99 protein-coding genes, 5 tRNA genes, 2 pseudogenes and 1 riboswitch (2 of these 107 running past the window's edge) are annotated in these 112,962 nt (G+C 70.8%); of the genes and pseudogenes, 47 read left to right on the top strand and 59 right to left on the bottom strand.

The features are described from left to right. On the bottom strand, positions 1-843 hold the 5' portion of the coding sequence (locus tag OG485_RS17845) for a PTS transporter subunit EIIC (protein ID WP_328674526.1). 444 nt of this gene lie to the left of the window's left edge; only the first 843 of its 1,287 coding nucleotides appear in the window; its start codon is at positions 841-843; its stop codon lies beyond the left edge, outside the window. 173 nt (positions 844-1,016) lie between these two features. Between OG485_RS17845 and OG485_RS17840 the strand changes: the two genes are divergently transcribed. The 4 genes from OG485_RS17840 (at position 1,017) to rdgB (ending at position 3,421) form a co-directional block, all read left to right on the top strand. Then, on the top strand, positions 1,017-1,250 hold the full coding sequence (locus OG485_RS17840) for a glucose PTS transporter subunit EIIB (RefSeq protein WP_069920430.1): 234 nt from the start codon (positions 1,017-1,019) through the stop codon (positions 1,248-1,250). A 138-nt stretch (positions 1,251-1,388) separates the two neighbouring features. Continuing rightward, complete coding sequence (gene rph / locus OG485_RS17835; protein WP_328669345.1) at positions 1,389-2,135, top strand: ribonuclease PH; 747 nt, start codon at positions 1,389-1,391, stop codon at positions 2,133-2,135. A 146-nt stretch (positions 2,136-2,281) separates the two neighbouring features. Then, positions 2,282-2,680 (top strand): hypothetical protein, encoded by a 399-nt coding sequence (locus tag OG485_RS17830; RefSeq protein WP_328669344.1) that lies wholly within the window; start codon positions 2,282-2,284, stop codon positions 2,678-2,680. A gap of 138 nt (positions 2,681-2,818) precedes the next feature. Continuing rightward, positions 2,819-3,421 (top strand): RdgB/HAM1 family non-canonical purine NTP pyrophosphatase, encoded by a 603-nt coding sequence (rdgB, locus tag OG485_RS17825; RefSeq protein WP_328669343.1) that lies wholly within the window; start codon positions 2,819-2,821, stop codon positions 3,419-3,421. 42 nt (positions 3,422-3,463) lie between these two features. Here the strand turns inward: rdgB and OG485_RS17820 are convergent. The 6 genes from OG485_RS17820 to OG485_RS17795 all read right to left on the bottom strand — a co-directional run bounded on the left by OG485_RS17820 (position 3,464) and on the right by OG485_RS17795 (position 6,219). Continuing rightward, positions 3,464-3,548 (bottom strand) — tRNA-Leu (locus tag OG485_RS17820). Positions 3,549-3,583: 35 nt separating this feature from the next. After that, the gene (locus OG485_RS17815; RefSeq protein ID WP_328669342.1) at positions 3,584-4,246 is read right to left on the bottom strand and encodes an HNH endonuclease; all 663 of its coding nucleotides are present in this window, start codon (positions 4,244-4,246) and stop codon (positions 3,584-3,586) included. Beyond that, complete coding sequence (locus tag OG485_RS17810; protein WP_328669341.1) at positions 4,243-4,896, bottom strand: HNH endonuclease signature motif containing protein; 654 nt, start codon at positions 4,894-4,896, stop codon at positions 4,243-4,245. Before OG485_RS17810 ends, OG485_RS17815 begins: the two co-directional genes overlap by 4 nt. Positions 4,897-5,000: 104 nt before the next feature. Further along, on the bottom strand, positions 5,001-5,321 hold the full coding sequence (locus OG485_RS17805) for a DMT family transporter (protein ID WP_328669340.1): 321 nt from the start codon (positions 5,319-5,321) through the stop codon (positions 5,001-5,003). A 33-nt stretch (positions 5,322-5,354) separates the two neighbouring features. Then, positions 5,355-5,424: riboswitch (guanidine-III (ykkC-III) riboswitch) on the bottom strand. A 49-nt stretch (positions 5,425-5,473) separates the two neighbouring features. After that, positions 5,474-5,776 (bottom strand): GroES family chaperonin, encoded by a 303-nt coding sequence (locus tag OG485_RS17800; RefSeq protein WP_326790934.1) that lies wholly within the window; start codon positions 5,774-5,776, stop codon positions 5,474-5,476. Between the two features lie 104 nt (positions 5,777-5,880). Continuing rightward, positions 5,881-6,219 carry a DUF3618 domain-containing protein gene (locus tag OG485_RS17795; protein ID WP_328452023.1) on the bottom strand — a complete coding sequence of 113 codons (339 nt, stop codon included), beginning with the start codon at positions 6,217-6,219 and terminating at the stop codon, positions 5,881-5,883. A gap of 129 nt (positions 6,220-6,348) precedes the next feature. On the opposite strand from OG485_RS17795, the gene bcp reads away from it, so the two are divergent. Beyond that, positions 6,349-6,816: a thioredoxin-dependent thiol peroxidase gene (gene bcp, locus OG485_RS17790; protein WP_328669339.1), complete on the top strand. Its 468-nt coding sequence runs from the start codon at positions 6,349-6,351 to the stop codon at positions 6,814-6,816. Positions 6,817-6,849: 33 nt separating this feature from the next. Here the strand turns inward: bcp and OG485_RS17785 are convergent, their stop codons facing one another. Continuing rightward, positions 6,850-9,372 carry a transglycosylase domain-containing protein gene (locus OG485_RS17785; protein ID WP_328669338.1) on the bottom strand — a complete coding sequence of 841 codons (2,523 nt, stop codon included), beginning with the start codon at positions 9,370-9,372 and terminating at the stop codon, positions 6,850-6,852. Between the two features lie 189 nt (positions 9,373-9,561). On the opposite strand from OG485_RS17785, the gene OG485_RS17780 reads away from it, so the two are divergent. From OG485_RS17780 to OG485_RS17765, 4 genes are all read left to right on the top strand, one after another. After that, entirely contained in the window at positions 9,562-10,362 is an 801-nt protein-coding gene (locus tag OG485_RS17780; RefSeq protein WP_328669337.1) for an ABC transporter permease, read from the top strand. Positions 10,363-10,450: 88 nt separating this feature from the next. Then, positions 10,451-11,296 carry an ABC transporter permease gene (locus OG485_RS17775; RefSeq protein ID WP_328674523.1) on the top strand — a complete coding sequence of 282 codons (846 nt, stop codon included), beginning with the start codon at positions 10,451-10,453 and terminating at the stop codon, positions 11,294-11,296. A 4-nt stretch (positions 11,297-11,300) separates the two neighbouring features. Next, positions 11,301-12,323: an ABC transporter ATP-binding protein gene (locus OG485_RS17770; protein ID WP_443048718.1), complete on the top strand. Its 1,023-nt coding sequence runs from the start codon at positions 11,301-11,303 to the stop codon at positions 12,321-12,323. A gap of 64 nt (positions 12,324-12,387) precedes the next feature. After that, positions 12,388-13,257, top strand: a complete 870-nt coding sequence (locus OG485_RS17765) for a DUF1707 SHOCT-like domain-containing protein (protein WP_328669336.1) — start codon at positions 12,388-12,390, stop codon at positions 13,255-13,257. Between the two features lie 104 nt (positions 13,258-13,361). On the opposite strand, the gene OG485_RS17760 is transcribed toward OG485_RS17765, so the two are convergent. Beyond that, on the bottom strand, positions 13,362-14,690 hold the full coding sequence (locus OG485_RS17760) for an SGNH/GDSL hydrolase family protein (RefSeq protein ID WP_328669335.1): 1,329 nt from the start codon (positions 14,688-14,690) through the stop codon (positions 13,362-13,364). A gap of 227 nt (positions 14,691-14,917) precedes the next feature. Here OG485_RS17760 and OG485_RS17755 point away from each other — a divergent pair, with 227 nt between their 5' ends. Both OG485_RS17755 and OG485_RS17750 read left to right on the top strand, forming a co-directional pair. Next, positions 14,918-16,447, top strand: coding sequence for a DUF445 domain-containing protein (locus OG485_RS17755; protein ID WP_328669334.1), 1,530 nt, complete (start codon positions 14,918-14,920; stop codon positions 16,445-16,447). Positions 16,448-16,694: 247 nt separating this feature from the next. Continuing rightward, positions 16,695-17,162 (top strand): hypothetical protein, encoded by a 468-nt coding sequence (locus OG485_RS17750; protein ID WP_328669333.1) that lies wholly within the window; start codon positions 16,695-16,697, stop codon positions 17,160-17,162. A gap of 39 nt (positions 17,163-17,201) precedes the next feature. Here OG485_RS17750 and OG485_RS17745 read toward each other — a convergent pair whose 3' ends face one another. Together OG485_RS17745 and OG485_RS17740 are read right to left on the bottom strand one after the other, a co-directional pair. Then, positions 17,202-17,711 carry a levansucrase gene (locus OG485_RS17745; RefSeq protein ID WP_328669332.1) on the bottom strand — a complete coding sequence of 170 codons (510 nt, stop codon included), beginning with the start codon at positions 17,709-17,711 and terminating at the stop codon, positions 17,202-17,204. An 82-nt stretch (positions 17,712-17,793) separates the two neighbouring features. Next, on the bottom strand, positions 17,794-18,339 hold the full coding sequence (locus tag OG485_RS17740; protein WP_328669331.1) for a hypothetical protein: 546 nt from the start codon (positions 18,337-18,339) through the stop codon (positions 17,794-17,796). A gap of 253 nt (positions 18,340-18,592) precedes the next feature. Here OG485_RS17740 and OG485_RS17735 point away from each other — a divergent pair, with 253 nt between their 5' ends. Then, entirely contained in the window at positions 18,593-19,732 is a 1,140-nt protein-coding gene (locus OG485_RS17735) for a GlxA family transcriptional regulator (RefSeq protein WP_328669330.1), read from the top strand. Here the strand turns inward: OG485_RS17735 and OG485_RS17730 are convergent. From OG485_RS17730 to OG485_RS17715, 4 genes and pseudogenes are all read right to left on the bottom strand, one after another. Then, a pseudogene (locus OG485_RS17730) lies at positions 19,655-20,401 on the bottom strand (sensor histidine kinase); the annotation flags it as partial. The gene OG485_RS17735 and the pseudogene OG485_RS17730 overlap by 78 nt on opposite strands. Before the next feature lie 533 nt (positions 20,402-20,934). Continuing rightward, entirely contained in the window at positions 20,935-21,609 is a 675-nt protein-coding gene (locus tag OG485_RS17725; RefSeq protein ID WP_328669329.1) for a response regulator transcription factor, read from the bottom strand. Positions 21,610-21,840: 231 nt separating this feature from the next. Beyond that, positions 21,841-22,416, bottom strand: a complete 576-nt coding sequence (locus OG485_RS17720) for a hypothetical protein (protein WP_328669328.1) — start codon at positions 22,414-22,416, stop codon at positions 21,841-21,843. 247 nt (positions 22,417-22,663) lie between these two features. Then, positions 22,664-22,966, bottom strand: a complete 303-nt coding sequence (locus OG485_RS17715; RefSeq protein WP_326787525.1) for a hypothetical protein — start codon at positions 22,964-22,966, stop codon at positions 22,664-22,666. A 142-nt stretch (positions 22,967-23,108) separates the two neighbouring features. Here OG485_RS17715 and OG485_RS17710 point away from each other — a divergent pair, with 142 nt between their 5' ends. After that, entirely contained in the window at positions 23,109-23,801 is a 693-nt protein-coding gene (locus OG485_RS17710; protein ID WP_328669327.1) for a hypothetical protein, read from the top strand. A 56-nt stretch (positions 23,802-23,857) separates the two neighbouring features. On the opposite strand, the gene OG485_RS17705 is transcribed toward OG485_RS17710, so the two are convergent. Together OG485_RS17705 and OG485_RS17700 are read right to left on the bottom strand one after the other, a co-directional pair. Beyond that, a complete protein-coding gene (locus OG485_RS17705) occupies positions 23,858-24,073 on the bottom strand; it encodes a DUF397 domain-containing protein (protein ID WP_328669326.1) in 216 nt (71 codons plus the stop codon). Then, positions 24,070-24,918, bottom strand: a complete 849-nt coding sequence (locus OG485_RS17700; RefSeq protein ID WP_328669325.1) for a helix-turn-helix domain-containing protein — start codon at positions 24,916-24,918, stop codon at positions 24,070-24,072. The genes OG485_RS17705 and OG485_RS17700 overlap by 4 nt, the downstream gene beginning before the upstream one ends. A 217-nt stretch (positions 24,919-25,135) precedes the next feature. On the opposite strand from OG485_RS17700, the gene OG485_RS17695 reads away from it, so the two are divergent. Continuing rightward, positions 25,136-25,792: an ATP-binding protein gene (locus OG485_RS17695; protein WP_328669324.1), complete on the top strand. Its 657-nt coding sequence runs from the start codon at positions 25,136-25,138 to the stop codon at positions 25,790-25,792. A 134-nt stretch (positions 25,793-25,926) separates the two neighbouring features. On the opposite strand, the gene OG485_RS17690 is transcribed toward OG485_RS17695, so the two are convergent. From OG485_RS17690 to OG485_RS17675, 4 genes are read right to left on the bottom strand one after another with little or no spacing between them, the layout of a single operon-like run. Then, a complete protein-coding gene (locus OG485_RS17690) occupies positions 25,927-27,792 on the bottom strand; it encodes a DUF1998 domain-containing protein (RefSeq protein ID WP_328669323.1) in 1,866 nt (621 codons plus the stop codon). Continuing rightward, positions 27,789-31,037, bottom strand: coding sequence for a helicase-related protein (locus OG485_RS17685; RefSeq protein ID WP_328669322.1), 3,249 nt, complete (start codon positions 31,035-31,037; stop codon positions 27,789-27,791). Before OG485_RS17685 ends, OG485_RS17690 begins: the two co-directional genes overlap by 4 nt. Next, positions 31,034-32,938 (bottom strand): UvrD-helicase domain-containing protein, encoded by a 1,905-nt coding sequence (locus OG485_RS17680; RefSeq protein ID WP_328669321.1) that lies wholly within the window; start codon positions 32,936-32,938, stop codon positions 31,034-31,036. The genes OG485_RS17685 and OG485_RS17680 overlap by 4 nt, the downstream gene beginning before the upstream one ends. Next, positions 32,935-37,680, bottom strand: coding sequence for a DEAD/DEAH box helicase (locus OG485_RS17675; protein WP_328669320.1), 4,746 nt, complete (start codon positions 37,678-37,680; stop codon positions 32,935-32,937). The genes OG485_RS17680 and OG485_RS17675 overlap by 4 nt, the downstream gene beginning before the upstream one ends. Positions 37,681-38,454: 774 nt before the next feature. Between OG485_RS17675 and OG485_RS17670 the strand changes: the two genes are divergently transcribed. Genes OG485_RS17670 through OG485_RS17660 form a run of 3 tightly spaced genes read left to right on the top strand, consistent with a single transcriptional unit; the run spans position 38,455 to position 42,472 of the window. Then, positions 38,455-40,605 carry a helix-turn-helix domain-containing protein gene (locus tag OG485_RS17670; protein WP_328669319.1) on the top strand — a complete coding sequence of 717 codons (2,151 nt, stop codon included), beginning with the start codon at positions 38,455-38,457 and terminating at the stop codon, positions 40,603-40,605. Next, positions 40,602-41,597 carry a hypothetical protein gene (locus OG485_RS17665; RefSeq protein WP_328669318.1) on the top strand — a complete coding sequence of 332 codons (996 nt, stop codon included), beginning with the start codon at positions 40,602-40,604 and terminating at the stop codon, positions 41,595-41,597. Before OG485_RS17670 ends, OG485_RS17665 begins: the two co-directional genes overlap by 4 nt. Beyond that, the gene (locus OG485_RS17660; protein ID WP_328669317.1) at positions 41,594-42,472 is read left to right on the top strand and encodes a DUF6339 family protein; all 879 of its coding nucleotides are present in this window, start codon (positions 41,594-41,596) and stop codon (positions 42,470-42,472) included. Before OG485_RS17665 ends, OG485_RS17660 begins: the two co-directional genes overlap by 4 nt. Here the strand turns inward: OG485_RS17660 and OG485_RS17655 are convergent. The 7 genes from OG485_RS17655 to OG485_RS17625 all read right to left on the bottom strand — a co-directional run bounded on the left by OG485_RS17655 (position 42,447) and on the right by OG485_RS17625 (position 52,953). Further along, positions 42,447-44,039 carry a DNA cytosine methyltransferase gene (locus OG485_RS17655; protein ID WP_328669316.1) on the bottom strand — a complete coding sequence of 531 codons (1,593 nt, stop codon included), beginning with the start codon at positions 44,037-44,039 and terminating at the stop codon, positions 42,447-42,449. The two genes, OG485_RS17660 and OG485_RS17655, sit on opposite strands and share 26 nt — an antisense overlap. After that, positions 44,036-45,043 carry a DNA cytosine methyltransferase gene (locus OG485_RS17650; protein ID WP_328669315.1) on the bottom strand — a complete coding sequence of 336 codons (1,008 nt, stop codon included), beginning with the start codon at positions 45,041-45,043 and terminating at the stop codon, positions 44,036-44,038. Before OG485_RS17650 ends, OG485_RS17655 begins: the two co-directional genes overlap by 4 nt. After that, positions 45,031-45,441 carry a very short patch repair endonuclease gene (locus OG485_RS17645; protein ID WP_328674519.1) on the bottom strand — a complete coding sequence of 137 codons (411 nt, stop codon included), beginning with the start codon at positions 45,439-45,441 and terminating at the stop codon, positions 45,031-45,033. Before OG485_RS17645 ends, OG485_RS17650 begins: the two co-directional genes overlap by 13 nt. Positions 45,442-45,495: 54 nt before the next feature. Further along, on the bottom strand, positions 45,496-48,387 hold the full coding sequence (locus tag OG485_RS17640; RefSeq protein ID WP_328674517.1) for a Z1 domain-containing protein: 2,892 nt from the start codon (positions 48,385-48,387) through the stop codon (positions 45,496-45,498). 118 nt (positions 48,388-48,505) lie between these two features. Continuing rightward, the gene (locus OG485_RS17635; RefSeq protein ID WP_328669314.1) at positions 48,506-50,086 is read right to left on the bottom strand and encodes an ATP-binding protein; all 1,581 of its coding nucleotides are present in this window, start codon (positions 50,084-50,086) and stop codon (positions 48,506-48,508) included. Between the two features lie 178 nt (positions 50,087-50,264). Next, on the bottom strand, positions 50,265-51,284 hold the full coding sequence (locus OG485_RS17630) for an SEC-C domain-containing protein (protein WP_328669313.1): 1,020 nt from the start codon (positions 51,282-51,284) through the stop codon (positions 50,265-50,267). Between the two features lie 193 nt (positions 51,285-51,477). Then, entirely contained in the window at positions 51,478-52,953 is a 1,476-nt protein-coding gene (locus OG485_RS17625; RefSeq protein WP_328669312.1) for a glycoside hydrolase, read from the bottom strand. 318 nt (positions 52,954-53,271) lie between these two features. On the opposite strand from OG485_RS17625, the gene OG485_RS17620 reads away from it, so the two are divergent. Beyond that, positions 53,272-54,078, top strand: a complete 807-nt coding sequence (locus OG485_RS17620; RefSeq protein WP_328669311.1) for a class E sortase — start codon at positions 53,272-53,274, stop codon at positions 54,076-54,078. 36 nt (positions 54,079-54,114) lie between these two features. On the opposite strand, the gene OG485_RS17615 is transcribed toward OG485_RS17620, so the two are convergent. Continuing rightward, positions 54,115-55,530 carry an MFS transporter gene (locus OG485_RS17615; protein ID WP_328669310.1) on the bottom strand — a complete coding sequence of 472 codons (1,416 nt, stop codon included), beginning with the start codon at positions 55,528-55,530 and terminating at the stop codon, positions 54,115-54,117. 256 nt (positions 55,531-55,786) lie between these two features. Between OG485_RS17615 and OG485_RS17610 the strand changes: the two genes are divergently transcribed. The 4 genes from OG485_RS17610 (at position 55,787) to OG485_RS17595 (ending at position 58,680) form a co-directional block, all read left to right on the top strand. Next, positions 55,787-56,374, top strand: coding sequence for a winged helix-turn-helix transcriptional regulator (locus OG485_RS17610; protein WP_328669309.1), 588 nt, complete (start codon positions 55,787-55,789; stop codon positions 56,372-56,374). A 65-nt stretch (positions 56,375-56,439) separates the two neighbouring features. After that, on the top strand, positions 56,440-56,748 hold the full coding sequence (locus tag OG485_RS17605) for a DUF6412 domain-containing protein (protein ID WP_261703635.1): 309 nt from the start codon (positions 56,440-56,442) through the stop codon (positions 56,746-56,748). Positions 56,749-56,937: 189 nt separating this feature from the next. Beyond that, entirely contained in the window at positions 56,938-57,690 is a 753-nt protein-coding gene (locus tag OG485_RS17600; RefSeq protein ID WP_328674516.1) for a YidC/Oxa1 family membrane protein insertase, read from the top strand. A gap of 132 nt (positions 57,691-57,822) precedes the next feature. Then, the gene (locus OG485_RS17595) at positions 57,823-58,680 is read left to right on the top strand and encodes a fumarylacetoacetate hydrolase family protein (protein ID WP_328669308.1); all 858 of its coding nucleotides are present in this window, start codon (positions 57,823-57,825) and stop codon (positions 58,678-58,680) included. Positions 58,681-58,894: 214 nt separating this feature from the next. On the opposite strand, the gene OG485_RS17590 is transcribed toward OG485_RS17595, so the two are convergent. After that, complete coding sequence (locus tag OG485_RS17590; RefSeq protein ID WP_328669307.1) at positions 58,895-59,368, bottom strand: heme-degrading domain-containing protein; 474 nt, start codon at positions 59,366-59,368, stop codon at positions 58,895-58,897. Beyond that, complete coding sequence (locus tag OG485_RS17585) at positions 59,365-60,456, bottom strand: Gfo/Idh/MocA family oxidoreductase (protein WP_328669306.1); 1,092 nt, start codon at positions 60,454-60,456, stop codon at positions 59,365-59,367. The genes OG485_RS17590 and OG485_RS17585 overlap by 4 nt, the downstream gene beginning before the upstream one ends. Positions 60,457-60,774: 318 nt before the next feature. Between OG485_RS17585 and OG485_RS17580 the strand changes: the two genes are divergently transcribed. The 5 genes from OG485_RS17580 to OG485_RS17560 all read left to right on the top strand — a co-directional run bounded on the left by OG485_RS17580 (position 60,775) and on the right by OG485_RS17560 (position 65,790). Next, a complete protein-coding gene (locus OG485_RS17580; RefSeq protein WP_443048920.1) occupies positions 60,775-61,926 on the top strand; it encodes an ROK family transcriptional regulator in 1,152 nt (383 codons plus the stop codon). Between the two features lie 563 nt (positions 61,927-62,489). Continuing rightward, on the top strand, positions 62,490-63,377 hold the full coding sequence (locus OG485_RS17575) for a hypothetical protein (protein ID WP_328669305.1): 888 nt from the start codon (positions 62,490-62,492) through the stop codon (positions 63,375-63,377). 259 nt (positions 63,378-63,636) lie between these two features. Then, positions 63,637-64,416 carry an HAD-IIA family hydrolase gene (locus OG485_RS17570; RefSeq protein WP_328669304.1) on the top strand — a complete coding sequence of 260 codons (780 nt, stop codon included), beginning with the start codon at positions 63,637-63,639 and terminating at the stop codon, positions 64,414-64,416. 143 nt (positions 64,417-64,559) lie between these two features. Further along, the gene (locus OG485_RS17565) at positions 64,560-65,123 is read left to right on the top strand and encodes a hypothetical protein (protein WP_328669303.1); all 564 of its coding nucleotides are present in this window, start codon (positions 64,560-64,562) and stop codon (positions 65,121-65,123) included. A 1-nt stretch (position 65,124) separates the two neighbouring features. Then, positions 65,125-65,790, top strand: coding sequence for a class F sortase (locus tag OG485_RS17560; protein ID WP_328669302.1), 666 nt, complete (start codon positions 65,125-65,127; stop codon positions 65,788-65,790). A gap of 145 nt (positions 65,791-65,935) precedes the next feature. Here OG485_RS17560 and OG485_RS17555 read toward each other — a convergent pair. Beyond that, a tRNA-Lys gene (locus OG485_RS17555) sits at positions 65,936-66,009 on the bottom strand. Between the two features lie 184 nt (positions 66,010-66,193). Here OG485_RS17555 and OG485_RS17550 point away from each other — a divergent pair. From OG485_RS17550 to OG485_RS17525, 6 genes are all read left to right on the top strand, one after another. After that, positions 66,194-67,534, top strand: coding sequence for a peptidoglycan-binding protein (locus OG485_RS17550; protein WP_328669301.1), 1,341 nt, complete (start codon positions 66,194-66,196; stop codon positions 67,532-67,534). A 59-nt stretch (positions 67,535-67,593) separates the two neighbouring features. Continuing rightward, positions 67,594-68,931, top strand: a complete 1,338-nt coding sequence (locus OG485_RS17545) for an SPFH domain-containing protein (protein ID WP_328669300.1) — start codon at positions 67,594-67,596, stop codon at positions 68,929-68,931. Positions 68,932-69,098: 167 nt separating this feature from the next. Beyond that, positions 69,099-69,752 carry a lytic polysaccharide monooxygenase auxiliary activity family 9 protein gene (locus tag OG485_RS17540; RefSeq protein ID WP_328669299.1) on the top strand — a complete coding sequence of 218 codons (654 nt, stop codon included), beginning with the start codon at positions 69,099-69,101 and terminating at the stop codon, positions 69,750-69,752. A gap of 117 nt (positions 69,753-69,869) precedes the next feature. Beyond that, the gene (locus OG485_RS17535; protein WP_328669298.1) at positions 69,870-70,334 is read left to right on the top strand and encodes a DUF3592 domain-containing protein; all 465 of its coding nucleotides are present in this window, start codon (positions 69,870-69,872) and stop codon (positions 70,332-70,334) included. A gap of 64 nt (positions 70,335-70,398) precedes the next feature. Next, on the top strand, positions 70,399-72,198 hold the full coding sequence (locus OG485_RS17530; RefSeq protein WP_328669297.1) for an AMP-binding protein: 1,800 nt from the start codon (positions 70,399-70,401) through the stop codon (positions 72,196-72,198). Positions 72,199-72,692: 494 nt separating this feature from the next. Continuing rightward, positions 72,693-74,018 carry a M18 family aminopeptidase gene (locus OG485_RS17525; RefSeq protein WP_328669296.1) on the top strand — a complete coding sequence of 442 codons (1,326 nt, stop codon included), beginning with the start codon at positions 72,693-72,695 and terminating at the stop codon, positions 74,016-74,018. 55 nt (positions 74,019-74,073) lie between these two features. On the opposite strand, the gene OG485_RS17520 is transcribed toward OG485_RS17525, so the two are convergent. From OG485_RS17520 to OG485_RS17490, 7 genes are all read right to left on the bottom strand, one after another. Beyond that, positions 74,074-74,147: transfer RNA gene (locus OG485_RS17520), tRNA-Lys, on the bottom strand. Between the two features lie 135 nt (positions 74,148-74,282). Then, entirely contained in the window at positions 74,283-75,041 is a 759-nt protein-coding gene (locus tag OG485_RS17515; RefSeq protein WP_328669295.1) for an IclR family transcriptional regulator, read from the bottom strand. A gap of 253 nt (positions 75,042-75,294) precedes the next feature. Continuing rightward, on the bottom strand, positions 75,295-76,077 hold the full coding sequence (ehuA, locus tag OG485_RS17510; protein WP_328674513.1) for an ectoine/hydroxyectoine ABC transporter ATP-binding protein EhuA: 783 nt from the start codon (positions 76,075-76,077) through the stop codon (positions 75,295-75,297). Between the two features lie 55 nt (positions 76,078-76,132). Beyond that, positions 76,133-76,783: an ectoine/hydroxyectoine ABC transporter permease subunit EhuD gene (gene ehuD, locus OG485_RS17505; RefSeq protein ID WP_328669294.1), complete on the bottom strand. Its 651-nt coding sequence runs from the start codon at positions 76,781-76,783 to the stop codon at positions 76,133-76,135. Positions 76,784-76,868: 85 nt separating this feature from the next. Beyond that, positions 76,869-77,609, bottom strand: coding sequence for an ectoine/hydroxyectoine ABC transporter permease subunit EhuC (gene ehuC, locus OG485_RS17500; RefSeq protein ID WP_328669293.1), 741 nt, complete (start codon positions 77,607-77,609; stop codon positions 76,869-76,871). Then, complete coding sequence (gene ehuB / locus OG485_RS17495) at positions 77,606-78,535, bottom strand: ectoine/hydroxyectoine ABC transporter substrate-binding protein EhuB (protein WP_328669292.1); 930 nt, start codon at positions 78,533-78,535, stop codon at positions 77,606-77,608. The genes ehuC and ehuB overlap by 4 nt, the downstream gene beginning before the upstream one ends. Positions 78,536-78,774: 239 nt before the next feature. Continuing rightward, positions 78,775-79,758 (bottom strand): D-2-hydroxyacid dehydrogenase, encoded by a 984-nt coding sequence (locus tag OG485_RS17490; RefSeq protein ID WP_328669291.1) that lies wholly within the window; start codon positions 79,756-79,758, stop codon positions 78,775-78,777. A gap of 202 nt (positions 79,759-79,960) precedes the next feature. Between OG485_RS17490 and OG485_RS17485 the strand changes: the two are divergent. The 3 genes and pseudogenes from OG485_RS17485 (at position 79,961) to OG485_RS17475 (ending at position 82,364) form a co-directional block, all read left to right on the top strand. Continuing rightward, a pseudogene (locus OG485_RS17485) lies at positions 79,961-80,393 on the top strand (hypothetical protein). Next, positions 80,390-81,121: a maleate cis-trans isomerase family protein gene (locus OG485_RS17480; protein WP_328669290.1), complete on the top strand. Its 732-nt coding sequence runs from the start codon at positions 80,390-80,392 to the stop codon at positions 81,119-81,121. The pseudogene OG485_RS17485 and the gene OG485_RS17480 overlap by 4 nt, the downstream one beginning before the upstream one ends. Before the next feature lie 127 nt (positions 81,122-81,248). Then, on the top strand, positions 81,249-82,364 hold the full coding sequence (locus tag OG485_RS17475) for an LLM class flavin-dependent oxidoreductase (protein ID WP_328669289.1): 1,116 nt from the start codon (positions 81,249-81,251) through the stop codon (positions 82,362-82,364). On the opposite strand, the gene OG485_RS17470 is transcribed toward OG485_RS17475, so the two are convergent. After that, on the bottom strand, positions 82,355-84,283 hold the full coding sequence (locus OG485_RS17470; RefSeq protein ID WP_328669288.1) for a putative bifunctional diguanylate cyclase/phosphodiesterase: 1,929 nt from the start codon (positions 84,281-84,283) through the stop codon (positions 82,355-82,357). The two genes, OG485_RS17475 and OG485_RS17470, sit on opposite strands and share 10 nt — an antisense overlap. A gap of 353 nt (positions 84,284-84,636) precedes the next feature. Here OG485_RS17470 and OG485_RS17465 point away from each other — a divergent pair, with 353 nt between their 5' ends. Then, positions 84,637-86,178 (top strand): M6 family metalloprotease domain-containing protein, encoded by a 1,542-nt coding sequence (locus tag OG485_RS17465; protein WP_328669287.1) that lies wholly within the window; start codon positions 84,637-84,639, stop codon positions 86,176-86,178. 74 nt (positions 86,179-86,252) lie between these two features. Here OG485_RS17465 and OG485_RS17460 read toward each other — a convergent pair. The 7 genes from OG485_RS17460 to OG485_RS17430 all read right to left on the bottom strand — a co-directional run bounded on the left by OG485_RS17460 (position 86,253) and on the right by OG485_RS17430 (position 92,956). Continuing rightward, positions 86,253-86,326: transfer RNA gene (locus OG485_RS17460), tRNA-Lys, on the bottom strand. After that, entirely contained in the window at positions 86,317-86,982 is a 666-nt protein-coding gene (locus OG485_RS17455) for a bifunctional DNA primase/polymerase (RefSeq protein WP_328669286.1), read from the bottom strand. The genes OG485_RS17460 and OG485_RS17455 overlap by 10 nt, the downstream gene beginning before the upstream one ends. Positions 86,983-87,195: 213 nt before the next feature. Next, the gene (locus OG485_RS17450; protein ID WP_328452125.1) at positions 87,196-87,573 is read right to left on the bottom strand and encodes a hypothetical protein; all 378 of its coding nucleotides are present in this window, start codon (positions 87,571-87,573) and stop codon (positions 87,196-87,198) included. 155 nt (positions 87,574-87,728) lie between these two features. Then, complete coding sequence (locus OG485_RS17445; protein WP_328669285.1) at positions 87,729-89,063, bottom strand: AAA family ATPase; 1,335 nt, start codon at positions 89,061-89,063, stop codon at positions 87,729-87,731. Beyond that, positions 89,060-90,655, bottom strand: coding sequence for a hypothetical protein (locus OG485_RS17440; protein WP_328669284.1), 1,596 nt, complete (start codon positions 90,653-90,655; stop codon positions 89,060-89,062). Before OG485_RS17440 ends, OG485_RS17445 begins: the two co-directional genes overlap by 4 nt. Continuing rightward, positions 90,646-92,004 (bottom strand): hypothetical protein, encoded by a 1,359-nt coding sequence (locus OG485_RS17435; RefSeq protein ID WP_328674511.1) that lies wholly within the window; start codon positions 92,002-92,004, stop codon positions 90,646-90,648. The genes OG485_RS17440 and OG485_RS17435 overlap by 10 nt, the downstream gene beginning before the upstream one ends. Next, complete coding sequence (locus OG485_RS17430; RefSeq protein ID WP_328669283.1) at positions 91,955-92,956, bottom strand: phosphatase PAP2 family protein; 1,002 nt, start codon at positions 92,954-92,956, stop codon at positions 91,955-91,957. The genes OG485_RS17435 and OG485_RS17430 overlap by 50 nt, the downstream gene beginning before the upstream one ends. 255 nt (positions 92,957-93,211) lie before the next feature. Here OG485_RS17430 and OG485_RS17425 point away from each other — a divergent pair, with 255 nt between their 5' ends. Beyond that, the gene (locus OG485_RS17425) at positions 93,212-93,808 is read left to right on the top strand and encodes a histidine phosphatase family protein (RefSeq protein WP_328669282.1); all 597 of its coding nucleotides are present in this window, start codon (positions 93,212-93,214) and stop codon (positions 93,806-93,808) included. 19 nt (positions 93,809-93,827) lie between these two features. Here the strand turns inward: OG485_RS17425 and OG485_RS17420 are convergent, their stop codons facing one another. Then, a complete protein-coding gene (locus OG485_RS17420) occupies positions 93,828-95,405 on the bottom strand; it encodes a hypothetical protein (RefSeq protein WP_328669281.1) in 1,578 nt (525 codons plus the stop codon). A 297-nt stretch (positions 95,406-95,702) separates the two neighbouring features. Here OG485_RS17420 and OG485_RS17415 point away from each other — a divergent pair, with 297 nt between their 5' ends. Then, positions 95,703-96,140 carry a hypothetical protein gene (locus OG485_RS17415; RefSeq protein WP_328669280.1) on the top strand — a complete coding sequence of 146 codons (438 nt, stop codon included), beginning with the start codon at positions 95,703-95,705 and terminating at the stop codon, positions 96,138-96,140. Positions 96,141-96,204: 64 nt separating this feature from the next. Then, positions 96,205-97,104 (top strand): spermidine synthase, encoded by a 900-nt coding sequence (locus OG485_RS17410; RefSeq protein ID WP_328669279.1) that lies wholly within the window; start codon positions 96,205-96,207, stop codon positions 97,102-97,104. Between the two features lie 58 nt (positions 97,105-97,162). Here OG485_RS17410 and OG485_RS17405 read toward each other — a convergent pair whose 3' ends face one another. Beyond that, positions 97,163-97,705, bottom strand: coding sequence for a hypothetical protein (locus OG485_RS17405; protein WP_328669278.1), 543 nt, complete (start codon positions 97,703-97,705; stop codon positions 97,163-97,165). 155 nt (positions 97,706-97,860) lie between these two features. Between OG485_RS17405 and OG485_RS17400 the strand changes: the two genes are divergently transcribed. From OG485_RS17400 to OG485_RS17390, 3 genes are all read left to right on the top strand, one after another. Continuing rightward, positions 97,861-98,565 carry a response regulator transcription factor gene (locus OG485_RS17400; protein ID WP_326787583.1) on the top strand — a complete coding sequence of 235 codons (705 nt, stop codon included), beginning with the start codon at positions 97,861-97,863 and terminating at the stop codon, positions 98,563-98,565. Next, entirely contained in the window at positions 98,562-99,938 is a 1,377-nt protein-coding gene (locus tag OG485_RS17395) for a HAMP domain-containing sensor histidine kinase (protein ID WP_328669277.1), read from the top strand. The genes OG485_RS17400 and OG485_RS17395 overlap by 4 nt, the downstream gene beginning before the upstream one ends. A gap of 693 nt (positions 99,939-100,631) precedes the next feature. Beyond that, the gene (locus OG485_RS17390) at positions 100,632-102,116 is read left to right on the top strand and encodes a glycoside hydrolase family 18 protein (protein ID WP_328669276.1); all 1,485 of its coding nucleotides are present in this window, start codon (positions 100,632-100,634) and stop codon (positions 102,114-102,116) included. An 85-nt stretch (positions 102,117-102,201) separates the two neighbouring features. On the opposite strand, the gene OG485_RS17385 is transcribed toward OG485_RS17390, so the two are convergent. Then, positions 102,202-102,405 (bottom strand): DUF397 domain-containing protein, encoded by a 204-nt coding sequence (locus tag OG485_RS17385; protein ID WP_328669275.1) that lies wholly within the window; start codon positions 102,403-102,405, stop codon positions 102,202-102,204. A gap of 11 nt (positions 102,406-102,416) precedes the next feature. Beyond that, complete coding sequence (locus tag OG485_RS17380) at positions 102,417-102,692, bottom strand: Scr1 family TA system antitoxin-like transcriptional regulator (RefSeq protein WP_328669274.1); 276 nt, start codon at positions 102,690-102,692, stop codon at positions 102,417-102,419. Between the two features lie 6 nt (positions 102,693-102,698). Here OG485_RS17380 and OG485_RS17375 point away from each other — a divergent pair, with 6 nt between their 5' ends. The 3 genes from OG485_RS17375 to OG485_RS17365 all read left to right on the top strand — a co-directional run bounded on the left by OG485_RS17375 (position 102,699) and on the right by OG485_RS17365 (position 104,822). Further along, positions 102,699-102,998, top strand: coding sequence for an ATP-binding protein (locus OG485_RS17375; protein ID WP_328669273.1), 300 nt, complete (start codon positions 102,699-102,701; stop codon positions 102,996-102,998). Positions 102,999-103,129: 131 nt separating this feature from the next. Then, a complete protein-coding gene (locus tag OG485_RS17370; protein WP_328669272.1) occupies positions 103,130-104,068 on the top strand; it encodes an alpha/beta hydrolase in 939 nt (312 codons plus the stop codon). 10 nt (positions 104,069-104,078) lie between these two features. Continuing rightward, a complete protein-coding gene (locus OG485_RS17365) occupies positions 104,079-104,822 on the top strand; it encodes a helix-turn-helix transcriptional regulator (protein WP_328669271.1) in 744 nt (247 codons plus the stop codon). Positions 104,823-104,918: 96 nt separating this feature from the next. On the opposite strand, the gene OG485_RS17360 is transcribed toward OG485_RS17365, so the two are convergent. The 4 genes from OG485_RS17360 to OG485_RS17345 all read right to left on the bottom strand — a co-directional run bounded on the left by OG485_RS17360 (position 104,919) and on the right by OG485_RS17345 (position 109,707). Further along, the gene (locus OG485_RS17360; RefSeq protein ID WP_328669270.1) at positions 104,919-106,349 is read right to left on the bottom strand and encodes a GH1 family beta-glucosidase; all 1,431 of its coding nucleotides are present in this window, start codon (positions 106,347-106,349) and stop codon (positions 104,919-104,921) included. 105 nt (positions 106,350-106,454) lie between these two features. Next, positions 106,455-107,363 (bottom strand): carbohydrate ABC transporter permease, encoded by a 909-nt coding sequence (locus OG485_RS17355; protein ID WP_328669269.1) that lies wholly within the window; start codon positions 107,361-107,363, stop codon positions 106,455-106,457. Continuing rightward, on the bottom strand, positions 107,360-108,388 hold the full coding sequence (locus OG485_RS17350; protein WP_328669268.1) for a carbohydrate ABC transporter permease: 1,029 nt from the start codon (positions 108,386-108,388) through the stop codon (positions 107,360-107,362). Before OG485_RS17350 ends, OG485_RS17355 begins: the two co-directional genes overlap by 4 nt. Next, positions 108,385-109,707: an ABC transporter substrate-binding protein gene (locus tag OG485_RS17345; protein WP_328669267.1), complete on the bottom strand. Its 1,323-nt coding sequence runs from the start codon at positions 109,705-109,707 to the stop codon at positions 108,385-108,387. The genes OG485_RS17350 and OG485_RS17345 overlap by 4 nt, the downstream gene beginning before the upstream one ends. A 389-nt stretch (positions 109,708-110,096) precedes the next feature. Here OG485_RS17345 and OG485_RS17340 point away from each other — a divergent pair, with 389 nt between their 5' ends. Beyond that, positions 110,097-111,152, top strand: coding sequence for a LacI family DNA-binding transcriptional regulator (locus OG485_RS17340; protein WP_326787592.1), 1,056 nt, complete (start codon positions 110,097-110,099; stop codon positions 111,150-111,152). A gap of 167 nt (positions 111,153-111,319) precedes the next feature. Here the strand turns inward: OG485_RS17340 and OG485_RS17335 are convergent, their stop codons facing one another. The 4 genes from OG485_RS17335 to OG485_RS17320 all read right to left on the bottom strand — a co-directional run. Then, a complete protein-coding gene (locus OG485_RS17335; protein WP_328669266.1) occupies positions 111,320-111,826 on the bottom strand; it encodes a GNAT family N-acetyltransferase in 507 nt (168 codons plus the stop codon). Between the two features lie 80 nt (positions 111,827-111,906). After that, positions 111,907-111,979: transfer RNA gene (locus OG485_RS17330), tRNA-His, on the bottom strand. A 108-nt stretch (positions 111,980-112,087) separates the two neighbouring features. Continuing rightward, positions 112,088-112,690 (bottom strand): oligoribonuclease, encoded by a 603-nt coding sequence (orn, locus tag OG485_RS17325; protein ID WP_328669265.1) that lies wholly within the window; start codon positions 112,688-112,690, stop codon positions 112,088-112,090. A 162-nt stretch (positions 112,691-112,852) separates the two neighbouring features. Further along, on the bottom strand, positions 112,853-112,962 hold the 3' end of the coding sequence (locus tag OG485_RS17320) for a helix-turn-helix domain-containing protein (RefSeq protein WP_328669264.1). It continues 1,129 nt past the right edge of the window; only the last 110 of its 1,239 coding nucleotides appear in the window; its start codon lies beyond the right edge, outside the window; the stop codon is at positions 112,853-112,855.

The raw sequence follows: 112,962 nt of genomic DNA, 5'->3' as shown, positions 1-112,962 counted from the left end.
CGTGAGGAACTGCCCCGCGTCCGGGTCGCCCGCCAGGAACATGTTGATGTCACCGTGCACGACCTGGCCGTCGGGCTTGGTGAAACTGCCGAACTGGAACCAGATGGGCACGTTCAGGAACTGGTGCAGACCGATCACCAGCAGAGCCCGGTTCGCCAGACCGAACACACCCGAACCCCACGCCCCCAGCCCGACCAGCCAGTCGCTGAAGTTCTCCAGCCCGTCACCGATCGGCGGCCACACCCACAGGCACAGCGAGGCGAACCCCATGGCCACGAACGCCATGATGATCGGCACCAGACGGCGCCCGTTGAAGAAGCCGAGCCAGTCCACCAGCTTCGTCCGGTGGTAGCGCGCCCAGAAGTACGCCGACATCAGCCCGATGGCGATACCGCCGAACACCCCGGGGTTCTGGTACGTGAACTCGACGACCGAGCTGTCCTCCAGCTGGCAGCCCAGCTTGATCTGGATGCTCCCGCCCGGGCAGGTCTCCGGGAACGCGCGCAGCACGTTGTAGTACACGAGGAAACCCACGACCGCCGCCAAGGCCGTCGAGCCGTCCGCCTTCTTCGCCATGCCGATGGCCACGCCGACACAGAACAGCATCGGCAGCCCGAGGTTGCCGTCCAGCAGCGCGCCACCCGCCGCACCGATCACCTTCGACAGGTTGTCCCAGCCGAGCCCGTCCGCACCGAACACATCCGGCTGCCCGAGCCGGTTCAAAATGCCCGCGGCCGGCAGCACGGCGATCGGCAACTGCAGGCTGCGGCCCATCTTCTGCAGCCCCTGGAACGCCTTGTGCCACCGGGCACGCGCTGGAGACACATCGCTTACGGCACTCATGGGCGTCCTCCGGGCGGGCCGGTTTGGCGACTGCCCGCCGACTGGTGTAGACCAGTCGGCGACGAGCCGCCCTGTCGTGATCGCCATCCTTCGGCACCCACGGCATGACCGCTCGCGAAGATGGGCCAACTGTGGGTTACTGCGACAAAGCGGTTCTGATCAGGGAGTAGGACATGGCCACCAAGGCTGAGAAGATCGTCGCCGGGCTCGGCGGCATCGACAACATCGAAGAGGTCGAAGGCTGCATCACCCGCCTGCGCACCGAGGTCCATGACGCCTCACTCGTCGACGAGGCCGCCCTGAAGGCCGCAGGCGCCCACGGCGTCGTCAAGATGGGCACCGCCATCCAGGTCGTCATCGGAACCGACGCGGACCCCATCGCCGGCGAGATCGAAGACATGATGTGACCGACAGGACCCACTGAAGCCACCCCGGCCCCCGAGCGGGCCCCACACCGCTTCAGGAGCCGCACCGGCTCACCCGTGAGGGGCTGATTCCGCCACCGGCGGGCAGCCCCTCACGCCTGTGCGGATAGGCTCGACGCCATGTCTCGAATCGACGGCCGCACCCCCGAACAGCTGCGCCCCATCACCATCCAGCGTGGCTGGAGCAAGCATGCCGAGGGCTCCGTCCTCGTATCCTTCGGCGACACCAAGGTCTTCTGCACGGCCTCCGTCACCGAAGGCGTCCCCCGCTGGCGCAAGGGCAGCGGCGAGGGCTGGGTCACCGCCGAATACTCCATGCTCCCCCGCGCCACCAACACCCGCGGCGACCGCGAATCCGTCCGCGGCAAGATCGGCGGCCGCACCCACGAGATCAGCCGCCTCATCGGCCGCTCGCTGCGCGCCGTCATCGACTACAAGGCGCTCGGCGAGAACACCATCGTCCTCGACTGCGACGTCCTCCAGGCCGACGGCGGCACCCGCACCGCGGCCATCACCGGCGCGTACGTCGCCCTCGCCGACGCCGTCACCTGGGCCCAGGGCAAGAAGCTCATCAAGCCCGGCCGCAAGCCGCTCACCGGCACCGTCTCCGCCGTCTCCGTCGGCATCGTCGGCGGCGTCCCCCTCCTCGACCTCCGCTACGAGGAGGACGTCAAGGCCGACACCGACATGAACGTCGTGTGCACCGGCGACGGCCGCTTCGTCGAGATCCAGGGCACCGCCGAGGCCGAGCCGTTCGACCGCAAGGAACTCAACGCCCTGCTGGACCTCGCCGTCGCGGGCTGCGACGAACTCGCCGCCATCCAGCGCGCGGCACTCGAATCGGCCTCAGAGGCAACCGCCGGTTAACCCTTGGCGTTCTTATGGGTACGGGCGTACGGTCCAGCCGTGCGCCCGCCGGCCCCTTCGGGCGGATCGGGCCGACCGCACAGCGGACCGGTGCGATGCGGTCGGTGCGGCCGCACCACACCAAGTCCACGGGGAGGGACCGTTCCATGGCCGCGCGCCACCGCAATCGCCGCCGTACCACCGCATTCGCCGTCGTCGCCGCACTCGTCGTCCTGCCGGCGGTGGTCGGCTGCGACGCCGTCAGCAAGGCGCTCGACTGCGTGCAGACCGCCGACTCGATAGCCGACAGCGTCACCGACCTCCAGCAGGCCGTCGAGAACGCGGCGAACGACCCGACGCAGACCGACGCGTCCCTCAACGCCATCGAGAACAACCTCGACAAGATCGGCGACAAGACCGACAACGCCGACATCAACAAGGCGGTCGACGAGCTGAACAAGGCCGTCGCCAACGTCCGCACGGCCGTCAAGAACGGCGACACCACCCCCGACATCACGCCCGTCACGGCCGCGGCGGGCGAACTGACGAAGGTGTGCACGCCGTAGCGGACGCGGGCCGGGGTGCGGGCAGGGTACGAAACCGGCCCGGAGGCGGGCTGCGGGGCCGTCAGGAACTGGCCCGGACGCTGGGCTGCCGGGCCGTCAGGAACCCGCCCGGGACCGGACTCGGAGATACTGGCGACCATGACCCGCCTGATCCTCGCCACCCGCAACGCCGGAAAGCTCACCGAGTTGAAGGCGATCCTCGCCGACGCAGGGCTCACCCATGACCTCGTCGGCGCGGACGCCTACCCCGACATCCCCGACGTCAAGGAAACCGGCGTCACCTTCGCCGAGAACGCCCTGCTGAAGGCCCACGCCCTCGCCCAGGCCACCGGCCTGCCCGCCGTCGCCGACGACTCGGGCCTGTGCGTCGACGTCCTCAACGGCGCCCCCGGCATCTTCTCCGCCCGCTGGGCCGGCCGCCACGGCGACGACCGGGCCAACCTGGACCTGCTCCTCGCCCAGCTCTCCGACATCGACGCCCCGCACCGGGGCGCCCACTTCGCCTGCGCGGCGGCCCTGGCCCTTCCGGACGGCACGGAACGCGTCGTCGAGGGCCAACTGCTCGGCACCCTCCGCCACACCCCCGCCGGCACGAACGGCTTCGGCTACGACCCGATCCTCCAGCCCGAGGGCGAGTCCCGTACGTGCGCCGAACTGTCGGCCGAGGAAAAGAACGCGATCAGCCACAGGGGGAAGGCGTTCCGCGCACTGGTACCGGTGGTGCGGGAGCTGCTGGGCTGAGATGCGGAGAGGGGCCGCCTTGCAGGGCGGCCCCTCTGCGTGTGCGGCCGGTGGGACTCGAACCCACACGGGCTTTCGCCCACGGGCTCCTAAGGCCCGCGCGTGCTGCCAATTTCGCCACGGCCGCGTACGTCGCCATGCTACCGGTCCCGTGGTGGTCGCCTATCTGGTTTGTCGGCGACCTCCTCGGCACCAGGTGCTGGTGATCGCGTGGCAGTTGGGGCACAGCAACCGCAGGTTCTCGCGCCGGTCGTCGCTCCAGTCGCCGTTGATGTGGTCGATCTCCAGTGTCATCGGCTCGCCAAGCCACTCAGGGCCGGTCCCGCACTCGGCGCATTCTTCTGATACGCCGATTTCGCGGAGCGCTCGGCGCAGCAATGCCGTCCGCGTGCGACGTTTGCCGCTCTGCTTGACGAGCACATCCGCCGGTCGCTTCAGAGGCGTCGGGCCGGGTTTCCCGCGTTGATGCGCCTGTCCCAGGAAGTGCGAGGTGTCGATGCCATAAGCGGCGGTCAACTGGGGGATCAGCGTGCGCAGCCGTGAGTTGTCCGGTCGCCCCAGTAGACGGAGAACTCCCGCAATGGAAAGGGACTGCGCGACTGCTTCCCGCAACTCGCTCTCGCCAGGCAGACTCTGGGGCCCGTGGCGCCTCGGGCGGGGGAAGTGCGAGATGTCGATTTCGAAATGCTCGAAGCGCCTATAGAGGTGCCGACGGAGATTTTCGTATGGCTGGGTGCCGAAGAAGGCGATGACCTCATCGATGTCGGAGCACTGTTCGGCGGCTTGCGTCAACCGCTCGCGGGTGTACTGCACACTGCTGCTCATGAGGTGCCGTCCACGGCGCGCCCCTTGGCGCGACCTCGGTAACTGTCCGTTGTCGAGTGGCAGTTGGGGCAGAGGAACCGGAGGTTCTTGATGCGGTTGTCGCGCCAGTTGCCATCGATGTGGTCGACCTCCAGGGGGAGTGGGTGACCTTGCCAGGTCGCCTCCACGCCACAGCGTGCGCAACGCTCGGGCATGCCCAGACTTGTCATCGCCCGTTTGAGCAGGTTGCTCGGGACGCGTCGGGCACGCCCAGCAGGTTGCTCCACGAGCAAGTCCTCCGGGGTCCGAGGCCGTTTGGTCCTCCCGCGCTGGTTCGGCACCTGGAAATGCGAGGTGTCGATGCTGTACGCGTCGACTCGGCGGCTGATGTGCGTGTGGTGCCCACCGACGACCTCAAGCCCCAGATGGCGTAGCACTTCACACATGTTCGTCGAGGCCGCAACAGCTGCTGCGAGAACATCCCTCGTCCATCGCACCCCTTCGCGTTCGAAGTGAGCGACGTCCACACCCAGCTTCTTCATGCGCCCGCGCAGGTACCGCCGTGTGGGACTCTTCGGATCCACACCGAGTTTCGTCAATGCCTCCGACAGCGTTCGCGACGTCCGAGCCGCCTCCGCCAGGCGCTCCTTGGTGTACGGACTGACCGGCATTGCCCCTCCGTTCCCGATCGCACGTTCGCGACCTCGTACGGGCTAACGAACCGTTTATCGGACGGTTACGCCCGGTGAGGGGGTGGGTCTGGTTCCGGGTGGGGTCAGTGGCCCGACGTGGCCTTCAGGCCCACCACCGACACCAGGAGCAGGCAGACGAAGAAGATGCGGGCGGCTGTCGCCGGTTCGCCGAGGACGGCCATGCCGAGGACTGCCGCGCCGGCCGCGCCGATGCCGACCCAGACGCCGTACGCGGTGCCGATCGGGAGCGACTTGGCCGCCTGTGACAGCAGGAGCATGCTGGCGACGATGCCCGCGGCCGTCAGGACGCTGGGGACCGGGCGGGTGAAGCCGTCGGTGTACTTCATTCCGATCGACCAGCCGACTTCGAGCAGTCCGGCGACGATCAGCAGGACCCAGGCCATGGGAGGTACCTCCGGGAGACGACGGCGTTGCGGGCTGCGTCGTCTTTGCTGAGCCCGGTACGGCGCATCTCGTCGGGGTCCCTCCACCGTAGCAAGGAACGGCGAAAGGGGCCGGTGACCATGGTCACCGGCCCCTTCGGGGTGCGTATGCCCTACAAGTAAAGGCCGGTCGAGTCCTCGGACCCCTCGAAGCGGTCCGCGGCCACGGCGTGCAGATCCCGCTCGCGCATCAGCACGTACGCGGTCCCGCGCACCTCGACCTCGGCCCGGTCCTCGGGGTCGTACAGGACCCGGTCGCCGGGCTCCACCGTACGGACGTTCTGCCCGACCGCGACGACGTCGGCCCAGGCGAGACGGCGGCCGACGGCCGCCGTCGCGGGGATCAGGATGCCGCCGCCGGAGCGCCGCTCGCCCTCGGCGGCGTCCTGCCGTACCAGCACGCGGTCGTGCAGCATCCGGATGGGCAGCTTGTCGTCATGGGTGCTGTGCGTTTCACGGTTGGCGCTCACGCCCTGAACCTACCTGTCCCGGCCGGTTTCGTACGCGGGTGGGTCGCCGGTCAGCGCTTGCGGCGTCGCGAGCCCACGACGAGCAGCCCGACGAGTCCCACGGCGACCAGAGCCACCGGCACGATGCGCTCCAGCCGGGGCGCGCCGTCCTCCGTCACGAACTGGCCCTTCACATCGCCGACGACGCGGTTGACGCCGACATAGGCGCGCCCCAGGGTGTGGTCGATGTTCGAGGCGACCTTCGCCTTGGCGTCTCCGACGATCGTCTTCGGGTGCACCCGTACGCCGATCTCGTCGAGCGTGTCGGCGAGCGTTGTGCGGCGGTGCTTGATGTCCGCCTCGATCTGCGCCGGAGTCCTGGTATCCGGCGTTCTCGACGTATCCGACACCGCGCTGCCTCCGTGGTCGTGTTGTGACTCCCTGATTCGGACAGTCTGTCAGTTCGTACCGGACCGCACCCCTCGGCACCCCCCATTACGCTCGTTCCGTATCCATTCCACCGGCCACGTGAGGTTCCGATGAGCGAGCGACTCCAGCCCGGCGACACCGCCCCCGCCTTCACCCTGCCCGACGCCGACGGCAACGAGGTCTCCCTCGCCGATCACAAGGGCCGCAAGGTCATCGTCTACTTCTACCCGGCCGCGCTCACTCCAGGCTGCACGAAGCAGGCCTGCGACTTCACGGACAACCTGGACCTGCTGGCGGGCGCCGGTTACGACGTGATCGGTGTCTCCCCGGACAAGCCCGAGAAGCTCGCCAAGTTCCGTGAGAAGGAGTCCCTGAAGGTCACGCTGGTCGGGGACCCCGACAAGACGGTCCTGGAGGCGTACGGGGCCTTCGGCGAGAAGAAGCTGTACGGCAAGACGGTCGTCGGTGTCATCCGCTCCACGGTGGTCGTGGACGAGGAGGGCAAGGTCGAGCGGGCGCTGTACAACGTGAAGGCGACCGGGCACGTGGCGAAGATGATCAAGGACCTGGGGATCTGAGTTCCGGATCGGCCCGCCGGGCGACCGGCGGGCTCAGTGGTTCTCCCTGCGGGGGGTGAGCCCGCTCAGCGGTCCCTGGCCCGCTGTCGTGCCCGTGGTGCCGGTGTCCGTGGAGCCTCCGCCGGTCGTGGTGCCGGCTGTGGTGCCGCTCGTCGTGGTGGTTCCGGTGGCGCCCCCGTCCGTGGGGGTGCCACCGGTGGTGCCCCCGTCCGTGGTCCCGCCGGAGGTGCCGCCGTCGGTGTGGCCCGGGGTGTGGCCGTCGGTCCGGCCCGGGGTGTGGCTCTGGCCCGGGGTCCGGCCGCTCGGCGATGCCGGTGCGCTGCCGCCCGCCCCGCCCACCTCCTCGTCCCCGCCGGTGGTGCCGTCGACGTCCGGTTCGCCGGTGGCGTCCGGGTCGTCGGTCTCGTCGCCGGGGTCGTACATCTCCTCGGCACCCGGCTGGAGCTGGAGGTCGAAGTCCGACACCTCCGTTCCCTCCAGGGCGTCCCCGGTGAACTGGGCCCAGATCTGCGCGGGGTAGCCGCCGCCGTTGATGCGGGACTGCCCGAGGGCGCCGTACAGGGACTTGTGGGCGCCGGTGTCGGGGTCCTGGCCCATCACGGCGACGACGGTGGCGAGGTCGGGGGTGTAGCCCGCGAACCACGCGGCGGTGTCCTCCTCCGCCGTGCCGGTCTTGCCCGCGGCGGGCCGGCCGGCGTTCTGCGCGGCCTGCCCGGTGCCGCCGTCGACGACGCTCTGGAGCATGGCGGTCGTCGTGTCGGCGGCCTCGCGGCTCACGGCCTGCCGGTCGTCGCCCGGGGCCGGCAGCGGCACGTCCTCCGAGCCGTCCTTGGTGATCTTCCGCACGAGCGTGTACGTGCCGTGCCGGCCGTGGTTGGCGAGCGTGGCGTACGCCTCCGCCATGTCGAGGACGCTGGCGGTGGCCGGGCCGAGCGCGATGGAGGGGGAGGCGGTCAGGTCGGGGGTGTCGGCGGGCAGGCCGAGGGCCACGGCGGTCTTCTCGACGCGGGCGGGGCCGACGTCGACGGCCATCTGCGCGTACACCGAGTTGACCGACCTGTCGGTGGCGGTGCGCACGGAGATGTCCCCGTACGATTCGCCGTCCTCGTTCTCGGGCGCGTAGGTGCTGCCGTTCCAGCCCCGCACCGGGCGCTGGTCGGTGCCGTCGTAGACGGTGTTCGGGGTGATGGTGCGGCCGTCCTGGGTCTGTGAGCCGTTCTGGACGGCCGAGGCGAAGACGAACGGCTTGAAGGTGGAGCCGACCTGGTAGTCGCGGCGGGTGGCGTTGTTGACGTACTGCTTGGTGTAGTCGATGCCTCCGTACATCGCGAGGACCTTGCCGTCGGTGGGGTCGATGGCGACGCCGCCGGCGCGGACGTAGGTGTCCGCCTTGCGGTTCTTCTTGTCGAGCCGGTCCATCACCTGGTCGTTCACGGCCTTCACGAAGGCGTCCTGCCGGGACTTCTGGAGGGTGGTGGTGATGCGGTAGCCGCCGCGGCCGAGGGTGTCCTCGTCGAGGATCCTGTTCGAGGTCAGATAGGCGGTCACGGCCTGGACGAGGTAGCCGCGCTGGCCCGACAGGCCCGCCGACCCCCTGGCCTGCCTGGGGGTCGGGAAGGTGACCCGGCCGCGCGCGGCGCGGGTCAGCCACTTCTGCTCGACCATGCCGTCGAGGACGTAGTTCCAGCGGGCGAGGACCCCGGCCCTGTTCTCGGGGTGCGCGATCACGTCGTACTCGCTGGGCGCGTTGAGCAGGGCGGCGAGGTAGGCGCCCTGGCCGACGGTGAGGTCTCTGGCGTTGACGCCGTAGTAGGCCTGGGCGGCGGCCTGGATGCCGTAGGCGTTGCGGCCGTAGTAGCTGGTGTTGAGGTAGCCCTCCAGGATGTCGTCCTTGCTCTTCTCCCGGTCGAGCTTGATGGAGATGAAGAACTCCTTAACCTTGCGGGTGACGGTCTGTTCCTGGCCCAGGTAGTAGTTCTTGACGTACTGCTGGGTGATGGTCGAGCCGGACTGTCTGCCCTTGCCGGTGGCGGTGTTCCAGCCGGCGCGGAGCATCGCCTTGGGGTCGACGGCGGACTCGCTGTAGAAGTCGCGGTCCTCGGCGGCGAGGGTGGCGTGCTGGGCGTCCTTGGAGATGTGCTCCAGGGCGACGTTCTCGCGGTTGACGTCGCCGTCGCGGGCGAGCTGGCTGCCGTCGGCGTACAGGAAGACGTTGCTCTGTTTGACCGCGGCGGCGTTCGCGGAGGGGATCCTGACGAGGAAGTAGCCGAGCGCGAAGAGTCCGGCCAGGAGCAGTGCCGTGCCGAGGACGGTGCCGAGCAGCATGCGCCAGGTGGGGACGAGTCTGCGCAGGCCCGTCCGCTTCGGCCGCTGCTTCCGCTTCTGCTGCGGGCTCTGCTTCGGGTTCTGTTTCGCGCCGGGCCCGCCCGGTCCTGTTCCCGGCCCCGACCGCGGGCCCGTCTGCGGTCCCGCCGCGGGGGCCGGGTTCGGGCGGGGGCCCGCTTCCGGTTCCCTGGGTGCCCAGCCCTGGCTGCGCTGCTGCGGCTCGTCGCTCATCTGTTCGCCGGACTCCTGTTTCGCGTCGTACGCCCTCGTACGCCTGGTGCGCCCCGTATGAAGACTCTCGCACCATGTGTTCCATTCCCCGATCCCGGCACGCGTCGCGCCGGAAAATGCCTGGCGGGCCGTGCCGGGCCCGGACTAGGCTCCTGCGTTTTGGCTCAACGCTGGGGAAAGGGACGGGTTGTGGGCACGGCGCGGTTGTACGCGGCTGTCGTGGGCAGCGGGTTCCGGCGGTACGCCACCTATCGGATCGCCACCGCCGCCGGTGTCTTCACCAACACCGTCTTCGGGCTGATCCTGGCGTACCTGTTCATCGCCCTGTGGGACAGCAAGCCGCACCTCGGCGGCTACGACGAGGCGCAGGCGCTGACCTATGTGTGGGTCAGCCAGGGGCTGCTGATGGTGGTCGCGATGATGGGCGGCGGCTTCGAGGACGAACTGATCGAACGAATCCGTACGGGTGACATCGCGATCGACCTGTACCGGCCGGCCGACCTCCAGATGTGGTGGCTCGCCCAGGACATGGGCCGGGCGCTGTTCCATCTGCTGGGCCGCGGAGTGGTGCCGCTCCTGTTCGGCGCGCTGGTCTTCGACCTGGCGCTGCCCTCGGATCCGCTGACCTGGCTCGCCTTCCTGGTCGCGGTCGCGCTCGGGGTGGTCGTCGGGTTCGCGATCCGCTTCCTGGTGGCCCTGTCCGCGTTCTGGCTGCTCGACGGAGCCGGGGTCGCGCAGCTGACCTCCATCGCGGGGATCTTCTGCTCGGGGATGCTGCTGCCGCTGAACGTCTTTCCGGGCACGCTCGGCGAGGTCGTACGGGCGCTGCCCTGGTCGTCGCTGATCCAGGCGCCCGTGGACGTCCTGCTCGGCACGGCGGATCCGCTGGGAACGTACGCGGTGCAGGCCGCCTGGGCGGCCGGGCTGCTGGCGGCCGGGCGGCTGGTCCAGTCGGTGGCGACACGGAGGGTGGTGGTGCAGGGTGGCTGACCCGGTGGAGCGGGGGACGGGGGTGGTGGCGGGTCCGGCGCGGGAGCGGGTCGTGACCGGGCCGGACCGGGGGACGGCGGTCCGGGCGGTGGACTTCGAGCCGTTCGAGCGGCAGGGGGCGTACGAGCGGCTGCGGGACGGGCTGCGCGCCTACCGGCTGATCACCGCGATGTGGGTGCGCTCGACGATGGCCTACCGGGCGTCCTTCGCGATGACCGCCTTCGGGAACTTCGCAGCGACCGCCCTCGACTTCGTGGCGATCCTCCTGATGTTCTCCCGGGTGGACCGGCTGGGCGGCTACAGCCTGCCCGAGGTCGCCCTGCTCTACGGGGTGTCCGGTGTCGCGTTCGGGTTCGCGGACCTCGCGCTCGGCTCGATGGACAGGCTGGGGCGCCGGGTGCGCGACGGCACGCTGGACACCCTGCTGGTGCGTCCCGTGCCGGTGCTCGCGCAGGTCGCCGCGGACCGTTTCGCGTTGCGCCGGCTCGGCCGGATCACCCAGGGGCTGTTCGTCCTCGGGTACGCCCTCGCCGTCCTCGACATCCACTGGACGCCGCTCAAGGTGCTGATGATGCCGGTGATGCTGGTCAGCGGCGCGGCGATCTTCTCGGCGGTGTTCGTGGCGGGCGGGGCGTTCCAGTTCGTCGCGCAGGACGCCTCCGAGGTGCAGAACTCCTTCACGTACGGCGGCAATACGCTGCTGCAGTACCCGCCGACCGTCTTCGCCAAGGACATGCTGCGCGGGGTGACGTTCGTTCTCCCGCTCGCCTTCGTCAACTGGCTGCCCGCGCTGTACGTGCTGGGGCGGCCCTATCCGCTCGACCTGCCGACGTGGGTCGCGTTCGCGTCACCGGTCGTGGCGGCGCTGTGCTGCGCGCTGGCCGGGCTCGCCTGGCGCGCGGGGCTGCGCGCCTACCGGAGTACGGGAAGTTAGGGGAATGGGTGTGGCCATCACCGCAGACAGGGAATCGGCCGGTCCGGGCGGGGAACCGGGCCCGGGGGCCGGCTTCATCGAGCTGGACGGGGTCGAGAAGGTCTTCGAGGTGCGCAGGAGGACGGGGTTCCTGCGCGGTGAGCGGCGCCAGGTGCGGGCCGTCGACTCGATCTCGTTCACGGTCGGGCGCGGGGAGATGGTCGGCTACATCGGCCCGAACGGCGCCGGCAAGTCGACCACGATCAAGATGCTCACCGGCATCCTCACCCCGAGCGCCGGCCGGCTGCGGGTCGCCGGTCTGGACCCGTCCCGCGAGCGCACCCGTGTCGCGCGCCGGATCGGGGTCGTGTTCGGGCAGCGTACGACGCTGTGGTGGGATCTCCCGCTGATCGACTCGTACCGGCTCATGCACCGGATGTACCGGGTGCCGGACGCGCGGTTCCGGGAGAACCTCGACCGCTGTGTCGAACTCCTGGAACTCGGGGCGCTGTTGGACGTGCCCGTGCGGCAGTTGTCGCTGGGGCAGCGGATGCGCGGCGACATCGCGGCGGCCCTGCTGCACGACCCCGAGGTGCTCTATCTCGACGAGCCGACGATCGGGCTCGACGTGATCAGCAAGGTGCGGGTCCGGGAGTTCCTGCGGGATCTGAACGCCGAACGCGGTACGACCGTCCTGCTCACCACGCACGACCTCACCGACATCGAGCAGTTGTGCCGGCGGGTGATGGTCATCGACCACGGGCGGCTGATGTACGACGGCGCTCTGAGCGGGCTGCACGCGGTGGGGGAGAGCGAGCGGACCCTGGTCGTGGACCTGGAGCGGGAACTGCCCCCGATCGAGCTGGAGTCGGCGCGGGTGGTGAAGGTGGAAGGTCCGCGTCAGTGGCTGGCGTTCCCCGCCGGTCTGTCGGCGGCTCCGCTGGTGGCGCGGATCGCGGCGGAATATCCGCTGGTGGACCTTTCGGTACGGGAGCCGGACATCGAGGCGGTCATCAGCCGTATGTACGTGGGGAGGACGGTGCCGTAGGGGAGACAGGCCGCGAAGGCGGGCCGGATAGCCCACGGGCGGGGGACCTCGTAGGCTGCTGCCCATGACCGACGAACTCCCGGAGCTGCGTGCCTCCGACGCCGATCGTGAACGAGTCGCCGAACAGCTGAGGGACGCCCTCGCGGAGGGCCGTCTCGACATGGAGGAGTTCGAGGAGCGGCTGGAGGCGACGTACGCGGCCCGTACCTACGGGGAGTTGGCGCCGATCACCCGCGATCTGCCGGGCGCGGTGGGGACGGCTCGTGTCTCCATGGTCAAGCAGCCTCTGGACGACGGCAGTTGGGGCTCTCGTATCGTCGGCGGCGAGGGCTCGTCCTCGTGGGGTGTGGCGGTTCTGTCGGGCTTCGAGCGCAAGGGCCGCTGGACGGTGCCCAAGCGTTTCAACTGCTTCGCCTTCATGGGCGGCGGCGAGATCGACCTGCGCGAGGCGAACTTCGCGGACCGTGAGGTCGTCATCAACTGTGTCGCGGTGATGGGCGGGTTGAACGTCATCGTGCCGCCGGGTGTCGAGGTCGTGGTCCGTGGCATCGGCGTCATGGGCGGCTTCGACCACCGCGAGGAGGGCCGGCCGGGCGACCCCGGCGCACCCCGGGTCGTCGTCACGGGCTTCGCCTTCTGGGGCGGTGTCGGCGTGGAGCGCAAGCTCACCCGTGCCGAGCGGCAGCGTCTCAAGGAGGAGCGCCGGCAGGAGAAGCTGGAGCGCCGGGAGGCCCGCAAGGAGCTCGACGGGTCGCGGGACGACGGTCTCGGTGACATGTTCGACGCGCTCGATGAGGCCCGCGACCTGATACGCGAGCGCCACGACGAGCGCCGGGAGCGTCATGAGGAGCGCCGCCTGCGCCACGAGGAGCGCCGGGATCGGCACCGCGAGCGCCGGGAGGACCGCCACCGGCGGCGCGACGGCGACTACTGAACTCCCGGGCGCCGCCGGAGCGGTGGGCCTTCGGAGCGGTGGGCCTTTCGGCTGTGCCGCCCGGGCCGTCGGCGGATGACGTTTCCTCCTGAACCGGTGGTGGATCACAGTTCCGCCGGAACCGATCCCTTCAGCTCCTTCAGGTCGAACACCTCGGCCATCCGCCGGAACCCCGTGTCGCTGGGGTGCAGATGATCGCCCGAGTCGTAGTCGGGCCGCAGCCGGCGCGGGTTGTACGGGTCCCGCAGCGCCGCGTCGAAGTCGACGACGGCGTCGTACACCTTCCCGGCCCGGATCTCCGCGTTCACGGCCTGGCGTACGGCGTCCCGCGCGTCGGTGTAGCCACGGTGCCCCTGGAAGGGCATCAGCGTGGCGCCGATGACCCGCAGTCCGCGGGCGTGCGCCTGCCGCACCAGGGTCCGCAGGCCGTCGGTCACGGTGTTCGGATCGACCTGGGCGGGGTTGCGCAGGATGTCGTTGACGCCGAGGTCGATGACGACGGCCTTGACGTTCGTACGGTCGAGCACGTCACGGCCGAACCGGTTCAGCCCGCTGGGGCTGTCGGCCGGCCGGCCGAGTCCGGAGGCGAGGACCTGGTTCCCGCTGATGCCCTGGTTGACGACGCTGTAGCGGGGTGTGTCACCGGATCCGGCCGAGGCGCTCAGCCGCTCCGAAAGGACGTCCGTCCAGCGCCGGTTGGCCCCCACGGTGGAGGTGATGCCGTCGGTGAGCGAGTCGCCGAGGACGACGACGGTGCCCGTGGCGTCGTCGCTGAGCACGTCGAGCGCGGTCAGGTAGCGCCAGTACGGGCTCTGTTCGGTGTACGGGGCGGCGCTCACGTCCTCCGTGCGGTCGCCGTCGGCCACGTACGAGATCTGCTGGGCGTGCGGGTGGTAGGTGACCGGGCCGGACGGGGTCGGCGAGTACGTCGTGACGAGGACGTCCACGCCGTGCGGGATGCGCACGCGTACGGCGTCGCTCATCACCTGCCGGCCGGCCGGGATCACGACGGTCGTGGCGCCGCCGAACGTGAGGCGGCGCATGGTGTCGGCCGTGGCGGCGGCGTTGTTCGCGGTCGCGGCGACGGCGATCGTGGCGTGCGCGATGACCAGCGGCTGCTGCCCGTAGAGATTGGACAGCGTGATGCGGGCACCCGTACCCCCGGCGGCCGTGTGCACGACGTTGCGCACGGAGCGGCCCGCCAGTCCGTCGGGCTCCGTGCCGGGCTCGGCTCCGACCGGGGAGGCGGACCAGGCGCCGACCCAGGTGCCGGTGGAGGCGGGGGCGGCGTCGTGCGACGTGCGGCCACTGGCGACGGCGGCCTTGGCCTCGCTGCCGCCGTCCGCCGCGACACCGATGTAGATGGCGGCGGAAAGGACCACGACCAGGGCAAGGATCGCGGCGAGCAGGGCATAACCGTGACGCTTGGTCATGCGGTGCGTGTCTCCTCGGACGAGGGAGCCCGAGGCTCCGATGTGATCACTCCATGATGCGTCATGGAGCGCGAGGACTCCGACGCGCCCCCCAGGGGACCCCCTGTCGATGCCCCATCCGAACAGACGCCGGGAACTCCTGTGCCGTTCCAGGAGTCGGTGAGGAAGAGAGGGAGAAAGGGACAATGGGTACGGTGCGTGACGTGGCCTGCGAACGGGTGGAGTGAATGGGACGCACGAATTCGGGTGAAGGGGACGGCACGGAGCAGCATGCCCGTCCCGGCGACACCGCGAACGCCGCCGAGACCGTGAACGCCGGAGAGGCCCCCGCGAAGGCCGCCGGCGCCACGGAGGCGGCGGACGCCGGTGACGCAGCCGGTGCCGCGAAGGCCGCACAGGCGACCGGTGCCGCGAACGCCCCAGAGGCGACCGGTGCCGTGAAGGCCGCCGGAGCCGGGAACGACCGGAGGTCCGCCGCGCCGCCGGGCCGGGCGATGAACACCTTCAGCCCCGCCGACGAGGAGAAGCGCCGCGGGGTGCGCCGGATGAAGGCGACCGCCACCGGCCTGCTGCTCTTCGTCGCCCTCGTCTACGTCCTGGCGAAATGGGCCTCCGGCGAAGGCGCGGGCGCCTGGGCCGGCTATGTCGCGGCGGCCGCCGAGGCGGGCATGGTCGGCGCGCTGGCCGACTGGTTCGCGGTCACGGCCCTCTTCCGGCACCCGCTCGGCCTGCCCATCCCGCACACCGCGATCATCCCCAAGAAGAAGGACCAGCTGGGCGTCTCGCTGGGCGAGTTCGTCGGCGAGAACTTCCTCTCCGAGGAGGTCGTCCGCCAGCGGCTGCGCGCGGTGGGCATCGGCAGCAGACTGGGCGCCTGGCTCGCCGATCCGGACCACGCGGACCGGGTCACGGCGGAGTTGGCGGCGGCGCTCCGGGGCGCGCTGACCGTCCTCCGGGACTCCGACGTCCAGGCCGTGGTCGGCGAGGCGATCACCCGGCGCGCCGACGCCCAGGAGATCGCGCCCGGCATAGGGAAGATGCTGGAGAAGATCGTCGTGGACGGCGGCCACAAGCGGTTCGTCGACCTGGTGGTCTCCCGTGCGCACGGCTGGCTGGTGTTCCACGACTCCCAGGTCATGGACGCCGTCCAGGGCGGCGCGCCCGGCTGGACCCCCCGGTTCGTCGACAAGAAGGTAGGCGAGCGGGTCTACAAGGAACTGCTCCGCTTCGTCACCGAGATGCGCGACTCCCCGACCCATCCGGCCCGTGGCGCCCTCGATCGTTTCCTCACCGACTTCGCCTCCGATCTGCAGTCCGACACCGACACCCGCGCGCGCGTGGAGCGCCTCAAGGGCGAGGTGCTGGGCCGCGGCGAGGTCCAGGACCTGATCGCCTCCGCCTGGACGGCCGTACGGTCGATGATCGTGTCCGCGGCCGAGGACGAGCGCAGTGAGCTGCGGCTGCGGGTGCGGGCCTCCCTGCTGTCGCTCGGCGCCCGGATGGCCACCGAGCCCAAACTGCAGGCCAAGGTGGACAGCTGGGTGGAGGGCGCCGCCGTGTATGTCGTGACGACGTACCGCAAGGAGATCACCTCGCTCATCACGGACACGGTCGCGGGCTGGGACGCCGAGCACACGACCAGGAAGATCGAGGCGAACATCGGCCGTGACCTGCAGTTCATCCGGATCAACGGCACGGTGGTCGGCTCGCTGGCCGGACTGCTGATCTACGTGGTGTCACGGGCGCTGGGGGCGTAAGCGGGCGGAGGCCGGGAACCCGGGCGGGGCCTGGCTCGCCGGAGAGGAGACCCGGGCGAGGTTCGCTCGACGGAGAGGGGCCTCACGTCCGCGCTCGCGTTCCGGATCGGCGCCTCCCTGATACGCGCCACGGTGCGCCACGGTGGACCGACCGGTACGAGAGGCCCGTACGAGCTCCTTCCCGGGGCGCCGCTTCTGAGTACGCGTACTCTGTCGTCGCACCGCCGGGCGCGGAACCCTCGTACGCATGACCGAGAAACTGCTCCGCCCCTTGCGAACGCGCCCCTGGCCGGAACGCTGGCTGACGCGTGTCCTCGGCGCCGCCCTCTCCTGCGCGGCATACCTTCTCTGCCTCCCCTGGGACCTGCGCAACCGCCCCGGGACGCCGGGCTCCGCCGCGGAGACCACCCCGGTGACGGGTACCGGCGTCCTCGCCCTCGCCGCCGTCCTGCTGCTCCTGGCCGTCTTCTTCGGGCTCCGGGACGCGCTGGCCTGGCCGTTGCTCCTGGTCGCGGCACCCCCGGCGGCCCTGCTCCACATGTCGCTGCGGACCCACCCCGGCCCCCCGGACGGCTTCGCCCAGGTGTGGCCGCTGACCTGGGCGGCCGTCACGCTGCTCGGGGCCGCCGCCGTCCTGGTCGCGAGCGCGGTGGCACGGCAGTTCAGGACGGACCTGGCGGACACCCTGGAAGAGGAACTGGTCCTGGCCGGCTGACGGTGGGACACGCAGGCCGGCCAGGCGGCACCGGCGCGCTCATCGGCCGTAGAAGTACCGCGAGCTCTTCTCGTTGAAGTACGAGGCGTAGACGCGCCCGAGCACCGGCTTGCCGCGGTACATCCCCACGTACTGACGCGAACTGTCGACCACGACGGGCCGGGTCATACAGGCGAACTTGACCCGCTGCTGGGCCTCCGCCCACTGCACGGCCGCCGGATCGACCCGGTCGCTGACCAGCAGCGGGAAGGCGCCGATGCCGTTCTGGAAGCCGACGGGCAGACCGCCCTTGGTGTCCTTGGCGTACTTCATCACCTGGTCGGTGAAGCCGGAGATGGCCTGCACGGTTATCTCCGGGACGGCTGCGGCCACCGTGAACAGATGCAGCTTCGTCCCCATCCAGCGCAACCGGAACTCGGCCCGCCGCCCCACGAGTACGGGCACCCCGGCCCAGTCCTCCCACCGCGTGGCGCATCCGTCGGCGGTCAGCTGCCGCTCCAGGAAGGTCAGATAGGTGCCCGGTGCGGATTGCTGCTGGTTCGCGTCCATGGCGGGGATCCTAGGGTCCCGGGACACCGACCGGAACGGGTGGGCGGGGTTCCGGTCGGGGAGCCGACCGGACAGGTCCTGGCTAGGCGCCCGTCGTGGACCCCGGCCGGATGATCATCAGGACGGTGACGGTGGCCCACAGCAGGTTGAAGATCCCGGTGAACATGGCGAGCCGCACGGTCGCCGCACGGTCCACGGCGGCCTCGGCCGTCTCGCGAAGCGTCCCCTCCTGGAGCACGCCTTCGGGGAGGGCCGCCGCCTCCCGGCCGCCCTGCTGAACCCCTGCCTTCTCGACCCCCTCCAGGATCGCGCTCTGCCGGGGCAGTACCAGTACGGCCAGGACCACGGCCGCGGCCGCCGTCAACGCGATCGAGACGATCAGCCAGGTGTCGCCGAGTACACCCATGTCGCTCGCCGTGGCGAACCCGAACACGGGCACGACGACGCCCGCCACCGCGTACACCTGGCAGATGCGGTGCAGCAGCCGGGCGGTGGCGAGGGCGCTCGCGTCGTCCGGCGCTTGGAGAACCTTGCGCGCGGCCGGCGGGAACATGCTCGCGGCGACGGTGACGGGCCCGATCGCGACGATCGCGGCGATGACATGGACGGCGAGGAGGAACTTGGTCACGGGGTGACGCTAGAGGGCGGGCGGATCATGGAGAAGTGGCACTTTTGCCAGGAGCCAACGGATTCCGGCCAGCAGCCAGACAGGGCTTCCTGGTGCCAGACAGGGCTTCCTGGCCAAGCTCGTCGGTCGGGGGCGAGGGTGCGGGCATCCGCCCCGGGCACGCCCGCTCGTATGGTCGGTGCTGCGGACGGCACGACGTGGGAACCTGATGCACGGGCATGGCGAGAACCCGGCGTATGCATAGGCTCTGGTCATGCACACCGTGGCCGTACTGGCGCTCGACCAGGTCATCCCGTTCGATCTCGCAGCCCCGATCGACACCTTCGGCTGGGCCCGGCTGCCCGACGGCCGCCCGGCCTACCGGACCCGGGTGTGCTCGGTCGCGGCGGACGCGGAGGTGAGCGCGGGAGCGTTCACGCTGCGCGCCCCCTACGGCCTGGAGGCGCTGGCCGACGCGGACACGATCGTCCTGCCCGGCGTCGCCGACCCGTCCGCAGCTCTCCCTCCGGGCGTCGCGGAGGCGCTGCGCGCGGCGGCCGCGAACGGCACCCGGATCGCCTCGATCTGCGTCGGCGCCTTCGTCCTCGCCGCCACCGGCCTGCTGGACGGACTGAGCGCGACCACACACTGGGTCGCGGCCGGGGAGCTGGCGGCCAGGCACCCGGCGGTGACCGTCGACCCGAACGTGCTCTACGTCGACAACGGCCAGTTCCTGACCTCGGCGGGCGCGTCGGCGGCGCTGGACATGTGCCTGCACATGATCCGCAAGGACCACGGCTCGGCGGTCGCCGCACATGCCGCCCGGATGTCCGTCATGCCGCTCGAACGGGAGGGCGGCCAGGCCCAGTTCATCGTCCACACCCAGCCGCCGGTACCGGCGGGCACGGCCATGGAGCCACTGCTCGACTGGCTGGAGGAGAACGCCGACCGGGAGCTGACCCTGGAGGACATCGCGGTCCACGCCGGCATGAGCACCCGCACCCTCAACCGCCGCTTCCGCGAACAGACGGGCACGACACCGCTCCAGTGGCTGCACCGGGCCCGGGTACGCCGTGCCCAGTACCTCCTGGAGACGACCACGTACCCGGTCGAACGCATCGCGTCCCAGGCGGGCTTCGGCTCCCCGACGGCTTTCCGTGACCGCTTCAAACGGGTGGTGGGGACGAGCCCGTACGCGTATCGGCGGGCGTTTCGGGGGGTGGAGGAGCCGGCTGTCCGAGGGAGCCGGGGCCGCGCCGGTCGCGCGAGGTCAGGGCGCGGCCGGCAGGGAGAGTCTCATACGGAGCCCCTGGTCCAGGGGTTCGGTGGCCACGGTGCCACCGTGGGTCTCCGCGACCTGTTTGACGATCGCGAGCCCGAGACCGGACCCGGGAAGGGCGCGGGCGGTCGGTGAACGGTAGAAGCGGTCGAAGACGAAGGGCAGGTCGGCGGCGGGGATGCCAGGGCCTTCGTCGGTGACTGTGACCGTACCGTCGGGGAACACCGCGACCAGGACCTGGCCTCCCGCAGGACTCCACTTGACGGCGTTGTCGACGAGGTTGCCCACGGCGCGCTCCAGCGCGTCGGGGTCGGCGTGCACCATGCACGCGGAGAGATCGGTGCGCAGCGCCACCTGCGGGCTGCGGCGGGCGGCCCGGGCCACCACCCGCTCGGTGAGCAGATCGAGGCGGGTGTCTTCGGTGTGGGCGTCCTGCTGCCCGAACCGGGCCAGTTCCACCAGGTTGTTGACCAGGGACCGCAGTTCCTCGGCTTGGGTGCGGGCCTGTTCGACCAGGGCGGGGGCCTGCGGATCGGCCACGCCGGGGCCTTCGCTCAGCAGCTCCAGATTGGTGGTGATGCTCGTCAGCGGGGTGCGCAGTTCGTGCGAGGCGTCGGCGACGAGTTGCCGCTGCGCCCGTACCGACTCCTCCACGGCCGTCATCATCGCGGCGAAGGAGCCGGCCAGCCGGGCGATCTCGTCGCGTCCCCGTACGTCGATCCGGGCGGTCAGGTCCTGGGTGGCCGTGACGTGTTCGACCGTCTCGGTGAGCCGCCGTACGGGTCGGAGCACCCGGCCGGCCACGAGCCGCGCGCCGAGGACGGCCAGCAGGGTGCCGCAAGCGGTGATCACGATCAGCGTGACGGCGAGCGGGCCGAGCGTGGAGTCGACCACGGACTGCGGTATCGACGCGCGGACGAGCGCGTCCTTCGGGGAGGTCAACGGCGCTGTGTAGACACGGTAGTTCACCCCCTCGTACGTGGCGTCCTGGAAGTACGCCGGGGTCTTGCCCCCGGCGACCTGGACGTCCTTCTCGGTGACCGGGATGAAGTCGCCGTCGGTACCGGCTGTGACCGGCGGGAAGACGAACTGGAGCTGGGTGGAGCCGACGGTGACCGGCGAACTCGTCACCGGCGTGCCTTCCCGCTCCAACGCCTGCACCTTGGCCTTGATCTGCGCCAGCAGCTTGGAGGCGTCCTGGTCCGCGGCGGTGACCAGCAGGGAATCGTGCTGGTGGTGGAGGCCGGCGCTGAGCGAGGGGTAGATGATCAGCGAGGCTAGCAGCAGCGCCGCGCAGACCACGGTGCCGCCGGCCAGCGCCACCCGGTTGCTCAGGGTCACGGTTCCTCCCTGAGTACGTATCCGAGTCCGCGCACGGTCTGGAGCAGCCGGGGTTCGCCGCCCGCCTCCAGCTTCGCGCGCAGATAACTGACGTAGACCCAGAGCGCGTTGGAGGAGGGCCCGAAGTCATAGCCCCACACCGCGTCGAAGATGAGTGAACGGCTGAGCACGCGCTGCGGGTTGCGCAGGAACAGTTCCAGAAGGGCGTACTCGGTGCGGGTGAGTTCCAGCGTCCGCCCGCCGCGCCGGGCCCGGCAGGCAGCCGCGTCCAGTTCCAGGTCGGCGAAGCGGATGATCTCCTCCTGGGCGGCGCCGCCGCGCCGCAGCAGGGCGCGGATCCGTGCCCTCAACTCGTCCAGCGCGAACGGCTTGACGAGGTAGTCGTCGGCGCCCGCGTCGAGCCCGGCGACCCGGTCCTCGACCAGGTCACGCGCGGTCAGCATGAGGATCGGCACGCGGTCGCCCCGGGCCCGGATCCGGCGGCACACCTCCAGACCGTTGGGCTCCGGCATCAGCACGTCGAGGATGACGGCGTCGGGCCGGCTGCCGCCGAGCGCCGTCAGAGCCGCCGTTCCGTCACTTGCCTCCGCCACCTCGTGGCCGTCCCGGACCAGGGCCCGGGAGAGCGCGAGGCGTACCGCGTCGTCGTCGTCCACCACCAGCACACGCATGGGGCAATCGTCCTGTTCGAGGGTCGGGGCGGATAGGGGGTGAGGGGCAGGGGGCGAGGCGGTCTGTCCGGGAGGCGGAGGACAAGGAGGGGTGAATGGGCGAGAGAGGGGGAGAGGCCGGCAAGGGCGGTCGGCCCGGGGACGCCGGACCGACCGTCACGCTGCTGGGTCGGCTGGGTGTAGGGGATGTGTTGGGCAGCCGGATCAGCCGGATCAGCCGGATCAGCCGGATCAGTCCTTCAGGGACTGCTCCTTGGCGATCGCGGCCTGCTTGGTCGCGGACAACGCCTTGTCGAACTGTCCGGGAGTGACGCCGAGGCGCTTCGCGATGGCCGCGAACTCCGGACTCCGCGGGTCGACGCTGTGCCGGTCCGCCAGGGCGAACAGTTCCTTGACGGCTTGCCGCGCCGATCCCAGGCTCACGCCCAATCGGGCGGAGAGCCCCTTCGCGAAGGGCTCCACGAGCCCCGCCTGCTCCTCCGAAGGCTTGCCCTTGCCATGGTCCTTGCCTGTTGCGAGCACCTTGGCTTTGACGGCCGCGGGGTCAACGGTCTTGCCTGTTGCGAGCACCTTGGCTTTGACGGCCGCGGGGTCAATGGCCTTACCTCCTGCGAGCGCCTTGGCCTTGTCCTCGGCCTTGGCGGCCGCGAGTTCCCTTTCCTTGGCGGCCCTCGCCCTGTCGGCCCACGGGGACGTGGTCGGCTTTCCGCCGGGCGACGGGGCCGAGGACGCGGACGCCGACCCGGTCAGACAGATCGCCGCGGTGGCCGCGGCCGCCATGGCGGTCCACCGTGTCCTGCTCTTCATGCGTGACGTTTGTGGCGTGCGTGACGTACCTGTCATACGTGCTCTCCTTAGCGCTCGCGGGCGGTCCGGCGGCTGCCGTCACCCACGGCCGAGAAGACCATGCGGAACTCAAGGGAACTCTCACGAAAGCTTAGGCCGACCTTAGAGCCCCTCCGTTTCGGCTGAGGCTGGGCCGTGAGGTACTCCTCGACGCGGCTCCGGCACTCCCGGTTGATGTCCGGAGCTCCCGGGCAGGCCCTTTCGTCGTTCAGGCGCGGCGGTCGGCCACGGCCCAGGAGGCGAGGGCCATGGCACCGGCGACACCGAAGACGGCGGGCCAGGCGCCCACCTTCTTGGCCAGCGGATGCGACCCGGCGAACGCGGCGACGTACCCGGCGGTCAGCACCCCGGCGGCCACCCCGCCGGCCTCCTGCTTCCACTGCCGCGCAGCGGTGACCCCGGCGGCGGCGAGCACGACCCCGCCGAGCTGCCGCTTCCTCGTCCACCGGGCGACGCCGTACCCACCGACAAGCCCCGCGGCGGCCACCATCGAGGCCGGTACCTTCGCCATTACTGCCTCCTTGTTCGTCACCCGAGGCTAACCCCGGTCCGGGCCCGACGGGCGCGCGGGTGGCCGCGGGCCGGGTGAGGCCTGGTCGCCACTCGGGGCCGCCCCGGACCCACTGTCGGTGGTACCCGGTTGGATGGGCCGTATGACAGCCCGAGACATCGCCGCCGCCCTGCCCGACATCGACTCCCTGAAGAATCTCTGCCGATCGATGGCCATGGCCGAGGCGATACTGAACCCCGACGGCGAGCTCTTCTACTCGTACAGCGCCGAGTGGTCCGAGACCGAGCAAGTGGCCTCGATGCGCAACGGCTCGGGCGACGAGTTCGACATCGTCTTCGCGCCCGTCGGGGCGTACATCCGCGGCTTCGACCACGAGTCCCCTTTGAGCCCGTACCGGCACGAGGACGGGCCGGAGCCCTGGCCAGGCGTGCTGGACTCGGTGCCCGAGGCTTTCCGCTGCTACGTCGAGGAGCCGGCCTTCACGGACGAGGACGGATGCCCTGTGGTGACGGCGTGCCTGTGGCGCGAGACGGGCGCCCCGTCCTGGCAGACGGGTCAGATCACCTACCCTGCCGACCACCCGGACCCCGACGGCTCGGCCCGGCTCTTCGAGCTCCTGCTCGCCCCGACCCCGGAGGCGTTCCAGGCGTTCGCCGAGGACTACTACGAGATGCCGGTGGACATCGAGGCCCTTCGCCAGGTGTACGAGCTGCGTCCGCTCGGGCTGCCCCAGATCATCGCGCTCAACTCCGGGGCTTCCGTCTCCGAAGTGGTCGTGGCCGCGAGGGAGATGGGATATCCCCTGGCCGACGATCTGCGGTCGGACGCGTCATGACGCCGGCGTGCCGGAACCGCGCTTCGACGGCTGCACGCGACCAGGTCCACCGACGGTCAACGCTCCAGGGTCTCCTGGGCCAGGGCACGGAGGAAGGCATGCCAACTCCGACGGCCGACGGTGACGACGGAGCCGGGGTCGGCCTTGGAATCGCGTATCAACGTGTCCTGACCGATGTGGGCGCATTCGACACACTCGCCTCCGGCGCCGTTGCTGTACGAGGACTTGAACCATGCCGAACCGGTGAGGACGGCGGATTCTGCAATGCTCATCGTGCGTAATCCTTCAGGACCGATTCGATCAACTCTTTGGATCGCTGAGGGCTCAGGGCGGCAGCTCTCAAACCGTCGAACGCCCGGGTGTACTCCCGAACATGATGCTCGCCCTCCAGGTAGATGGCGTCGGTGATGCCGTCCCGATACACGATGTCCGGATCCTCCGGGTCGGGAAACCCGAGCATCGTGAACGACCCGGTGGCCGGGTAGGTGCCTGAGTCGAAGGGCAGGACCTGCAACGTCACGGACGGCGACTCCGCCGACTCCAGGACGCGTTCGAGTTGCTCACGCATCAGGGCCCGATCTCCGATGACATTGCGGAGGGTGCCTTCGTTCACGATGAACCAGGCATCCGGACCGTCGGGCCGAGTGAGCATGGACTGCCGTTCCAGCCTGACGCGCACCGCACGGTCGATGTCGGTGGGCGTCATGTGCGCTCCGGTCCTGTGGAGTTCGGAGGCGTACGCCGTGGTCTGCATGAGACCGGGCAGCAACTCGCACTGGTACTGGCGGAACGTGGACGCGTCCTGCTCCAGGCCGATGTAGATCGAGAACCAGTCGGGGACTCCGGAGCCGTGCGCCTGCCACCAACCGCGTGTTCTGGCCTGTCGGGCCAGTGACTTCAGGAACTCACGCAACTCGTCACCGGTGGAGTAGAACCGGCACAGGGCATCGACGTCGGACGGCTGGACCCTGCCGCTGCCCGTCTCCATCCGATTGACCTTGGAGCCACTCCAGTCCAGCGCCTCACCGACCTGTGCGCAGGTCAGTTCGCTCTGCTCACGGAGCTTCTTCAACTCGATCGAGAGACGTCGCCGTCGTGCAGTCGGTGAACCGGCCATCCCAAACCCTCTCCTGGTAACGGGCGTTCAGTCTTTCGCCAAGGGGTGTGCTTGCCAATCACTCGGAAGTGGGAATCCCGCCGTGCACATTGCACAACGGGATGAGCGCACGCCACTCTGATGCACGGCGCAACTCCCCGTGAGAGTGCGTGACGCTCCGTTGATCGTGTGGAGATGGCATGCGGCGAGAGAGGTCTTCGTGATCCGAGAAACGTGTATGTCGCGGAAGCCTTGGGAACTGGACTTCACCGCGGAACCCGAGGAAGTGGCCGCCCTGCGCCGCGTCATGCGGTTGCATCTGGGGGTCTGGGGCCTGCACGAGGTCACCGACGCGGCCCAGTTGTGCGTCAGCGAGTTGGTGTCCAACATCATCAAGCACGTGGGGGTGGGCACCCCGGCCACGCTCGGTGTCTCGATGAACGGCTCCCGCCTCCGCATCGAGTTGCACGATCCGGACACACGCGCTCGGCCCACCCTCGTCGAGGCGGGTTCCGACTGTGAGGCCGGGCGAGGTATGGCCATCGTCGATGCGATCGCCGACCGTTGGGGTGTCCTGCTGCGCACCGACCGAAAAGTGACATGGTGCGAATTGACGACGGGACCGAACACGTCGAACGGCCAGGTGGACGGAGCCGCGGTCGCGCGGGCCGAAGCCCTTCTGAGTCTCCGCGAAGCCACAGGATCGGCTTGTGAGGGGACCCCGAACAGATTGAGCAGGACGCTCGCGGCAGAGGCGGCGAGCGACGTGATCGTGGACGTCCTCCACTGGCTGCGCGCACGTGACTGCGACGAGGAGGAGGTCCTGGACAGAGCCCAGATCCGCTTCGAGACGCAGATCTCGGAAGCTCCAGGTCGACCTCGCCGGGCTCCGTGATGAAGAGGCGTGGAGAGTCGTGCGCTGGAGGCGACGGCTGCTTCGAGACTCTGATCGTGCACTCGAAGCAGCCGTCGCCTCCACCGAGTCGTCGGCGGACGCGGTCTGCCGCCGACGTTCCTCTGTCTGTGGTGTCAGCGGGCCTGTATGTTCGCGAAGAATCCCAGGTCAGGATCTTCCGGGGTGCCGACGAGCAGCGCGCGGTCGAGCAGGATGTTGTTGTGCTCGCAGCTCGTCTCGGGGAGCATCACGCAGGCGTGACAGGCGGCGAGGTTCGTCCCGCCGGTGCCGGACACCTCGGTCTCCATGCAGAGCGGGTCGGAGGAACACCACTCGGCACGGCGAACGGCCGAACGGATCGTGCGATCGAGGAGAGCCGGCTCGCCCTGGGCGACGAGACCGCCGAGACTGCCCGCAGAGTCGCTCGTCGCTGTGTAGACGAGCACCCCTGCCATGTCGTCGGTGGCGTACAGACGCTCGCGCAGAGCCGCGGCCGGGTACCCCGACTCCAGACTCCACTCGTTTATGAGGACATGGGCCAGAGTGTGCAGCAACACCATGCGCGGGACGGCCGGGGAAGGGGCGACCTGGCTCGGGTCGCCGGCTCGCTGCTCCAGAACCCGTTGATGAGCGGTGCGCATCCGCTCGACCCGGGCGGCCACCGCTGCCGCCTTCTCCCAGGTGCCGAGTCGGTCCTCGTCCAGCCGGAGGAAGACGCCCTCGCCCCGTACCTCCATGGCCGGTAGCCAGCGCAGGGAGGCGTCGGAGAGCGGCATCTCCTTCGATTCGGTCGTCGACTCGGGATCGGCGAGGCGGGTGAAGGCCTTCAGCGCGCGTACCTCGCGGAGCTTCTTGACCAGCATCGGGCCGGTGACACCGAGCGGACCGAGCACGCTGTGGTCGCCCAGCGGGGTCTCGCAGACGAACTGCTCGTCGCGGGAGTGCTCGCTCCCGTCGTTGCCCGAGCGGAGACGCTCGTACTCCTTGTTGCGCAGGGCGCGGTACCGATGGTCGAAAGTGGGGGCCGCCTGCCCGTCGGGGTCCTCCTCGCGCTCGGCGTCGAGCAGCGTCATCACCTCGTCCAGCGAGACAGGGCAATTCCCCTTGAAGACGCCCTTGAGATAGATCTCGACGTGATCGCGACTGTCGTACTCGCGGAGCGCGTCCCAATGCTCGGCGAGCGGATCCGCGCGGCCGTTGCTCCACGGCGGGATGGAGAGCGCAGACTTCAGTACCGGCTGCCACACAGCCGAAGAACCGCGCTGGAGCGTGCGCAGGGGCAGTCCGCACTCCTGGGCGGGGGCGGATGAGCCGAGCCACGGGCGGGTGCCGTGGCACTTGAGTCCCAGATCCTTGAGCGCGTTCCTGCGGAAGGAACCCTCCATCGAGACCTCGGAGGCCTTTCCGCAGGTACAGGAGACGAGAATGGAGCGGAGCGAGGACGTCCGCCCGGACGAGCGCAACCTGAGCCTCCCGCCGCACAGTCCGGTCGTCGAGGCTCCGCGTTCGGTCGAGCGGTGTACCCACTGCCAGTACGGGAACTCTCCGAGGTGTCCGGCCTCGCAGGCGACGACGAAACGGGAGGGGACGAGGTCGACCTCACACGTGCCGCAGATGCTTCGACCGGCGGGCGGGTTGAAGTCGCGGTGTCGTTGCAGTTCGGTGCACTCGGGGCAGGAGTGCATCAAAGGGAAACGTCGGACTCGTAGGCCGTCCTTGCTGCCGTCGTCGGACGCGGGCGGAAGCCGGAAGTAGTCGACACCGAGCAGGCGGGCCAGACGTCGTTCGTGGATCCGCGGAGACTCGTCGGCGTTCCAGCTCGCGTCCGCCCCGTCCAGCCCCGAGACGACGAAGGACTCCTGGTCGACGGCTATGAGCGATCCGACACCGTACGTGGTGATCGCCTGGGCGCGGCGGACCGTACCGCGCCGCGGAAGATTGTGGGCGGGGGCGGAACCGTTCGCGCCGTTCCGGCGACGACGGGCGGGGGGCGGGGTCATCGGGTTCCCTCCATGAACAGGGCGGACTCGGCGTCGACGTCGCGCAGGCTCCACAGCGTGGACCACCCGCCGTCCTCGGACTCGTCGTCGTAGGACTTGAGGAGCGAGGGGGCACGACTGCCCCTGGGGGGTTCGAAGAGCAGACCGCTGTGGATGTCGGCCTCGTCGCACCACCAGTCGACGAACTCGTCGAAGGCCTGGGAGACGGCGGAGGTCTCCTCCGGGGTGACCGCGGCCGCACGGTCCAGCAGCACGGATCTGATGCGTCCCCGGAGGATGTGTTCGTAGGACTCGACCTTGCCGGCGCCCTCGTTGGGACGGGCCGTCGGGATCATGATGCGGGCGAGAGCGACGATCACCGCGTGCAGGCCCCGCTCGCGTGCGCGGGCGGAGAACGGTGTCACGGAAGTCGATTCGACCTCGCGGTAGAGGGCCGAGTGGAAGTGCTGGAAGCTCTCGTAGTGCGAACGGTCCCGAGAGCGGGACGAGTTGAGCATGACCGCGACCAGTCCGGGGTGCGAGCGTCCGACCCGGCTGGTGGCCTGGATGTACTCGGCGGTCGTCTGCGGCTGGCCCATCACGGCCATGAGACCGAGACGGTCCACGTCCACGCCCACCGCGATCATGTTGGTGGCGAGCAGCACGTCCACGCTGTCCTCGTCAGGGAGCCTCTTCTCGATGCCCTTCAGGCGTGTGGGGATCTCGCTGGCGTCGATTCGGCTCGTCAGCTCCGAGTAGTTGGTGACCGAGCGGACCTCCACTCCCTCGCGCTCGGCAAGCAGCTCCAGATAGGCCACAACGTCGTCATGGACCTGGAGTTCGGCCGCGGACAGCAGCCGGAGGCTGTTGAAGTAGCCGACGAGACTCCAGTACGCGTCGCGCACCTCGGCCTCGGTCTTTGCCTGCTTGGCCCGGTGCAACAGAGTGGCGTACGTACGGATCAGCAGGGTGGACTGACTGGTGCCGGGGGCCAGGAGGCCGACGTAGCGGCGGCTCGCCTTCTCCTCGCGCGGTGTTTCCACGGCGAACCACGAGTCGCGGGCATCCAGACCGGCGGGCGGGAACTGCCGTACGCCGCGGGCGAAGAGGTGGCGACCCTGGTCGGCTGCTCGGCGAATGGTCGCCGTGGAGGCGATCACCTTGGGGCGGTCGGCAAGCGCGTCGACGGCGGTTTCGTACAGGCCGGTGAGCGTTCCCAACGGTCCTGAGATCAAGTGAAGTTCGTCCTGGACGATCAGTTCCGGAGGCGGGGTGGCGTCGTCCGGGTCGTCGAGGTTGAAGAGCGCGGAGGTCGCCGGCCGCCACGGCATCGAGGCGAACTTGTCGACAGTGGCGATCACCAGCGTCGGACGTGCGTCGTACACCGCTTCGTCGATCAGGTGGACGGGCAGGCCGCCGGTGAAGTCGCAGTCCGTGCCGGGGCAGCAGATATGCATCCGCTTGGCGTCCTCGTCGACCTCGTAGTCCCGGGCATCGAGGTGGGTCCCGCACCAGGGACAGGCGTGCAACTGGACGGGGTTCTCGGTGGCGAGGCGCTTACCGAGGCTCTTCTGCAGCTCGCCGAGTCTCAGGCTCGCTTCGGCCAGCTTGTTGGGGGTGGCCGAACGTCCCACCCACATGCCGACGGAGAACTCCTCATGGCCCAACTCGGGTGTGTGGCGTCGCATGTGTTCCATAGCGCAGAGCAGGATCGCCGCGCGCTCGAACTGCTGGAGGGTGAGAAGGCGCAGCGTGTAGCGCATGAGGACGGTGACACCGCCACCGTGCGCGCCCTTGCGGATGCGGCGCAGGAACGACGTGAGGGCGATCAGCCCGAGATAGGCCTCCGTCTTGCCACCACCGGTGGGGAACCACAACAGGTCGGACACCTTCCGGTCGCGGTGCCCGGGATCGTCGATGCCTGCCAGGCAGAGGAGCACGAACGCGATCTGGAAGGGGCGCCAGCGACCGGCGGCCGGATCGGGGGAGTCGACGCGTCCGTTCTTCACCCAGGCGCTGCGGGCGCGCTGCTCGGCCATGGCACGGTTGGCCAGTCGGAACGCCCTCATCAGATCGGGCTTGGTCCGGAGCAGCTCGATGCCTTCACGGATCCGGTCGAGCGCCTCGCAGCAGGCTTCCACCTGGGCCGAAGCGGGCTTCTCGTGCGTGCTGCCCGTCAGGGCCGCAGCTTCGATCGCCTTACGGTCGATCCACAAGGCGTAGCCCATGGCCAGCTCCTCCAGAGCGGCCAGGACCTCGGCGTCGGACTTCTCAGCCAGCCCCAGCATGGACAGCGCCGAGCTGTCGATCTCCGGATTGGAGTCGGTGAGCAGCACCTCCACGGTGGGCACGAACTCGCTCCGCACCTCGGGGACCGCGGCCTGAACGGTGTCGGTCACCCCGATCGGCGGTGGAGTCCAGTCCCATTCGGCGGAGCAGCCGTGGCCGACGGCGAAGGTCGGGGCGTGACGGTGCAGCAGCCGACTGGTGGCGATCTCCGGGTCATGGGCGGCGGCCGGGGCGGGACGCTCGACGAACGCCGTGGAGCCGTCGGCGGCCCGTACCGTCAGACCGCACTGGAACAGGGAGAACGCGTCCTGGAGATCCCGCTCGCCGATCTTCTGAGTGTTGATCAGTGTGACGGTGATCGTGACCGTGCCGGTGGCGGGGTCGGGGCGACGGACGTTCACCCGCAGTTGGACCCTGTCCTCGAGCTTTTCACGCTTGTCGCTGTCGGGCGTCGTGGCGTCGACCTGGAAGTCCGGGAGTTCGAGTTCCTTGCGTCGCCACCGCTCCCGCTGGTCGGCGGTGGTGCGGGCCTCGGCACGGCGGGCCGGGATCGGGTTGCCGTCCGCGTCGGTGGGCTCGTAGACGGCGGCGCGCGCCGAGACCACGATCGTGCTTGTGCCCGGGGCGACCGCGAAGGTCAGGCCCATCGAGGAAGGACGACGGTCCGCCGTGGCGCCGACGTCCTGTGCGGTGCCGGACTCCTCGACGTCGTCGCGGGGGAGCAGCGGGGTGTCGTCCAGGCCAATGTGTTCGGCGGAGTCCTCGTTCTTCCGCTCCTGCGCAGCTTTGTCGGCGGCACGCGGGTACAGCACGCCGGTGAGATAGCGATCGATCGGCGCGTCCTGGGTGAGCACCTCGTCCCGGTCGTCCGGCTCGGCGTTCTCGGCGGGGCCGAGGAGCTCACGGCGGAGTCCCGCCAGGAGTTCCTCGTCCCGGACCCGATAGTGCTCGGAGTGCCGACCTGATGTCTGCGTCACGCGCTCTGCTCCTTGTTGTCGTCGGCTCTCCGGTACCGTCCGATGCCGGTGATCCGCGGGGCGATCCACACGCCCCGGCCACCGAGCCCCGCGTTGGCACCGGCGGCGGTGCTGCCCGTCACGGTTTCCAGGGTGTCGATCCACAGGTCGTGGATCTCGTCGGGCCACCAGGGATCCCAGGTGCGGTTCACCTTCTGCACCTGGAACAGCTCCTCCCGGAACCGTTGCGAAGCCTCGCCGATCTCGCGCCCTTGGTGCAGCAGGACGTACGGCGGGCTCTGGGTCTCGCCCATCGGTACGTCATGGCGCCTGCGCAGCATCACTTCCTGGCCGGAGCGGACCTGTTCCAGGAGATATGCCTGGGTGGCGACGGCGTCCGTCTCGTGGCCGGGCGGGTCGTCCCGGCACACGTCGCCCGCCTCGGCGACGATCCCGTACCTGTCGTACGACCGCCACGACCCGAGATAGCGACGGCCGTCGCGCCCGTGTCCCGCATTCCTGAAGTGCGGCAGTTCGGGAGAGGGCGCGTGGTACAGGTCGTGGCGGGCGCGTGTCATTGCCACGTAGAGCGCGCGGACCTCGGCGGGCAGGTCGAGATCCTCCTTGTGACGCTTGTGGAGTTCCGCGACGGTCGGCGGGGCCAGGACGATCACGCGGTCGAACTCGAGGCCCTTGGCCCGATGCACGGTGGAGACGAGGATCCGGGCGGTCTCCGGGGCGGCGGCCTCGTCGGGGAACCGGCCGTCGGCGACCGCGCGACGCAACCGGTCCAGATCGACCACACCGCGTCCGGATCCGCGTGCGACTCGACGCAGCACCGTCCACAGGGCGCCGGCGTTCGGTTCGTAGCCGAGCGGGATCTCCGCGAGGAGGGCACGGAACCGGTCCTCGGTGAGACCTGTCGCTTCCGTGCGGCGCAGCAGCTCGGCGACCCAGTACGGCACCGGACGCTCTTCGAGAGGGCGCCGCAGTCGGTGTGCGACACCGTGCGCGTGCAGCAGGCCGGACACCACCAGCGCCTGCCGGTTGTCACGGGTGAGGATGGCGCACGTGTCCGAGAGATCCCGCAGACCGTCCAGGGTGAACTCGTCGTCGAGGTCGCCCATGCTGTTCGCCGGGTCCAGGAGGAGGTCGCGCAGCTCGTCGTAGAGCGTTCCCGCCTCGTCCGGGTCGGTGAGCTGCTGCAGGCGGGGGCCGTGCGCCAGCGCGACCCGGGCCTCGTCAGTGGTGGCCCGGAAGTTCCGGGTGAGACGCAGCTCCACCAGGTCGTCGAGGTAGGAGCAGCGCAGCCAGTCGAAGAACCGGCCGGTTTCGTCGGTACGTTCGTCCAGGTCCGCGATCTGGAATCCGTACACGGACTGGGCGGCGTCGCCGACGACGGTGAAACCGCAAGTGTCCTGGTATCGGTCGAGGAGAGTCTCCACCAGTTCGCGACGGCCGCCCAGCAGGTCCTGGACCTCGTCGATCACGACATGCGAGGGCGGTACGGCGTCGCCGACCTCCAACGCGCCCTTTCCGATCGCGCGGGTCGCGGCGGCTATGCGCTCGTCGAATCCGACCGATCCCCACTCGCCGTCCGGATGCGCCTGGAGGAGTGCTTCGTAGGCCCACGAGTCGAAGGTCCGGGCCCGCACCCGATGGGCCCGTTCTCCGTGCCGGGAGATCCGTTCGCGCAGTTCCCGGGCGGCGGCCCGGGAGAACGTGAGCACCAGGATCTCGGCTGCCTCCAACGCCTCGTCCGGGTTCTCGTTGCCGCACAGCGCGTCGAGCCGGCGCACCAGGGTGTGCGTCTTCCCCGCCCCGGCTCCGGCGGTGACCAGGACACGCGCGTCCCAAGGCTGTTCGACCACGGCCCGCTGCTCGTCGGTGAGCGGGGGGCTGTCGAGGTAGGCGTCGATCACTTTCTGCTCCAGAGGTGCTCGAACTGGGTGAAGGCGAGTTGGGTGTCGAAGTTGGCGATGTTGTCGCTGACGTTGAGGATCAGGCAGGTGTCCTCGCCGCCGTTCCTGGGGCCGCGCAGACCGCGCCCGATCATCTGCTGGTAGACGTTGGTGCTGTAGACCGGGCGGGCCACCACCACGACACGTGTGGAGGGAGCGTCGAACCCCTGCGTCAGGACTCCGTAGTTGGTGAGGACCCGGATGCGTCCCGCGCGGAAGTCCTCGATGCGCCGACGCCTGTCCTGCGCGCTGGTGGTCGAGTCCACGGCGGCGGCCGGAATCCCGCGGTCGTTGAGCATGGCCGCCAGGTACTTGGCGTGATCCACAGAGGTGGCGAAGAGCAGTGTCGGCCAGTCCTCCGGGAGACCGACGACCTCGTCCACGATGCGGCGGCTGCGTACGTGGTCGTCGGCGAGCCGCTGCTCGGCGGCGCGGGAGAGCGTCGCCATGCGGTCGGCCTGCGCCTTCTCCTCAGGCTTCAGTTCGATCCGGCCGCCTTCCAGAGTGCGGTGCTCCACCTGCGCGAGCATCCCCCATTCCTGGAGGTCCCGGTACGGATCGCCGGACGGGAAGACACCCTCGTCGAGACGCCGGTTGCCGAAGCGGTTGACCAGCCTACGTGTCTCCTCCTCGTTGGTGTTGCGGAACGGAGTGGCGGTCAGACCGAGAAGATGCCGCCCGGTTTCGTACTGCGTGAGCCCCAGCTGCGTCAGTATTCCGGTGTACCGCTTGGAGATGGCAGTGTGGGCCTCGTCCACGATCACCAGCGCGGCCTGTCGCAGCCAGGCGTACTGGTCGGTGCTCAGGCACCGCTCCAGCTTGGCGTCCGTGGCGACCACCAGATGCGGGTGCTCGACCACGTTCCCCACCTCGTGACTGCTCCACAGTCGGCTGATGGTGAGCGGTCGCTCCGCGCCCACCCTGTTCCACACGAACTTCCAGCTCTGCACGGCCTGTTCGCACAGCTCCTCGGTCTGAGCGATCCACAACAGCGGACCTCCAAGGTCTCCGACCCGCTTCACCCAGCGGATCACGGCCTCGGACGTGACCCGCGTCTTGCCCGCGCCGGTGGGCAGAGACAACATGGCGCGTTGCGGTGCCAGCCGGTCGAGCAGGGTGGTGATGTTGCGTACCAGGTCTTCCTGGTAGGCGTGGAGGCGAGGGAAGTCCCGAGGTCCGTCCACCGTCTCGAAGGCGGGCGGTGAGGGAGTCTTGGAACCGGCGAAGCTCACCGGCAGCCTCAGGTCCGACACGAACGCCACGGCGGCAGGCGAACCGCCGTAAGCCACCGGCGCGTCGGGGAATCTGGCCTGGATGTCGCGGGCGTGCTCCTGGAGCACGCCGTCGCCGTGCGAGTTGAAGGCCATCTGCGCGATCCGGTGCCCGGAGGGCTCGGCGCCATCGCTCTCCTGCAGCTCGGCGTCCATCAGCCCGTCGGGCAGCCCGGTGCGCAGGGCTTCCGCGCCGATCAGCAGCTCGATCTTGGTGACCACGTCGTCGGCGTCGCGTACGGCCTGCCGGGCCGCTTTCATCTCGCTGTCCCGTGCCATGCGTTCCTGGTGATCCAACACAGCCCTGCAGCCGGCGGCACCGAGACCGAGCTTCAGTTCCCGGTCGATCAGCCGCAGCATCGGCTCGGAGGCCAGGGGGACACGGACCTTGACCGTACCGCCCTGGCGCACCGCGTCGAGGGGGCGGGGCTTCACGCCGTTCAGAGTCCGGGTCACCTCTTCCAGCTCCGTGCACCGTTGTACCAGCGTGTTCCGGTTGCCGCTGTTCAGCCGCTGCCGGAGGGCGGGGTACAGCTCCACGAGCGGGACCGGGTCACCGTCCGGGACTTCTCGGGTCTCCAGGGCGATGGCGTCGGCGTAACGCTTCATGCCCCACTTCTCGATCATCAGCTCGGCGTCCTCAGGGGTCGCCACCAGCAGGGCAGGAAGCTGTTCCGCGCGCAGTGCCCGGTACTCGGTCGAGCCGATCGCGACGGTGATCTCCTCGTCGGGGCGGGTGTCCCAGGTGTCGCCGATCCTGCAGCGAGTCAGGGAGTCCTCGGGGAATGCGGCGTCGAATCGGGTCAGCATCACGTAGGTGTTGCCCACGAAGGCGTCGTCCTCGCTCCGGGTCACCTCCGACAGGAGAGTTTCCCAGTGCTCGGCCGGGACCTCGTCGACCGTGATGGGCAGGCGCAGCTTGCGAGCCTTCTCCGGGGAGATGTCGGCGACAGGCAGCACATCTCGGTAGGCGGCGAGCTGGGGTCCGACAGCCTCCCGCAACGACTTGAGGCCCTGAGAGGTGGAGACGGAACCGTACTTCCGCAGCATCCAACGGATCGGCGACACCACGGCCCGGCGGGTGCTCGTCTGGGCGCCGATCTGTCGCGTCCAGTTGTCCACCACGGCCTCGTCCGGAAGCGCCTTCAGGAAAGCCGCGCGCGATTCCTGCGAGAGCGATCGGAAGAGGTGCAGCGGACCACCGATCGGAGACCCCTCCACCTTCATCCTGTTGATGCCGGCGCGAGGGGCGTCCGGGGCGCGCAGGTAGGAAGTGTGGACGGCTTCCCGGTATTCCTCGAACCAGGCCTCGCCCTCCGGACGCATCGAGCTCGACGGGCGTTCACGCAGGCCGATCTCGCGGAAGAAGGCGAGGTCGTCGGAGTGGAACCGCACGTCGACGGCGACGCCCGGGTCGCGCGTCGCGTCGACCACCGCACCCGGCAGCATGCAGTCGCGTACCGGTCGGAACTTCCCGTCCGCAGTCCGTACCCGCAGGGTCTCGCGGGCGTTCGGCACCTGCTGAAGCACCGTGTGGGTCAGACGGCGACCGCCGGCCTGACGGAACAGGTCCCAGAACCGCTCCCACTCGGCGTCCGCGTAGTCCTCGAAGCCCTGGTCGAGCACGCTGATGAACCGGCCTTCGATGTCGGCCTCGCGGATGCCGAGGAGGTCGAGGGCGGAGACGAGCCTCGGGTCCTGCGCGATCTCGCCGACCACGTACTTCAGGGACTCGCGCAGCCCGTCCTCGTCCGTACGCCGGAACACCTGGCCGGGCACAGGGGCGACGAGGCCGTGCTCCTCGGTGAGCACGATCTCGGCCTTGCGGGCCTCCTCGGCGTATGGCGACTTGCTCTTGATCATGTCGGCGAGGATGCGGATCGCCGTGGCGGACGCCTCGGCGTTGCCGCACGCGACCAGGGCCTCCAGCCATTCGCGCACGCCCGCCCGCTTGTGACCGGCCGCACCGAGAATGTGTTCGACCTTGCCCGAACGCAGCGTGTCGGCTTCGGCGTTCGGGTGCAGCCAGTTCGACGGGCGGCCGGGAGCCTCGTGCCACATCCGCAGCCAGCCAGCGTTCTTGTCCTTGTCGAGTCGCGGAGCGACGAGCAGCTCGGTGGGGACGCGCAGCACACCCTCCTGGTCAGGCAGTGACGGACGGACGGCCGCTCGTTCCCAGATCTCCCGGGTCAGGAACTCGTCGGCCCAACTGATCGCCTCCTTCACCCGGCCGGGCAGCAGCGGGAGGTACGCGGCAGGGTCCTCGGCGGGAGACAGACGGGCAAGGGAGTCGATCACCAGCGTCGCCGAGACCTTGACCATCTCCTCGTTGAACGGCGAGGAGTCGAGCAGGTTCTGCCGGTCCTCGTTCGTCTTCCAGGCGCCGTTGAGAATGCCGCTGAGGGACATCTCGTACTTGGTCGGGAAGAAGGACCAGAAGCGACCCCGCCCCCGCGCCTGGGGGCTGACGTGGAGCCCGCTCTTCTTGTCCTTCTCCAGCGCGGGTACGGCCCAGGCGAGGTCCAGAGCGAGCCGGTCGTGCAGTTCGCCGGCGTCGGCCCGAGCTGCCGGACCGGGTTCGTGCGTGGTGGAGAAGACCCGCCAGCGGGTGCTGAAAGCCGGCCTTCCCGTCCTTTCCTCCACCATGGTGTGCAGGTCACCGGACTGTTTGCTCGTCAGCACGCGCCGGACGACCGGCCGAGGTCGACGGTCTTCGAGGACGACCTTCGCCACGTGCGGGGAGAGCAACTGGAACCCGAGGGGGAACTCCTCGCGGGTCGATCCGGCGGTCGTCCGCCCACCGTGCATGTCCAGCGCCAACCGGTCGGCGGCTCCGGCGAGCAACGGCAGGCGGACGACGGTCGTGGCCCAACCCAGCAACTCGTCGAGGACGGTGTCCTGAGCCCGCTCCGCGTCCGTGTCTAGGGGACGCGCCATACGCAGCACCGGTGCCTCGAACCGCTCACCCAGACGCTCCCGCACGCCGGGAACCGAAAGGATCTTCCCAAGTGCCCATTCGCGGTCGAATCCGAAGGAGCCGGAGCTGCTGAAGAACTGCGGGGTGTCGGTTACGACCAGAACAGATTTCACGCCCACGCCGAAACGTCCGATCTGCCCTCCTCGCTTGCGCGACATGCTCATTCGAAGGATGGTTTCCGCGCCTTCGGGGGTCACCGGTTCGCCCTCGTTGGCGCAGTAGAGGTGCGTGCCGGTGAGGACGACCTGGACGGAACCCCCGGGCTCGGCGGCGATTTCGTCGGCTGCGTTCTGCACGAGTTCGAAGAGCTGACGGTCGCCATACCCTCCTTGGGTGATACGGCGTTCTCCGTTGGCGTGCTCGGGGACGAGTCCGGGGTCGACCTCATAGGTCTGCAGGACGCGAGACGACTGTTCGACGACAGTGGGAATGACCGAAAGCGGGGAAGCGGGCATGCTTCTTCACGGCTCCTGTGATGGACGGCATGGTGTAAAGGGGACGACGGAGTCGGGCACGAAGTGGTAAGAACCCGTTTGACCTGTGGTGATGCGGTCCGGCGAGCTGCGAGCTCGCTGATCGCGCGTCCAGAGGAGACCGGTTGTTCAGTCGTCGTCGAGGCCGATGAATCTGTAACTGTGACCGAAGAGGTCGCCGAATTCCTCGACTGTCATACCGAACGAGTCGAGAATCTGCTTCCTTTCCGTGTCGGAGCTGGCTAAGGAGAGCTGTAAGGACACGGAGTGAATTTCACGCAGTGAATGAGGGGTGCAGTGATACGGGGATTCCGGCTCCCCGGGAGGGTCTTCCATGGGAATTCAGCGTCCTCCGGTTTCCTGTCGAGAGCCCCTGCGGCAGCAGCATGTTCGGGCTGTGTAAATGTAAAACGGTACAACTCACCCATTGCCGCACGGGAGTTCTCCGAGCGGGGCGGGCAATGCCGCCGCCGACGATCCTAGGGCGAGTCACCCGTTCGTGTCACCCCAATTCGCTTGCGAGTTACTGGAGTTGACGTCTCCGCTTTGCGTTGCGCGTTTGCGTTCGGGATTCGGCGACTCGAGAGGTGTAAATTACCCAGAATTCCTAAACCGGGCATACTGTTTAAATTGGACTTGCGGTGGTCGATGGTGTCGATCGGTCGCGTCAAACGGCAGTTGACGTGTTTCGAGGCGTCAAATTAGTCTGTCCGTGATCGTGGACACAACGACATACGGCGAAAAGTGGGAGGCCCCATGGAGGTCGGTGAGGAGTTCGGGCCCTGGTTGTCCCGTCAGCTCAAAATCGCGGGCAAGACGCAGGCGGAGCTGGCTGATGAGTTGGGTCTGACCAGAGCTGCGGTCTCAGCGTGGATCACCAAACGTTCTGTCCCGCGCCCGACCGTCATGGGGGAGATCGCCAAGGCGCTCGGCACGGACCTGGGCACCGTGCACACCCGGACCACCGATACGCAGGCCGGCCTCCCGGTCACCTGGTACCACCGACCCGGCTACCAGGACGGAGGACGCGACGGCGGGAACGCCGCGGCCTTTGCCTTCGACGCGGACGTCCAGGTCCTCGCGCGCGAGACTTGTCAGAACAGCCTCGATGAGCGGTTGGTGGAGAACGGACGCCCCGTCCGGGTGCGCTACACCCTCCATGAACTCACCGGCGAGAAGCTGGAGGCGTTCCGCGCCGCCCTGCTCTGGGACGAACTCCAACCCCATTACTCGGCGGTCTCCGAGTCCGCCGCCGATCAGAAGGTCGGCCGTGTCGTGGACGCCGGAGTGCGCGACATGTTCGAGAAGGGTCGCCTGATCCTCCTCCGGATCGACGACTACAACGCCTCGGGCCTCACCGGCGACGACTACGACGACGGCAAGTTTGCGGCGGTCGTCCGCAGACAGTTGGAAAGCCTCAAGTCGGGTCGTGGTGCGGGCGGCTCCTACGGCCTCGGCAAGGCGACGCTCTGGGCCACCAGCGCGCTGGGCATGGTGCTCATCAACTCCACGCTCTCCGTGCCGCACGAGGGTCGCACCGAGCGCCGCGTCATCGGGCGGCTGGAGCTGCCGTGGCGTTCCGTCGACGGCATCTCGTACGCGGGCCCTGCCTGGCTGGGCCGCCCCGATCCCGAGACGCACAACGCGGAGGTGGTCCGCTCCTGGTGGGCGGACGACGAGACGGTCAAGCGACTTCATCTCGACCGTGACAGCGACGAGCCGGGCACCTCCTTCCTCATCGTCGGCGCGCATGACGTGGCGAGTCTCGCCCCTGAGAAGACGGACACCAGCGACGAGGACGACAACGGCGGTGACTCCGACGGCACCCACGACATCGAGGCCATGCACCGGCGCCTCGTCGAAGCTCTGGGCCGGGACTTCTGGGCGGCCATGACCGGAGGTGGCAGCAGGCTCCCCTTGCTGGAGACCTACGTCCGTACGCTCCGCAACGGGGAGGTCGTCCTCGAAGAGGAGAAGGTCGACCCACTGAAGGAACAGCCCTCGCGGACCCGGGCACTGCGTGCCTTCTACGAAGGGACGACCGTTGACCGGCTCACCCAGGCCGGTCAGGTGGCGCTCCGTACGGTTCCGCTGCGTCTGCCCATGTCGGGAGGGCGCTCCGGTGTGCTTGGCACCCATCAAGGAGTCCTTCTGGTCACGGACGCGGAAGAAGGTGACGACGCGCACAACCAGGTCCACTCGCTCCGGGGCAATCGAATGACCATCAAGAGGTCAGGAGTGCCCAGGCTGCCGTTGGGCGTGAATCCGTTCCAAGCGGTTCTCCTGCTGGGACACGCGGCCAGGGAGTCCGCGCCCTTCGCGGTGGAGGCCGAGGAGTTCCTGCGTGCCGCCGAACCACCCGAGCACGACCGCTGGGGACAGACGGAAGAGCTGACGCTCCGCTGGTCGCACACCGCCCACAACCGCATCAGCAGACTAACCGCCGAGGTCAACACGGCCGTGAAGGAACTGGTTGTCCGGCCGAAGAGCAACGGCTCGCAGGAGAGCGCCAAGCTGCGCAAGAAACTCACCGTCCCGCGCAAGAGCGTCGTGCCGAAGCGTGGCTCCGGGCCGGTCTTGCCCGAACTGGACGAACTCCAAGCCGAGATCGGCGCCAGCCGGGAGTGGCGGATCACTGCGGAGGTGAAACTGCCGCGGGCCGAAGAGCTGCCCGCCATGACACCAGTGGTGCTTCTCGACGTCCGGTCCGGCAGCCGCCCCAGGCTGGACTGGGCCGAACTCGTCGCCGTGGAGGGCTGCGAGGTCGAGGACGGCGCGCTCCGCTTCACCCCGCACGCCCGCCGTGCGGTCTTCCGGGGCTCCACCGACCCCACCAGCCATCCGGTCCGCACCGAACTCACGCGGCTCGTACTCGAACTCCGTGCCGGTACGGGGAGTGAGGCATGAAGTTCTATCCGTACAAGCGACTCAACCGTCCCATCGCCCTGAGAGTGACCGCGGCCTCCCTGAAGCTCCCCGACGGCACGCGTGACCACCTGGACACCTCGGCGTACTCCACCCCCCAGCGGACCGTGGCCCTGGGCGTCGCGCAGCACGAGGACTGGGTGACCGCCAGGATCGGCCTGTCCGCCACCCTGCCACCCGGCGCCACCGACCCCGACGCTCCGTGGAGCGACCTGCGGGTCCTGGTGGTGCTCACCGACGGCGACACCAACGTGCGCACCACGGTCGACCTGCGGCAGGACGCCGCGGGAAGCAAGGAGTGGTCCGGTCAGATCGAGGTGCTCCGCGACGACCACGTGGGACGCGCCGAACTGGTGGCCCACGCCGTGGCCACGGTGGACGGCGTGCGGGGCAGGGCGATCACCGAGACCGACCTCCCCTGGACGGTCGACATGGTCGCCGAGGAGCCCCTCGGAGGCCTGCGGCTCGACGTGAAGCAGGCGAGCTTCTCCAAGAGCGCCCGGGAATGGTTGCGCCCCTACGCCGAGGCGCCCTGGGTAGTCGACGCTTCGGGCCGGCTGCCGTTGGTGATGGTCAACACCGATGTCGAGGGGCTCTCCGATCTGCTCGGCGGTGAGACCGGGGGAATGGAGAACAAGGTCCACGAGCTGCTGGTCTCCCAGATGGCCACCGACGTGTGGACGGCGGTGTTCCACAGTGCCGTCGGCGACCTGGAGGTCGAACCCGACGGATCGCCCGTCTTCCCCGGCGACTGGCGGGGGGAGGTGCTGCGGGAGATGCTCCCCGACGTGGTGCCGGGCCGGCGCGTCGAGGAGGCGCTGCGTCAGGTGCACCGTCGTCGGACCGGCGACGCGGGATGGGTGGAACTTCAGACCCGTGTCCATTACGCCGCTGTGCGCCGCGCCGGTGCGCGTCAGGCGCTCGCCAACGTCCTGCGCACGCTCCAGCAGAACAACCGAGAGGACAGCCAGTGATCGAGCAGCCGCATCACCTTCCCGAGCGGCTCGGTCTGCTTTCTGCGACGGCCGCCGACCCCTTCCTCACCGAGGATCTCCTCCGGGGGATCCAGGGGCATCGGGGCGTCGATCTGGCCAAGGTCGTCGAACCGCTGCCCGAGGACGACGCCCGGTGGTTGGCGGAACCCCTCAGGGAGCTCGTCGACGACGCACTGCACCAGTTCAGGGACAACCGGACGGACGCCGACGCCTGGCTGGCGCCCCGCCTGCATGCCGCTCTGCGCCTCACCCGGGGGGAAGCTGCCGACAGGAGGATCTGGAACCACCTCGCGCTCGCCATCGCCCCGGACTACGTGGCGTGGCGACACCCACCCACATCCTCGTCGGGTCGGGCCGAGCCCCGCATCAACCCGGCGCGTTTCAAGGGCGCTCCCGACCGTCAGTGCTTCTCACGTCTGTGGTGGGCGGCGGAGATGTTCCGCAACGGTGGGGACTACTCGCCGGTCGTGAAGGCCTGTTCCAACCAGGAATTCCTCCACTTCGCGCTCCGTGTGGAGCTGGTCGACCACCGCCCCACCGCTCAAGCTCTGGTCCGGGTCATGGAACGAGGGGTCGTGAGCGGCACGCGGGAGGTCAACGGCCTGGTGGCGGCGATCAACACCGCCGGCGCCACCTTGGTGTACGACGCGTTGGCCCCGGACGAGCCGCGTGACCCAGAGGTGCTCCGGCGGTGGATAGCGGAGGCCGAGTCCGCGCTCCCGGTGCCGCGCCACGACCTGCCGACCGGACCCGACGAGGAGCCCGTCCCGGAGAAGTCCGTGCTCGCGCTCACCGAGTGCTTCGCGGAACTCTTCGAGACGGCTCCGATCAGGGGCCGGACACCTCAGGGGTGAGCGGGAGGGGGTGCCTACGCGCGAGTTGGTGCCCCTTCAGATCGCGGTGCCGATGGATTCGTACCGGTTCAGCGGGCTGTTTCCACGTCAAGAGTTCCTCGACAGCTAGCTTCATCCTGTCATCGACCTCTTGACGGCCCAGTTCAGGTTCGAGTACGTGTCGCAGCACGTGCAGGGCGAGCCTGGGAGGCACGGCGTTGCCGATCTGTTGTGACACATCATTGCCTCGCCAGGGGTACTCGACGGGGAATGTCTGGAGCACCCCTGCTTCAGTAGGAGTGAATCGGTCGAATTCGGAGAGATCTCTGTTGGTGCCCTTGTGGACCAGGCGGTTGCGTGACACCTTCCCGGTGATCGTCGCGGACGGCGCGTCGTAGTCGCGTTCGCCGCGCGCCTCGGGATCTCCACCGGTCCCGTAGTTCGAGATCACAGTGAAGGCGGGGCGCTCGGGCAGGTCCTTCTTGACGCTCTGCTCCGTCTCGACACTCCGCGCCGTCTCAAGAGCCTTCTTTATGGAGATACAGGGATCTTTCTGATCTTCCAAGGGGAGGGGGTCTGCACGGCCTGCCTTCGATGATTGGGCGGAGGAGCCCCCCGGCCGGTAGCGCTCATGAGTTTCGGGAACCTTGGGGAGGGGGGCGAGCCCGGTCGGGGAGGCTGTCGGATCGAGGCGTGCCATCAGCACCGCGCGCCGACGGGTCTGCGGGACCCCGAATTCCTCGGTGTGCATCAGCTGCGTGCCGGTCCGATAACCGAGAGTCGCCAGAACCTTGGCGTACTCCTTCCACACCGGCATCACTGCGGGAACCTGCTCGAGAACGACGGCCTGGTAGGGCTCCGAGCCAGGGCGTCTGCTCCTCTCGATCACCCACCACAGAGGTTGCAGGACCAATCCCGTCCGCTCGTCGCCGAACTCCTCGAGCTTGTCCTTGAGCTTGTCGAGCTCATCGCTCAGTTCGCTGAATTCCTTGAGCAGAACCATGAATTCGCCGTCAGGGGAATCAACATTCTGCGGGGCTCTGAGTTGTTTCATGATCTTCTTGACCGAGTCTGCCGAGATCCCCAGGTGCTCCAGGCGGTTCTTCATAGCCCTGCGTTTCGCGGACCTGACCTCCTCGACCTTGCGCTTCTCGGACCTGACCTCCTTGGCTTCGATCTCCCTCCGCCTCAGCTCTTCGGAGATCTGCCGCCAGGTGTGGAAGATCTCCCTCCAGCCCTGTTCGTTCTCGGGCCGTACGGCCGTGTGCAAGCGCTCGATGTACTCCAACACCTGGTCGAGCGCCCTGCGGCCCGCGCCGTGCCCCGCCACCGTGAAGGTCTGGCACGGAGGGCCACCGGTCAGCACCTGGGCGCGCGGGAAGAAGGCTGCGCGGTAGTGCCGGACATCGCCCTGGAAGGTGTCCATTCCCGCCGCACTGCGGGTGGCGCATGCCCCTTTGTCCCACTCGATCCCGGTGACCTCGTGTCCCAGGACATGTGCTGCCACATCCAGCCCACCCGGGCCCGCAAATAGGTCCAAAATGCGAAAACGTGCAGGTGGAGAGTCTTCTGTGGCGATGTGGCTCATGGGCTTGAAGTGTAGCCGGCGTGAGGGGGTGATGGTGTCTGCAATGCCTGGGCCACCGCCTGACCCAGTGCCTTGCCGACAGGCGGTGGTGCGGCGTTGCCCACCTGGCGGTAGCGGGCGGTCTTTCCACCGGCGAAGCGCCAGTCCGGGGGGAACCCTTGAAGGAGTGCTGTCTGGTCCACGGTGATCCGTACCAGTCCGTCGTTGCCGAGGGACGGATCCCACTTGAAGTCGGGACCGGGTGGCTCGTTCCCGAACGATTTCGTGTAGACCCCCATCCGTCGCCACTTGGCCTTCGTGCCGCTCGGTCCGAAGTCCGGGCCTCCGTGGGTCTTGGATCCACCCACCAGGGTCGGCGCCACACTCGTCGCCTGGGCTGCCCAGCGGTCGGCGTCCGGCCAGCCGCCGGAACGCATCGACGGCGCGAGCGCCGCCCCGACGGACAGATGCTGGTGGACGGTCGGGCGAGGTGGCAGGAAGGCACCGGCCCACCGATGCTTCACGGCCACAAGAATGCCCTGCTTGCGATCCTGGGGGACGCCGAAGTCCGAGGCGTTCAAGATGAACCAGGTCAGCTCGTAGCCGAGATGCTCCAGCTCTTTGTGGAGGAAGTCCCGTACCGGTGCGAGCGACTCCTCGTCGACCAGAGTGGGCACGTTCTCGATGACCAGTGCACGTGGCTGGACGGCATGGACGAGATAGGCCGTCGCCTGGATGAGGCGGATCTCGGTGTCCGAGGATCGGCGCGTCACCGTCGCGCTGGACTGGACTCGAGGGAGGCCCGCCGCCAGTAGATCGACGTCGTACACCTCCGGATGGTCCATGGGGTCGAAGTCGAGAAGATCCGCATTCAGCACCTTCCAGTGCGGACGGTTGACTTTGAGGGTGTCGCAGGCGTATTGCTCGATATCCAGCAGGAGCCGAGGAACGAACCCCGCCCGTTCCAGCCCGAGGGCGAGCCCGCCCGCTCCGGAGCACACATCGACGAAGGTCAGATCCCCCACGCTTCCCCCTTGCCCGAGCGTCCTGTCAGACGCTGCTCCACGGCCGCTTTCACCCGGACGACAACTTCCTCGGGCGCTTCGTGTTCCCAGAACCGCAACACCGTCCACCCCCGCGCGGTCAGGTGCTCCGTCGTCTCTCGATCACGTGCCATGTTCCGGTCCAGCTTCTGCCGCCACCACTCCGCGTTCGCCTTCGGCTGCGTCGCGTGTTCCGGGCACCCGTGCCAGAAGCAGCCGTCGATCAGGACGGCCACCTTGGCTCGGGTGAACGCCACGTCGATGCGTCGTCGTGCCATGCCCGGCACCGGGTACTCCACGCGATAGCGCAGGCCGGCCGCATGCAGGAGGCGTCGCACGACCAGCTCGGCGTTCGTGTCCTTGCTGGCCTGGCGGGACATGCGTGCGGAGACGCCGGGGGAGGAGGGCCTCATGTCGTCCAATGGTGTCGCGCCTCAGGAGTGAAGGTCGTCTCGGGCGATCACGACGGCATCCTGCCGGCTCGAGTCGATCGCACGGAATCGGACCAGGGGCCCGCCGGTTCCCACCGACGATCTCGGCGCGACGAAGGAGAATGCCATGACGATGTCACCGGGGTCCAGAGCCCCGTCGTCGGCGAGGCGCGGCTCGGACTCGACCACCGGGTAGAGCAGCACAGCGCCTCGGCGCGGGCTCACGAACTGCTCGACCGACGTGTTCCCCACCGTCTCGACGGCTCCCGCGACACGCAAGGCGGCGGCACGGTGCTTGGGCTCGCTGAGTGCGCCGAAGAGCGAGCCGCGCCGGCGACCACGGCGGGCCGGCGTGAACGGGCCGTGCCCCAGGATGCGGGCTTCCACACGGTTGGCAGAGGTCTGCAACGGCGTGATCACGAGCCAGTCGTCGATCGCCGCAGGCTGCCGTCCCGCTTCCAGCAGGAACTCCAGGTGCGGAGAGAACCGGCTCGGCACGGACCACCGCAGGTCGCACAGCACCTTGGTCAGCGTCTCGTGCGAGACCGTTCCCACGCGGGCTTCGTAGGCGGGGCCGTCCCCGACCGACAGCCGCACCGGGTCCTTCCCCAGTGCGGCGAGCACGGGTTCCCAGCACTCGGTGTTCTGCGCCAGTCCGTCCGAGGTCTCCGGGTGGGCCGTCGGCTCCACCCATGAACCGGGCGACCGGACCTCCACCAGCTCCGCGTTGAACATCTTGTTCCGGGCCGACGGCTTTACCCATGGCAGATGCTGGGCCACCAGGGGCGGGATCTGGGCGGGGGTGACCTGGGGGCGGCCGTCCACCAGCGGGGCGTAGCGGGCCAGTTCGGCGCGGAAGAGTTCCTCGTCGCGGCAGATCGCCTCGAACGCCTCGTACAGGTCGACGGTCTTGGCGTTGCGACCCTTGCCGAGTTGCTCCTCGCGGCCGATGTACAGCCGCACCAGGTCCCGGTACCCGGGGCGGAAGCCGAACCAGCGGCCCATCTGCATCAGGGTGTCGGCCTGCTGTGTCGTACGGCGGTAGTACGTGATCGTCAGGCCCTCGACCGTGAACCCGCGGGACAGCTTGGTGCCGCCGACCAGGATCTTCCAGACGTTCGGGGTGCGGTCGAAGTCCAGGTCGGGCTGGGCGTAGTCGCGCTCGCTCTCGCCGTTGACGACGATGACGGGGCTGCCGCCCTGACTGATCAGCTGGCAGGCCCGGGAGACATGCGGCTTGAGGTCTGCGTAGGTCGCCGGGGTAGGCAGTGAGTCGTCCGCGTAGGTGTGGAAGTCCTTGTCGAAGAGGGCTTCCAAGCGCGCGTGGCCCTGACCCTTGTACGCGGCGTTGTGCCACATCGTCTCGATGCGCTCGGCGAGCGCCGCGTGTTCGGACATCCGGACCGATTCGTGCACCAGCATCGTGTGGTGTCGGAACGGATCAGAGGGAACACCGTGTTTCTCGCGGTAGATCTTCAGTGCGCCGGTGAGCACGAAGGCGTCCAGGGCTTCCTGGAGGCGATCTCCCTCGGAGGCGTAGATACCTCGGACGTGCTTCTTCTCGGTCGTGCCCTCGTCGCCGTCGACGGAGTCCAAGTCGTGGAAGTCCTGAACGCCCATGTAGCCGTGGGGCCGGGGCAGCGAGATCAGGAAGTCGCGCGGGAACAGGTCCTCCTCGTCGCCCGGGTCGACGAACACGTTGGCGAACGGGGTCGCGGTGTAGCCGACGTACTGCGCGCGGGGAAGCAGCTTGAGCAGGGCGCTGATCTGGCCGTTGATCGCCGTGCGGGTGACCTTGCCGTCCTCCCACTTCTTCGGGTCCGTCGTGTTCACCGAGGCCTGGTCGGACTCGTCGTCGATGATCAGGGCCGGTATCTCGCCGAGGATCGGGCCGATCTTCTTGAGGTCCTTGACCAGCTTCTCCAGCACCGACTTGTTCTTCTTCACGACCATGATCCGTGCGCGGGCCGCGTGCAGGTTCGCCGGGTCGTGCAGCGGGCGGGTGCGGTCGGGCTTCTCGAACTCCAGCGCGCTGATGCCGCGTTCCAGGGACATGTAGTCACGGTCGCGGGAGGTCAGACGCTCGATGTCGAAGGCGCCGAGGTCGGAGGGGCGGGCGCCGAAGGAGACGAACTTGGCGGGCCATTCCTCGTCGTCCTGGTAGTCGATGCCGACCAGGGCGTCCGGGTCGTTCGGGTCGGCGGCGCCGAGGATGTTCTCCTGGCCGATCAGTTCCATGTCGAGCCGGCGCTGGGTCTGGCCGCGCAGCAGGTTCAGGGTGCCGCCGAGCACGATGACCAGCCGGTAGCCGGCGTCGATGGCCTTGGCCGTGACACCGGTGAAGTTGGCTGTCTTGCCGGACTGCACGTAGCCGACGACGAGTCCACGCGCGCCGTAAGGGGTGTCGCTGGTGGGGTCGGCCAGCCGCTCCACGACGGCGTGGGTGGCCTCGTCCAGACCGGAGACCGCCGCGTCGTTCCAGCTGCCCTTGCCGCGTAGCAGCCGCTCGTACGAGGCCCAGTAGAAGGAGCGGTTCGCCGCCTGTTCCCGGGTGTACCAGGGCTGGAACTCGCGGCTGATGGTGACAGGACCGGGTTCGGTGTGGACCGGGACGGCCGCGTCGAACGCCTTGCGGAGATCCCCGTCCAGCGCGAGCTTGTCGTAGACCTCGGCGCGGCGCTCGGGGGTACGTGCCGCGGTGGCCGACCACGAGGGGGACTGCTCGAAGTCCCAGGCGGTGAGCTTGCGGCGCCAGACGGCGAGCAGGTCGTCCCCGGGGGCCGCGGCCAGGATGCGCTCGTGGAAACCGGCCACGTCCGTGTCCGCCGGCTCCTCGGCGTCGTCGGCGAGCGCGAAGGCGAGCTTCGCGAAGTGCTTGGGGCCGCGCCGGCTCATCGCGTCGAGCACCTCGCCGTGGAGGTCGGTGAGGTGGTCGGCGGCGGGCGCGTTCTCGGCGGTCACGGTGGTCGGGAGGCCTCTCTGGTGTACGGGAAGATGCGGGGAGAGCGGTGGACTAGTCGTCGGCGCGGGCGAGTTCGGCCCGTACCGCGGCGACGAGCACGCTGTTCCACAGGGCGACCTTGTCGGTCTGGTTGGCCCAGACCCGCTCCTTCTGGAAGATCTCGTTGAGCATCAGGTAGAGAAGGCTCTTGAGGACCGGGGCGTCGTTGGACCCTCCGCGCCGGCCGCCGTTGAAGGCGTGCCGGTAGTCCCTGTTGAGGACGACCAGGCGTTCCTTGTGGTCGATGGTGAAGACGAGTTCGGCGGGGTCGACGTCGGCCGGCACGTCGAGTCTGGCCCAGACGAAGGTGATGGGGTCGTCGCCCTCCAGCTGGGGCAGTTCGTCCCGCAGGGTCCGCTTCAGCTTGGGGTCGATGCCCTTGCCGGGCGGGATGACGGCCATGCGTTTGACCTCGGTGCGCCGCTTCGCGGCTTCGCGATAGGTCGTCTCCGCGTCACGGATGTACTCGGTGAACGTGTGGCCGGTGTCGGCGTTCGCCGCCTTCTCCAGACCGCGGGCGAACGCCGGGGTGACCTGGACGCCGTCCTTCTTGACGGTCAGGGAGAACACGTCGTTGGGCTCGGACGGCAGATCCAGCGCGATCCTGGCGAGGGCGAGGTGGCTCTCCGGACTGCGGGTGTCGTTCCAGCCGCCTGCCTGGACGAGACGGTCGTTGCGGTAGAGGTAGAAGCCCTGGCGCTCGGCGAGCGGGCCGATGCCGCGGTAGGCGACCAGCGGGGACTTGGGCGGCCATATGTGCGCCGTGAACCGGACGTCTCCGAGGCCTTCGACAGGGGCGGTGTACGTACGGGGATAGCCGGGGCGGCCCGGGACCCGGTACCCGAACGGGTCGATGGGCTCGACGCTGCGGTGGTCCAGCTCCTCCCGGGTGTGGACGTCCTCGACGACGATGTCTATGTGGAAGCCGTCACGGGCGAGGAAGCGGTGGAGGTAGAGACCGAGGTGGGTCTCGAGACGTTCGATCGCGTCGTTGAGGTAGCGGTCGGTCTGGCCGGCGGTGATGGTCTCGAACGGACGGACCTGGTCCCAGCGCACGATCGTGCCGTGCCAGTCGATGATCCCGTCGTAGCGGTCGACCAGGTCCTGACAGTACGTCGCGTCGACGATGTCGCAGGTGAAGTCGGCCTGCGCACGGGCGGTGAGCCAGCGGCGGCCGGTCGACGGGCTGCGCTTCGTCCGGCTGATGACGGTGAGCGCGTCGGCGTGCGAGAGGGAGGCGGCCTTCAGCCCGGCGCCGAAGTGCCCGAGGGCCCCGACGGCGTACTTCTCGCGCCCGCCGACGGTCATCGCCGTGTCCAGGTCCGCCTCGTCCATGCCGCGGCCGTCGTCGATGACGAGCAGGCCGACGAGGCGGTCCCGTCCGCCGCGCTCACCCGTGTCCCGCAGGAAGCTCACGACGACGTTGCGGGCTCCGGCGTCGATCGAGTTGTCGATCAGATCGGCGATGGCCGCCTCGAAGCCGTAGCCCTGGTGCGCGAGCGATTCGAACGACCTGGCCGTCGGGGGGAGCCGCTTGCTTCCGCTCGTGGGTACGTCGAACTGCCAGTCGGAAGACGGCTGGTAGGGCGGCATACGTCGTCCTCGCGCGCAGGGACACGTCCGGGATGAGTGCGGGCGTGCCGGGTTCAGCAGGTCGGGTGTGACGTTAGCGTGAACGAGTTGTGAAGGAGTAACGGGGCCGACACGAATACGCGTGCGGCCCCCGGAGGCGTTCCAGGGGCCGCGTTCCAAGGGGTGTGGCGAGCCGGTCTCAAGCGTCCTGGTCTCCGTGGCACTCCCCATAAGAGACCCCCGACCCGCACCAGCACTCGCTCGTCCGCTGCGGCGGCCACGCCACTGCCAGCCCCCGGGCCGCCAGCGTCGTCGCGTACTGGGGGAGCAGGGTCGTGTCCGAGGGGGAGGAGGCCTCCGAGGCGGCGAAGGCTTCGTAGGAGGGGACCGTGGCGGTGACGATGCCGAGGTTCGGGGTGCCGGAGCCGGCCAGTTCGCGCAGGGACGCCTCTATCGTCGCGAGGTGCTCGTCGTGGGACGGGTATTCGGCGGTGAGGTCCGGGTACGCGGTGGTCAGTTCCGTGAGTTCGGGGGCCGACCAGTGCAGGACCGCCACCGGGAAGGGGCGCGACAGGGCCTCGCGGTAGGTGCCCAGTTCGGCCTGGAGGCGGCTGATCTCGGCCTGGAGTTCCGCCGGGTTGTCCGAGCCGAGGGACCAGACGCGCTTCGGGTCGTGGAGTTCGTCCAGGGAGATCGGGGACGAGTGCAGGGTGTCGGCCAGGGCGTCCCACTCGTCGTGCGCCGCGCCCAGCATGCGGCGCACCCGGTGACGGCCGAAGAGGAGGGGGAGCGTGGAGTAGGGGGGTTCCGGTACGTCCGTCAGGAGCAGGGTCGTTCCCTCGGTGAAGGTGTCCTGTGCCGCCTCCAACTCGTCGTGCGACTCCAGGGCCTCCGCCACGATCACCCAGGGGGCCGGGTCGCGGGGCGCCGCCGCCCGGACCCCGTCGATGATCGCGCGGGCCTCGGCCTCGTGGTCGTACTCCCACAGGTTCGACGCCTTGAGGGCGCGGACCAGATACGGCTTCTCCAGCGGAGTGTCCGAGGCGAGCAGGCGGTCGTAGAGGGTGGAGGCGCCGGGGCGGTCGCCGGCCAGTTCGAGGTGGGCCGCGGCCTGCAGGAGCAGGTGCTCGGCGTCCTCCGGGTACAGGCCGGCGGTCCGCTCCAGGCGAGCCGCTTCGGCGGTGTGGTCGACGTTCTCGGCAGGCGTGTCGGGGCGCATGGGGGACACCGTACTGCCGCCGGGCCACCAAGGAGAGAGACCTGCTGGCCAGAGACGCGGGAGTCCCCGATGGCATATTTCACGTTGCGTTGGTTGCTTCGACGCGTCGCCCGGTCGGTGGTCGGCTGGCCGCGGTCGGGGGCCGGCCGCGGCGGCCTGTGCCGTCGAGGCCGCCGCGGCTCTCAGCCCCGCCTCACGCCACGACCCCGTCCACCTGTAGCGTCTGCACCGCCCCCGCCGCGAACGGCACCGCCAGGGACTTGCCGCTGAGGTAGGTGTCCGAGTGCGCGGTGTAGAGGTCGCCGCCGCCGGACGTCAGGGTGTTCCAGCGGGGGACCAGGCCGCCCGTGCCCCCGGAGACCGTGGTGAAGCGGGAGAGGTCGAAGGTCAGGGTCTGGGCCGACGTCGCCTTGTTCGCCGCGACGATCACCAGGCGCTTCGCCGTCGCGTCGTACGCCGCCACCGCGTAGTCGACGCCCGTGTCCACGATCGTCATGCCCGGGCGGATGTGGCGGCTGAACTGGGCCATCACATAGAGCTTCGTCTCGACCGCGCCGGCCGTCAGGGTGCTCGCGTCGTACTTGATCATGCCCCAGCCCGCCGTCGGGTCCATCACCTGCCAGTAGACCCAGGCGGTCGGGTGCAGCCAGCGGAAGTCGAGGAGGAGGTTGCTCGCCAGGGTCAGGCCGGTGCCGTCCCCGTCGCCGTACTCGGAGTTCCACAGGGCTTTGCCGGACGACGTCACGGCATCCGTGTAGAGAAGGTCCCGGCGGCCGCCCGAACCCTGGTAGCCGTGCACGTTGACCCGGTTGACCAGGGCCTTGGTCGTCGAGCTGAAGGAACTCCATGTCGTACGGGCCAGGTCGTAGCTCGTCTCGTCCGACGCGGAGATCTTGGTGGATGTCAGGCCCCGGGAATTCAACTCGCTGCGGAGGTAGGGGAGTACGGCCGACTGGACGGAGGCGTCCATGTGGCAGCCCTCCTGGGTGCCGGTGGACGTCCACCAGTTGGAGGAGGGCTCGTTGAACGCCTCCACGGTGGCGAAGTTCACGCCCCAGTTCGTCTTCGCGTAGAGGGCGACCGCCGCGAGGTGGGAGGCGTGCTGGCGGTAGTTCCAGGACTGGAGGTTGTTGCCGCCCCCGGACGCGCCCGACGGGTTGTGGTTCAGGCACATCCACCACATGGGGGAGTTGGCGAACAGCTCACTCGTCGCGCCGCGCGCCGTCGCCTTGGTGAGGGCCGCGCGCTGGGTGGCGTCCGCCGTCCACTTCCAGGCCGAGGACGTCGGGTCCTCGTTGTTCCAGTCCTGCCAGTAGCCCTCGATCTGCTTGAAGGAGGGGATGCCGGCGGAGGCGGTCATGGTCTCGCCGCCCACGGTGTTCCAGCTGCACGCGCCGAGGTTGTAGCGGGCGATGGTCAGTCCGAGACCCGGGCGTGAAGCGCCGTTGTACGTCGTCGACTTGGTGGTGAAGAAGAGGTCGGCGAAGTCGTCGCGGGCGCCGAAGACGTTGGCCCACCACGCCAGGGAGGTGCCCCACCCCTCCCATTTCCCGTACGTCGTGGCCGGGTTGACGGCGATCGTCGCGTCCGCGCGGGCCGTGCCCGTCGCCAGGGCGCCGCCGAGGACCGTACCGCCCGCGGCGGCCAGAAGTGTTCTGCGTCGGATCATGGCTGGCTTCTCCGTCCGTCTCGGCGCAACCCACGCTGATCGCAACGGAGTTGGCCGTGGCTGTCGACTCGACTTCGAACTCGGTCGCCGGGGCGTTCCCGCCGGCGCTTGCCCGTCCCGCTGATGCCATCAGGAAGCATCGGGTGTGGCGCCTGAGGTTGTCGAGGGTTGTGACAGCCCTTTCTAAAACCAGTGGAGGAAGCCTTGGCGGGGGGCGCCGAAGGGTGCCGGAGGAGTGCGCGTACGGACAGGAGCCGCGCGGGGCTGGTGAGTTGGCGGGCCGGCGCCTATCGTGCGCCCGGCGAAGGGGGCGTACGGATGCGGGCTCCGGGGGTCGTGCACCACGGCACGCGGCGACGGCGGGCCGCGTACCGGCGAGCGGTCTGGAGCGGCGCCGAGGTGCTCGTCACCGTCGGAGTGGTGCTGCTCCTCCTGGTCGCGCACCAGCTGTGGTGGACCAACCGGCAGGCGCGGCACGGCGCCGAGCGCAAGGTGCAGGCGCTGGAGCGGGAGTGGGGGACCCCGGCGCCCGGGAGTGCCGACCCCGACGCGAGCGCCGCCTCCGGTGCCGGGGGCGGTGAGGCCGACGACGGGAAGAACGGCGCGGGACAGCCGGCGGGGCGGCGCTCCTCGTCCGGATCCGGGGGTGGTGACAGCGCCCGGCAACCCCGTTGGTCACAGGCCTACGCCGTCCTCGGCATTCCGCGGCTCTCCCTGCGGGTGCCGGTCGCGGAGGGCGTCAGCAAGGCGGGCGTCCTCAACAAGGGCTACGTCGGCCACTACAAGGGCACCCAACAGCCGGGGCAGGCCGGGAACTTCGCTCTCGCCGGACACCGGAACACGCACGGGGAGCCGTTCCGGTACCTCCCGAGGCTCCGGCGTGGTGACACGATCACCGTCGAGACGAAGGCCGCCGTCTACACGTACACCGTCGACCGGACGCTTCCGCAGACCTCCGCGCGGGACGTCGGGGTGATCCGCCCGGTGCCGCGCAGCACCGTCCGGCCGTCGTACGGGTACACGCAGCCCGGGTACTACATCACGCTCACCACGTGCACCCCCGAGTACACCTCCCGGTACCGCATGGCGGTGTGGGGGAAACTCGCCTCCATGCGGCCCCGCTGACGAACGCGGGTTTCGCCAGGCGCAGGTACGGCCGATTCACGCCCGGTCCCGCAGGATCAGAACGCTCGCCGCGGCCAGTGCGGCGAGCGCGGCCGACACGACGATCGCGATGTTCGCCCCGTGCGCCGGTCCGCCGGCCGTGGTGACCAGGGCGATCGTGAGGGCGACCCCGGCACATGAACCGATGTAGCGGAACGTCTGCTGGGCACCCGAGCCCATCGCCGTGCGGGTCGCGGGCACGGATTCGACGGCGAGCAGGGGCAGCGCGGCGTTCAGCAGGCCGCTGCCCACCCCGGAGAGCACGAAGCCCGGGAGCAGGCGGAGCCAGGAGCCGGAGCCGATCGCGCCGAGCATCGTCAGGACACCGGCCGCGTGCAGCGCGAAACCGAGGGCGAGCTGATGGCGGTGCGAGACCCGGCCGGCGAGACGGCGGGCCTGGAGGGCGACCGTGAAGGCGAGGCCGGACCACAGCAGGAACAGCCACGCCGTGTCCATGGCGGACATCCCGAGCGTCCGCTGGAGCAGCGCCGGCAGGAAGCTGAACAGGCCGATCACGGCGAGGCCCGTGAAGAGCCCGCCCGCCGACGAGACGAGGAAGCGGCGGTGCCGGAGCAGACCGAGGTCGATCATGGGAGTACCGCTGCGGCGTTCGACGGCGACGAACGCGGCCATCAGGACGAGGAACGCGGCCGTCAGCAGGCCCACCGGCGCGCGCAGCCAGCCGTCGCGGCCGAGCGTCAGCGCCGCCACCAGCGACACCAGCGCGAGGCCGAAGGTCAGCGCCCCCGCGAGGTCGGGCCGGCCGCCGCGTGGTGCGCGGGACTCGGTCAGGGCGCGGGTTCCGAGGAGGGCGACGACCAGCGCGGCGGCGCCCAGGACGGCGTACGCCATGCGCCAGTTCCAGGTTGCCAGGGCCCCCGCGAGGAGCGGGCCCGCAGCGATTCCGCCGCTGACGAACGCGCCCCACACCCCCGTCGCGCGCAGCCGTCCGCGCGGGGTCGGGAAGGCATGCACGATCAGGCCCAGGCTGCTCGCGAGGATCGCCGCGCTCGCCGCTCCCTGCGCTATGCGGGTCAGGGTGAACAGCCAGGTGGAGCCCGCGAGCGCGCCCAGGGCGGTGGTGAGGCCGAGGGCGACGGTGCCGGCGAGGAAGATCCGGCGGCGGCCGTAGTCGTCCGCGAGACTGCCCGCGACCAGGAGCAGCGCGGCCAGGCCCAGCGGGGTGCCGTTGAGCAGCCAGGCCTGGGCGGAGACCGAGGTGTGCAGCGCGGCCGCGGTGCCGGGGAGCGTGACCATCGGGGCCGTGTACGTCATCAGGGCCACGGCGGTGGCGGCGCTGGTGAGGGCGAGGGTCGGGGTGGCCCGCGGAGCGGTTTTCGCCGGGGCGGCCGGAGAGACGCCGGTGGCGTGTGCGGGCCGCGTGCTGGTGTCGAGCCGGTCGAGCCGGGTCATGGGGTGTCTTCGCTTCCGTCGGTCGGTTCAGTCGGGTCGGGCCGGTTCAGCCGGGTCGGGCCGGGAGGGCCGGTTGGGGTGGGTCGTCGGTTCAGTCGGTTCGACCGGGCCGGCCGGTCGGCTTCGGCGGGTTCGGGTGGAGCGAGCGGGTTGATCCATGCAGTTGGTTCGTTCATTGAACCTTGTTCTGAGTAGACGATAACACCTAGGTTCGTTCAATGAACCAACGTGTCGGAAAGTGGCTACAGTGGGGGGCATGGCTCTGGGCAAGGACTACGCGACGCAGGAGTGCTCGATCGCCCGCGCGCTGGAGGTCGTCGGCGAGCGCTGGACCCTTCTGGTCATCCGCGACGCGCTCTACGGCGTACGGCGCTACAACGACTTCCTCGTGCACCTCGGCATCCCGAGGGCCGTGCTCGCGGCCCGTCTCCAGGCGCTCACCGCCGAGGGGATCCTCGAGAAGCGCCGCTATCAGGAGTCGCCCCCGCGTGACGAGTACGTCCTGACCGACCGCGGCGCCGCCCTGTGGCCCACCCTGCGGTCGCTCGGCCTGTGGGGCCGCGAACACTTCGGCGAGAGCCGCCTGCGCTACTTCCGGCACGCCGTCTGCGGCACGGAACTCGGCCCGTACGGCGAATGCCCCCGCTGCGCCCTGGTCGTGCCCGTCCCGGACGTCGAGATGACGCCGGGCCCCGGACTCGACCGGAACCCGGCGGATCCGGTCAGCCGGGCCCTGCTCGGGCCGAGGCGGCTGCTGGAGCCGGTCGACACGGATCGCGGTCCGGGCGGTGTGGCGGACGCCGCGTCCGGTCCCGGGCGGTCCGCCGAGAACCATCCTGTATAACGAACGGAGGGACACGCGCACCGCGTACGAGACGCGCGCACCACGTACGAGAGGAGGAGCGGTCGATGACCCGGACCTGGGCCGATGCCCGCCCCGCCGCCGTACTGCTGCTCCTGCTCCTTCAGGTCGCCCTGCTCGACACGGGCACCCTCACCGCCACCGTCGCGGTCGCCGCGACGGCCGCGGCCGGGTCCGCCTTCGCGGCCTGCTCCCTCATCGTGGCGCGCTGCGCGCCCGTCGTGCCGCCCACCCGGGTCCGTACGGCCATCCGCGACCGCGACCGCCGCACGGCCTTCCTGCCGCAGCGCGATCCCGACGCCAGCGGACGGCCGCGCCCCAGGGCGCCCGGACACGCCCTCCCGGCGACCGCGTAGGACACCCCTCCACTCCACCCCGGCGGCTTCCGTCCCGGGTGGCCCCCCACTCCTGGTGACCCACCCCGAGACTTCCGGTGGTCCGCCCCGAGTGGTACTCCGTCACGGGTGACCCGCGCGGGTCGTCATGCCGCATCCCGTACTCCCGGCACGACGCGACCCCCGGAGGGCTCACGCATGTCCACGTTCATGTCCGTTTTCGCGCACCTGGTCGAGCACATCGCCGACCTGCTCCAGCCGCTGTTCCACGGCTCCGCGGCCGCCGCCGCGATCGTCCTGTTCACCGCGCTCGTACGCCTGCTGGTGCATCCCCTGTCGCGGGCGGCGGCGCGCGGACAGCGGGCGCAGGCGGCGCTCCGGCCGCGGATCGCCGAGCTGAAGAAGGAGCACGGCAAGGACCGCGAGAAGTTCCAGAAGGCGCTGATGGAACTGCACGCCGAGGAGAAGGTGTCGCCGCTGTCCGGATGCCTGCCCAGCCTGCTCCAGATGCCGGCCTTCTTCCTGCTCTACCACCTGTTCTCCAGCTCGACGATCGGCGGCGAGGCCAACACCCTGCTCGGGCACAAGCTGTTCGCCGCACCGCTCGGGGGCCGGTGGGCGGACGCGCTCGGCGACGGCGGGCTCTTCGGGCCGGCCGGTCTCGTCTACCTGGCTCTCTTCGCCGTCGTCACGGCCGTGGCCGGTTTCAACTACGTGCGCACGAAGCGGACGACCGTCGCCGCGCCCGCGGCGGGTGAGGCCGGGAGCGAGCAGGCGGCCGCTCTCGCCTCGGTCGCCAAGATCATGCCGTTCATGTCCTTCTTCACGCTGTTCACCGTGGCCGTGGTGCCGCTGGCGGCCGCGCTGTACGTGGTGACCAGCGCGACCTGGAGCGCAGTGGAGCGGGCGGTCCTCTACCGGGACATGCCGGGGGCGGCGCCCGCGGCCGCGGCTCTCGCCTGACGGAGCCTTCCGGCGTCGGTCCAGTCCGTGAACGGGGTCTTGCGGACTGGACCGTGAGCTTGGAGGATCACACGGTCCTCCGACGGCCGCACCCGTCGGTCGGACAGCCCGCGACCGAGGGAGACGCTGACCATGAAGCTGCTGCGAGTCGGTACGGCCGGGGCGGAGCGGCCCGCGCTGCTCGACGCCGAGGGGATCCTCCGGGACCTGTCGGGACTGGTCGCCGACATCGACGGGGCGCTGCTCGCCGACGACGCGGCGCTCGGCCGGATCCGGTCCGCCGCTGCGGCCGGTGAGCTGCCCGCGCTGGACGCGGACGGACTGCGCGTGGGACCGCCGCTGGCCCGGATCGGCAAGGTCGTGTGCATCGGGCTGAACTACCACGACCACGCCAGGGAGACCGGGGCCGAGCCGCCCACCGAGCCGGTGATCTTCTTCAAGGCGGCGGACACCGTGGTCGGGCCGAACGACACGGTGCTCGTGCCGCGCGGGTCGGTGAAGACCGACTGGGAGGTCGAACTGGCCGTCGTCATCGGCCGTACCGCCCGCTACCTGGAGTCCGGGGAGGAGGCGCTCGCGCATGTCGCCGGGTACGCGGTGGCCCACGACGTCTCCGAGCGGGAGTTCCAGATCGAGCGCGGCGGCACCTGGGACAAGGGCAAGAACTGCGAGACGTTCAACCCGCTGGGGCCGTGGCTGGTGACCGCCGACGAGGTTCCGGACCCGCAGGCGCTGTCGCTGCGGCTCTGGGTGAACGGTGAGCTCAAGCAGGACGGTAGGACGGCCGAGCAGATCTTCCCGGTCGCCGAGGTCGTCCGGTACGTCAGCCAGTTCATGACCCTGTACCCGGGGGATGTCATCAACACCGGTACGCCCGCCGGGGTGGCGCTCGGCCGGCCCGAGCCGAAGCCGTTCCTGCGGGCGGGTGACGTCGTCGAGCTGGAGATCGACGGGCTGGGGCGGCAGCGGCAGTCGCTCGCCGACGCGTAAGCGCTCCGCTGGGTTCGCGGTTCGGGTCCGTTGGGGTCGGGGGGCGTTCTTCGCTGCGGGTGGGTTGTGGTTGCTCGCGCCGTTCCCCGCGCCCCTTACGGGGCTCTGCCGTGTGTCGTTCTCCGCGGGTGGTCCGTGGTTGCTCGCGCCCCTGACGGGGCTTCGCTGTGGAGGCGCGGTCCCCGCGCCGCTTACGGGCGCGGGGACCGATGCGCTACTGGGCCAGGAACGTCTCCAGGGCCTCCACCACCATCTTGTGGTCCTCGACCTGGGGCAGGCCCGAGACCACCACGGTGCCGATGACGCCCGCGCCCGTCACGGCGATCGGGAACGCGCCCCCGTGCGCCGCGTACGTGTCGGGGTCGAGGCGCGAGGACTCCTCGAAGGTCGTGCCCTTGGCGCGGAAGCGCGAGCCGACCAGCAGCGAGGAGCATCCGTACCGCTCGACGACGCGGCGCTTGCGGTCGATCCAGGCGTCGTTGTCCGGGGTGGAACCCGGCAGCGCCGCGTGGAAGAGCTGCTGGCCCCCGCGTCGGATGTCGACGGCGACCGGCGCTTCGCGCTCGCGGGCGAGTCCGACGAGGAGCGTGCCGAGGGTCCAGGCGTCGTCGTGGGTGAAGCCCGGGAGCGTCAGCCTGCGCTCCTGCTCCTCCAGCTCGGCGATCTCCGGTGCGACGGGCGCGTTCACAGGGACACCACCACGGACTCGCGGGCGGAGCGGCGGGCCGCTTCCAGGACGTCCAGGGCGGCGGCGGCCTCGTGGGCGGTGACCGGGTTCGGGCCGCCGTCACGGATGGCGGCGGCGACGGCCGCGTAGTACGCGGGGTACGTGCCCGGAACCGTCGGCTCGGGACGGCCGCCACCGGTCAGCGGGGACTCGCCGGAGCCGACGCGGCCCCACAGGGCCTCCGGCTCGACGCCCCACTCGGCGCCGGCGCCGGGGCGCTTGCCGTCGCGCAGGTCGGCCTCCTGCGGGTCGAGGCCGTACTTGACGTAGCCGGCCTGCGAGCCGAGGACGCGGTAGCGCGGGCCGAGCTGGGCGGTCGTCGCGGAGACGTAGAGGTGGGAGCGGACCCCGTTCTCGTGCGTGATCGCGATGAACGTGTCGTCGTCGGTCAGCGCGCCCGGACGGCGGACGTCCGACTCCGCGTACACCGAGGCCGCGGGGCCGAAGAGGACGAGCGCCTGGTCGACGAGGTGGCTGCCGAGGTCGTAGAGCAGACCGCCGATCTCCGCCGGGTCGCCGGACTCGCGCCAGCCGCCCTTCGGCTGCGGGCGCCAGCGCTCGAAACGGGACTCGAAGCGCCAGACGTCGCCCAGCTCGCCGTCGGCGAACAGCTTGCGCAGGGTCAGGAAGTCGTTGTCCCAGCGGCGGTTCTGGAAGACGGAGAGCAGCAGGCCGCGCTCGTCGGCCAGGGCGGCCAGCTCGCGGGCCTCCGCCGCCGTACCGGCGATGGGCTTGTCCACGACCACGGGGAGGCCGGCCTTCAGGGCGGCGGTCGCGATCGGGACGTGGGTCTTGTTCGGGGACGCGATGACGATCAGGTCGAGTTCGTCGGCGCGGTCCAGCAGTTCTTCGGGCGTCGCGGCGAAGCGGAGTCCGTCGCCGAACTCGGCGCGGGCCTGCGCCTGGCGCTCCGGGTTCGAGGTGACGACCGTGTCGAGGGCGAGCCCCTCGGTCGTGGCGATCAGCGGGGCGTGGAAGACGGAACCCGCGAGGCCGTAGCCGACGAGACCCACGCGAAGGGGCGTACCAGTACCAGTCATGCCTGTCATGCGTCCTACTTTCGCAACAGTGTTGCCAAAGTGCAAGCGCGGGGGACAATGGGTGATGTGAACAGGACCAATGCGGGTGGGGCCGGGACGCAGGGAACGCCCGGGAACCCAGGTGTACCCCGGACTTCGGGAGAATGCGCGGATCAGGGCGGGGCCGGGGATGTCGGCGCCTCCGGCCGTCACGGCGCGGGCGACGCCTCCGGCCGCCACGGCGCGGGCGGGGCTTCCGATCGGGAGGGCGCGGGCGTCCCTTCCGGCCGTCACGGCGCGGGCGGAGCCCCCGACCGGCAGGGCGCGGGCGGGGTCTCCGGCGTCTTCGTGAACCAGGGTGGCCCCGGGAATCCGGGTTCCGGCGGGGGCGCGGGCGCCGGGGCGGCCGGGGTGAACCTGCCCGCCCTGCGCAGTCACAACGCCGCGCTGGTGCTCGATCTGCTGCGCACGGCGGGGGCCTCCGGCATCAGCCGCCTGGAACTCGCCGAGCGGACCGGGCTGACCCCGCAGGCCGTCAGCAAGATCACCGCGCGGCTGCGGGCGGACGGCCTGGCGACGGAGGCGGGGCGTCTCGCGTCCACGGGCGGCAAACCCCGTACGGTGCTGCGGCTCGTGCCCGACGCCGGGCACGCGGTCGGGCTGCATCTCGACCGGGACGAGCTGACCGCGGTGCTCTGCGATCTCACCGGGGCCGTGGTGGCCGAGCGGCACGCCCCGCTCGATCTGGGGGCCGGGGCCGACGCGGTGGTCGAGGGGGCGGCCGGCGAGGTCTCCGCCCTGCTCGGCGGGGTGTCACCGCTGGGTGTGGGGGTCGCGCTGCCGGGGCCGCTCGACCACAGCCTGGGGGTGCTGCACCGGGTGACGGGCTTCCCCGAGTGGGACGGGTTCGCCCTGCGGGCCGCGCTGGCCGGGCGGCTCGGGCTGCCGGTGGTCGTGGACAAGGACACCAACGCGGCGGCGCTCGGGGTCGCGGTGGGGGCCGGTGCCCGGTCCGGCCCCGGCGTCGTGGGCGGCGGGTCCTTCGCGTATCTGCATCTCGGTACGGGTCTGGGCGCCGGGCTCGTGATCGGCGGGGCCGTGCACCGGGGGGCCCGTACCGGGGCCGGGGAGTTCGGGCACCAGGTCATCCAGCTGGACGGGCCGGTGTGCGAGTGCGGGAACCGCGGCTGCATCGAGGTGCTGTGCCTGGACGCGGTGGGGCGGGGGGCCGTGGCCGAGGCCGCTCGGGTGCTCGGCGCCGGAGCGGCGAATCTGGTGGGGCTGCTCGACATCGACCTCGTGCTGCTGGGAGGGCGCACGGTCGCGGCTCACGAGGAGGTCTTCCTCCAGGGTGTCGGGGCCGTCCTGGCGGAACGCGCCCGGCGCGAAGGAGGCGGTCCGGCGGTGCCGGTCCGGGTGGCCCCCGGCGGAGCACGAGGGGTGGCCGAGGGTGCGGCCCAACTGCTGCTGGCTCCGCTGTTCGGGCGCGGGGAGGGGTGAGCGCGGGGCCGCTCGCGGTGCGTGCTCCGGCCGCGGCGGGCCGACCCGGGCCGGCTCGGCCGTTCGGGTGGGCGGGGACGCTCGTGCGGGGAGGCAGGTCCGCGGCGCCGTGGGGAGGCAGGCCTGCGGTGCCGTGGGGAGGCAGGTCCGCGGCGCCGTGGGGAGGCAGGCCTGCGGAGAGGTAGGCCCGCGGCGCGTGCTTCGGTTGTGGCGGCCTGTGCTCGGGCCGGCCTCGATCGTCACCTCCCGCAGGCTCGACGGGATCCGTAAGCGCACCGAGGTTCGCGGGGCCGCCGAGATCCGTGGGCTCGACGATATCCGCGAGGTCGCCGAGATCCGTAGGCTCATCGAGATCCGCAGGGTCGCCGGGGCGGCGGGGGTGCCGAGTCTGCGGGGGCGCCGCCGGACGGTGGGATTCCGGGGGCCGAACGGGGGTGACTGCCCGAATGGCGGTCCGGCGGCGGGGGTGCGGCGTGGCAGGGTCACGGGGCCATTGCCCGGTACCGACTGACGCTTTCGATCCTCCCGATCCCCGCCCCCTCCCGATCGGCCAAAGGCTCCTCATGCGACTGCGTACGTCTCATCCGCTCGCTCCGACCGCCCTCGCCCCGACCGCTCTCGCCCTGTTCGTGACGTTCACTCCGGCTCCGGCGCACGCGCTGGAACCCCGCCCGGACTGTGTCTCGTCCGACACCCACGACTTCCCGATCAAGACCCGGATCCACGGCGGCCCCGACGCCTACCAGGCGGGCGGCGACTCCGGGACCTGGTACATCGACCTCACCAACACCACGGCGCACCCCTGCGGCGCGATCCATCCGGTCGTCGTCCTCGTGGACGAGAAGCGGACGCTGCGGCCGGAGCAGGCGCGGCTGGAGTTCTACGAGGGGGAGCGGGCCCATGCGGTGAGGTTCGAGCGGAGCGACGAGGCCGAGAACGTGGGGCCGTTCGACGACGGCTTCCCCGGGTTCACCGTCGCCCCCGGCCGCACCCTGACGGTGAAGGTGCGGCTCTCGCTGGCTTCCGGCGCGAGCGCCCCGAACGCCGTCGTCGCGAACGCGGCCGTCGTGCAGAAGCACGACGACGACGGCGACTGGGTGGGAGAGTCGAACGCCTACCGCTTCCGGATCGACGGCGCCGTCAGGGACAAGGACCCGGAGTCGGGCGAGGAGACCGGCACGGGCGCGGACCAGGACGGCACCGCGGACACCGGTGCCGACGCCGGCCTGAGTCCCGGTACCGGTACCGCCCCTACGGGTGAGGCCCGTACGGACACGGGCAGTGGGACCATCGCCGGGACCGGTACGAGGGCGCCGTCCGCCGACCAGCTCGCCAGCACCGGACCCGGCGGAGCGAACCGGCCGGTACTGGCCGCGCTCGCGCTCGTCCTCGTCGCCTTCGGAGCCGGACTGTTCGCCCTGGCCCGGCGGATGCGCCCGCGCCGACGCTGACACCGGGAACTGGAACCGGGAAGCCGGTGGCGGGGACCAGGGGCCGGGGGCCGGGTCGGCTGCGGTGGCCGACGGCGTGGCACGGCGTGTGAGGGAGCGTGCGTGATCGAGCCATGGCCAGAGCGTGGTCAGGGAGCCCCGGCCGCGGGCGTGCCGGCCTGACCACCGTCCTGACTAGGCTGGGGGCGTCGGCACAGTGTCGTTCCGGCGCCCCCGGATCGAGTGCGTAGGTACGCCAGGACGGCAGGAGACCCAGCACATGTCAGAGCGCAAGCCGATCGAGTCGTGGCTCACCGACATGGACGGCGTCCTCATCCACGAAGGTGTGCCCATCCCCGGCGCCGACGCCTTCATCAAGAAGCTGCGGGAGTCCGGGAAGCCCTTCCTGGTCCTGACGAACAACTCCATCTACACCGCGCGCGACCTGCACGCCAGGCTCAACCGCATGGGCCTGGACGTGCCGGTCGAGAACATCTGGACCTCCGCCCTCGCCACCGCCAAGTTCCTGGACGACCAGCGGCCCGGCGGCACGGCGTACGTCATCGGCGAGGCGGGCCTGACCACCGCGCTGCACGACATCGGGTACGTCCTGACCGACCACGAGCCGGACTACGTGGTCCTCGGCGAGACCCGTACGTACTCCTTCGAGGCCATGACCAAGGCGGTCCGGCTGATCAAGGGCGGCGCCCGCTTCATCGCCACCAACCCGGACGAGACCGGCCCGTCCACCGAGGGCCCGCTGCCGGCCACCGGAGCGGTCGCCGCGCTGATCACCAAGGCCAGCGGCAAGCAGCCGTACTTCGCGGGCAAGCCGAACCCGCTGATGATGCGGACCGGCCTGAACGCCATCGGCGCGCACTCGGAGTCCAGCGCCATGATCGGCGACCGGATGGACACCGACGTGCTGGCCGGTCTGGAGGCGGGGATGCAGACCTTCCTCGTCCTGACCGGGCTGACCACGCCCGAGGAGATCGAGCGGTACCCGTACCGGCCGTCGAAGATCGTCGACTCGATCGCGGACCTCGTCGACCGCGTCTGAGCAGGCGATCCGGGTTCGGGACCGCGTCGAGCCGGTTCCAAACCCCTGGCGGCGCGCACAGACCCGTACGGAGCAGTGGCGGCCCCCTGAAGATGCGGGCCGCCGTCCCGAGGGGGAGTCTCCAGTTGTCTGGAGGTTTCACGATGCGCTCGATGCGACTCACTCTCTGTGCCGGGGCGGCGGTCGCCGCGGCGTTCACGCCCGCCGCGTACGCGGCCGACGCGGGACCGGCCGGTGTCTCCGTGAACCCGGCGTCCCCGGCCGCGGGCAGCGACATCCGGCTGCGGGCCATGGGCTGTGCGGGCCGGACGGGCACCGCGGCGTCGGACGCCTTCGTCTCGGACGCGCGGCTGACCGGCGGGGGCGGCGGCGGCCTCGTCGGTGACACCCGCGTCCGTACCGCGCTGCGGCCCGGCGACTACGGCATCCAGGTCGACTGCGACGGCCACCACGAAAGGGTCAAGGGCACGCTCACGGTCCCGGCACGCGACTCCTCCCCGAGCGTCGCCACGCCCGCCACGCCCGCCTCGCCGGTCGCGCCGGTGAACGCGGGCGGCGGCGGAACCGCCCGCCTCGCCGCGGCGGACGACGCCCACGCGGCCGGACCCGGCACCCGGCAGGCCGTGGTCGGCCTGGTCCTCGCGAGCGTCGCCGCGATCGCCGTGGCGGTCCGCGGTTCGCGCCGGGGCAACGACGGCCGCGACTGACATGTCCGAACGGGAGCGTTCCCCTGGTACCGGCCGTCTGCTGACCGGTGTGGCCTGGCTGGTCCTGCTGCTCGGGCTGTGGCTGTGGGGCCGTGAGGTGACGGACCTGCGGCTGGGGACGTCGGCACCGACCACGGGGGACATCGCCGCCGTCGGCCGGCCGCCGGAGGTGCGGCTGCCCCCCGCGCTCAAGCCCCTCGGCAGCGCCCGTCCGCAGCGCGTCGACATTCCCTCCATGGGGGTGCAGGCGCCCGTCGTGGCCCGCGGGCTCGACGGGCGGGGTGCCATCGATCCGCCGCCGTTCGACCAGCCGGGTGTCGTCGGCTGGTACGCGTCGGGGGCGAAGCCGGGGGCCGCGGGGACGGCGCTGATGGTCGGCCACGTCGACACCGAGACCCGGCCCGCGGTCTTCTACCGGCTCAGCGCCGTCAAGCCCGGTGACACCGTCCGGGTCATGCGCGACGACGGGACGGTCGCCGAGTTCACCGTGGACGACGTCCAGGTTCTGCCGCGTGACCATTTCGATGCCCGGCAGGCCTATGGCGTACGGGAGTCCGGGCGGGCCGAGCTGCGGCTGATCACCTGCGGCGGAACCTTCGACCGGGCCGACCGCAGCTACACGGCGAACGTGGTCGTCTCGGCGTACCTCACGGGGAGCGGGGTCTGAGGCGGAGGGGGTTCGGCCGGGGTCGGCCGTGAGCCGCCGATTCCGCGACGGACGGCGCCGGGCCGCTGCCCTCACGGCTTCCGCCCCGCGGCCTCCGGACATGACGAAGGGCCCCCTCGTTCTCACGAGGAGGCCCTCCGGTCTGTGCGCCGCCAGGGACTCGAACCCCGGACCCGCTGATTAAGAGTCAGCTGCTCTAACCAACTGAGCTAGCGGCGCCTGCTGACGGGAAAACTCTACCCGACCCTCTGGGGTGCTCCCGACCAGGTGGGCGGCTCCGGGGCAGGTGGGGGCGGTCCCGTACATCATTCGGACCGTCAGCGTGCGGCGCCGGATGGCAGTTGAGAAACTGACGAATGTGCAGAATTGCGGACATTTCAATCTGGAGTGTGAGGGGCGTCGCATGAAGACTCCGGTGTTCGAGGAGGTCGATCCCGCGAGTGACTGTGATTGCCCCGGATGCGTTCACCGGCGGCGGGTCCTGCCCGTCTCCTCGCGGCTCGGGCCGTCCGGCTCCCTGGGGCATCCGGCCGTCCGTGCCCATGTCCTCGGCCTGACGGGGGTCGCGCGAACCCCCATGGCGCTCGCGCTGGCCGCCACGGCGGGCACCGCCCTCGGCGCGGTCCCGGCGGTCGCCGCCGTGCACGGGCCCGTACGGCCCGGTCTCCCCCCGGCCGACGGACACGACGGCACCCCCCAGGGCCACAGGGCGCCGCTGCACGGCCCGGCGGGGAAGCCCGCGCTGCCCGCCGGACCGGGGCAGACGGTGCGGGCGCCCACCACCACACGGGCCGCGATCATCAGCCGTGCCACGACATGGATCGACGCGCGGGTGCCGTACAGCGTGGACGCCTACTGGCGGGACGGGTACCGGCAGGACTGCTCGGGCTTCGTCTCGATGGCCTGGAACCTGCCGGGCAACGAGTGGACCGGCAGCCTCGGCAGCTTCGGGGTGAGGATCACCCGGGACCGGCTCCAGCCGGGCGACATCCTGCTCTTCCACAACCCCGACAACCCCGAGCAGGGCTCGCACGTCGTCATCTTCGGCGGCTGGACGGACAACACGCACACCCAGTACGTCGCCTACGAGCAGAGCCCGCCGCGTGCCAGGAAGCAGTCCACCCCGTACGCGTACTGGACGAACTCGGACCACTACGTGCCCTATCGCTACCGGGGGATCACGGAGGGCGCGGGCGGTTCGCCGCCGTCCACGTCGACCCGCTATCCGGGGGCCGCGTACTTCGGGACCGGCGCGAACAACGCGTACGTCACCCAGCTCGGCCGACTCCTGGTGGACCGGGGCGGGCGCCGCTTCTACACCAAGGGACCGGGGCCGCGCTGGTCGGCCGCGGACAAGCGGGCCACTCAGGCGTTCCAGCGGGCGCAGGGCTGGAAGGGAGCCGACGCGGACGGGCTGCCGGGGCCGACGACCTGGTCGTACCTGGTGGGCAAGAAGGGCAGGAACATCCCCGCCGTGACGGCCGGCCCGGGTTCCCCGCACATGGTGCCCGGCTATCCGGGACGCGCGGTGTTCCGGCCCGGAGCGAACGACGCCCAGGTCACCGATCTGGGAAAGCGGCTGGTCAAGAAGGGGTTCGGCACGTACTACACGTCCGGTCCGGGGCCGCGCTGGGGCGAGGCGGACCGGCGCAACGTCGAGGCGTTCCAGCGGGCCCAGGGCTGGCGCGGCGGGGCGGCGGACGGCTACCCGGGACCGGAGACCTGGCGGCGGCTCTTCTCCTGAGCGGCCGGGTTCCCCACGGCCCTGAACACACTTCCAGGCGCGGAGGCATGGAGGCAGCTATGAGTACGACGACGTCAGACACCCCGGAGTCCGAGGGAGCACCTCCGGGGGAACCCCGGCCCGGTGCGGCGGCCGACGACGACGGCGGCGGTCAGCGGTCCGGTGCGGCGGCCGACGGCGGCGGCGGTGGTCAGCGGTCCGGTGCGGCGGCCGAGGGCGGTGGCGGCGAGGGGTCCGGTGCGGCGGCTGAAGGTGGTGGCGGTCAGGGGTCCGGTGCGGGGGCCGAGGGCGGCGGTGGTCAGCGGTCCGCCCGGCTCATCCACAACGAGGCCACCACCGAGATCCCCGTTCACCTGCTCTTCCGCGACGACCCCGACCCGGTGTCCGTGCCGCTCGCGCCCGCCGTCGTGGGCCGCCGGCGCGGTACCGGGGAGCAGCCGAGAATCCGGCGGCCCGCGCCCGGCCGGCCTCCGCGCCCGGTGCCGGAGGCCGACCCCGAGCTGGTCGAACGGCCCGCACGGGTGCTGCCCGGCGCGGCGGGCGTGCTGGCCGGGGCCTGTGGTGCGGCCGGATGCGCCCTCACCACCTGGTGGGCGGGTCTGCTGCCGCCCTCCGTGCTGGCGGCGCTGGAGCTGCACGGCCACGCGGGCACCGGACTCGGCCCCGCGCAATGGGCCGCGTACGCCGGGGCGGGCGCGCTCGGCCTGTTCGGCTTCGGCGGTCTCGCCCGCGGCCGGACCGGGCGGGCCTGGGTGCTCGGTCTGTTCGGGCGCTATCGCGGTACGGTCCGGCGCACCGGTCTGATGTGGGTCAACCCGCTGGTGCTGCGCCGCCGGGTCGATGTGAGGCTGCGGCACTGGCGCAGCGAGCCGATGTCCGTGGTCGACGCGAACGGGGTCGAGCTGCGGGTGGTCGTGCTCGTGGTGTGGCGCGTCAAGGACACCGCGCGGGCCACCCTCGCGGTCGACGACCACCGGACGTATCTGCGCGAATGCGTGGAGGCGGCGCTCTCGCGGGTGCTCTCCCAGCTGCCGGCCGAGCTGCCGCCCGCCGTGATCAGGGATCTGACCCTGCGCAACACGGACGCGGTCGGCGAGGCGCTGACCAGGATGGTGGCCGCGGACACGGCTCCCGTCGGCCTGGAGGTGTTCTCCGCGCAGCCCACCCGGATCGAGTACGCGCCGGAGATCGCCGCCGTGATGCAGCGCCGTCGGATCGCGGCCCTGGACGCCCAGCACCGCGACAGCGTGCTCGGCTCGGTCGTCGACTCGGTCGAGGACACGGTGACCCGGCTGACCCTGCGCGGGCTGGTCGAACTGGACGACTACGAACGCAAGGCGCTGGTGAAGGACTTGACGGTGGCGTTCTGCACGGGGCGGGGGGAGGTGTCCTCGTAGGCCTCGTAGGACACGTGCTTTCGCGCGGCTCGGGCGGGGCGGTCGGCCGGGTCGGGCATTGGTATGGACATGTTCAACTACCCGCAATAATCTGATACTTGGTCTAGACCTGAACCTCGCGCGCACGGCTCACGGGAACATCCCCCACGTCCTCCAGGAGCGGCAGCATGCGCAAACGGACGAACCAGAACCTCACCGGCCGGTCCCGCACCGGCGGGAAAGTGAAGTTGTACGCGGCGGCGCTCGGTCTCGCCACGGCGGGTACTTTCGTGCTCTCCACGGGCGGAGCCAGCGCCCACGGCTACACCGACCAGCCCCTCAGCCGGCAGAAGATGTGCGCCGCGAACGGCGGCATCGTGGCCAACTGCGGTGACATCCAGTGGGAGCCGCAGAGCGTCGAGGGACTCAAGGGCTTCCCGGCGGCGGGCCCGGCCGATGGCCGGATCTGCTCCGCGAACCACACCAACTTCGGCCAGCTCGACCAGCCCAAGACCCCCGCGGGTACGGCCTGGCCGACGACCAAGGTGACCGCGGGACAGACCTACACCTTCCGCTGGCAGTTCACCGCGATGCACGCGACGACCGACTTCAAGTACTTCATCACCAAGACCGGCTGGAACCAGAACCACGCGCTGACCCGCGCCGACCTGGAGACCACCCCGTTCCTGACGGTCCCCTACAACGGACAGCGCCCCCCGTCCACGCTCTCGCACACCGGCACCCTGCCCGGCGGCAGGACCGGACACCACGTCATCCTCGGGGTGTGGACGGTCGCGGACACGACGAACGCGTTCTACTCCTGCGCGGACGTCACGTTCTGAGGCCCGAGTTCTGAGCACCCGTTGAGGTGCTGACGGCACCGGTGCGGGTATGGTCCCCGCACGTCGACATGACCAGGTCGACGTGCGGGGAGCAGTATCCGACACCGGGGGACCGTCATGAGTGTGTTCTTCTATGCCCTGCCCAGCCTGATGATCGTCGTGGTGCTGATGGCGGCGGCCAGGACCGTGCGCCGCTCGCTGGAGCTGCGCAGCGCCTGGAACAGCGGGCTGACCGCGGAGGCGCGCTGTCTGCGTTCGTACACGACGGTCGGCGGCGGAGGCGACGACCGCAACGTCACCACGACCCTGCACCACGTCTACGAGTTCACGACGCGCGACGGCCGGGTGATCCGCTTCGAGGAGACGAACGGTTCCTCGATAGTCGTCGTGGGCGACATCGTCCCCGCGTACTACACGGCCCGGCACCCCGAGAAGGCCACGGCGCACGCTCCGAGCCCGGCGAAGGCGGCCGCGGGCACCCTCGGCATGCTGGTGTTCTACGGCGTGATCGTCAGCTTCTGCGTCGGCTTCATGATCACGTACCACGAGGCGCTCGCCGGCGACGCGTTCTTCGGGGGCTGACGCGGGTGCGCGCGCCGCGCACGGGGCTCCCTATCTGACGTACCGTCAATTACCTTACGTCTCCATGGAGTCCAGGAGGCGCACTGTCGGGGAGCTCGTGCGGGAGCGGTGGGGCGACCACCGGCCGGGACTGTGGTTCGAGGGCCGGGTCATCAGTCATCACCGGGTCGCGGAGGGCGCGGCGGCGCGCGCGGCGCTGCTCGCCGAGCTGCTGCCGCCGGGCGCGGAGCCGCACGTGGGAGTGCTGCTCGACAACACCCCTGAGTATCCGCTGTGGTTGGGCGCGGCCGCCCTCGCCGGTGCCGCCGTCGCGGGGATCAACCCGACCCGGCGCGGACCCGAACTGGCCCGGGACATCCGGCACACCGAGTGCCGCGTCCTGGTCACCGAGCGGGCTCATCTGCCGCTTCTCGACGGACTCGAACTGCCCGGCCTGCACGTCCTGGTGACCGATACGGACGACTATGCCGAGCTCCTGAGGACCTACGAGGGCGCGCGGCCGGACGACGGCGGGGCGCGTCCGGACAGCCGTTTCCTGCTGCTGTTCACGTCTGGTTCGACCGGCGCGCCCAAGGCCGCGATCTGTACCCAGGGCAGGATCGCCGCGGCGGGGCGGTCGCTCGTCGACCACTTCGGGGTACGCGCGGACGACACCCACTACGTCTGCATGCCGATGTTCCACGGCAACGCGGTGATCGCCGACTGGGCTCCCGCGCTGGCGGCCGGCGCGGGGATCGCGCTGCGGCGCCGCTTCTCGGCCTCCGGGTTCCTGCCCGACGTACGGGCTTGCGGGGCTACGTACTTCACCTATGTCGGCCGTGCCGTGCAGTATCTGCTGGCCACGCCCGCCCGCCCCGACGACCGCGACAACCCGCTGCGCCTGGGGTTCGGCACGGAGGCCGGAGCGGTCGACGCGGCCGCCTTCGGGAAGCGGTTCGGGGTACGGCTCGTCGAGGGGTACGGCTCCTCGGAGGGCGGCGCCGCCATCCAGCGCACGCCCGGCACCCCGGCCGGGGCGATCGGCCGGGCGGCGCCCGCCGACGACCTCGCGGTGCTGGACCCGGACACCCGGCGCGAGTGTCCGCCGGCCGTCTTCGCCGGGGACGGGCGTCTGCTCAACGGCGCCGACGCGATAGGGGAGTTGGTGAACCGGGGCGCCAGTCTCTTCGAGGGGTACTGGCGCAATCCCGGAGCCGAGGCGGCCCGGCGCCGGGGCGCGTCACCAGGGCCGGGGGAGGCGGGGCCGGGGAACGGCGGAGCAGGGGAGACGGGGGCGGGGAGTGGCGGAGCAGGGGAGGCGGAGGCGGGGAACGGCGAGGCAGGGGAAGCGGGGAAAGGGAGCGGTGAGGCGGGGGAGGGCTGGTACTGGACCGGTGACCTCTTCTACCGCGACGCCGACGGCTTCCTCTACTTCGCCGGACGGGCCGACGACCGGCTGCGCGTCGACAGCGAGAACCTCGCCGCCGCGATGATCGAGAACATCCTGGCCCGGTACGAGGACGCCGCCGCCGTCGCGGTGTACGCCGTACCGGATCCGGTGGCGGGCGACCAGGTGATGGCGGCACTGGCCCTCAAGGACGACGCGCGCTTCGGTCCCTCGCCCTTCGCCGCGTTCCTGCGCGCCCAGCCGGATCTGGGCACGAAGATGGCACCCCGGTTCCTGCGTCTCGTGGAGCGGATGCCCGTCACCGCCACCAACAAGATCCACCGAGTGGCTCTGAGGCGCGAGGGCTTCCACTGCGCCGACCCGGTGTGGTGGCGGCCCCCGGGCGAGGAGACGTACCGGAGACTGACGGCGGCGGACGTGGCCGGGCTGGTGGCCCAGTACCGGGCGCACGGGCGGGAGGAACTGCTGACGCGCTGACCGCGGGGCCGGTTCGGGAGACCGCCACTCCAGCGGGGCGGGTCGGGGCGGGCGTGGTGTCCGGTGGCTTCGGCCCCGATGGTTCGTGGGGCCGGTGGCGTCCGGCGGTGTCTTGCGAACGGTCGGGACTTGAGGCATCCCGGCCGCTTTCCGCGGGGAGGATATCCGGGCACGTGTGCCGAGGGGCCTGTGCGCCAGAGCCCCGAACCGAGGGAAGAAGGGCGTTGCGTTGCCTGATCCGGGTCGCGGACACGGAAGCCGCGGGGCGCTGCCGCCCCGGCCCACGTCCGCGCTGGTGACCTCGGTGACCTCGGTGGTGTCCGTGACGTCGGTGGTGTCGCGTGTGCCGAGGCCCGGTCCCGGTCGGGAGGGTGTCATGCCCCTGGGTCCCAGGCCACCCCCGGGAAGGACCGTCGCCCCGGCCGAACCGCGCGTCCGGCGGCATGGTCCGACGCCCCCACCCTCACCCCCTCGACGGCTCCCGAAAGGCAATCATGTCCCCCACGCATGACACGCTCGACCGCGGACACAATGACGACCTGTTCAGCTTCGTCAGAGCCAGCCCCTCGCCGTACCACGTGGTGGCGAGCGCGGCGCAGCGCCTGGAGAAGGCGGGTTTCGCGGAGTTGCGGGAGCGGGACGAGTGGACGGCCGGAGCCGAGGGAGGCCGTTATGTCGTGCGCGGGGGAGCGCTGGTGGCCTGGTACGTCCCGCCGGGCGCCCCGGCCGGCACCCCGTTCCGGATCGTCGGCACCCACACCGACTCACCGAACCTGCGGGTCAAGCCCACGCCGGACACCGGCTCGGCGGGGTGGCGGCAGATCGCCGTGGAGATCTACGGCGGGGTGCCGCTCAACACCTGGCTCGACCGGGACCTGGGCGTCTCGGGGCGGCTGGCCCTGCGGGACGGTTCGACCCGGCTGGTCCGCGTCGACAAGCCGCTGCTGCGGGTGCCGCAGCTCGCCATCCACCTCGACCGGGCCGTGAACGAGGGGCTCGCCCTGGACCGGCAGCGGCACATGACCCCGCTGTGGGGGCTCGGCGGCTCCGCGCCCGGCGCCCTGCTCGGCCGGATCGCGGACGAGGCGGGCGCCGACGCCGCGGAGGTCCTCGGCTGGGACCTCATGCTGCACGACATCCAGCCGCCCGGGTATCTGGGGGCGGACGAGGAGTTCATCGTCGCGCCGCGCCTCGACAACCAGATCTCGGTGCACGCGGGTGTCACCGCCCTGGTCGCCGCGGCCGGCTCGGAACGGCCGCCCGCGTTCATACCGGTGCTCGCCGCCTTCGACCACGAGGAGGTCGGCAACGGATCGGAGTCCGGTGCCCAGAGCCCCTTCCTGGAACGGGTGCTCGGCCGCGCCGTGACCGCCAGGGGCGGCGGGCCGGAGGACTTCGACCGTGCCCTCGCCGGCGCCCTGTGTGTCTCCTCCGACATGACCCACGCGGTCCACCCCAACTACGCCGAACGCCACGACCCGGACCACCGTCCGCTGCCCAACGCCGGCCCCGTGATCAAGGTCAACGTCAATCAGCGGTACGCCAGCGACGGCGTCGGTGTCGCCGCCTTCGCCGCCGCGTGCGAACGGGCCGGGGTGCCGTGGCAGCCGTTCGTCTCCCACAACGCGATGCCGTGCGGGACGTCGATCGGTCCGGTCACCGCGGCCCGTCTCGGCGTGACGACTGTCGACGTGGGGGTGGCCGGGCTGTCGATGCACTCGGCGCGTGAACTGTGCGGGGCACGGGACCCGGAGCTGCTGGCGCGGGTGCTGACCGAGTTCGTCACGGCGGAGCGGACCGGGGTGACCGGAGGCGCCTGAGCATGTCCGGACATGCGTGAAGGCCCCCCACCGAAGTGGAGGGCCTTCACCGATGTGCGCCGCCAGGGACTCGAACCCCGGACCCGCTGATTAAGAGTCAGCTGCTCTAACCAACTGAGCTAGCGGCGCATGACTCCCGCCTTCCGCTTTCGCGGTCGGCGACGAAAGAAATACTACCTGGTCCGCGCGGGTGCTTCCGACCAGCCGCGCGCACCGCTCGCGCGGACCAAGGCCGCGGACCTCGTACGGGCCAGGTGGCGGCTGTCAGATCGCGAGGGAGAGCAGCACCGGGGTCGCCCCGCGGTTCAGCGTGTCCGCGGCGCGGCGGAGCCGATGGGCGTGCTCAAGCGGCAGGGAGAGGGCGAGGCAGCCGACGGAGGAGCCGGCGGTGATCGGGACCGCCGCGCAGACCGTGCCGATCGCGTACTCCTGGAGGTCGAGGACGGGCAGGGTGGCCGGCTGGGAGTCGAGACGGGACAGCAGGAGCCGCTCGCTGGTGATGGTCCGCGAGGTGAGCCGGGCCATCTTGTGGCGGGCGAGATGGTCGCGGCGGCCGTTGTGGTCGAGCTGGCCGAGAAGGCTCTTGCCGACCGCGCTGGCGTGTGCGGAGGAGCGGAAGTCGACCCATTCGTTGACCGCGGGGGTGGACGGGCTCTCCGCGTACTGGGTGACGTGCACCTCGCCGTCGATGTAGCGGCTGATGTAGATCGCGGCGCCGAGCGAGTCGCGGAGCCGGTCGATCGTCTGCTGGAGTTTGTCGCGCAGCGCCTGCTCGCGGCCGTGGGCGGAACCGAGACGGCCGAGGGCGGCGCCGGTGACGTACGCGCCGTCCGTGACCTGCTCGACGTAGCCCTCCCGGCGCAGCATGCGCAGCAGTGCGGTCAGCCGGTCGGCGCCGAGGCCGGCCTGGCGGGCGAGTTCGTTCGCGGTGACGCCGGTCGTGTGCTGCGACACGGTCTCCAGGACGCGCAGCGCGTCCTGGGCCGAGTGGTACGGCGCGGTCGGCTCGTTCATCAGCGCCACGGTTTCCCCCTGCGCTTCATGGTCCGGCTCAAAAATGACGTCGGCCCGGACACCTGGGCTCACTACACGATAACGGTCAAGACGCCATCTGTGGCGGTCTGTTGGCGAGATTGGTGGTGCGCTCCGCGCCTCTCAGCAGGAGCGCACCACCCTGGCATATGCCAAAGGCATGACCCTTCGGGCATGTCCCACCGGCCGGACCTCGCGCCTTGCCGCGCGCGCCGCCCCTCCGCCCCTCGTTCGCTCCCCGGCGTCAGAGGACCGCGCCGAGGAACTCCCTGGTCCGCTCGTGCTCCGGGTCGCCGAAGATCCGCTCCGGCGGGCCGGATTCGATGACATGGCCAGAATCGAACATGAGCACCTGGTCCGAGATGTCCCTGGCGAAATTCATCTCGTGGGTCACACAGAGCATCGTGATGTCCGTGGTGTGAGCGATGTCACGCAGGACGTCGAGGACGCCCGCGACGAGTTCGGGGTCGAGCGCGGACGTCACCTCGTCCAGCAGCAGAATCTGCGGCCGCATCGCCAGCGCGCGGGCGATGGCCACGCGCTGCTGCTGGCCGCCGGACAGCCGGCCCGGCCGCTCGTCGCACTTGTCCGCGAGACCGACCAGGTCCAGCAGTTCCCGGGCCCGTTCCTCGGCCTCGTCCCGGGACAGGCCGAGCACGGTCACGGGCGCCTCGGTGACGTTGCGCAGCACGCTCATGTTCGGGAACAGGTTGAACTGCTGGAAGACCATCCCGATCTTCTTGCGGACCTCGCGGACCTGCTTCCCCTGCGCTGGGAACAGCCGGTCCCCGGCGACCGTGATCGTGCCCTCGTCCGGCCGGGCCAGGGTCATCAGCAGCCGCAGGATCGTCGTCTTGCCGGAACCGGACGGGCCTATCAGCGTGACGTGCTTGCCGGAGTCGACGCGGAAGTCGAGCCCGTCGAGGACGGTGTTGTCCCCGAAGCGCTTGGTGACCTTGTCGAAGCGGATCAGCTCGCTGCCGTCCACCGGGGGGTTGGCGAGGTCCTTCAGAGGGCCGGCCTCGATGTCGGGTCCGGTGTTCGGACCGGTGTTCGTGTCGGCGTTCGTCTCGGCGTTCGTGTCAGCGGACAAGGCGTCGCTCCAGGGCTCGCAGCAGCAGGGAAGCCGGGTAGGAAATGAGGATGAAGGCCACGCCGATGACCGTGAGCGGCTCCGTGAACTGGAAGTGCTGCTGCGAGTACAGCCGCGCCTCGCCCAGCATCTCCAGCACGGTGATCGTCATCAGCATCGGCGTGTCCTTGAGCATCGCGATGACGTAGTTGCCGAGCGCCGGCACCACACGGCGGACCGCCTGCGGCAGGATCACCGCCGTCCAGGTGCGCCGCGCGGGCAGGCCGAGCGCCGTGGCCGCTTCCCACTGGCCGGCGGGCACGCCCTCGATCCCGGCCCGGTAGACCTGCATCGTGTACGTCGAGTAGTGCAGCCCGATCGCGATCACACCGGTGGTCAGCGGGGAGAACGTGATGTTCCACTCGGGCAGCACGTAGAAGAGGAAGAACAGCTGCACCAGCAGCGGGGTGTTGCGTACGAACTCGGTGGCCACCCCGACCGGCCAGCGCACCCAGCGCGTCGGCGCCCGCATCAGCAGGGCCCACACCAGGCCGAGCACGAACGAGATCACCGAGCCGAGGGCCAGCGCCTCAAGGGTGACCAGCAGACCGTCCCGGAAGTGCGGCATGAAGTCGCCGACGGCGTTCCAGTCCCAGGTCACGAGGCACCACCGATCGTCGTCTTCATGAGGGGCGTGGCGTTGAGGGGCGTCGAGTTGAGGAGCGTCGAGGTGAGGGGCTTGGTGCTCATGAGGCACCTCCGCCCGCGGCGGCACCCGCACCGGCACCCGCACCGGTCGTCGCGGCCCGCTTCGCCTCGCGGGCCGGCCTGCTGTCCGGTTCCCTGCCGACCCCGGCCTTCAGCCGCCTCTCCAGGCCGCGCATCAGCCGGGTGAGCAGGAAGGCGATGACGAAGTAGATGAGCAGGACGTACGTGTAGACCTCCGCGCTCTGCTGGAGGGCGAGCCGCACCAGGTTCGCGCTGAAGGTCAGGTCGCCCATTCCCATCACGGAGACGAGTGCCGTGCCCTTGAGCAGTTCGACCAGCAGGTTGGAGAAGGGCGGGATCATCTCCGGTACCGCCTGCGGCAGCAGGATCAGCCGCATCCGCTGCCCAGGGGTGAAGCTGAGCGCGATACCGCCCTCGCGCTGGGCCGGGTCGACCGCGCTCAGCGCGCCGCGCACGATCTCGGAGCCGTACGCCCCGTACGTCAGCCCCAGTGCCAGGGTGCCCGCCCACAGCGGGACGAGCTGCCAGCCGAAGGCGAGCGGCAGCACGAAGTACACCCAGAAGATCATGATCAGCGCGGAGGTGCCGCGGAACACCTCGGTGTACAGGCCCGCGAGGAAGCGGACGGCCCACCGGTTCGACGTACGCGCGATTCCTGCCAGGAAGGACATGGCTCCGGCCAACAAGGTGCTGAAGAACAGCAGTTGGACGGTGACCCAGATCCCTTCGAGGACGAGTTCCCAGAGTCCCGATGTCATCCGCGGCACAGCTCCTTCGCGGTCATGTCGGTCATCTCGGCCTTGGTGAAGCCGAACGGCCGCAGGATGCGGAAGAGTTCGCCGCTCTCCTTCATCTTCCGCAGCTCGACGTTGAAGGCGTCCCGCAGCCTCGTCTCCGGCGAACGGAACGCGAAGCCGCCGCCGTCGACGTGCGGTTTGCCCTTGACCAGCGGCGCGAAGGGCTTCGTGCTCTCCGCCTCGGAGGACTTCCTCACCACCTCGCGGACGGTCAGCGCGGTCCCCGCGAAGACGTCGGCGCGCCCCGCCTCGATCGCGTTCAGGCCGGCGACCTGGTCGGGCACGATGAGGATCTCGCTCTCCTTGTACCCGGCCTCGACCGCGTACTGGATCTCCGCGTAGCCGGTCCCCGTCGCGAACCTGGCCTTCTTCGCCACGACGTCCTTGTAGTCGTGCAGCCCCTTCGGGTTGCCCTTGCGCACGATGAACGCGTCGAGCATCCGGTAGTCCGGGTCGGCGAAGATGACCTGTTCGCAGCGTTCGGCGTTGATGTACATCCCGGCGGAGACGACGTCGAACTGCTGGGAGTTGAGCCCGGGTATGAGGGATCCGAACTCGGTCGGCACGGGCTGGACCCGGTCGACGCCCAGCCGTTTGAAGACGGCCTTGGCGAGTTCCGGTGCCTCGCCGGTCAGTTCGCCGTCCCGGTCGATGTAGCCGAAGGGGATCTCGCCCGCGATGCCGAGGCGGACGACGCCCTGCGCCTTCAGCCGGTCGAGGAGATCTCCGCCGTCCCTCGACGACGCCGTGGCCACGCGACTGCAGCCGGCGGAGCCGAGCGCGCCGAGCGCCGCGACCCCCGCGAGCAGCGACCGGCGGGTCGTCCCGGACGGATGTCTTTCGTTTCCCGTTGTGTTCGCACGTGCGTTCTCAAGTGGTGGAGCCATGGCCGCGCGGCTACCCGGGACCATGCGATGTATGCGGACCGGTTCCGGCCCCGGACGCGTCCGGGGCGCTCTTGACCGGCGCGGATGAAGACCGTCGCACCGCCCCGCAGGTGTCGGCGCACGTGCGCGTCGTACGCGCGGAGACGTGGGTCGGGTCCCGGGCATCGTCCGGGGCCAACCGGTCGACGGCCTCGACGCGATGGCCGAGGCCTGTGACGGCCCTTGCCTCCCGAGGCGGTTCAGTGTCCGGGCACGTACCCGCGCTTCTTGTCGACCACGTTCGACAGCGGCCTGCCCGCCGCCCAGCGCTCGTACAGCTCCACGAACTGCTCACCCAGCTCGTCCCGCCAGCCGGCCGTGTCCCCGCTCATGTGCGGCGACACGATCAGACCCGGGACGTCCCACAACGGGCTGTCGCGGCCGAGCGGTTCGTGCTGGAAGACATCGAGGGCCGCGCCCGCGATCCACCGTTTCGACAGCGCCTCGGCAAGCGCCTCCTCGACGACGAGCTGCCCGCGCCCGACATTGACGAAGCGGGCCGAGGGCTGCATCATCCCGAAGCGCCGGGCGTCGAACATGCCGCGTGTCTCCGCGGTGAGCGGCGCCGCCGACACCACCCAGTCGGCGCGCGCCATCAGCCGGTCCAGCTCCCCGGGACCGTGGATCCCGGTGCGCGGGACGCGTCCCACCAGCGCCGTGGTGACATCGAGCGCCTTGAGGGTGCGCACGATCGCCCGCCCGATCGGCCCCGACCCCACCACACAGGCGCGGGTCCCGGCCACCCGCTGCGACTCGCGGTGCCGCCACTCGTGCCGCCGCTGGAGGTCCCAGGTCCGCGGAAGATCCTTGGCCATGGCGAGGACCAGAGCGGCCACGTACTCGGCGATCGGCCGGTCGAAGACGCCGCGCGCGTTGGTCACCACCGTGTCGGAGGCGGCGAGCTCGGGACACATCAGATGGTCCACGCCCGCGCTCGCGGTGTGCACCCAGCGCGGCCGGGGCCCCTCGCCCGGCCAGGCGCGGCGTACGGCCCCCGAGGTGAAGTCCCACACGAGCAGCACGTCCGCGTGCGGCAGCCGCTCCGCGAGCGTGGACTCGTCGGCGTGCTCGATCCGTACCCGGCCGGTGAGCCGGCCCAGCCGGGGGAGCGGGTCGGCGTCCAGGACGAGCAGCGTGGCCCGGTCCGACGGGCCGGACGCGCCGGCGGACACACGGGCGTTCATCCGAGGAAACCGTTTCGCAAGGGGAGTCCGCTTCTCTGGGAGATCCTGGGGCGAAATGACCGGGGAGACGTGCGGGCGAACGGGATCCGAGCCGTCTGAGATGGGCGGATTGACCACGCTCGCACCCGAACCTACCTTCGTCAACACGGGCTCGCATACGGTCCGTTGCCGCCCGTTCCCCTCTTCGGGGCCGGTGCCTGCCATGGACGTCTCCTTTCTCGGCGGTCCGCATCCGCAACGCGGGGCCGGGGTCGTCGCGCCGTTCGACTTCGCCCTCGACCGTGAGCTGTGGCGATGGGTGCCGCCCGACGACGTCTGCCTGCATCTGACCCGCACCCCGTTCGTGCCCGCCGAGGTCGGCCTGGACCTGGCCCGCCTGGTCTCCGAGCACGAGACGCGGGCCGCGCGGGGTGGCGGACGCCCGCTTCGTGAGCTGCACCAGCCTGCCGACGTACGACGTGATCCCCCGGCTGGAGGCGGAACTGCGGATACCGGTGATCTCGGCCAACCAGGTGACGATGTGGGCGACGTTGCGCCAACTGGGTACCCGGGCGGTGGGCCCCTGTCAGCGGCTGATTGATCAGGCCGCCCGCCGGGGACCCGTACTTCCCGAAGAACAGGAAGGTTGGGCATGACCGCACTCGGATTCCTCTACCCGGGCCACTCGGCCGAGGACGACTACCCGCGCATCGAGCAGCTCCTCGGCAGCGACATCCGCCTGACCGTCGTCCACACGGACATGGGGGAGGACGCCCACCGCGTGGACGCGCTCCTCGAAATGGGCTCGGCGCACCGCCTCGCGGCGGGCGTCGAGGAGCTGCGCCTGTCCGGCGCGGAGGCCGTGGTCTGGGCGTGTACGAGCGGCAGTTTCGTGTTCGGGGTACAGGGCGCCCAGGAGCAGGTCCGCGGCCTCGCCAGGGCGGCCGGGCTGCCCGCCTCCTCGACGTCCTTCGCCTTCACCCACGCGGCGCGGGAGCTCGGGGCGAGGCGGGTCGCGATCGGGGCGACCTACCCCGACGACGTGGCCGCGCTCTTCGCCGGGTTCCTGAAGGAGACCGGTACGGAGGTGGCCGCGGTGCGCGGCTCCGGTGTCGGCACCGCCGCCGAGGCCGCCGGCTGGGACTACGGCGAGGTCCTCGCGCTGGCCCGGGAGGCGGACCACCCGGACGCCGACGCGATCCTCCTCCCCGACACGTCCCTGCACACCGCCTCCTATCTCACGGCCCTGGAGAAGGAGCTCGCCAAACCGGTCCTCACCGCGAACCAGGTCACGGTCTGGGAGGCCCTGCGCCTGACGGGCCGCCGCGTGAACGCCCCAGCCCTCGGCACCCTCTTCACCAGGGAACCGATCGTCCAGGCTTGAGGATCCGGCCCCGAAGGATCCAGACCCTCCGAGGGCGCTCCCAGGCCCGCCCTCGGGGAATAAGCGGAGTCAGCCTCCTGTTCGTACGCCCGGGGACACCAACGCGTACGCAACAGGAGGCACCACGGTGGACGAGACGGCCGAGACGGACGAGATCCGAGGTACGGCACAGGGCACCGCCCCCGTGCCCCTGTCCGTACTGGACCTGGTCACCGTGGGCGCGGGCCGCACCGCGACCGACGCGCTGCGCACCAGCGTCGAGATCGCCCGCCTCGCGGAGTCCCGCGGCTTCCACCGCTACTGGGTGGCCGAACACCACTCGATGCCCGGCGTGGCCAGCTCCTCGCCCGCGGTGATCCTCGCCCACCTGGCCGCCCACACGGACCGCATCCGCCTGGGCTCCGGCGGAGTGATGCTCCCCAACCACGCCCCGCTGGTCATCGCGGAGCAGTTCGGCACGCTGGAGGCGATGGCCCCGCGCCGCGTCGACCTGGGCCTCGGCAGGGCACCGGGCACGGACGGCGCGACGGCCGCCGCCCTGCGCCGCACCCAGCGGCTGGGCGAGGGCGCCGACGACTTCCCCGAACAGCTCGCGGAACTCGTCCGCTTCCTGGACGACGACTTCCCCGACGGCCACCCCTACGCCCGGATCCACGCCGTTCCCGGGCCCGTCCAGGCGACCTCACCGGGCGGCGTCCAGTCCCCGCACCGGCCCCCGGTCTGGCTGCTCGGCTCCTCCGGCTTCAGCGCCCGCCTCGCCGGGGCCCTCGGCCTGCCGTTCGCCTTCGCGCACCACTTCTCGGCGCAGAACACCATCCCGGCGCTCGACCTCTACCGCGAGTCCTTCCGGCCGAGCGCGGTCCTCGACGCCCCCTACGCCCTCATCGGCGTCTCCGCGCTCGCCGCGGACGAGGAGAAGGAGGCCCGCCGCCAGGTGCTGGCGGCCGCGCTGAGCATGGTCCGCCTGCGCACCGGGCGTCCCGGACTCGTGCCCACCCCGGAGGAGGCGGAGGCCTACGAATTCAGCCCGATGGAGCGGGAGTTCATCGGATCCTGGAACGCCAACGTCATCCACGGCACCGCCGACGAGGTGCGCGCCGGCCTCGACGACCTCCAGAAGCGCACCGGCGCCGACGAGTTGATGATCACGGGCAACGCGCACGGCGGCGACGTACGGCTGCGCTCGTACGAACTGATCGCGGACGCCTACGGGTTGCCGGGGGCGCGGACCGCTCAGGCCTGAGGACAGGTCGCCGACATCAGGAGCGCCGAGATGCGTTCCGGCGCCACCGGCCGGGAGTACAGCCAGCCCTGGCCGGTGTCGCAGCCGATCCCGCGCAGCCGTGACGCCTGCGAGGCGGTCTCCACGCACTCGGCGGTGACCGTCAGGCCGAGCCGATGGGCGAGCTGGATGAGCGCCTCGACGATGACCTCGTCGGCCGGGTTGGGATGGGCGGACGAACCGTCGGCGTTCTCGTACTGGAAGCCGCGGACGAACGAGCCGTCCAGCTTCAGCACCGACACCGGGAGCCTGCTCAGGTAGGCGAGGTTCGAGTAGCCGGTGCCGAAATCGTCGATGGCGATACGGACCCCCATGTCGCTGAGTGCCTGCAATGCCTGGAGCGGACGGCCCGCCGAACCCATCACCGCCGACTCCGTCAGTTCCAACTGGAGCAGACGCGGGGCCAGTCCGGTCTCCGCCAGGATCTTCGCCACGTCCGCCACCAGGTCGGAGTCCCAGACCTGGCGCACGGCGACATTGACGCTGACGAAGATCGGCGGGGCGTCCGGACGGTCGAGCTGCCAACGGCGCGCCTGGCGGCAGGCGGTGGCCAGCACCCAGCGGCCGAGCTGGACGATCGAGCCGTCCTCCTCGGCCAGTCCGATGAACCGGTTCGGGGTCAGCGTCCCGAACCTCGGGTGGTTCCAGCGCACCAGCGCCTCGACCCCGTGCACACCGCCGTCCTCCATCCCCACCAACGGCTGGTACTCCAGGGCGAATTCACCCCGCTCGACGGCCGCGCGCAGAGTGGACGACAGGGCCTGGCGGGTCATGCGGTGCGCGTTGCGCTCCGGGTCGAAGAGCGTCCAGCGGCCTTTGCCGTCCGCCTTCGCCCAGTACAGCGTGGTGTCCGCGGCCTGCATCAGACCGGTCGCCGTGGTGCCGTTGGCGCGCCGCTCGACGACCCCGATCGACGCCGACAGGGACAGCCGCTGCCCCGACAGGTCGAACGGTGCCTGGAGCGACTTCAGCACGGACTCGGCGAGATCCGCGAGCTGGTCGGTGCCCGTGGAATCCTCGACGAGCAGCGCGAACTCGTCCCCTCCCAGCCGGGCCACCAGGGGACTGGCCGCCCGCGTGAGGCCGGCCTCCTCGGCACAGCGCGTCAGACGCTCCGCGACCGCCGCGAGCAGCCGGTCCCCGACCCGGTGGCCGAGTGTGTCGTTGACGGCCTTGAACCCGTCCAGGTCCAGATAACAGAGCCCGATCCGGCCGGTGCCGCACTCCTCGTACGCCTCCGCCTCCAGCGCCGCCGAGAGGCGCTCGAAGAACAGGGTGCGGTTGGGCAGCCGGGTCACCGGGTCGTGCATCTGCAAGTGGCGCAGCCGCGCCTGGAGTTCACGCCGCGCGCCGATGTCGGTGACCGAGATCAGCACCGCGCGTTCCTGCGGGGGCAGTGGCGCGATCGTGACCTGCGCCCAGATCACCTGGCCGTCGGGATGCTTGAGCCGGCGGGTGCAGCGCAGCCGGGCCCGGCTGCCGCCCAGCATCTCGCGGTACGCGTGCCAGGTGCGGGCGTCCGTGGCCAGGTCCACCAGGTCGGCGGCGGCCCGCCCGGTGAGCGTCCGCGCCTCGGCGCCGAGCAGCGTGCCCAGTGCCTCGTTGGCGGTGACGACGAGACCCTCGCGGTCGACGACGGCCATCGCGAGGGGAGCCGTGGCGAAGGCCGCGTGGAAGGTACGGAGTGACGTTCCGTCGGGAACCGCCAGGAGTGCCGGCGTCCCGGAAGGCGGCCCCGGCGCCACGGAGGGTACGGAGGGGGCGGGTGGGCCGGGAGAGGTCCCGGCGGACGTACGAGAAGACGTGTCGACGTGACGTTCTGTGACGGCCGGCCGGACGAGGTCTCCCGCGGGCGCCGGCCCTTCGGACGTTCCGCTCACCGCTCGCTCCCGCAGTGCACTCGTTCTTCGTATGGGTCTTTCGGGGCGGTCGGCCGGTGATGGGCGGCCGCACAAGCCGTGTCCGTGCAGGAAAGTGTGCCGATCATAGAGGCTGCCCGCGAAACGGTGCGGACACTGTCCAGTGTCCAGGAACAACCGCCTGTTCTGACAGATCGTTTCTGCCTGTTATCGGGACGGTTCCCTGTCCCGTCGACCGCACGTGACGTTCCGTGCATGTCCGGGGGTGTCGGCCCGCTCGGGCACTCACTCTTCCGGTTCAGACAAACAGGGCGAAATAGTACAAATTCAATCAGGCTGGATGCGGTGGCCCACAACCGTATCCGGAGGTCGACGTGCCGCGTCCGCTCCCCTTGAGGGTTCTCGCTCGCGGGCTCCTGCGTGGTCCCGCCCGCGACGGGGCGCCCCGCTGGCGCAGCACCGCGGCCATGTTCACCTCGATGACCGCGCTCGCGGCGACCTCTCTGGGACCGGGCCACGCGCTCGCCGAACCCCTCGCGTCGCCCTGCGCCCTGACGCGGACGGCGGCGCACCACTCGGAGGGCGCCGACACCTGGAACACCGCCTATGTGCGCCCCACCCGCCCCCTCGACGCCGTGATGGTCTTCCTGTCCTTCCCGGACTCCACCCCGCACACCACGCCCGCCGAGCTGACGGGCGACTACTTCCCGGCCACCAGCCGCTTCTTCGAGCAGGCCTCGTACGGAAAGTTCACGGTCCGGCCGCATCCCCGGCGCGCCTGGATCCAGATGCCGCACGCCTCCACCTCGTACGCCATACAGCGCGACTGGAACGCCGGTGACCGTGCCGCCTATCTGCGTGACGCCCTCGCGGTGGCCGACCCGCGGGTCGACTTCTCGCGCTACGACGTCGTCTACTTCATCGCGGACCCGGACGCTCCCGGCGTCGACTCGGACGCCACGAAGGTCGTCAACCTGGACACGCCTCTGCGCGCGGACGGCAAGGACATCCGGCGCGTCGTCACGGTCTTCGAGAAGCACCCGCCGGACCGTCTCGTCCTCGCGCACGAGACCGGCCATGTCTTCGATCTGCCCGACCTCTACCACCGCCCCACCGACGGCAAGGGCGACTGGGACACCTATGTGGGCGACTGGGACCTCATGGGCAGCCAGTTCGGCCTCGCCCCCGACCTCTTCGGCTGGCACAAGTGGCGGCTGGGGTGGCTGGAACCGCACCAGGTGGCGTGCGTACTGGGCTCCGGCACCACCCGGCTGACGCTGGAGCCGCTGGAGGCCGGACCCGCGCACTCCACGGTCGGTTCGGCCGGCGCGAGCGCCCGGGAAGCCGCCGGCGCCGGGGTGCTGGCGACCGGCCCGGCCGCGTCGACGGCGAGTGGTGCGGCTGCGTCGAGCGGGGCGAGTGGGAAGGCCGGTACGAGCGGGGCGGGGGTCGCGTGGCAGGGGCCGCGGGTGCCCTCGGGCGGGCTGCGGACATCCGTGCGCGGTCCGGGCGCGGCGCCGGGCGCGTCCGCGGACGCGGTGGGTGTGGCGGCGCCCCCCGGATCGCGGACCGTCGGCGTCGGCCGGGGCACCAAGCTGGCGGTGGTTCCGACGGGCCCGGACAGCGCGATCGCCTTCGAGGCCAGGGGGCCGGCGGGCAACGACAGGTCGACGTGCGAGCGGGGCGTCCTCGTCTACCGGGTCCGCAGCCGGACCGAGTCGGGCAGCGGCCCCATCCAGGTCCTCGACGCGCACCCCGGCTCCGAGTCCTGCTGGGAGGACTCGGTGTACCCGCCGCTCGCGGACGCCCCGGTGCGCCTCGGGGAGAGCTTCGAGGTGCCGGGCGCGAACGTCCGGGTCCAGGTGGAGGACCGGAGCGCCTCAGGGGCCTGGACGGTGCGGATCACAACCGGCTGAGCGGGCTCCGCGACCGCGGAAACGACGAGAGCGGGACGCTCGCGTTTCCGCGAAACATCCCGCTCTCGTTGGCGTGCGCCGCCAGGGACTCGAACCCCGGACCCGCTGATTAAGAGTCAGCTGCTCTAACCAACTGAGCTAGCGGCGCCTGCTGACGTCGTAGACCTTAGCATCCTGATCGGCACGAGGAAAAATCGATATCCGTACCGCCGCCGACGCCGCCGCGCGGGCCGCCCGCACGGCCGCCCAGAGCAGGATCTCGGGGCCGGGGAGCCAGGGCCGCCGGGTGTCGGGGGCGACCAGCCAGCGGGAATCGGTCCGGACGGCCCCCGGTCCCTCCCTCCCGGGGGTCAGCGGGGGCACGGTGACCGCGTCCCCCGTGCCGTGGCAGAGCAGCGGTGGGACCTCCCGGCATCGCCCCGCCCGGCCGCCCGGCTTCGCGCCCCACTCCTCCCACTCCATGAGCGAGGGGAGCCGCTGGGCGGTGCCGGGCGCGGCGAACAGCAGGATCCGTCCGCGGTGCGCCGCCACCGGGCCCGAGCCCGGCCCCTCGTCCCAGAGCCGGTCGAGCATCCGCCGCCCGAACAGGGCCGAGGCGCTGACGACGTCGAACGCGCTGCCGCAGAGCAGGACGACCGGGGCGTCGGGCCGTTCGCGCCACAGAGCGAGCGTGCTGCGCGGATACGCTCCGGCGGAGGCGAGCCAGGCGGCGCCCTCGGCCGTGACACCGGAGACGTCCAGCCCTTCGGACGACCTCGTTCCGGGGCTGTGCGGGCTGCTGCTCGGCGGGTTCCGTGTGCTCATGTCGCATACATCTACCGGCGGTGAGCGTCCCGTCCCGGAGGGTTGCCCGAAACCGGGACAGGCAGGGGTGAGGTGGAGTATCTTGCCCGGCTGGCATATGCCAGGGAGGGGTGACCGACCCACTCTGACGGGGTTGTCCGACCGTCCTGATCCCGACCGCCCGGGTTCCGACCGCCCGGGTCCCGGGCGTCCTGGTCGTCCCGGGTGTCCGCGTCAGAGCGGGTCGGTCACCCCGTGACCGTGTCCGTTGCCCTCCGTGCCCCGCAGCAGGTCCTGGCCGAACTCGACCATCTTCTTCGCGTAGTCCTCGGTCCATTCGGCCCGCTCGGCGATCGAGGCGGTGGTCAGCCGGTCGAAACGGCGCGGATCGGCGAGCTGCGCGGCGGCGATGGCCTGGAACTCGACGGCCCGGTCGGCGGCGGCGCGAAACGCGTGCGCCAGCTCCGTGGACCGGTCCAGCAGCGCGCGCGGATCGTCGATCGACTCCAGGTCGAAGAAATGCTCCGGATCCCCGGCGGCTTCCGCGGGCTCGAAGAGCAGGGGCGCGGGGCGTAGCCGCGGTTCGTTCCGACGCGGCGTGGGCTCCGCCATGTCTTCTCCTCCTCGTACGGTTCGGGGCCCCTCTCGGCAAAGGGCCACCGTCCATTGTCTCGCGCCCGCGCAAGTGGGCCCGCGGGGTCGAGAACCCCCCGCGGGATTCGGACCTCGCCGGCTCGTGGGGCCGTCGGAGCGGGCCGCCCGCCGGCTCAGGGCCGCCAGGTCACCCGGTGTTCCGCCAGATGCGACAGCACCGAATGATTGGCCTCCCAGCCATCCGGAAACTTCACGGTCACCCCCAGCTGTACGGGCTCGGTCGACGGGTGGTCGTCCAGCAACTCCGTGATTCCTTCCCGGCAGATCACGATGCACGCGTGCCGGTGCCGGGAAGCGAGTACGCACAGACGTCCGGTCTCCAGGTGGAAGGCCGTGGCGTCGGGCCGTCCCGACAGCGGGTGCAGGACGACCGTGACGTCGAACTCCCGTCCCTGGAGCCGGTTCGCCGTGTCCACGGTGACGTCCGTGACGCCGAGACCGCTCAGCGCCGCCCGTACGGCCGCGGCCTGGTCGCGGTGCGCCGTGCCGACGGCGATCCGGTCGGCCGTCAGGGGCACCGGATCCTCCGCCCGCTCCGACGCGGCCGCTCCGCCCCGGTCGAGCAGCCGCCGTACGACCCCGGCCACCGCGTGGACCGCCTCCGGGTCCGTGCGCGGAGTGTGCCGGGCCGGCAGCTCCAGCAGTCCCCAACCGGACTCGGCCGCCTCGTCGATGACCCGGTCGGTGCCCGAACCGTCCGACGGGACGGCGAAGTTCAGCCGCCGGTCGCCGTGACCGGTGCCGCTGCGGAACGGCGTGTACGGGTAGAAGGCGGCCGACACCAGGGGCGCGGCCGACGCGGGCAGCCGCCAGGACACCGGCAGCCGGTGCTGCGGCAACTGCGGATTGTGCGCGAGCAGTGTGGACACCGCGGACGCGGACGGGTCGTAGGACAGTCCCGCCCACTGCTCCGAGCCGACGATCGCGAACGGGTCCAACTGCCCCGGGTCGCCCACGAACAGCGCCCGCTCGAAGAGCCCGGCGACCGCGAGGAGCGCGTCCGAGCGCATCTGGTACGCCTCGTCGACGATCGCGTGCCGCCAGGGCTCGACGCCCTTGACGTGGGCCCATTTCGCGGCGGTCGAGACGACGACGTCCAGGCCCGCCAGGTCGGCCGCCTTCGCGGACTTGCGGACCTGGTCCAGGCCGTCGAGCGCCTTGTCGTACGGGTCGGAGTCGCTGCTGTGCAGCCGGCCCACGGGCAGGTCCGGTGCCTTCTCCGCGAGCCGCAGCACCAGATCGTCGACCTGGGCGTTCGTCTGCGCGATGACCATCAACGGGCGCCCGGCGGCAGCCAGTTCGAGAGCGGCACGGACGACGAGGGTCGACTTGCCGGCGCCCGGCGGGGAATCGACCACGACTCCGCGGTCGGTGCCGTGCAGGGTGTCGCGCAGGATCGCGTCGGTGGCGCGGGCGGCCTCGGCGCCCGGGTCGAAGACGGCGGTCAAAGGACGTCCTCCTCGGTCACCGGGTCCGGCAGCGGCAGCGCGTCGGGCTCACCCGGCGGCCCTCCGTGCGTCCACGGCGTCTCCTCCGGGTCGGGCAGCTTGGCACCGCCGCGCTGCTCGTGCTCGAAGAGCGTGAAGCAGACGGCATCCCCCTTCTCCGGCACGGACCCGGCCTCCGGTTCCTTGCCGCGCCCCATCTTGTCGACGATCCGCAGCACCACGGCCGCACCCTCGTCGTCGTACCCCACGAACTCCGCGGCCTGCGGCTTCCCGCCGAGCGAGCGGTACACCCTGGCCCGTTCCCCCAGGTGCGGGCGGTCGTCCGTGCGGACGGTCACCAGCGGGCGGGGGCTCGGCCGCTTGCCCTCGCTGTACGCCGTCACGACCTCGGTGACCTCTCCGGCGAAGGCCTCTCCGGCGAGCCGCCGGCCGGCCATGACCAGCGGGTCGTCGAGAGCCTCCTGCGCCTCCAGCCGGGCCTGCTCCCGCTCCCGCGTGGCCAGCTTGTTCGCGGCGGTGACCGCGTCGTCGCGGCGCGGCTGCGGCGGCTCGCCCGCCACCACCCGGTCGCGGTGTCCGGTGAACGACCAGCGGTCACGGGTCCACCGGTCGGCGGCGTGCGCCCCCTTCGGCAGCGTCCGCAGCAGGTCGAGACCGTGCCAGACCGCGTCCCAGGTGGGCCGGGTGACGCTCTCGACCAGGTCGCGGATCTTCCGCTCGGCCGCGGTGAGTTCACCGAGCCGGTCGTCCGCCTCGATGCCGTCCTCGGCGGCGGCCAGCGCCGTACGCGCGCGGTCGTAGCGTTCGATCGCGGGGGCCAGCAGCTCGTTGTCGAAGGCGGGGTCGGTGGCCGGTCCGGCGGGCGGGCAGACGAGCTGACCGCGCGCGTCCCGCTGGAGCTCGGCCCGCACCGCCGCCTGGGCGCCCGGCTCGCCGTCCGGCGGATCGAGCCAGGCGAGCAGCGCGCCCAGATGCTGGTCCTCCAGGCTGCTCTGGCCGGTGGCCCAGTGCCGGGACAGCACGTCGGTGAGGGCGAGGAGCAGGGCGGAGCCGGGCACCCGGGCGCGCTCCCCGAAGTGGGTCAGCCAGCGCCCGAACAGCGGCACCCGGGGAGGCGCCGGATGCGGAGTCTCGGGATCCTGCTCGGCCGTGCGGCGAAAGCGGGTGGAGCGCCCGAGGAGGCGGACGAACTCGATGCCGGCCCGGCCCGGCACGATCAGCTGCGGAGCGTCCGCGCACAGCTCGACCTCGACCTTGACGCGCTTGCCGGTCTCCGGGTCGGTCTCGCTGCGCTCGGCGGCCTCGACGACGTCCGCGAACGAGTCGATGTAGGGCAGGACGACGTCCGCGAGTTCGGCGAGGAAGGCGAAACGCAGGTCGCGGTCGCGCGGCTGCGGCACGACCAGCAGCCGGGGCGCGTCCCGGTCCGTGCCGACCAGCGCGCCGAGCGGGGCTCCCGCCTCGCCCGCGGTGGTGAGCGGCACGAACACCAGCGGCCGTTCGACGAGATGGCGGTGGAGGACGGTGGCGGCGGGCTGCGCCAGGCCGCTCTCGACGGCCTCCAGCCGGGCGAGGGCGGTGATCAGCGACATGCGCCCGCCTCCCGGCCGCCAGCGACGCCGGGGGCGGCGGCTTCGGGTGCGCCCGCACCGGTGGGCACGGGCGCTTCGTGTGCTTCGGCCCTGGGCGCGCCGGTCTCCGGGGCCGGGGAGCCGGGTGCGGGCACGGTGTGTACCTCGGAGAGGCCGTCGGCCGAGCCCCTCCGGCCTGCCGCGAGGTCTTGCGGCAGGCCGGACCGGGCCTCCCCGGCTCGGGCAGGGGTCCGCGCGGCCGTTCCGCGCAGGGCCTCCGCCCGCAGCAGCGCCGCCCTCCTGAGGGCCGCGACGGCGGGGTCCTCGGGGTCGCCCGCCTTCCCGCGCGCCGCGGCCAGGACGTCCGGGACGGTCGTCAGAGCACCGAGCTCCGCGCGCAGCGAGCGGCCGAGCGAGGTCACCGCGCCCTCGGCCCGCGAGCGGGCCCGGCAGTGGAAGGCCAGCTCGCAGGCGGACAGGCACTCGGGGGCGTACGTGGCGGGGACCGCCTCGACGGCCGTGATCAGTTCCTCGGCGGGAAGGCCGGGGGAGAAGCAGGTGCCCTCGGGGAGGGCGGCCGCGATGTCCTCGACGCGGGTGAGCCGGGCGAGCTGGCGGCGGGTGACCGCGCGCTGCTTGCGCACGTCGACGGCCGAGGCGGCCGGGAGGTTGGAGAAGTCCTTCGGGCAGACCAGCAGGACACGGTGGTGGACCCCGGGAGCGGGGTCGAGGCCGGCCGCGACCTCCTCCAGGGCCAGGACGTACACCGCGGACTGCCGGGCGGCGGCGCCCACCTTGGCGGGGTCGGCCGAGCCGTCGAGCATCGGGAACGACTTGATCTCGACGACCGTCCAGTCCCCGTCGGGATGCACGACCACGGCGTCCGGCTCCAGGAAGGCCGGGGAGCCCGCCACGTCCAGGGCGAGCATGGGGTGGTCGAGCAGGGTCCAGGCGCCGGTCCCGGTGGCCTCGCGCAACGCCCGTGCCGTGCGTTCCGTGCGTCCCTCGGGGCCGATCGCGCTCAGGTCGGGCACGGCACCGGCGCCGGGCGGCGCGGCCCCGGGGTCCAGCTTCTCGTGCACCAGCCGCAGCAGCTCGGCGCCGCCGTCGGCCTTGACCCGCGCCTCGAACGCGTTGCCCCGCATGAAGGCGAACTGCGACATCCCGAACGCGGACGGCGCGCCGAGCGCACCGGCCAGCTTCGCCTTGTCGACGCCCACACCGTCCAGCAGTGCGCGCCGGTCGCACCCGGGGTTGGCGGCGAGCGCCGCGAGGGCCCGCGCGTCCAGCGCCTTCGGCGCGATGTCCGGACCGCGCAGCTCAGCGAGCTGCTGTCGCAGTGCTGTCGCCCGCGTCCGTGGCGGCGGAATCCGGCTCGGCTCCCGGCCCGGGGCGGGGCTCGCGCTGTCGGGGAATTCGTTCACCCGGGGAAGTCTGGCACCCCGCACTGACAATCGCGGAACCCTCGCCCCCCGAGGCACCCTTGCCCCACGGGACGACGACGTTCAGCAGCGTCCGCACACGGTCCGCCGCCCGCATCACGAACGGGGTCAGCAGCAGGCCGGCACCCATCACGGCGACGCCCGCGACGGCGTCCAGGAAGTAGTGGTTGGCCGTGCCCATCACGACGATCGTGGTGAACAGCGGATAGATGACGGCGGCGGCCTTGGCCACGGGAGTACGGCCGTGACGCCACAGCATCACCCCGCACCACAGCGCCCAGCCCACGTGCAGGCTCGGCATCGCCGCGTACTGGTTCGTCATCCCGCCCATGCCGCGTGGCGCGCTCGCCTCGCCGCCCCACCAGCCGTAATCGCTGTACTGGGCCATCGTGTCGACGAAGCCGTGCTCGGGCGACAGCAGCCGGGGCGGGCAGGTCGGCAGCAGGGTGAAGCCGATCAGGCCGATGAACGTGGAGGTCCAGAGCCAGGTGCGGGCCGCGCGGTAGCGCACGGACCGGGAGCGGAAGAGCCATATCAGGATCGCCGGCGTCACCACGTAGTGCAGCGACGCGTACCCGAAGTCGGCGGGCACACCGAGCCAGGACTCCCGCGTGAACAGCCGGTTCAGCGGATGTTCGGCGTTGAGGTGGAGGGCCTTCTCGATGCGCAGGATCTCCAGGCCGTGGTCTGTCGCGCCGGAGGTGTTGCCCCGGGCGAGCAGCCGGCCCGCGGTGTACGCCGCGTACACGAGCAGGATCAGCGGGACCTCGGTCCACCAGCGCAGACGGGCCTGCGACGCGGCGGACGCGCGCAGGGCGTCCCACCGGCCCGACCGGGCGCGCGGTGCCGCTTCGGTACGCGGTGCATCGGTCGGCGGCATCCGATCGCCCTCCCCCAACTGTTCGTGCTTGTTCGTTCGCGGTGACCCGGTCCGTGGCCACCCGGGGATTTTACGGTGTGCGCGAATGCCCCGAAGGGGCGCCCCGGATGTCGCTCCGGATGTCAAAGACGCGGAGATCGCCCTCAGGGTTGCCCGGAGCGGACGTGAGCGATGATGGAGTGACCCACTCCTCAGTCGTCCACGGGTGAGCCGACCGTCTCGTCCGTGCCGCCCGTCACGGAAAGGCTCCTCGTCATGGCACCGCGCATCCTGCTGGCCCGGCACGGACAGACCGAATGGTCGCTGTCCGGAAAGCACACCGGCAGGACCGACATCCCTCTCCTGGAGGAGGGGCGGCGCGGAGCCAAGCTGCTGGGCGAGCGGTTCCACCGGTCACCGTTCGACTCACTGCCCGCCGCCGAGGTGCGGACCAGCCCGCTCTCGCGAGCGAGCGAGACGTGCGAACTCGCCGGCTTCGGAGAGCGGGCGACGGCCTGGGACGCGCTCATGGAGTGGGACTACGGCGCCTACGAGGGCATGACCCCGGCCGAGATACAGGACATCCGCCCCGGCTGGTTCATCTGGCGTGACGGGGTTCCCGAGGGGGAGACCCTGGAGCAGGTCACCGCGCGCGCGGACGAGGTCGTCTCGTGGGCCCGCTCCGAGGACCGCGATGTGCTGATCTTCGCCCACGGCCACATCCTGCGTTCCCTGGGCGCCCGCTGGCTGGGCCTTCCGCTGGACTTCGCGGCCCGTATCCGCCTCAACCCGACCTCTTTGTCGGTGCTCGGCTGGGCCTACGGGGAACCCGCGATCGAGGTGTGGAACGACTGCGGGCACCTGAGCGCCTGACCGGAGCCCCCGGCCGTCCTCACGCCGTGCGGGGCAGGCTCGCGTGCCGGTCGAGGAACGCCGAGACTCCCGAGGCCCGGCGGTGCGGCAGCAGCACGCGGGCCGTTGCCGCCAGCATGGTCTGGATGCGGGAGGACTGGACCTCGTTCAGCAGGTCCAGGACGCGCAGACCGGCGACGGCGGCCTCGTCGGGGCGGCCGCCGCGGGCGAGGTCGTCGGCGAGTTCGGCGGTGTAGAGGGCGATGTTGCGGGTGAAGTGCGGGTCCTGCAGGTGGGCGGCGCGGCGTGCGTGGCGGGCGGCCCGGGGCCAGTCGCCCAGGGTCGACCAGCACTGCGCCTCGAGTCCTTCCAGCTCGGCCTCTCCGTAGAAGGTCATCCACTCGGGGTCGGTCTCCGAGGGGCCGCGTCCGTAGAGGGCCTGTGCGCGGGCCATCGCCTGCTCGCATCCCCGGCGGTCGGCCAGTCCGGCCCAGCCGCCCGCCTCGCGCAGCGCGAGCAGGGAGAGCAGCCGGGGGGATCCGAGGGTACGCGCGGCGCGCTGGGCGGCCTGGGCCGCGCGTACGGCCTCGCGCGGGCGTCCCGCGTCGCGGGCGAGGAACGCCGTGTTGCAGAAGGCGTGGGCCTCCAGGCCCGCGTCGCCCGCCATCCGGGCGGTCGCGAGGGCTTCCGCGTAGTGCGAGCGCGCGTCGTCGAAGCGCCCGGAGTCGTGTGCCAGCCAGCCCACCGAGATGGCCAGTTCGCCGGCTCCGGAGTACAGCCGGTCGGCGGTCGTCTGCCGGGTGGTGCCCGCGTCGAGCAGTTCGTAGGCCGTGCGCAGGGGTGCCGCCGCGCGCCGGTAGAGCCCGTCGGCCCCGTGTCTGTCGTCGAGCAGCCGGATCCTGCGGACGGCCTCTTCGAGGGCTCCCGCCTCGGACGTACCGGCCCGGTGGACGCGTCGTTCGGCGGCCGATGCGCTGCCGCCGAAGGGTCCCAGTGAGGCCGCCGCCACGGTGGCGGTGCCTCCGGTCATGAATGCGCGACGCTGCACGTCGCTCTCCTCGTGGTTCTGATCGCGTTTGTCGTACGGGTCGTACGGATCGCACAAGTGGTGCGGGTCGTACGGATCGTGCGGGCTGTACGGATCGTGCGGGCTGTCCGTGTGGTGCGCGGTGCGCGGGCCGTACGGAGCCGGGACGTGGAGCGGACCCGACGTCTCATACGTCTCGTGCACCCCGTCCGTCTCATCCTCGTGCGAGGTGTGCGGGGCGTGCGGGGCGTGCGGGAGGTTCGTGGAGTGCGTGAGAGGCGGCTCGGTGTCGCGCGCCCCACGTCCGCGTACCCATGAGCGGGGCGTGAAACCGAGGTCCGTCAGCGTGCGGCCGGGAAACATGTGCAGGAACACCCGCTCGTACGCGTAGTTGGGACAGCGGATCTCTCCCGCCTCGACGCGCCCGATGTAGCGCGCGTCGCAGCTGACCCGCTCGCCGATCTCGCGTGCGGCCCTCCGTACCAGCGCGGCGAACTCGCCCGGGGAGCGCTGGCCGCGCAGCCTCCGGAAGGCGAGATTCGGCCGTGGTGGCCGGGGGGACGGGGACGAGGTCACCGATGACGACGCCATGGCCGGGCCCTCTCTTGCGAACCGTGAACCACGCCGGAACCGAGGCTGACTTGACCGGGTTGTGCCCGGTAGGTGCCTGCTTCCGGCGGGGCAAGAACGTACCTGCTGTGACAACGCCGCCACGCTGGGTTTGGCTACAAAACGGATATCTCATCCACGATCTGCCATGAACTGCCATCCTTTGTGGCGGAGTTTCGCCGTAGCCGTTGACGTCCTGGCGCGTTGAACCGGGTGGACCGGGAGCCGCCCGAACTCCCGACCCACTCGTCATGAGGAGGGGTTCCGTTGGAGGCCGGGATGCAGATCACGCAGAGCATCGAGTTCCGTACGCCGCCGTCGACCGCACAGCACAGGCCGTCCCCGGAGCACGGCGTCCCGCCGGGGCCGGCCGCCGAGTGCGACCTGGTGACCGTTCCGGCCCGCCAGGGACTGGAAGCGGTCGACATCCTGCGCCGGGGCGCGGCCGACCTCGTGGGGCCCGTCCTGCACGACGGCGGCCGCGACACCCTCGGCTTCCTGGTGCCGCCCGGCACCGCCGACGCCTGGGACGTGCCCGGCAGCACCTGTACGCAGACCGACGGCCGGGGCCTGCGGCCGGCCCCCGAGCCTCCGGTCGAGGGCTCGGACTGGCTGCTCCCGCCCGGTGACGCGGACCTCGCGACCGATCCGGCGGTGCTGCGGGCCGCGCTGGGCGAGGCCGCGCGGCTGATCGAGGCGGCCGACGGCTGCCGGTGAGCGGGCGCGCACCCCGGTGACCGGTCGCTGAGCCGACCCGCCCCCGCGCCCCGATAATGGCCAGATGGCAAGGGCGAGGAAACAGCGGGCGGACGACGGCCGTGACACCGGACGGGGCGGACGGCGCGGGCCGGCCGAGGCGGTCGTCGAGGCCGTCGACGGCGGGCTCGCCGAGCTGCTGCCCGACCGCGACCGGGCCCGCGGCTGGACCCTGCTCATCGACGGCGCCCCGCAGTCCCACGTCGACCTCGACGATCCCGCGTACCTGAGCTTCGAGTACCAGCGCCGCCTCGGCCATGTCATCGACCTCGTCGCCCCGCCCGGCAGGCCCGTGCAGGTCGTCCACCTCGGCGGCGGCGCCCTCAGCCTGGCCCGCTACACCGCCGCCACGCGTCCCCGGTCCACCCAGCAGGTCGTCGAGCGCGACGCGGCCCTCGTCCAACTGGTGCGCCGTGAACTGCCACTGGACCCGAACGCCCGGATCAGGGTGCGTTCCGTGGACGCGCGGGAAGGTCTCGCCAAGGTGCCCGACGGCTGGGCGGACCTGGTCATCGCCGATGTCTTCAGCGGTGCGCGCACCCCGGCCCACCTGACGTCCGCCGAGTTCGTCACGGAGGTCCGCCGGGCCGTGAAGGACTCCGGGGTCTACGCCGCGAACCTCGCCGACGGACCCCCGCTCGCGCACCTCCGCGGCCAGATCGCCACCGTCGCCTCCGTCTTCCCCGAGCTCGCCCTGGTCGCCGACCCGACGGTGCTGCGCGGCAAACGCTTCGGGAACGCCGTCCTCGTCGCCTCCGGCCTGCCCCTGCCCATCGCCGAACTGACCCGCCGCGCCGCCTCCGACCCGCATCCCGCCCGGGTCGAACACGGCAGGGAGCTCCTGGACTTCACGGGCGGCGCGGCACCGGTCACGGACGCGGTGGCGGTCGCCTCACCGGCACCGCCGCCGTCCGTGTTCCGCTGACCCGGCGTCAGCGCGCCCCGGCGGGCCGCCCGGACGCCCGCCCGCCGCACGCGTCGGTTCAGTACGTCCCGATGTCCACGTGCGGAGGCCCGTCGTGCCAGTCGCAGAACACCGACACCCGGTCGGCGCCGGAGGTGAACTCCACGCGGATATAGGTGTCGAACTTCCACACCTGCATCGACCAGCCGGTGTTCGGCGTCGCGGACACCAGCGTCCCGTAGGTGGCGGCGATGTCGAAGACCACCCGGCCGCCGTCGGAGTCGTAGCTCCTGACCTGTCCGGAGGAGGTCGGGGAGGCCGTCGAGGCAGGGGCGGCAGAAGATGGACTGCCGTTCTCCGGCGCGGACTTCGAGGGTGCCGCGCTCGGCCTCGGGCTCGTGGACGGCCTGCTCGGCGCGCTCCGGGACGGCTCGGCCCGCTGGGTCGAGGACGCCGGCGGTCTCGTCTCCCGCGTCGTCGCGCCGGCCGCCGTGATGGGCAGGGCCCGCGGCGGGTCGTAGGCCGTCCCCGTCATGACGGTGTGGACACCCCACCACGACAGCGTGACCGCCGCGCCCGTGGCGAGCGACCACGCGAGTACGTGTACGAGTCCTCTGCGCATCGCGGCCATACTGCACCACGAGCACCACGGGTGTCTCCCGGCCCTGCCAAGATCCGGAATGTCCCGGGGAACGGTCCGGGATTGTCCACAAGTGCCGCACGAGGGTTGTCCACAGGCTCCGGACGGCCGCGCCCGGATGGCGTACGGTGCCGCCCATGGCAAGTGTGCTCGTCGTCGAGGACGATCAGTTCGTACGCTCGGCGCTCATCCGGCATCTGACCGAGGCCGCGCACATCGTGCGCAGCGTCGGCACCGCCCTGGAGGCGCTGCGCGAGGTCGCCCATTTCTCCTTCGACGTCGTGATCCTCGATCTCGGACTGCCCGATCTGGACGGGTCCGAGGCACTGAAGATGCTGCGCGGGATCACCGACGTCCCGGTGATCATCGCCACCGCGCGGGACGACGAGACGGAGATCGTCCGGCTTCTGAACGCCGGTGCGGACGACTATCTGACCAAGCCGTTCTCGGTCGAGCACCTGTCCGCGCGGATGGCGGCGGTGCTGCGCCGTTCGCGCACCACCGTGGGCGAGGCCCCCGTGTCGACGGTCATCCGCGTCGGCGGGCTCGCCATCGACCCGCTGCGCCGCCAGGCGGAACTGGAAGGCGTACGACTCGACCTGACCCGGCGCGAGTTCGACCTGCTCGCCTTCCTGGCCGGCCGCCCCGGTGTCGTCGTGCCGCGCAAGGAACTGCTCGCCGAGGTGTGGCAGCAGGCCTACGGCGACGACCAGACCATAGACGTCCATCTCTCGTGGCTGCGCCGGAAACTGGGGGAGACGGCGGCACGCCCGCGCTATCTGCACACCCTGCGGGGCGTCGGCGTGAAGCTGGAGCCGCCGAGAGCGGAGCGTCCGCTGTGAGGTGGGCACTGGTCAAGGTGTGCGTGGCGGTGACGACGATGGTCGTCGTCGCCTTCGCGGTCCCGCTCGGCCTGGTGATCAAGGAGATGGCGCGCGACCGGGCGTTCTCGAACGCCGAGCGGCAGGCCGCCGCCATCGCGCCCGCGCTCTCCATCACGACCGAGCGGGACGAGCTGGAGCGCGTCGTCGCCTCCGCCGGATCGGACGCGCAGATGGCCGTGCACATCCCCGCCGCCGACGGCAAGCCGGCCGTCGAGATCGGCGATCGGCGCGCGGTCGCCAAGGACATCGTCATGACCCGGCGGCTGGGCCGGGCCTCCACCGCGGAGGTGCCCGGCGGCTCCGCGCTGCTCCAGCCCGTCGCGCTCAGCTCCGGCGAGATCGCGGTCATCGAGGTGTACGTCCCCGAGGCCGAGGTCAGCAACGGCGTCGGCACGGCCTGGGCGGTCCTCGCCGCGGTCGGAGCCGCCCTCATCGTCGGCTCGGTCGCGGTCGCCGACCGGCTGGGCGTGCGGATGGTGCAGCCCGCGCAGCGCCTCGCCGAGAGCGCGCACGAGCTGGGCGAGGGGAAACTGGGCTCCCGCGTGCCCGAGGAAGGGCCGACCGAACTGCGGCAGGCCGCCGTCGCCTTCAACTCCATGGCCGACCAGGTCGTCCAACTGCTCGCCAACGAAAGAGAACTCGCCGCCGACCTCTCGCACCGCCTGCGTACCCCGCTGACCGTGCTCCGGCTCAACACCGCCTCGCTCGGCGACGGGCCGGCCGCCGAGCAGACCCGGGCCGCCGTCGAGCAACTGGAGCGCGAGGTCGACACGATCATCAGGACGGCCCGGGAGGCCAAGCCGCAGACCGCGGCGATCGGCGCCGGAGCCGGGTGCGACGCGTCCGAGGTCGTCCGAGAGCGCATGGACTTCTGGTCGGCGCTCGCCGAGGACGAGGGACGCAAGGTGCGGGTGGCCGGCGTGGACCGGCCGTGCCGCATACCCGTGGCCCGCGCCGATCTCGCCGCCGCGCTCGACGCCCTCCTCGGCAACGTCTTCCGGCACACCCCCGAGGGCACGGCCTTCGCGGTCGACGTGCACAACGCGGAGGACGCCGTGATCGTGCTGGTGTCGGACGCGGGCGCCGGAATCGTGGATCCGGAGGCGGCGATGGCCCGCGGACGGGGCTCGGGCAACGACGGGTCGACGGGCCTCGGCCTCGACATCGTGCGGCGGCTCGCGGAGTCGACGGGCGGGGACGTACGGATCGGTTCCTCCGTGCTGGGCGGAACCGAGGTGCGCATCTGGATCCAGCTCGACGGCAGGGCGCCGGTCCGCAGCGGACACCGAGGCAGCGTACGGCGCCGAAGGCGCGGCGTGGGCGTGCGCTGACACGCCATGGGCGACCTGGTGTTCCGACTGGGCCCGCGGTACCCGCCGAGCCGGGCTCGCCCGTCGCGCTGAGCCGAGTCGCGGGTTGCGCCGCGCGGGCCCTCGCCCCTGCGTCGAGTGGGCCCGCGGTACCCGCCGAGCCGGGCTCGCCCGTCGCGCTGAGCCGAGTCGCGGGTTGCGCCGCGCGGGCCCTCGCCCCTGCGTTGAGAGGGCCGGCGGCACGTGCCGCCCCGCGCGGCCCCGCACCCTGTGCTTCCCCAGCCCGCGGCCTGCGCCGAGTGGGCCCCGTGCCCTGTGCTTCCCGGGCTCGTGGCCTGCGCCGAGCGGAATCCGTGCCCTGAGCTGAGTAGGCCCGCCGCCTGCGCCGAGCGGAATCCGTGCCCTGAGCTGAGTAGGCCCGCCGCATGCGCCGAGTGGGATCCGCGTCCTGCGCCGAGCACGCCCGCGGACCTGCGCCGAGCACGCCCGCGGACCTGCGCCGAGCAGGCACCCGGCACGTGCCAAACCGCCCACAGTGGTCTCGACCTTTAACGCCTCCCGATGCCTTCCTTAAGCGGACCCTAAGATCCTCAACCGCCGTCCGGAACAATCGGTTTGACCGATTCCGGATCGCTAGCGTGATGCCCGCACCCCCTGGGACGACCCCCCCCAGCGACCCCCCCCCCCGTGATTCCGCGAAGGCAGGCACACGCGATGAGCAGCACGCACCGGCGCAAGGTCAGTGGCAGGAACAAGGCGATAGGCGGCATCGTCGCGGCGGCCGTGGCCGGCGGTGGCGCCCTCGTGTTCACCGGCATCGCGAACGCGTCGAGCGTCGGCGCCGCCTACACCAGGACCAGCGAGTGGTCCACGGGGTACACCGCGCAGTACGTCGTCTCCAACGACACGGGCCAGCGGAAGCCCGACTGGAAGCTGGAGTTCGACCTGCCCTCGGGCTCCAAGCTCAGCTCGCTGTGGGACGCGACGTCGTCGGTGAGCGGGCAGCACGTCACCGTGACACCGCCGTCCTGGGACAAGGACGGTCTGGCGGCCGGCGAGTCCGTCACCGTCGGCTTCGTCGTGAACGGCACCGCGAACCCGACGGGCTGTGTCATCGACGGCACCAAGTGCTCGGTGGACGGAGCGACGCCCGAACCGAGCGGCCGCCCCACGCAGACCGCGACCTCCACGGCCGCGCCCACCCCGACCGCGAGCGCGACGCAGACCGCGACCCCGAAGCCGACGGCCACCGCCACTGCCACGGCCACTCCGTCCCCCACCCAGAGCTCGGGCGGCGGCACCACGACGACGGCGGGCTTCGCGCCCTACGTCGACACCTCTCTCTTCCCGGCCTTCGACCTGCTCAAGGCGGCCGACGCCACCGGAGTGAAGAACTACAACCTCGCGTTCGTCACCGACGGCGGCGGCTGTACGCCGAAGTGGGGCGGCGTGAGCGACCTCGCCAGTGACGCGGTGGCGGCGCAGATCGGCGCGCTGCGCGCCAAGGGCGGCGACGTCCGGGTCTCCTTCGGCGGGGCCTCCGGCTCGGAGCTGGCCACCACCTGCTCCTCGGCCGACGCGCTGGCGGCCGCGTACGGCAAGGCCGTGGACGCGTACAAGCTCACGAAGGTCGACTTCGACGTCGAGGGCGGCGCGCTGCCCAACACGGCCGCGAACTCCAACCGCGCGAAGGCCATCGCCAAGCTCCAGCAGCAGCACCCGGGCCTGGACGTCTCCTTCACCCTGCCGGTCCTGCCCCAGGGCCTCACCCAGGACGGCGTCAACCTGCTCTCCGACGCCAAGTCCAACGGCGTGAAGATCAACACCGTGAACATCATGGCGATGGACTACGGCCCCGCGTTCAGCGGTGACATGGGCGACCTCGCCCAGCAGGCCGCCACGGCCACGCAGGCGCAGATCAAGAGCGTCCTCGGCCTCTCCGACAGTGCCGCGTGGAAGACGGTCGCCATCACCCCGATGATCGGCGTCAACGACGTGGCCTCGGAGATCTTCAAGGTCGACGACGCCTCGCAGCTCGTGACCTTCGCGCAGTCCAAGGGCATCGGCTGGCTCTCGATGTGGTCCGCCTCCCGTGACAAGCAGTGCGCCGGCGGTGCCAAGAACACCGCGGACGCGGTCTGCAGCTCCATCGTCCAGAGCGACGGCGCCTTCTCCAAGGCGTTCGCCGCGCTGAAGTAACCCAACCAGCCACTGCGAAACGGGGGTTGCGAGCCCCGGCCGGACTTCTCCACCCCCCACCCGGCCGGGGCGTCGTAGTCGTTTCTCACCGGCTCCGAGACGGCCCCCAGGAGTCGTTCTTGAGCACGAGGAGCAGGCTCGCCAGCGCGCGGGGCGTCGAGGTGGCGATGTCGCCGGGCCGGTCGCTCTCCCGGAGGCGGATGCGACCGGTCGCGGTCGCCGCCAGCTCTACGCACTCGCCCTCGCCACCACCGCTGAACGACGACTTCTGCCAGGAGAGTCGGGGCATCTCGGTTCCTCTCAGAGGGCGTACATGACGTGTTGCAGCAGGCTCAGCGAGTCTCGCGACGCGTGGCTTTCCGGGGCCGACTCCGGGTCGACCGGAGCGAGGGCCAACTCGATGGCGAAGCTGCGGCTGTACGCGGAGTACCCGCCGCCCGTGAACGGGAAGACCTGCACGGTCACGTTGGGCAGTCGGGAGACCTCGATCAAACGGAGGAGCTGGCGCCGCATGACCTGTGGGCCACCGACCTGGGCGTGCAACGCGGCTTCGTGGATGACCGCTCGGTACGTCACCGCATTATGGCGGTGCTGCTGACCTCCGAGGCGGTCACCAACGCCGTCAACGCGTGTACCGGGCGGGGCTGTTCGGCCCCGGTCACGCTGTACGCCGGCTGGGCCGGCCCATGTCGCCTGCGTGTCCTCGTCCACGACGAGGCCCCCGGCCGTCCCGACTGCCGTACCCCCGGCCCCGACGAGGAGGGAGGCCGGGGGATACAGCTGATCTCCAGGGGCGCCGACGCCTGGGGCGTGTGCGGGCACGGGCCGGGGCGGGGCAAGGCGACCTGGTTCGAGCTGGGGCGGTCGGATCTGCGCGGGTGACCGTCCGGGTGCGATGCGCGCCGATGCGGACGGCAGTGCCGGGCGGGGTAGGCGATGCGACAGGGCTGTGACGCGGCTCACCAGGAAAAGGTGACAGGACGTTGTCGCGGACGGCTGCGACTGTCGACAGCATGACGATCACAGACGAGGACTGCCTCGCCGAGACCCTGGAGTTCAACGAGAGCTTCGCCGCCACCGCGGCGAGCCGCCCAGCGCGCGAAGGGGTGCCGGACGCGGCCCTGCTCGCCGCCCTGCGGCGCAACCGGCTGGCCGGCGACGCGCCACCGGTGAGACTGCCACAGGGCCGGGACCGCGTCATCGCGGGCGGGGTGAAAGCCCGCGTGTTCGTACCCGACCACGTCGACGGCGTCTATCTGCACATACACGGAGGCGGCTGGGCGTTCGGCTCCGCGGACGGGCAGGACGAGAGGCTGTGGCGGCTCGCCGAGCAGGCGCGGCTGGCCGTGGTCAGCGTGGAGTACCGCCTCGCGCCGGAACACCCGTTCCCGGCCGGGCCCGACGACTGCGAAGCGGCCGCCCGATGGCTGGTGGACCACGCCGCAGCCGAGTTCGGCACTCAACGGCTCCTGATCGGTGGCGAGTCGGCCGGTGCCCACCTGAGCGTCGTGACCCTGCTGCGCCTTCGCGACCGGCACGGCATCACCGGCGCGTTCCGGGCGGCCCACCTGCTGTTCGGCCCCTACGACCTGTCGATGACACCGAGCCAGCGACTGTTCGGATCGAAGCGGCTGCTGAGCAACACCGACGCGCTGCGCGGCAGCTATGACCTGTTCACACCGGCCATGGGGACGGAACAGCGCCGCGATCCCGAGGTCTCACCGCTGTTCGCCGACCTGGCCGGCCTGCCACCCGCCCGGATCGTCGTCGGCACCGAGGATCCGCTCCTGGACGACTCGCTGTTCCTGGCTCAACGCTGGCAGGCGGCAGGCGCGGCTGTGCGGCTCGGTGTCGTCGCCGGCGCGATGCACGGCTTCACCCTGTTCCCCCTGACCATCACCGAGCGGGAACTGCGGCGCGAGCGGGACTTCCTGTCCACCGCGGGACTGTAGCGTCGGCCGCGTGAACCGCACCACTAGGCTCTACGCGCTGGTAGAGGAGTTGCGCGCGGCGGCACCGCGGCCGCTGACGGTCGCCGCGCTCGCCGCGCGATTCGAGGTGAACACCCGCACGGTGCAGCGTGACCTCCAGGCGCTGATGGAGGCCGGTGTCCCGGTGCGCGCCACACCCGGGCGAGGCGGTGGCTGGTCGGTCGACCCGGAGATGACCCTGCCCCCGATCCGGTTCACCGCCGCCGAGGCCTCGGCACTGGCCGTCGCGCTCGCCGCGGCGGACGCCTCCGCCCCGTACGCCGGTGCGACCCGCACGGCGGCCCAGAAGATCGCGGCCTCGATGACCGGCCCCGCCTCGGTGGCGGCACAGGAACTCGCCGCACGGATCGTCACGCTGCCCTCCCCGGCCGACTCCACGGTCCGAGCCGCGGTTGAGCAGGCGCTCACCACGAACTCGGTCCTGCGGCTGTCCTACGTCGACGCGGCAGGACGCGAAAGCGACCGCGTGGTGGAGCCGGCCGGACTGCTGACCGCCGACGGCCGGTGGTACCTCATCGCCTGGTGCCGCACGCGGCAGGCCGGCCGGGGTTTCCGGCTCGACCGCATCACAGCGGCGGCTACGACCGATGAGCGGGCGCAGCCCCATGATCTGACCCGACTTCTGCTCGGCTCGGCCGCGGTCGGCGCGGTGCGGCCCACCGCGCTGGCTTCACTCACGCCCCCGCCCAGGAAACGGAAGGCACCGCCTCGGTGAAGCTTCCTGTCACAGAGAACGTGCCGGGGCGCGGCACCCCCCTCGGGTGTCGCGCCCCGTGTTCCCCCGTGTCCCCCGTGTCCTTCGGGCGCCGGCCTACTCGGCGGGCGTCACCGGGGCCAGTGTTCCCGTGCGGGCCGCCTGGCTGTACCAGTGGGCGCTCGTCTTCGGGGTGCGGACCTGGGTCGCGTAGTCCACGTAGACGGCGCCGAAGCGCTTCTCGTAGCCGTAGGCCCACTCGAAGTTGTCCATCAGGGACCACAGGTAGTAGCCGCGGACATCCGCCCCGTCGGCGATCGCGCGGTGCACGGCGGACAGGTGGCCGTGAAGGTAGGCGACGCGCTCGGGGTCGTGGACGCGGCCGTCCGGGTCCGGCTTGTCGTCGTAGGCCGCGCCGTTCTCCGTGATGTACAGGGGCAGCCCCGGAGCCTCACGGGTGTACCGCATGATCAGGTCGTGCAGTCCCTGCGGTTCGATCGTCCAGCCCATCTCCGTGCGCTCGCCCGGGGTCTGGTGGAACGTGACGTCGTCCGCGCCCGGCCAGGGGGAGTGCGCGCTGGAGCCGTGGCCGTCCGCACGCGGACCGTCGGTGGAAACGGCGGAGGCCGAAACCAGCGTCGGGGTGTAGTAGTTGAGGCCGAGGGCGTCCAGCGGCTGGTGGATCAGCGCGAGGTCGCCGTCCTGGACGTGCGACCAGTCGGTGATCGACCGGGTCGCCGTGATCAGGGTCTCCGGGTAGGCGCCGTGCAGCATCGGGCCGTGGAAGACGCCGTTGGCCAGGTCGTCGATGCGCTGGACCGCGGCCAGGTCGGCCGGGTCCTGCGAAAGGGGCCGGATCGGGCAGGAGTTGAGGCTCACCGCGACCGAGTTGCGGGACGGCATGACGGAGCGGAGCGCCGACGTGCCGAGCCCGTGCGCGAGGTTCAGGTGGTGAGCCGCGCGCAGCGCCGCCGCCGGGTCCGTCCGGCCGGGGGCGTGCACACCGGAGCCGTAGCCCAGGAAGGCGCTGCACCAGGGCTCGTTCAGCGTGATCCACTGCTCGACGCGGTCACCCAGCGCCTCGCCCACGATCTGCGCGTACTCCGCGAAGCGCAGCGCCGTCTCGCGCTCGGGCCAGCCGCCCGCGTCCTCCAGCTCCTGCGGCAGGTCCCAGTGGTAGAGGGTGACGGCCGGCTTGATGCCGTGCGACAGCAGCTCGTCGACCAGACGCCGGTAGAAGTCCAGGCCGCGCTGGACGGCGGGGCCCCGGCCGGTGGGCTGCACCCGCGACCAGGAGACGGAGAAGCGGTACGCGCCCAGTCCGAGGTCCGCCATCATCGCCACGTCGTCGCGGTAGCGGTGGTAGTGGTCGACAGCGATGTCACCGTGCTCGCCGCCGGCCGTCTTGCCAGGTGTATGGCTGAAGGTGTCCCAGATCGACGGCGTTCGGCCGTCTTCCCGCACCGCACCCTCGATCTGGTAGGCGGAGGTCGCCGCGCCCCAGAGGAAGGCCGGAGGAAAAGTCACGGACGTTGCGGGCTCAGGCATGGAAGCGCTCCCAAGGAGGTCGTGAAGACCGACAGGTTGGAGGTGGGGAAGTAGAGGCGGGACAAAGGGGCCGAGGCGGCGGTGACCCGGCCCCTGGAAGGGCGGTCAGCCCTTGATCGCGCCTTGCATGATCCCGCCCACGATCTGCTTGCCGAACAGGAGGAAGGCGATGAGCAGCGGCAGGGTGCCGAGCAGCGCGCCCGCCATGATGACGGCCTGGTCGGGGATGTAGCCGGTGCCCAGCGCGTTGAGGGCGACCTGAACGGTCGGCTCCTGCTGGTTCAGGGCGATGATCGGCCACAGGAAGTCGTTCCAGGCCATCACGAACGTCAGCAGGCCGAGCACCGCCATCGCCGGGCGCGCCGCCGGGAAGACGACGTGCCACACCACGCGCAGACTGTTCGCGCCGTCGACCCGCGCCGCCTCGATGAGCTCGGAGGGCAGGGCCTGCACCAGGTACTGGCGCATGAAGAACGTACCGAAGGCGCTCACCAAGGTGGGCAGGATGACCGTCTGGAGCTGGTTGGACCAGCCCAGGTCGCTCATCCACAGATACAGCGGTACGACGGCGAGCTGCGGCGGAATCATCATCGTGCCGATGGTCAGCAGCAGCAGAAGCCCGGAGAACTTGAACCGCAGCTTGGCGAAGGCGAATCCGGCGAGCGTGGAGAACACGACCGTGCCCACGGTGATGGTCCCGGCGACGATCGTGGAGTTGACCATCGCGGTGCCGAGCCCGGCCTGCTCCCACGCGGCCTGGAGGTTCTTGAACAGGTTCCCGCCGAACCACAGCGGCGGCGGAGACTGCGCCAGCCGGACGTTGTTGCGTGAGGCCGCGATGGCCGTCCAGACCAGCGGCGCGAGCGAGACCAGCGCGAAGACGATCAGGACGACATAGGTGACCGGACCCGCGTGGAGCTGCTTGCCCGCGCCGAGCACCCGGCGGCGTCCGGGGCGGCCGTCCGTGGTCGTCTTCGCCTCCGCCTGAGGAACAGTCGGTTCAGTGGTGGTCATTGGGATTTCCTCAGCCGTCGGGTGATCAGCAGGTTGATCGCGGCGATGATCAGCAGGATCAGGAACATCGTCCATGCGATCGCCGACGCCTTGCCGAGGTTGCCGATGCCCCAGCCCTGGTCGTACATGTACAGGCCGAGCGTCTGGTACTGGTGCGCGGAGCCGCCCTTGGAGCCGCTGACCCCGCCGAACAGGAGCGGTTCACCGAAGAGCTGGGTCGCGCCGATCGTGGACACGACGACCGTGAACAGGATCGTCGGCCGCAGCATGGGGATCGTCACGTGGCGGAACTGCTGCCAGCGGCCGGCGCCGTCGAGGGCGGCCGACTCGTACAGGTCCGTGGGGATCGCCTGCATCGCCGCGAGATAGATCAGCGCGTTGTAACCGGTCCAGCGCCAGATCACGATCGAGGAGACGGCGAACTGGCCGCCCCAGTCGGACTCGCGCCAGTTGATCGGGTCCACCCCGACGAAGTGCAGCAGCCAGTTGACCATGCCGCCGTCCCACGAGTACAGCAGCGTGAAGACCAGCGTCGCCGCCGCCACCGAGGTGGCGTACGGGGTGAGCATCACGACCCGCCACATGGTCGAGCCGCGGAGCCGGTAGTTGAGCAGGTGGGCGATGCCGATCGCCATCAGCAGCTGCGGCACCGTGGAGATCACGCCGATGGTGAAGGTGTTCCCCAGGGCGTTCCAGAAGAACTCCGAGGACAGCAGGTTCTTGTAGTTGTCCAGACCGGCCCAGGTCTGGTGGTCGAGACCGGAAAGCTGCACATTGTGCAGCGAGTACCAGGCCGTGTAGAGCAGCGGTACGAGCCCGAAGGCCCCGAAGACGATGAAGAAGGGGGCGATGAATGCGTACGGCGACGCCTTCATGTCCCAGCGGTACAGCCGGCTGCGCCAGGACTCCGGGTCCTGCGGCGGCTTACCGCGACCCTGAGCGCCCCGGGCCGCGCCCGGCTGAGAGCCGGGCGCGGCGTCGGCGCTCGTCGCGGGGTGCGCGAGAGCCTGCTTGGAGCTGGTCACTGGCCGAGCACGTCCTTGACCTCAGCCTTTGCCGCGTTCCAGCCCTGGTCGGGGGACTTGCCCTTCTGCTCGACCTGGAGGATGCCGACGTCGGAGATCGCGGTGTTGATCGGCTGGTCCTTGGTGCCGAAGTACTGGACCGGGATGGTCTTCGCCGAGTCGCCGAAGATCTGCGTGATCGGCGCGTTGGAGAAGTACTCCGTGGTGGCGGCGGCCGGCGTCAGGGTCGAGTAGGCCGACGGGGTCGACGGGAAGCTCGCCTGCTTGGCGAAGACCTTCGCCTGCTGCTCGGGCGCGGTCAGCCACTTGGCCAGCGCGATGGCCTCCTTCTGGTGCTTGCCCGCCACCGGCACACCGATGAACGAGCCGCCCCAGTTGGCCGCGGTCGGCGCGGCGGCCACGTCCCACTTGCCCTTGCCCGCGTCACCGGACTTCTCCTGGATGTAGCCCATCATCCAGGCGGGGCAGGCCACGGTCGCGAACGAGCCCTTGGCGAAGCCCTGGTCCCACGTCGGGTCGAACTGCTTCAGCTTCGCCGACATGTTGCTGGTCGCCACGGTCATCGCGGTGTTCCAGGACTTCTTCACGCCCGTGGACTTGTCCCAGATGGCGTTGCCGTCCTTGTCGTAGTACCGCTCGCTCTCGCCGCCGAGGGCCGCGTTGTAGACCGAGGAGGCGGAGTCCACGAACTTGGTGCCGCTCGGCGCCTTCTTCATGTAGTCCTTGCCCAGCGCGACGTACTTCGCCCAGTCGCCCTTCCACTGCTCGGCGAGCTTGGTGCGGTCGGTCTCCAGACCGGCCTTCTCGAAGAGGTCCTTGCGGTAGCAGATCGCCATCGGGCCGATGTCGGTGCCGAGCGCGATGGTCTTGCCGTCCTTGTTGGTGGCCTGGGCCACCTTCCAGGGCAGGAACTGCGACTTGTCGACCTCCTTGCCGAGGTCGACGAACTTGTCGGCCTGGGTCTGGACGGCCTCGGTGATGTTGCCGACCTCGATCGCCTGGATGTCGTCGGTGCCGGAGCCGGCCTGGAGACGCGTGAGCGTCTTGGGCCAGTAGACGTCGGTACGGGTGGTGACGTTCTCCTTGATCGTGATGTCGGGGTGCAGCTTCGTGTACTCGTCGTAGAGGCCGGCCTGCTTGTAGCCGAAGACGCCGAACGTGCCTACGGTCAGGGTCGTCTTGCCCTTGCCGCTTCCACCGTTGTTGTCCGACGAGCTGTCGTCCGGGTCGCTGGAACAGCCGGCCAGCAGTCCCGTAGCCAGCGCGGCGACGACCGCGATGGCCCCCAGCCTGCGGGACCGGCGGGTACTCGTGCGCATTGCGTCCTCCTGTTGCCTGACGTGCCGACCCCCCGGCCAACTGCATTGGTGGCGCCCGTTGTTTCTCGCTGCGGCTCGGGCGGGGAACGTGCGGGATGTGTATGTGTCAGGTACTGTGGGAGCGCTCCCACAGGTGATGTGTTGAAGAGTCGTCGGTTCCGGCGGGGGTGTCAAGGGTGGGGGAGCGGAGAGATGCGTTCAGTTATCGGCCTGTTAGCTGAAGATGTCATTCCGCCACATGGCCGGAAGCGTCTCATGGTGCGTCCGGTGCCTGAAGGGCGGCGGGTTCGAGAGATGACGCCTCCTGGGCTGCGGCCCAGTGACGCGAGCCTCGCCGGACGAGGCTGTTAGATTCCAGGCCAACTTGGTTTCAACGGGAGGCGGAGGCCATGGCAGTCCACGGAGCGCGGGGCCGCAGTGGTGGGCGGCCGACCCTCGAAGAGGTGGCCGCGCGCGCGGGAGTGGGCCGTGGCACGGTCTCCCGGGTGATCAACGGCTCCCCGCGGGTCAGCGACGCGACCCGGGCCGCGGTCGAGGCGGCGGTCGCGGAGCTCGGATATGTTCCGAACACGGCGGCCCGCGCCCTCGCGGCCAACCGCACGGACGCGATCGCCCTGGTCGTCCCCGAACCGGAGACGCGTTTCTTCGCGGAACCGTACTTCTCGGACATGCTGCGCGGTGTCGGTGCCGAACTCTCCGAGACCGAGATGCAGTTGCTGTTGATATTCGCGGGCAGCGACCGGGAGCGGCAGCGCCTGGCCCAGTACCTGGCGGCGCACCGCGTGGACGGCGTCCTGCTGGTCTCGGTGCACGCCGACGACCCGCTCCCCGACCTGCTCTCCCAGCTGGAGATCCCGGCCGTGATCAGCGGCCGGCGTTCGGCGGAGGAGACGCTTCCGTCGGTGGACTCCGACAACTACGGCGGCGGGCGCGCTGCCGTGGAACATCTCGTCTCCCGGGGGCGCGGAAGAATCGGCCACCTCGCCGGCCGTATGGACGTCTACGGCGCCCAGCGACGCGTCGACGGCTACCGCCAGGGTCTGCGGGACGCCGGCCGCGAGGTGGACGACCGGCTGATCGTCCCCGGCGACTTCACCGAGGAAGGGGGCCGGCGCGCCATGACCCTGCTGCTGGAGCGCTTCCCCGACCTCGACGCGGTCTTCGCCGGCTCCGACGTCATGGCGGCGGGTGCCCGGCAGGTGCTGCGCGAGAGCGGCCGGCGCATCCCGGACGACGTGGCGCTCATCGGCTACGACGACTCCGCCATAGCCCGTCACATGGATCCGCCCCTGACCAGCGTCCGCCAGCCCATCGAGGAGATGGGCCGGGCCATGATCGACCTCCTTCTCGGAGAGATCGCGGACCGCCGGCCCGTGGCCTCCCGGGGGCTGGAGAAGCGTCAGCTGGTGCTGCCGGCGGAACTGGTGGTGCGGGCGTCGTCCTGAGGCGCGCGAGGAGAGGTCCTCCGGGCCCGCCTTCGGGGCGGCTCCGCCCGGAGGGGCGCCCTCGCGGTGCCGCACGGGGCCCCGGAACGGTCCGGCGGAGGGCGCTCAGGGGTGCCGTCCGCCGGACCGTTTTGGTTCCGTGCCGTCGTGTCCGGGACCGGGTGGGGTCACCGTCGTACCGTCAGCTCCCAGCGGACCTCGCCGTCCTGGAGTTCGGCGGTCGCGGTGAGTCCCGCGGCCGCGGCGACGGCGGCCGAGGAGTGGTGAGCGGGGTGCACATGGGCCACGACCGTGCGGACGGGGAACGCCCGGGCCGCATGCCGGACCAGTGACCTCGCCGCCTCCACCGCGTACCCCCGGCCCTGCCAGGGTGTGCCCACGACCCAGGCGACCTCCGCAGTCTCTTTCGAGACGGTCGCCTGCACCGTCCCCACGAGGCATCCCAGGGCCCGCTCCCGCAGCACCCAGTTGCACCAGAGGACGTCCGGATCCGGCGAACCCGCGACGAGGCGCTCGTACCGGGCCCGCAGCGTCTGTGGAGTGTCCGGCGCCCCGCCGATGAACGCGTGCAACGCCGGATCGGCCAGCACCGCGGCCATCTCCTCGGCGTGCTCGGCCCGCAACGGGAGGAGATCGAGCCGGGTGGTGGCGAGGGGCTTCGTGGGGTGGGACACCAGGGGAGCGTACGGGCCACGGGGTCCGGGAACGCAATCAGCCGGTGACCTGTTCAACAGGTCACCGGCTGATCGCTCAGGGTGAGTGACGGGACTTGAACCCGCGGCCACCTGGACCACAACCAGGTGCTCTACCAACTGAGCTACACCCACCATGTCCGGTCTTCGTGCTTCTCCGACCGGCCGAGAAAAAGTGTACAGGGTCTGAAGGGGTGCTCGCGCACACCTTTTGACGGGGCCCATCCGGGCCCCGTCAAAGGCCTATTCGGTGGGCAGGACGTGCTTGGCCGCGATGGTGCGGGCGGTGTCCGAGTCGGGGCCGGGCTGCGGGACGAAGATCGCCTCGCGGTAGTAGCGGAGCTCGGCGATGGACTCGCGGATGTCGGCCAGGGCGCGGTGGTTGCCGTTCTTCTCCGGGCTGTTGAAGTACGCCCGGGGATACCAGCGGCGGGCCAGCTCCTTGACGGAGGACACGTCCACGATGCGGTAGTGGAGGTAGTCCTCCAGCGTCGGCATGTCGCGCAGCAGGAAACCGCGGTCCGTTCCGACGGAGTTCCCGCAGAGCGGGGCCTTGCCCGGCTCCTTGACGTGCTCACGTACGTAGGAGATGACCTGCTCCTCGGCGTCCGCCAGGGTCGTGCCCCCGGCGAGCTCCTCCAGCAGGCCGGAGGCCGTGTGCATCTGGCGCACCACGTCCGGCATCGTCTCCAGGGCCGCGTCCGGCGGGCGGATCACGATGTCCACCCCTTCGCCGAGCACGTTCAGCTCAGAGTCGGTGACCAGTGCGGCCACTTCGATGAGCGCGTCTTCCGACAGCGAGAGTCCCGTCATCTCGCAGTCGATCCACACCATGCGATCGTTCATGCGTCTCACCCTACGGCCAGCCTCCCTCCGGTGGACCCGCCCGTGCGCCCCGCCGGGGCGGCGCATCGCACCGGGTCCGGGCCCACGGGTGAAGAGGTCCGCATACGAAGGAGCCCGCACCCGAAGGTGCGGGCCCCGCGTGTCCTGCCGGCTGCCGCCGGCCTATGGCGCGCTGCGCTGTCCGGGCAGGCTCGGCCTGCCCGTGGCGTACAGCTCCGCCCGTTCCCGCATCGCCTCCGCGGAGAGCGACGCCGCCGCGCCCAGGCCGGCCG

The organism is Streptomyces sp. NBC_00328, assembly GCF_036139655.1.
Lineage (GTDB): Bacteria > Actinomycetota > Actinomycetes > Streptomycetales > Streptomycetaceae > Streptomyces.
This window is presented reverse-complemented; position numbering and strand designations above follow the sequence as displayed.

Bases quoted from the DNA above. Each gene is read 5' to 3' on its own strand.
- OG485_RS17840 (WP_069920430.1), top strand. From the start codon at position 1,017: ATGGCCACCAAGGCTGAGAAGATCGTCGCCGGGCTCGGCGGCATCGAC.
- rph (WP_328669345.1), top strand. From the start codon at position 1,389: ATGTCTCGAATCGACGGCCGCACCCCCGAACAGCTGCGCCCCATCACC.
- OG485_RS17830 (WP_328669344.1), top strand. From the start codon at position 2,282: ATGGCCGCGCGCCACCGCAATCGCCGCCGTACCACCGCATTCGCCGTC.
- rdgB (WP_328669343.1), top strand. From the start codon at position 2,819: ATGACCCGCCTGATCCTCGCCACCCGCAACGCCGGAAAGCTCACCGAG.
- OG485_RS17815 (WP_328669342.1), bottom strand. From the start codon at position 4,246: ATGAGCAGCAGTGTGCAGTACACCCGCGAGCGGTTGACGCAAGCCGCC.
- OG485_RS17810 (WP_328669341.1), bottom strand. From the start codon at position 4,896: ATGCCGGTCAGTCCGTACACCAAGGAGCGCCTGGCGGAGGCGGCTCGG.
- OG485_RS17805 (WP_328669340.1), bottom strand. From the start codon at position 5,321: ATGGCCTGGGTCCTGCTGATCGTCGCCGGACTGCTCGAAGTCGGCTGG.
- OG485_RS17800 (WP_326790934.1), bottom strand. From the start codon at position 5,776: ATGCTGCACGACCGCGTGCTGGTACGGCAGGACGCCGCCGAGGGCGAG.
- bcp (WP_328669339.1), top strand. From the start codon at position 6,349: ATGAGCGAGCGACTCCAGCCCGGCGACACCGCCCCCGCCTTCACCCTG.
- OG485_RS17785 (WP_328669338.1), bottom strand. From the start codon at position 9,372: ATGAGCGACGAGCCGCAGCAGCGCAGCCAGGGCTGGGCACCCAGGGAA.
- OG485_RS17770 (WP_443048718.1), top strand. From the start codon at position 11,301: ATGGGTGTGGCCATCACCGCAGACAGGGAATCGGCCGGTCCGGGCGGG.
- OG485_RS17765 (WP_328669336.1), top strand. From the start codon at position 12,388: ATGACCGACGAACTCCCGGAGCTGCGTGCCTCCGACGCCGATCGTGAA.
- OG485_RS17760 (WP_328669335.1), bottom strand. From the start codon at position 14,690: ATGACCAAGCGTCACGGTTATGCCCTGCTCGCCGCGATCCTTGCCCTG.
- OG485_RS17755 (WP_328669334.1), top strand. From the start codon at position 14,918: ATGGGACGCACGAATTCGGGTGAAGGGGACGGCACGGAGCAGCATGCC.
- OG485_RS17750 (WP_328669333.1), top strand. From the start codon at position 16,695: ATGACCGAGAAACTGCTCCGCCCCTTGCGAACGCGCCCCTGGCCGGAA.
- OG485_RS17745 (WP_328669332.1), bottom strand. From the start codon at position 17,711: ATGGACGCGAACCAGCAGCAATCCGCACCGGGCACCTATCTGACCTTC.
- OG485_RS17735 (WP_328669330.1), top strand. From the start codon at position 18,593: ATGCACACCGTGGCCGTACTGGCGCTCGACCAGGTCATCCCGTTCGAT.
- OG485_RS17725 (WP_328669329.1), bottom strand. From the start codon at position 21,609: ATGCGTGTGCTGGTGGTGGACGACGACGACGCGGTACGCCTCGCGCTC.
- OG485_RS17720 (WP_328669328.1), bottom strand. From the start codon at position 22,416: ATGAAGAGCAGGACACGGTGGACCGCCATGGCGGCCGCGGCCACCGCG.
- OG485_RS17715 (WP_326787525.1), bottom strand. From the start codon at position 22,966: ATGGCGAAGGTACCGGCCTCGATGGTGGCCGCCGCGGGGCTTGTCGGT.
- OG485_RS17710 (WP_328669327.1), top strand. From the start codon at position 23,109: ATGACAGCCCGAGACATCGCCGCCGCCCTGCCCGACATCGACTCCCTG.
- OG485_RS17705 (WP_328669326.1), bottom strand. From the start codon at position 24,073: ATGAGCATTGCAGAATCCGCCGTCCTCACCGGTTCGGCATGGTTCAAG.
- OG485_RS17700 (WP_328669325.1), bottom strand. From the start codon at position 24,918: ATGGCCGGTTCACCGACTGCACGACGGCGACGTCTCTCGATCGAGTTG.
- OG485_RS17695 (WP_328669324.1), top strand. From the start codon at position 25,136: ATGTCGCGGAAGCCTTGGGAACTGGACTTCACCGCGGAACCCGAGGAA.
- OG485_RS17690 (WP_328669323.1), bottom strand. From the start codon at position 27,792: ATGACCCCGCCCCCCGCCCGTCGTCGCCGGAACGGCGCGAACGGTTCC.
- OG485_RS17675 (WP_328669320.1), bottom strand. From the start codon at position 37,680: ATGCCCGCTTCCCCGCTTTCGGTCATTCCCACTGTCGTCGAACAGTCG.
- OG485_RS17670 (WP_328669319.1), top strand. From the start codon at position 38,455: ATGGAGGTCGGTGAGGAGTTCGGGCCCTGGTTGTCCCGTCAGCTCAAA.
- OG485_RS17665 (WP_328669318.1), top strand. From the start codon at position 40,602: ATGAAGTTCTATCCGTACAAGCGACTCAACCGTCCCATCGCCCTGAGA.
- OG485_RS17655 (WP_328669316.1), bottom strand. From the start codon at position 44,039: ATGAGCCACATCGCCACAGAAGACTCTCCACCTGCACGTTTTCGCATT.
- OG485_RS17645 (WP_328674519.1), bottom strand. From the start codon at position 45,441: ATGTCCCGCCAGGCCAGCAAGGACACGAACGCCGAGCTGGTCGTGCGA.
- OG485_RS17640 (WP_328674517.1), bottom strand. From the start codon at position 48,387: ATGAGCCGGCGCGGCCCCAAGCACTTCGCGAAGCTCGCCTTCGCGCTC.
- OG485_RS17635 (WP_328669314.1), bottom strand. From the start codon at position 50,086: ATGCCGCCCTACCAGCCGTCTTCCGACTGGCAGTTCGACGTACCCACG.
- OG485_RS17630 (WP_328669313.1), bottom strand. From the start codon at position 51,284: ATGCGCCCCGACACGCCTGCCGAGAACGTCGACCACACCGCCGAAGCG.
- OG485_RS17625 (WP_328669312.1), bottom strand. From the start codon at position 52,953: ATGATCCGACGCAGAACACTTCTGGCCGCCGCGGGCGGTACGGTCCTC.
- OG485_RS17620 (WP_328669311.1), top strand. From the start codon at position 53,272: ATGCGGGCTCCGGGGGTCGTGCACCACGGCACGCGGCGACGGCGGGCC.
- OG485_RS17615 (WP_328669310.1), bottom strand. From the start codon at position 55,530: ATGACCCGGCTCGACCGGCTCGACACCAGCACGCGGCCCGCACACGCC.
- OG485_RS17610 (WP_328669309.1), top strand. From the start codon at position 55,787: ATGGCTCTGGGCAAGGACTACGCGACGCAGGAGTGCTCGATCGCCCGC.
- OG485_RS17605 (WP_261703635.1), top strand. From the start codon at position 56,440: ATGACCCGGACCTGGGCCGATGCCCGCCCCGCCGCCGTACTGCTGCTC.
- OG485_RS17600 (WP_328674516.1), top strand. From the start codon at position 56,938: ATGTCCGTTTTCGCGCACCTGGTCGAGCACATCGCCGACCTGCTCCAG.
- OG485_RS17595 (WP_328669308.1), top strand. From the start codon at position 57,823: ATGAAGCTGCTGCGAGTCGGTACGGCCGGGGCGGAGCGGCCCGCGCTG.
- OG485_RS17585 (WP_328669306.1), bottom strand. From the start codon at position 60,456: ATGACAGGCATGACTGGTACTGGTACGCCCCTTCGCGTGGGTCTCGTC.
- OG485_RS17575 (WP_328669305.1), top strand. From the start codon at position 62,490: ATGCGACTGCGTACGTCTCATCCGCTCGCTCCGACCGCCCTCGCCCCG.
- OG485_RS17570 (WP_328669304.1), top strand. From the start codon at position 63,637: ATGTCAGAGCGCAAGCCGATCGAGTCGTGGCTCACCGACATGGACGGC.
- OG485_RS17565 (WP_328669303.1), top strand. From the start codon at position 64,560: ATGCGCTCGATGCGACTCACTCTCTGTGCCGGGGCGGCGGTCGCCGCG.
- OG485_RS17560 (WP_328669302.1), top strand. From the start codon at position 65,125: ATGTCCGAACGGGAGCGTTCCCCTGGTACCGGCCGTCTGCTGACCGGT.
- OG485_RS17550 (WP_328669301.1), top strand. From the start codon at position 66,194: ATGAAGACTCCGGTGTTCGAGGAGGTCGATCCCGCGAGTGACTGTGAT.
- OG485_RS17545 (WP_328669300.1), top strand. From the start codon at position 67,594: ATGAGTACGACGACGTCAGACACCCCGGAGTCCGAGGGAGCACCTCCG.
- OG485_RS17540 (WP_328669299.1), top strand. From the start codon at position 69,099: ATGCGCAAACGGACGAACCAGAACCTCACCGGCCGGTCCCGCACCGGC.
- OG485_RS17535 (WP_328669298.1), top strand. From the start codon at position 69,870: ATGAGTGTGTTCTTCTATGCCCTGCCCAGCCTGATGATCGTCGTGGTG.
- OG485_RS17530 (WP_328669297.1), top strand. From the start codon at position 70,399: ATGGAGTCCAGGAGGCGCACTGTCGGGGAGCTCGTGCGGGAGCGGTGG.
- OG485_RS17525 (WP_328669296.1), top strand. From the start codon at position 72,693: ATGTCCCCCACGCATGACACGCTCGACCGCGGACACAATGACGACCTG.
- ehuC (WP_328669293.1), bottom strand. From the start codon at position 77,609: ATGACATCGGGACTCTGGGAACTCGTCCTCGAAGGGATCTGGGTCACC.
- ehuB (WP_328669292.1), bottom strand. From the start codon at position 78,535: ATGGCTCCACCACTTGAGAACGCACGTGCGAACACAACGGGAAACGAA.
- OG485_RS17490 (WP_328669291.1), bottom strand. From the start codon at position 79,758: ATGAACGCCCGTGTGTCCGCCGGCGCGTCCGGCCCGTCGGACCGGGCC.
- OG485_RS17480 (WP_328669290.1), top strand. From the start codon at position 80,390: ATGACCGCACTCGGATTCCTCTACCCGGGCCACTCGGCCGAGGACGAC.
- OG485_RS17455 (WP_328669286.1), bottom strand. From the start codon at position 86,982: ATGAGCACACGGAACCCGCCGAGCAGCAGCCCGCACAGCCCCGGAACG.
- OG485_RS17450 (WP_328452125.1), bottom strand. From the start codon at position 87,573: ATGGCGGAGCCCACGCCGCGTCGGAACGAACCGCGGCTACGCCCCGCG.
- OG485_RS17440 (WP_328669284.1), bottom strand. From the start codon at position 90,655: ATGTCGCTGATCACCGCCCTCGCCCGGCTGGAGGCCGTCGAGAGCGGC.
- OG485_RS17430 (WP_328669283.1), bottom strand. From the start codon at position 92,956: ATGCCGCCGACCGATGCACCGCGTACCGAAGCGGCACCGCGCGCCCGG.
- OG485_RS17425 (WP_328669282.1), top strand. From the start codon at position 93,212: ATGGCACCGCGCATCCTGCTGGCCCGGCACGGACAGACCGAATGGTCG.
- OG485_RS17420 (WP_328669281.1), bottom strand. From the start codon at position 95,405: ATGGCGTCGTCATCGGTGACCTCGTCCCCGTCCCCCCGGCCACCACGG.
- OG485_RS17415 (WP_328669280.1), top strand. From the start codon at position 95,703: ATGCAGATCACGCAGAGCATCGAGTTCCGTACGCCGCCGTCGACCGCA.
- OG485_RS17410 (WP_328669279.1), top strand. From the start codon at position 96,205: ATGGCAAGGGCGAGGAAACAGCGGGCGGACGACGGCCGTGACACCGGA.
- OG485_RS17405 (WP_328669278.1), bottom strand. From the start codon at position 97,705: ATGCGCAGAGGACTCGTACACGTACTCGCGTGGTCGCTCGCCACGGGC.
- OG485_RS17400 (WP_326787583.1), top strand. From the start codon at position 97,861: ATGGCAAGTGTGCTCGTCGTCGAGGACGATCAGTTCGTACGCTCGGCG.
- OG485_RS17390 (WP_328669276.1), top strand. From the start codon at position 100,632: ATGAGCAGCACGCACCGGCGCAAGGTCAGTGGCAGGAACAAGGCGATA.
- OG485_RS17385 (WP_328669275.1), bottom strand. From the start codon at position 102,405: ATGCCCCGACTCTCCTGGCAGAAGTCGTCGTTCAGCGGTGGTGGCGAG.
- OG485_RS17375 (WP_328669273.1), top strand. From the start codon at position 102,699: ATGGCGGTGCTGCTGACCTCCGAGGCGGTCACCAACGCCGTCAACGCG.
- OG485_RS17370 (WP_328669272.1), top strand. From the start codon at position 103,130: ATGACGATCACAGACGAGGACTGCCTCGCCGAGACCCTGGAGTTCAAC.
- OG485_RS17360 (WP_328669270.1), bottom strand. From the start codon at position 106,349: ATGCCTGAGCCCGCAACGTCCGTGACTTTTCCTCCGGCCTTCCTCTGG.
- OG485_RS17355 (WP_328669269.1), bottom strand. From the start codon at position 107,363: ATGACCACCACTGAACCGACTGTTCCTCAGGCGGAGGCGAAGACGACC.
- OG485_RS17345 (WP_328669267.1), bottom strand. From the start codon at position 109,707: ATGCGCACGAGTACCCGCCGGTCCCGCAGGCTGGGGGCCATCGCGGTC.
- OG485_RS17340 (WP_326787592.1), top strand. From the start codon at position 110,097: ATGGCAGTCCACGGAGCGCGGGGCCGCAGTGGTGGGCGGCCGACCCTC.
- orn (WP_328669265.1), bottom strand. From the start codon at position 112,690: ATGAACGATCGCATGGTGTGGATCGACTGCGAGATGACGGGACTCTCG.